This window comes from Streptomyces brevispora (assembly GCF_007829885.1).
Classification (GTDB): domain Bacteria; phylum Actinomycetota; class Actinomycetes; order Streptomycetales; family Streptomycetaceae; genus Streptomyces; species Streptomyces brevispora.
On record NZ_VIWW01000001.1, the window covers coordinates 1,022,558 to 1,135,107 of the forward strand.

105 protein-coding genes, 5 pseudogenes and 1 riboswitch (2 of these 111 running past the window's edge) are annotated in these 112,550 nt (G+C 70.7%); of the genes and pseudogenes, 54 read left to right on the forward strand and 56 right to left on the reverse strand.

Annotated elements, in window-relative coordinates; genetic code table 11:
• Positions 1-242: the 5' portion of a (2Fe-2S)-binding protein gene (locus FHX80_RS04775; protein WP_145763045.1), read on the reverse strand. The gene continues 67 nt to the left of window position 1, outside the view; only the first 242 of its 309 coding nucleotides appear in the window; it begins with the start codon at positions 240-242; its stop codon lies off the left edge, out of view.
• 169 nt (positions 243-411) lie between these two features.
• Entirely contained in the window at positions 412-1,758 is a 1,347-nt protein-coding gene (locus FHX80_RS04780) for a class II 3-deoxy-7-phosphoheptulonate synthase (protein WP_167523360.1), read from the reverse strand.
• A 156-nt stretch (positions 1,759-1,914) separates the two neighbouring features.
• On the opposite strand from FHX80_RS04780, the gene FHX80_RS04785 reads away from it, so the two are divergent.
• The 3 genes from FHX80_RS04785 (at position 1,915) to FHX80_RS04795 (ending at position 6,936) form a co-directional block, all read left to right on the forward strand.
• Entirely contained in the window at positions 1,915-4,746 is a 2,832-nt protein-coding gene (locus tag FHX80_RS04785) for an N-acetylmuramoyl-L-alanine amidase (RefSeq protein WP_145763047.1), read from the forward strand.
• A 138-nt stretch (positions 4,747-4,884) separates the two neighbouring features.
• On the forward strand, positions 4,885-4,941 hold the full coding sequence (locus FHX80_RS36695; protein WP_073735655.1) for a trp operon leader peptide: 57 nt from the start codon (positions 4,885-4,887) through the stop codon (positions 4,939-4,941).
• Positions 4,942-5,043: 102 nt separating this feature from the next.
• Entirely contained in the window at positions 5,044-6,936 is a 1,893-nt protein-coding gene (locus FHX80_RS04795) for an anthranilate synthase family protein (protein ID WP_145763048.1), read from the forward strand.
• Positions 6,937-6,977: 41 nt separating this feature from the next.
• On the opposite strand, the gene FHX80_RS04800 is transcribed toward FHX80_RS04795, so the two are convergent.
• The 5 genes from FHX80_RS04800 to FHX80_RS04820 form a co-directional block, all read right to left on the reverse strand.
• Positions 6,978-7,982 carry a 2-hydroxyacid dehydrogenase gene (locus FHX80_RS04800; RefSeq protein ID WP_145763049.1) on the reverse strand — a complete coding sequence of 335 codons (1,005 nt, stop codon included), beginning with the start codon at positions 7,980-7,982 and terminating at the stop codon, positions 6,978-6,980.
• A 176-nt stretch (positions 7,983-8,158) separates the two neighbouring features.
• Entirely contained in the window at positions 8,159-9,187 is a 1,029-nt protein-coding gene (locus tag FHX80_RS04805) for a 6-phosphofructokinase (RefSeq protein ID WP_145763050.1), read from the reverse strand.
• 111 nt (positions 9,188-9,298) lie between these two features.
• On the reverse strand, positions 9,299-9,997 hold the full coding sequence (locus tag FHX80_RS04810) for a response regulator (RefSeq protein ID WP_145763051.1): 699 nt from the start codon (positions 9,995-9,997) through the stop codon (positions 9,299-9,301).
• The gene (gene macS / locus FHX80_RS04815; RefSeq protein ID WP_145763052.1) at positions 9,994-11,223 is read right to left on the reverse strand and encodes a MacS family sensor histidine kinase; all 1,230 of its coding nucleotides are present in this window, start codon (positions 11,221-11,223) and stop codon (positions 9,994-9,996) included. Before macS ends, FHX80_RS04810 begins: the two co-directional genes overlap by 4 nt.
• 36 nt (positions 11,224-11,259) lie before the next feature.
• Complete coding sequence (locus FHX80_RS04820) at positions 11,260-12,036, reverse strand: lysophospholipid acyltransferase family protein (RefSeq protein ID WP_145767078.1); 777 nt, start codon at positions 12,034-12,036, stop codon at positions 11,260-11,262.
• Positions 12,037-12,339: 303 nt separating this feature from the next.
• On the opposite strand from FHX80_RS04820, the gene FHX80_RS04830 reads away from it, so the two are divergent.
• The gene (locus FHX80_RS04830) at positions 12,340-13,119 is read left to right on the forward strand and encodes an alpha/beta hydrolase (protein WP_145763054.1); all 780 of its coding nucleotides are present in this window, start codon (positions 12,340-12,342) and stop codon (positions 13,117-13,119) included.
• Positions 13,112-13,789 carry a hypothetical protein gene (locus tag FHX80_RS04835; protein WP_145763055.1) on the forward strand — a complete coding sequence of 226 codons (678 nt, stop codon included), beginning with the start codon at positions 13,112-13,114 and terminating at the stop codon, positions 13,787-13,789. Before FHX80_RS04830 ends, FHX80_RS04835 begins: the two co-directional genes overlap by 8 nt.
• 9 nt (positions 13,790-13,798) lie before the next feature.
• Here the strand turns inward: FHX80_RS04835 and FHX80_RS04840 are convergent, their stop codons facing one another.
• The 6 genes from FHX80_RS04840 to FHX80_RS04865 form a co-directional block, all read right to left on the reverse strand.
• Complete coding sequence (locus FHX80_RS04840; RefSeq protein WP_145763056.1) at positions 13,799-14,557, reverse strand: endonuclease/exonuclease/phosphatase family protein; 759 nt, start codon at positions 14,555-14,557, stop codon at positions 13,799-13,801.
• 82 nt (positions 14,558-14,639) lie between these two features.
• Positions 14,640-15,581: an ROK family glucokinase gene (locus tag FHX80_RS04845; RefSeq protein WP_145763057.1), complete on the reverse strand. Its 942-nt coding sequence runs from the start codon at positions 15,579-15,581 to the stop codon at positions 14,640-14,642.
• A 73-nt stretch (positions 15,582-15,654) separates the two neighbouring features.
• Positions 15,655-16,113, reverse strand: coding sequence for a DUF5304 domain-containing protein (locus FHX80_RS04850; RefSeq protein WP_145763058.1), 459 nt, complete (start codon positions 16,111-16,113; stop codon positions 15,655-15,657).
• Positions 16,114-16,276: 163 nt separating this feature from the next.
• A complete protein-coding gene (locus FHX80_RS04855) occupies positions 16,277-17,503 on the reverse strand; it encodes an ArsA family ATPase (protein ID WP_145763059.1) in 1,227 nt (408 codons plus the stop codon).
• Between the two features lie 4 nt (positions 17,504-17,507).
• The gene (locus FHX80_RS04860) at positions 17,508-17,957 is read right to left on the reverse strand and encodes an SRPBCC family protein (protein WP_145763060.1); all 450 of its coding nucleotides are present in this window, start codon (positions 17,955-17,957) and stop codon (positions 17,508-17,510) included.
• Between the two features lie 121 nt (positions 17,958-18,078).
• Complete coding sequence (locus FHX80_RS04865; RefSeq protein ID WP_208764580.1) at positions 18,079-18,885, reverse strand: metallophosphoesterase family protein; 807 nt, start codon at positions 18,883-18,885, stop codon at positions 18,079-18,081.
• Between the two features lie 280 nt (positions 18,886-19,165).
• On the opposite strand from FHX80_RS04865, the gene FHX80_RS04870 reads away from it, so the two are divergent.
• On the forward strand, positions 19,166-20,962 hold the full coding sequence (locus FHX80_RS04870; RefSeq protein ID WP_145763061.1) for an AMP-dependent synthetase/ligase: 1,797 nt from the start codon (positions 19,166-19,168) through the stop codon (positions 20,960-20,962).
• Positions 20,963-21,026: 64 nt separating this feature from the next.
• Here FHX80_RS04870 and FHX80_RS04875 read toward each other — a convergent pair whose 3' ends face one another.
• Positions 21,027-22,169 (reverse strand): glycosyltransferase family 4 protein, encoded by a 1,143-nt coding sequence (locus FHX80_RS04875; RefSeq protein WP_145763062.1) that lies wholly within the window; start codon positions 22,167-22,169, stop codon positions 21,027-21,029.
• Positions 22,170-22,270: 101 nt separating this feature from the next.
• On the opposite strand from FHX80_RS04875, the gene FHX80_RS04880 reads away from it, so the two are divergent.
• Positions 22,271-23,542, forward strand: coding sequence for a glycosyltransferase family 87 protein (locus FHX80_RS04880; RefSeq protein WP_145763063.1), 1,272 nt, complete (start codon positions 22,271-22,273; stop codon positions 23,540-23,542).
• A 19-nt stretch (positions 23,543-23,561) separates the two neighbouring features.
• On the opposite strand, the gene FHX80_RS04885 is transcribed toward FHX80_RS04880, so the two are convergent.
• The 5 genes from FHX80_RS04885 to FHX80_RS04905 all read right to left on the reverse strand — a co-directional run bounded on the left by FHX80_RS04885 (position 23,562) and on the right by FHX80_RS04905 (position 29,054).
• Positions 23,562-24,815, reverse strand: a complete 1,254-nt coding sequence (locus FHX80_RS04885) for a Cif family virulence factor (RefSeq protein WP_145763064.1) — start codon at positions 24,813-24,815, stop codon at positions 23,562-23,564.
• Positions 24,816-24,831: 16 nt separating this feature from the next.
• A complete protein-coding gene (locus FHX80_RS04890; protein WP_145763065.1) occupies positions 24,832-25,866 on the reverse strand; it encodes a C40 family peptidase in 1,035 nt (344 codons plus the stop codon).
• A gap of 238 nt (positions 25,867-26,104) precedes the next feature.
• The gene (locus tag FHX80_RS04895) at positions 26,105-27,130 is read right to left on the reverse strand and encodes a C40 family peptidase (RefSeq protein WP_145763066.1); all 1,026 of its coding nucleotides are present in this window, start codon (positions 27,128-27,130) and stop codon (positions 26,105-26,107) included.
• Positions 27,131-27,412: 282 nt separating this feature from the next.
• Entirely contained in the window at positions 27,413-28,774 is a 1,362-nt protein-coding gene (locus tag FHX80_RS04900) for an NYN domain-containing protein (protein ID WP_375889201.1), read from the reverse strand.
• 37 nt (positions 28,775-28,811) lie between these two features.
• Positions 28,812-29,054: a hypothetical protein gene (locus tag FHX80_RS04905; RefSeq protein ID WP_018555472.1), complete on the reverse strand. Its 243-nt coding sequence runs from the start codon at positions 29,052-29,054 to the stop codon at positions 28,812-28,814.
• A 160-nt stretch (positions 29,055-29,214) separates the two neighbouring features.
• Between FHX80_RS04905 and FHX80_RS04910 the strand changes: the two genes are divergently transcribed.
• Complete coding sequence (locus tag FHX80_RS04910) at positions 29,215-29,952, forward strand: rhomboid family intramembrane serine protease (protein ID WP_208764581.1); 738 nt, start codon at positions 29,215-29,217, stop codon at positions 29,950-29,952.
• On the forward strand, positions 29,949-30,230 hold the full coding sequence (locus tag FHX80_RS04915; RefSeq protein WP_123470113.1) for an Lrp/AsnC family transcriptional regulator: 282 nt from the start codon (positions 29,949-29,951) through the stop codon (positions 30,228-30,230). Before FHX80_RS04910 ends, FHX80_RS04915 begins: the two co-directional genes overlap by 4 nt.
• Before the next feature lie 62 nt (positions 30,231-30,292).
• Here FHX80_RS04915 and FHX80_RS04920 read toward each other — a convergent pair whose 3' ends face one another.
• The 6 genes from FHX80_RS04920 to ctaE all read right to left on the reverse strand — a co-directional run bounded on the left by FHX80_RS04920 (position 30,293) and on the right by ctaE (position 37,397).
• The gene (locus FHX80_RS04920; RefSeq protein WP_145767081.1) at positions 30,293-31,669 is read right to left on the reverse strand and encodes an aminotransferase class V-fold PLP-dependent enzyme; all 1,377 of its coding nucleotides are present in this window, start codon (positions 31,667-31,669) and stop codon (positions 30,293-30,295) included.
• A 171-nt stretch (positions 31,670-31,840) separates the two neighbouring features.
• Positions 31,841-31,958, reverse strand: a riboswitch (SAM riboswitch).
• Positions 31,959-32,041: 83 nt separating this feature from the next.
• Positions 32,042-33,106 carry an anthranilate phosphoribosyltransferase gene (gene trpD, locus FHX80_RS04925; protein ID WP_145763068.1) on the reverse strand — a complete coding sequence of 355 codons (1,065 nt, stop codon included), beginning with the start codon at positions 33,104-33,106 and terminating at the stop codon, positions 32,042-32,044.
• A 126-nt stretch (positions 33,107-33,232) separates the two neighbouring features.
• Positions 33,233-34,858 (reverse strand): cytochrome bc1 complex cytochrome b subunit, encoded by a 1,626-nt coding sequence (gene qcrB, locus FHX80_RS04930; RefSeq protein ID WP_145763069.1) that lies wholly within the window; start codon positions 34,856-34,858, stop codon positions 33,233-33,235.
• Positions 34,855-35,907 carry a cytochrome bc1 complex Rieske iron-sulfur subunit gene (gene qcrA / locus FHX80_RS04935; protein ID WP_145763070.1) on the reverse strand — a complete coding sequence of 351 codons (1,053 nt, stop codon included), beginning with the start codon at positions 35,905-35,907 and terminating at the stop codon, positions 34,855-34,857. The genes qcrB and qcrA overlap by 4 nt, the downstream gene beginning before the upstream one ends.
• Positions 35,904-36,713 (reverse strand): cytochrome bc1 complex diheme cytochrome c subunit, encoded by an 810-nt coding sequence (qcrC, locus tag FHX80_RS04940; protein WP_145763071.1) that lies wholly within the window; start codon positions 36,711-36,713, stop codon positions 35,904-35,906. The genes qcrA and qcrC overlap by 4 nt, the downstream gene beginning before the upstream one ends.
• Before the next feature lie 63 nt (positions 36,714-36,776).
• Complete coding sequence (gene ctaE / locus FHX80_RS04945) at positions 36,777-37,397, reverse strand: aa3-type cytochrome oxidase subunit III (RefSeq protein ID WP_145763072.1); 621 nt, start codon at positions 37,395-37,397, stop codon at positions 36,777-36,779.
• A gap of 187 nt (positions 37,398-37,584) precedes the next feature.
• Here ctaE and FHX80_RS04950 point away from each other — a divergent pair, with 187 nt between their 5' ends.
• Positions 37,585-37,986 carry a hypothetical protein gene (locus FHX80_RS04950; protein ID WP_145763073.1) on the forward strand — a complete coding sequence of 134 codons (402 nt, stop codon included), beginning with the start codon at positions 37,585-37,587 and terminating at the stop codon, positions 37,984-37,986.
• Positions 37,987-38,049: 63 nt separating this feature from the next.
• Here the strand turns inward: FHX80_RS04950 and FHX80_RS04955 are convergent, their stop codons facing one another.
• From FHX80_RS04955 to ctaC, 4 genes are all read right to left on the reverse strand, one after another.
• Complete coding sequence (locus FHX80_RS04955; RefSeq protein ID WP_145763074.1) at positions 38,050-39,303, reverse strand: L,D-transpeptidase; 1,254 nt, start codon at positions 39,301-39,303, stop codon at positions 38,050-38,052.
• 122 nt (positions 39,304-39,425) lie between these two features.
• Positions 39,426-39,824, reverse strand: a complete 399-nt coding sequence (locus tag FHX80_RS04960) for a cytochrome c oxidase subunit 4 (RefSeq protein WP_145763075.1) — start codon at positions 39,822-39,824, stop codon at positions 39,426-39,428.
• A complete protein-coding gene (ctaD, locus tag FHX80_RS04965) occupies positions 39,821-41,557 on the reverse strand; it encodes an aa3-type cytochrome oxidase subunit I (RefSeq protein WP_145763076.1) in 1,737 nt (578 codons plus the stop codon). Before ctaD ends, FHX80_RS04960 begins: the two co-directional genes overlap by 4 nt.
• Positions 41,554-42,516, reverse strand: a complete 963-nt coding sequence (gene ctaC, locus FHX80_RS04970; protein WP_145763077.1) for an aa3-type cytochrome oxidase subunit II — start codon at positions 42,514-42,516, stop codon at positions 41,554-41,556. The genes ctaD and ctaC overlap by 4 nt, the downstream gene beginning before the upstream one ends.
• Before the next feature lie 282 nt (positions 42,517-42,798).
• Between ctaC and FHX80_RS04975 the strand changes: the two genes are divergently transcribed.
• Positions 42,799-44,184: a cysteine desulfurase/sulfurtransferase TusA family protein gene (locus tag FHX80_RS04975; RefSeq protein ID WP_145763078.1), complete on the forward strand. Its 1,386-nt coding sequence runs from the start codon at positions 42,799-42,801 to the stop codon at positions 44,182-44,184.
• A gap of 25 nt (positions 44,185-44,209) precedes the next feature.
• Here the strand turns inward: FHX80_RS04975 and FHX80_RS04980 are convergent, their stop codons facing one another.
• Positions 44,210-45,184: a carbohydrate kinase family protein gene (locus FHX80_RS04980; protein WP_145763079.1), complete on the reverse strand. Its 975-nt coding sequence runs from the start codon at positions 45,182-45,184 to the stop codon at positions 44,210-44,212.
• Positions 45,185-45,340: 156 nt separating this feature from the next.
• On the opposite strand from FHX80_RS04980, the gene FHX80_RS04985 reads away from it, so the two are divergent.
• Positions 45,341-45,538 carry a hypothetical protein gene (locus tag FHX80_RS04985; protein WP_145763080.1) on the forward strand — a complete coding sequence of 66 codons (198 nt, stop codon included), beginning with the start codon at positions 45,341-45,343 and terminating at the stop codon, positions 45,536-45,538.
• Positions 45,539-45,699: 161 nt separating this feature from the next.
• On the forward strand, positions 45,700-47,163 hold the full coding sequence (locus FHX80_RS04990) for a hypothetical protein (RefSeq protein ID WP_145763081.1): 1,464 nt from the start codon (positions 45,700-45,702) through the stop codon (positions 47,161-47,163).
• Positions 47,164-47,274: 111 nt separating this feature from the next.
• On the opposite strand, the gene FHX80_RS04995 is transcribed toward FHX80_RS04990, so the two are convergent.
• Positions 47,275-47,631 (reverse strand): HesB/IscA family protein, encoded by a 357-nt coding sequence (locus tag FHX80_RS04995; RefSeq protein ID WP_030970782.1) that lies wholly within the window; start codon positions 47,629-47,631, stop codon positions 47,275-47,277.
• Positions 47,632-47,877: 246 nt separating this feature from the next.
• Here FHX80_RS04995 and nadA point away from each other — a divergent pair, with 246 nt between their 5' ends.
• Together nadA and FHX80_RS05010 are read left to right on the forward strand one after the other, a co-directional pair.
• Positions 47,878-49,074, forward strand: coding sequence for a quinolinate synthase NadA (gene nadA, locus FHX80_RS05005; RefSeq protein WP_145763083.1), 1,197 nt, complete (start codon positions 47,878-47,880; stop codon positions 49,072-49,074).
• A 187-nt stretch (positions 49,075-49,261) separates the two neighbouring features.
• The gene (locus FHX80_RS05010) at positions 49,262-52,495 is read left to right on the forward strand and encodes a tetratricopeptide repeat protein (RefSeq protein WP_145763084.1); all 3,234 of its coding nucleotides are present in this window, start codon (positions 49,262-49,264) and stop codon (positions 52,493-52,495) included.
• 169 nt (positions 52,496-52,664) lie between these two features.
• Here the strand turns inward: FHX80_RS05010 and FHX80_RS05015 are convergent, their stop codons facing one another.
• The 5 genes from FHX80_RS05015 to FHX80_RS05035 form a co-directional block, all read right to left on the reverse strand.
• The gene (locus FHX80_RS05015) at positions 52,665-55,814 is read right to left on the reverse strand and encodes an efflux RND transporter permease subunit (RefSeq protein WP_145763085.1); all 3,150 of its coding nucleotides are present in this window, start codon (positions 55,812-55,814) and stop codon (positions 52,665-52,667) included.
• Positions 55,815-55,978: 164 nt separating this feature from the next.
• Complete coding sequence (locus tag FHX80_RS05020; RefSeq protein WP_145763086.1) at positions 55,979-56,671, reverse strand: response regulator; 693 nt, start codon at positions 56,669-56,671, stop codon at positions 55,979-55,981.
• A complete protein-coding gene (locus FHX80_RS05025; RefSeq protein ID WP_145763087.1) occupies positions 56,668-57,930 on the reverse strand; it encodes a sensor histidine kinase in 1,263 nt (420 codons plus the stop codon). Before FHX80_RS05025 ends, FHX80_RS05020 begins: the two co-directional genes overlap by 4 nt.
• Positions 57,931-58,094: 164 nt before the next feature.
• A complete protein-coding gene (pspAA, locus tag FHX80_RS05030) occupies positions 58,095-58,373 on the reverse strand; it encodes a PspA-associated protein PspAA (RefSeq protein ID WP_145763088.1) in 279 nt (92 codons plus the stop codon).
• 9 nt (positions 58,374-58,382) lie between these two features.
• Entirely contained in the window at positions 58,383-59,162 is a 780-nt protein-coding gene (locus FHX80_RS05035) for a PspA/IM30 family protein (protein ID WP_145763089.1), read from the reverse strand.
• Positions 59,163-59,458: 296 nt separating this feature from the next.
• Here FHX80_RS05035 and FHX80_RS05040 point away from each other — a divergent pair, with 296 nt between their 5' ends.
• From FHX80_RS05040 to FHX80_RS05050, 3 genes are all read left to right on the forward strand, one after another.
• Positions 59,459-60,058 carry a DUF3043 domain-containing protein gene (locus tag FHX80_RS05040; RefSeq protein WP_145763090.1) on the forward strand — a complete coding sequence of 200 codons (600 nt, stop codon included), beginning with the start codon at positions 59,459-59,461 and terminating at the stop codon, positions 60,056-60,058.
• A 134-nt stretch (positions 60,059-60,192) separates the two neighbouring features.
• Positions 60,193-60,900, forward strand: coding sequence for a class I SAM-dependent methyltransferase (locus tag FHX80_RS05045; protein WP_375887128.1), 708 nt, complete (start codon positions 60,193-60,195; stop codon positions 60,898-60,900).
• A 201-nt stretch (positions 60,901-61,101) separates the two neighbouring features.
• Positions 61,102-62,187 carry a S1C family serine protease gene (locus FHX80_RS05050; RefSeq protein WP_145763092.1) on the forward strand — a complete coding sequence of 362 codons (1,086 nt, stop codon included), beginning with the start codon at positions 61,102-61,104 and terminating at the stop codon, positions 62,185-62,187.
• Between the two features lie 71 nt (positions 62,188-62,258).
• On the opposite strand, the gene FHX80_RS05055 is transcribed toward FHX80_RS05050, so the two are convergent.
• Complete coding sequence (locus FHX80_RS05055) at positions 62,259-62,468, reverse strand: hypothetical protein (protein ID WP_145763093.1); 210 nt, start codon at positions 62,466-62,468, stop codon at positions 62,259-62,261.
• Between the two features lie 128 nt (positions 62,469-62,596).
• Here FHX80_RS05055 and FHX80_RS05060 point away from each other — a divergent pair, with 128 nt between their 5' ends.
• The 5 genes from FHX80_RS05060 (at position 62,597) to FHX80_RS05080 (ending at position 68,550) form a co-directional block, all read left to right on the forward strand.
• Positions 62,597-63,799 carry a bifunctional adenosylcobinamide kinase/adenosylcobinamide-phosphate guanylyltransferase gene (locus FHX80_RS05060; RefSeq protein WP_145763094.1) on the forward strand — a complete coding sequence of 401 codons (1,203 nt, stop codon included), beginning with the start codon at positions 62,597-62,599 and terminating at the stop codon, positions 63,797-63,799.
• A 34-nt stretch (positions 63,800-63,833) separates the two neighbouring features.
• Positions 63,834-64,661: a class I SAM-dependent methyltransferase gene (locus FHX80_RS05065; RefSeq protein WP_145763095.1), complete on the forward strand. Its 828-nt coding sequence runs from the start codon at positions 63,834-63,836 to the stop codon at positions 64,659-64,661.
• 129 nt (positions 64,662-64,790) lie between these two features.
• The gene (gene cobT / locus FHX80_RS05070) at positions 64,791-65,924 is read left to right on the forward strand and encodes a nicotinate-nucleotide--dimethylbenzimidazole phosphoribosyltransferase (protein WP_145763096.1); all 1,134 of its coding nucleotides are present in this window, start codon (positions 64,791-64,793) and stop codon (positions 65,922-65,924) included.
• 92 nt (positions 65,925-66,016) lie between these two features.
• A complete protein-coding gene (locus tag FHX80_RS05075; RefSeq protein WP_145763097.1) occupies positions 66,017-67,822 on the forward strand; it encodes a phosphatidylglycerol lysyltransferase domain-containing protein in 1,806 nt (601 codons plus the stop codon).
• Entirely contained in the window at positions 67,819-68,550 is a 732-nt protein-coding gene (locus FHX80_RS05080; protein WP_145763098.1) for a hypothetical protein, read from the forward strand. Before FHX80_RS05075 ends, FHX80_RS05080 begins: the two co-directional genes overlap by 4 nt.
• On the opposite strand, the gene FHX80_RS05085 is transcribed toward FHX80_RS05080, so the two are convergent.
• Positions 68,493-69,254 carry a hypothetical protein gene (locus FHX80_RS05085; RefSeq protein WP_145763099.1) on the reverse strand — a complete coding sequence of 254 codons (762 nt, stop codon included), beginning with the start codon at positions 69,252-69,254 and terminating at the stop codon, positions 68,493-68,495. The genes FHX80_RS05080 and FHX80_RS05085 overlap by 58 nt on opposite strands.
• Before the next feature lie 88 nt (positions 69,255-69,342).
• Here FHX80_RS05085 and FHX80_RS05090 point away from each other — a divergent pair, with 88 nt between their 5' ends.
• Entirely contained in the window at positions 69,343-70,122 is a 780-nt protein-coding gene (locus FHX80_RS05090; protein ID WP_145763100.1) for an adenosylcobinamide-GDP ribazoletransferase, read from the forward strand.
• A gap of 19 nt (positions 70,123-70,141) precedes the next feature.
• On the opposite strand, the gene FHX80_RS05095 is transcribed toward FHX80_RS05090, so the two are convergent.
• Positions 70,142-70,987 (reverse strand): endo alpha-1,4 polygalactosaminidase, encoded by an 846-nt coding sequence (locus tag FHX80_RS05095; protein ID WP_145763101.1) that lies wholly within the window; start codon positions 70,985-70,987, stop codon positions 70,142-70,144.
• Between the two features lie 247 nt (positions 70,988-71,234).
• Between FHX80_RS05095 and FHX80_RS05100 the strand changes: the two genes are divergently transcribed.
• The 7 genes from FHX80_RS05100 (at position 71,235) to FHX80_RS05130 (ending at position 81,912) form a co-directional block, all read left to right on the forward strand.
• Positions 71,235-72,788 (forward strand): leucyl aminopeptidase, encoded by a 1,554-nt coding sequence (locus tag FHX80_RS05100; RefSeq protein WP_145763102.1) that lies wholly within the window; start codon positions 71,235-71,237, stop codon positions 72,786-72,788.
• A 333-nt stretch (positions 72,789-73,121) separates the two neighbouring features.
• On the forward strand, positions 73,122-74,510 hold the full coding sequence (gene lpdA, locus FHX80_RS05105) for a dihydrolipoyl dehydrogenase (RefSeq protein ID WP_145763103.1): 1,389 nt from the start codon (positions 73,122-73,124) through the stop codon (positions 74,508-74,510).
• A gap of 61 nt (positions 74,511-74,571) precedes the next feature.
• The gene (gene sucB / locus FHX80_RS05110) at positions 74,572-76,377 is read left to right on the forward strand and encodes a 2-oxoglutarate dehydrogenase, E2 component, dihydrolipoamide succinyltransferase (protein ID WP_145763104.1); all 1,806 of its coding nucleotides are present in this window, start codon (positions 74,572-74,574) and stop codon (positions 76,375-76,377) included.
• Positions 76,378-76,526: 149 nt separating this feature from the next.
• Positions 76,527-77,150 carry a GntR family transcriptional regulator gene (locus tag FHX80_RS05115; protein WP_145763105.1) on the forward strand — a complete coding sequence of 208 codons (624 nt, stop codon included), beginning with the start codon at positions 76,527-76,529 and terminating at the stop codon, positions 77,148-77,150.
• A 331-nt stretch (positions 77,151-77,481) separates the two neighbouring features.
• Complete coding sequence (gene aceE, locus FHX80_RS05120; RefSeq protein WP_145763106.1) at positions 77,482-80,151, forward strand: pyruvate dehydrogenase (acetyl-transferring), homodimeric type; 2,670 nt, start codon at positions 77,482-77,484, stop codon at positions 80,149-80,151.
• Positions 80,152-80,349: 198 nt separating this feature from the next.
• A complete protein-coding gene (locus FHX80_RS05125) occupies positions 80,350-81,330 on the forward strand; it encodes a helix-turn-helix transcriptional regulator (protein WP_145763107.1) in 981 nt (326 codons plus the stop codon).
• Positions 81,331-81,390: 60 nt separating this feature from the next.
• Positions 81,391-81,912 carry a DUF4240 domain-containing protein gene (locus FHX80_RS05130; protein WP_145767082.1) on the forward strand — a complete coding sequence of 174 codons (522 nt, stop codon included), beginning with the start codon at positions 81,391-81,393 and terminating at the stop codon, positions 81,910-81,912.
• Between the two features lie 27 nt (positions 81,913-81,939).
• Here FHX80_RS05130 and FHX80_RS35465 read toward each other — a convergent pair.
• Positions 81,940-82,058, reverse strand: a pseudogene (locus tag FHX80_RS35465) (short-chain dehydrogenase); the annotation flags it as partial.
• Positions 82,059-82,160: 102 nt separating this feature from the next.
• Between FHX80_RS35465 and FHX80_RS05140 the strand changes: the two are divergent.
• Positions 82,161-82,790, forward strand: coding sequence for a TetR/AcrR family transcriptional regulator (locus FHX80_RS05140; protein WP_145763108.1), 630 nt, complete (start codon positions 82,161-82,163; stop codon positions 82,788-82,790).
• A 25-nt stretch (positions 82,791-82,815) separates the two neighbouring features.
• Here FHX80_RS05140 and FHX80_RS05145 read toward each other — a convergent pair whose 3' ends face one another.
• Positions 82,816-83,343, reverse strand: coding sequence for a GNAT family N-acetyltransferase (locus FHX80_RS05145; protein WP_145763109.1), 528 nt, complete (start codon positions 83,341-83,343; stop codon positions 82,816-82,818).
• Positions 83,344-83,397: 54 nt separating this feature from the next.
• On the opposite strand from FHX80_RS05145, the gene FHX80_RS05150 reads away from it, so the two are divergent.
• Positions 83,398-84,297 carry a TIGR01777 family oxidoreductase gene (locus FHX80_RS05150; protein ID WP_145763110.1) on the forward strand — a complete coding sequence of 300 codons (900 nt, stop codon included), beginning with the start codon at positions 83,398-83,400 and terminating at the stop codon, positions 84,295-84,297.
• A 258-nt stretch (positions 84,298-84,555) separates the two neighbouring features.
• Positions 84,556-85,917, forward strand: a complete 1,362-nt coding sequence (locus tag FHX80_RS05155; RefSeq protein WP_145763111.1) for an NAD(P)/FAD-dependent oxidoreductase — start codon at positions 84,556-84,558, stop codon at positions 85,915-85,917.
• Positions 85,918-86,057: 140 nt separating this feature from the next.
• Here the strand turns inward: FHX80_RS05155 and FHX80_RS05160 are convergent, their stop codons facing one another.
• Positions 86,058-86,285: a transposase gene (locus FHX80_RS05160; protein ID WP_167523362.1), complete on the reverse strand. Its 228-nt coding sequence runs from the start codon at positions 86,283-86,285 to the stop codon at positions 86,058-86,060.
• Between the two features lie 38 nt (positions 86,286-86,323).
• Complete coding sequence (locus FHX80_RS05165; RefSeq protein ID WP_375887149.1) at positions 86,324-86,764, reverse strand: Asp23/Gls24 family envelope stress response protein; 441 nt, start codon at positions 86,762-86,764, stop codon at positions 86,324-86,326.
• A 224-nt stretch (positions 86,765-86,988) separates the two neighbouring features.
• On the opposite strand from FHX80_RS05165, the gene FHX80_RS05175 reads away from it, so the two are divergent.
• Both FHX80_RS05175 and FHX80_RS36520 read left to right on the forward strand, forming a co-directional pair.
• Positions 86,989-87,261, forward strand: a complete 273-nt coding sequence (locus FHX80_RS05175; RefSeq protein WP_375887152.1) for a hypothetical protein — start codon at positions 86,989-86,991, stop codon at positions 87,259-87,261.
• Positions 87,262-87,302: 41 nt separating this feature from the next.
• Positions 87,303-87,515: pseudogene (locus FHX80_RS36520) on the forward strand (helix-turn-helix domain-containing protein); the annotation flags it as partial.
• On the opposite strand, the gene FHX80_RS05180 reads toward FHX80_RS36520, so the two are convergent.
• Both FHX80_RS05180 and FHX80_RS35475 read right to left on the reverse strand, forming a co-directional pair.
• Positions 87,464-87,646: a hypothetical protein gene (locus tag FHX80_RS05180; protein WP_208764582.1), complete on the reverse strand. Its 183-nt coding sequence runs from the start codon at positions 87,644-87,646 to the stop codon at positions 87,464-87,466. The pseudogene FHX80_RS36520 and the gene FHX80_RS05180 overlap by 52 nt on opposite strands.
• Positions 87,647-87,695: 49 nt before the next feature.
• A pseudogene (locus FHX80_RS35475) lies at positions 87,696-87,919 on the reverse strand (SPDY domain-containing protein); the annotation flags it as partial.
• A gap of 148 nt (positions 87,920-88,067) precedes the next feature.
• Here FHX80_RS35475 and FHX80_RS05185 point away from each other — a divergent pair.
• Entirely contained in the window at positions 88,068-88,610 is a 543-nt protein-coding gene (locus tag FHX80_RS05185; RefSeq protein WP_145763113.1) for a hypothetical protein, read from the forward strand.
• A 33-nt stretch (positions 88,611-88,643) separates the two neighbouring features.
• Here FHX80_RS05185 and FHX80_RS05190 read toward each other — a convergent pair whose 3' ends face one another.
• From FHX80_RS05190 to FHX80_RS05205, 4 genes are all read right to left on the reverse strand, one after another.
• The gene (locus FHX80_RS05190; protein WP_145763114.1) at positions 88,644-88,817 is read right to left on the reverse strand and encodes a CsbD family protein; all 174 of its coding nucleotides are present in this window, start codon (positions 88,815-88,817) and stop codon (positions 88,644-88,646) included.
• Between the two features lie 86 nt (positions 88,818-88,903).
• The gene (locus tag FHX80_RS35085) at positions 88,904-89,389 is read right to left on the reverse strand and encodes a hypothetical protein (RefSeq protein WP_208764583.1); all 486 of its coding nucleotides are present in this window, start codon (positions 89,387-89,389) and stop codon (positions 88,904-88,906) included.
• Positions 89,390-89,481: 92 nt separating this feature from the next.
• Complete coding sequence (locus FHX80_RS05200) at positions 89,482-89,907, reverse strand: hypothetical protein (protein ID WP_425281673.1); 426 nt, start codon at positions 89,905-89,907, stop codon at positions 89,482-89,484.
• Between the two features lie 314 nt (positions 89,908-90,221).
• The gene (locus FHX80_RS05205) at positions 90,222-90,377 is read right to left on the reverse strand and encodes a DUF6131 family protein (RefSeq protein WP_145763116.1); all 156 of its coding nucleotides are present in this window, start codon (positions 90,375-90,377) and stop codon (positions 90,222-90,224) included.
• A 417-nt stretch (positions 90,378-90,794) separates the two neighbouring features.
• On the opposite strand from FHX80_RS05205, the gene FHX80_RS36345 reads away from it, so the two are divergent.
• Complete coding sequence (locus FHX80_RS36345; protein ID WP_280118742.1) at positions 90,795-90,920, forward strand: hypothetical protein; 126 nt, start codon at positions 90,795-90,797, stop codon at positions 90,918-90,920.
• Between the two features lie 363 nt (positions 90,921-91,283).
• Positions 91,284-91,496 (forward strand): hypothetical protein, encoded by a 213-nt coding sequence (locus FHX80_RS35480; RefSeq protein WP_145763117.1) that lies wholly within the window; start codon positions 91,284-91,286, stop codon positions 91,494-91,496.
• 390 nt (positions 91,497-91,886) lie between these two features.
• Here the strand turns inward: FHX80_RS35480 and FHX80_RS35485 are convergent.
• Positions 91,887-92,162: pseudogene (locus FHX80_RS35485) on the reverse strand (IS1380 family transposase); the annotation flags it as partial.
• A 293-nt stretch (positions 92,163-92,455) separates the two neighbouring features.
• Between FHX80_RS35485 and FHX80_RS05225 the strand changes: the two are divergent.
• Together FHX80_RS05225 and FHX80_RS05230 are read left to right on the forward strand one after the other, a co-directional pair.
• Positions 92,456-92,653, forward strand: a complete 198-nt coding sequence (locus FHX80_RS05225; RefSeq protein WP_145763119.1) for an IPT/TIG domain-containing protein — start codon at positions 92,456-92,458, stop codon at positions 92,651-92,653.
• 285 nt (positions 92,654-92,938) lie between these two features.
• Positions 92,939-94,027, forward strand: coding sequence for an IS1380 family transposase (locus FHX80_RS05230; protein WP_244318531.1), 1,089 nt, complete (start codon positions 92,939-92,941; stop codon positions 94,025-94,027).
• Between the two features lie 209 nt (positions 94,028-94,236).
• Here the strand turns inward: FHX80_RS05230 and FHX80_RS05235 are convergent, their stop codons facing one another.
• Complete coding sequence (locus tag FHX80_RS05235; RefSeq protein WP_145763121.1) at positions 94,237-95,958, reverse strand: NsdA family TPR-like regulatory protein; 1,722 nt, start codon at positions 95,956-95,958, stop codon at positions 94,237-94,239.
• A gap of 266 nt (positions 95,959-96,224) precedes the next feature.
• On the opposite strand from FHX80_RS05235, the gene lipB reads away from it, so the two are divergent.
• The 4 genes from lipB to FHX80_RS05255 all read left to right on the forward strand — a co-directional run bounded on the left by lipB (position 96,225) and on the right by FHX80_RS05255 (position 99,375).
• Positions 96,225-97,037: a lipoyl(octanoyl) transferase LipB gene (gene lipB / locus FHX80_RS05240; RefSeq protein WP_145763122.1), complete on the forward strand. Its 813-nt coding sequence runs from the start codon at positions 96,225-96,227 to the stop codon at positions 97,035-97,037.
• Positions 97,038-97,169: 132 nt separating this feature from the next.
• The gene (lipA, locus tag FHX80_RS05245) at positions 97,170-98,150 is read left to right on the forward strand and encodes a lipoyl synthase (protein WP_145763123.1); all 981 of its coding nucleotides are present in this window, start codon (positions 97,170-97,172) and stop codon (positions 98,148-98,150) included.
• Positions 98,151-98,444: 294 nt separating this feature from the next.
• Positions 98,445-98,645: an SCO2195 family GlnR-regulated protein gene (locus tag FHX80_RS05250; protein WP_145763124.1), complete on the forward strand. Its 201-nt coding sequence runs from the start codon at positions 98,445-98,447 to the stop codon at positions 98,643-98,645.
• Positions 98,646-98,664: 19 nt separating this feature from the next.
• Positions 98,665-99,375, forward strand: a complete 711-nt coding sequence (locus FHX80_RS05255; protein ID WP_145763125.1) for a DUF4191 domain-containing protein — start codon at positions 98,665-98,667, stop codon at positions 99,373-99,375.
• A gap of 113 nt (positions 99,376-99,488) precedes the next feature.
• Here FHX80_RS05255 and FHX80_RS05260 read toward each other — a convergent pair whose 3' ends face one another.
• Positions 99,489-99,956 carry an RDD family protein gene (locus tag FHX80_RS05260; protein WP_145763126.1) on the reverse strand — a complete coding sequence of 156 codons (468 nt, stop codon included), beginning with the start codon at positions 99,954-99,956 and terminating at the stop codon, positions 99,489-99,491.
• Positions 99,957-100,233: 277 nt separating this feature from the next.
• Here FHX80_RS05260 and glnA point away from each other — a divergent pair, with 277 nt between their 5' ends.
• Complete coding sequence (glnA, locus tag FHX80_RS05265) at positions 100,234-101,643, forward strand: type I glutamate--ammonia ligase (protein ID WP_145763127.1); 1,410 nt, start codon at positions 100,234-100,236, stop codon at positions 101,641-101,643.
• Between the two features lie 104 nt (positions 101,644-101,747).
• Here the strand turns inward: glnA and FHX80_RS05270 are convergent, their stop codons facing one another.
• On the reverse strand, positions 101,748-102,233 hold the full coding sequence (locus FHX80_RS05270; protein WP_167523363.1) for a hypothetical protein: 486 nt from the start codon (positions 102,231-102,233) through the stop codon (positions 101,748-101,750).
• Positions 102,234-102,363: 130 nt separating this feature from the next.
• Here FHX80_RS05270 and FHX80_RS05275 point away from each other — a divergent pair, with 130 nt between their 5' ends.
• On the forward strand, positions 102,364-102,801 hold the full coding sequence (locus FHX80_RS05275; protein ID WP_145763128.1) for a hypothetical protein: 438 nt from the start codon (positions 102,364-102,366) through the stop codon (positions 102,799-102,801).
• Positions 102,802-102,859: 58 nt separating this feature from the next.
• Here FHX80_RS05275 and FHX80_RS05280 read toward each other — a convergent pair whose 3' ends face one another.
• On the reverse strand, positions 102,860-103,129 hold the full coding sequence (locus FHX80_RS05280; RefSeq protein WP_145763129.1) for a hypothetical protein: 270 nt from the start codon (positions 103,127-103,129) through the stop codon (positions 102,860-102,862).
• A gap of 119 nt (positions 103,130-103,248) precedes the next feature.
• Between FHX80_RS05280 and FHX80_RS05285 the strand changes: the two genes are divergently transcribed.
• Positions 103,249-103,608: an arsenate reductase family protein gene (locus tag FHX80_RS05285; protein ID WP_145763130.1), complete on the forward strand. Its 360-nt coding sequence runs from the start codon at positions 103,249-103,251 to the stop codon at positions 103,606-103,608.
• 36 nt (positions 103,609-103,644) lie between these two features.
• Here the strand turns inward: FHX80_RS05285 and FHX80_RS05290 are convergent, their stop codons facing one another.
• Positions 103,645-104,553: a Gfo/Idh/MocA family protein gene (locus FHX80_RS05290; protein WP_145763131.1), complete on the reverse strand. Its 909-nt coding sequence runs from the start codon at positions 104,551-104,553 to the stop codon at positions 103,645-103,647.
• Positions 104,554-104,763: 210 nt separating this feature from the next.
• Between FHX80_RS05290 and FHX80_RS05295 the strand changes: the two genes are divergently transcribed.
• The 5 genes and pseudogenes from FHX80_RS05295 to FHX80_RS05315 all read left to right on the forward strand — a co-directional run bounded on the left by FHX80_RS05295 (position 104,764) and on the right by FHX80_RS05315 (position 109,922).
• Positions 104,764-106,248 (forward strand): hypothetical protein, encoded by a 1,485-nt coding sequence (locus FHX80_RS05295; RefSeq protein ID WP_145763132.1) that lies wholly within the window; start codon positions 104,764-104,766, stop codon positions 106,246-106,248.
• Positions 106,245-107,378, forward strand: a complete 1,134-nt coding sequence (locus FHX80_RS05300) for an ARPP-2 domain-containing protein (RefSeq protein ID WP_145763133.1) — start codon at positions 106,245-106,247, stop codon at positions 107,376-107,378. Before FHX80_RS05295 ends, FHX80_RS05300 begins: the two co-directional genes overlap by 4 nt.
• 142 nt (positions 107,379-107,520) lie before the next feature.
• Complete coding sequence (gene glnII, locus FHX80_RS05305) at positions 107,521-108,555, forward strand: glutamine synthetase (RefSeq protein ID WP_145763134.1); 1,035 nt, start codon at positions 107,521-107,523, stop codon at positions 108,553-108,555.
• A 37-nt stretch (positions 108,556-108,592) separates the two neighbouring features.
• Positions 108,593-108,949 (forward strand): annotated as a pseudogene (locus tag FHX80_RS05310) (DUF6891 domain-containing protein); the annotation flags it as partial.
• A gap of 355 nt (positions 108,950-109,304) precedes the next feature.
• Complete coding sequence (locus FHX80_RS05315; RefSeq protein WP_145763135.1) at positions 109,305-109,922, forward strand: winged helix-turn-helix domain-containing protein; 618 nt, start codon at positions 109,305-109,307, stop codon at positions 109,920-109,922.
• A 67-nt stretch (positions 109,923-109,989) separates the two neighbouring features.
• Here the strand turns inward: FHX80_RS05315 and FHX80_RS05320 are convergent, their stop codons facing one another.
• Complete coding sequence (locus FHX80_RS05320; protein ID WP_208764585.1) at positions 109,990-112,176, reverse strand: MMPL family transporter; 2,187 nt, start codon at positions 112,174-112,176, stop codon at positions 109,990-109,992.
• A gap of 240 nt (positions 112,177-112,416) precedes the next feature.
• Between FHX80_RS05320 and FHX80_RS05325 the strand changes: the two genes are divergently transcribed.
• Positions 112,417-112,550, forward strand: the start of a protein-coding gene (locus FHX80_RS05325) for a sensor histidine kinase (RefSeq protein ID WP_145763136.1). Its footprint extends 1,135 nt past the window's final position; only the first 134 of its 1,269 coding nucleotides appear in the window; its start codon is at positions 112,417-112,419; its stop codon lies beyond the right edge, outside the window.

Below are 112,550 nucleotides of genomic sequence, written 5' to 3' on the forward strand. Positions count from 1 at the left end.
TCGGCATCGGGAGCGGTACCGGCGTCAAGGCGTTCGACGGTGCCGGGTGTCCGCTTCCGGTCGAGCAGTTCGCGGCGCGCGCAGGCGCCGCGGCCGAGCATCGCCTGAATGGTGCGGACGCAGCCGCCGCAGTCGGTCCCCGCCTTGCAGGCGGAGGCTATCTGGCGGGGCGTGCAGGCCCCGGCTTCCGCATGCTTCTTGACCTGCTGCTCCGTAACGCCGAAGCACGAGCAGACGTACATGCGGTTTCACCTCCCGGCGGGATGGATCGTGGACGCCGCCCCGATAATCGGTGAGGCTAACCTAACCTTACCCGCCGCTCCAGGGCGGTGAAAGCCCCCGACGCCCTGTGGGGCACGGATCACATCGATCCGTGCCCCACAGTCGTACGTGCGCTACCAGCGGTGATGCCTACTGGTCCCGGTACATCTCGGCGACCAGGAACGCGAGGTCCAGCGACTGGCTGCGGTTGAGCCGCGGGTCGCAGGCCGTCTCGTAACGCTGGTGCAGATCGTCCACGAAGATCTCGTGGCCGCCGCCGACGCACTCGGTGACGTCGTCACCGGTGAGCTCGACGTGGATGCCGCCCGGGTGGGTGCCGAGGCCCTTGTGCACCTCGAAGAAGCCCTTGACCTCGTCCAGGACGTCGTCGAAGCGGCGGGTCTTGTGGCCGGACGCGGCCTCGAAGGTGTTGCCGTGCATCGGGTCGGTCACCCAGGCCACGGTGGCGCCGGAGGCGGTGACCTTCTCGACCAGCGCGGGGAGCTTGTCGCGGACCTTGTCGGCGCCCATCCGGACGATGAAGGTCAGCCGGCCGGGCTCACGCTCGGGGTCGAGGCGGTCGATGTAGCCGAGCGCCTCGTCGACGGTGGTCGTCGGTCCGAGCTTGATCCCGATGGGGTTGCGGATCTTCGAGGCGAACTCGATGTGCGCGCCGTCCATCTGGCGGGTGCGCTCACCGATCCACACCATGTGGCCCGAGGTGTCGTACAGCTCGCCGGTGCGCGAGTCGGTGCGGGTCAGCGCCGACTCGTAGTCCAGCAGCAGGCCCTCGTGCGAGGAGTAGAACTCGACGGCCTTGAACTCCGCCGGGTCCGTGCCGCACGCCTTCATGAAGTTCAGCGCGTTGTCGATCTCGCGGGCCAGGGCGTCGTAGCGCTGGCCGGACGGGGACGACTTCACGAAGTCCTGGTTCCAGGCGTGCACCTGGCGCAGGTCGGCGTAACCGCCGGTGGTGAAGGCGCGGACGAGGTTCAGCGTGGAGGCGGATGCGTGGTACATCTGCTTCAGCCGGTCCGGGTCCGGGACGCGCTCGGCCTCGGTGAAGGCGAAGCCGTTGACGGAGTCGCCGCGGTAGGTCGGCAGGGTCACGCCGTCGCGGGTCTCGGTCGACTTGGAGCGCGGCTTGGAGTACTGGCCGGCGATCCGGCCCACCTTGACGACGGGCACCGAGGCCGCGTAGGTGAGAACGGCGCTCATCTGGAGCAGCGTCTTCAGCTTGGCACGGATGTGCTCGGCCGACACGGCGTCGAAGGCCTCGGCGCAGTCACCGCCCTGAAGCAGGAACGCCTCGCCCTTGGCGACGGCTCCCATGCGGGCGCGCAGCTGGTCGCACTCGCCCGCGAAGACGAGCGGCGGATACGACGCGAGGTCCGCGAGTACATCGCGCAGCGCCTCGGAGTCGGGGTACTCGGGCTGCTGCGCCGCGGGAAGGTCTCGCCAGGTGTTGCCACCGGCGACGGAGGTATTGGCGTTCACGGTCACAGACTCCACATTACGGGGTCGTGTCGGCTGCTTTTCCTGTTGCTCAGTGGCTGAGACGGCGACGCGCCACAGTCAGTGACGTCGGCCACAGCCGGGGCTGCTAGCGTCTCATCTTTCAGATCTGGACAAGAGGACCACAGGGGTGGGGTTTTGAAGCGGAATCATCGCAAGGAACTCAAGAAGAGACGTGTGCTCTACGGGGTGGGCGCGGCGGTCGTGGCGACCGCCACGATCGGCACCGTCGCCATGGCGTCGCAGGACACCGTGACCACCGACAGCAAGCCGGCCTCGGCGGCCGCCGCACTGCAGACGCAGTTCAGGGACGCGGCGCGCGAGTTCGACGTACCGCAGAGTGTGCTGATGGCGGTCTCGTACCGCCAGACCCTGTGGGAGAGCCACGACGGCGAGCCGAGCACCAGTGGCGCGTACAACGTCATGGGGCTCACCCGGGTCACCGCGGACGACATCGAGCAGCCGACGGACGCGGAGCGGCTCGCGCACCTCAACATGAGCGGCGACCCGGCCGTGACGAAGCACTTCGACGCCGAACGCGCGCTGCGCACGCTGCCGAAGCGGGTGGACACCGGCGCGGCGGAGCTGCACACGCTGGACGAGGCCGCGAAGCTCATCGACAAGCCGGCCGGGGCGGTGCAGGACGACACCGCGCAGAGCATCCGCGCGGGCGCCGCGCTGCTCGCGAAGTACCAGCGCGAGGCCACCGACTCGCTGCCCGACGAGGCAGGCAAGTGGTACCCGGCCGTCGCGCGCTACAGCCAGGCACCGGACACCAAGGGCGCCACGCTCTTCGCCAACCGCGTCTTCGAGTCGGTCAGGAACGGCGAGAGCCGTCTGACGGCGGACGGCCAGCAGCTGTCGCTGCCCGCCGACCCGTCGGTGACCCCCGTCAAGCCCGCGAACATGCCGCTGGCGGCGACGAACGCGAGCACCACCGCCGCCCCGGCGCCGGAGTGCCCGTCCGGGCTGAACTGCGACTTCAAGCCCGCCGGGTTCAAGCAGAACGACCCGAAGACCCCGGACGACTTCGGCAACTACAACGTCGCCGACCGTCCGGGCAGTGGCGAGGACATCCGCTACATCGTCATCCACGACACCGAGGGCGGTTACGAGGGTTCGCTGGCCACCTTCCAGAACCCGGCGTCCTACGCGAGTGCGCACTATCTGATCCGGGCCAAGGACGGCCTGGTCACCCAGATGGTCGAGACCAAGAACGAGGCGTGGCACGCGGCGAACAAGACCGTGAACATGCACTCGGTGGGTATCGAGCACGAGGGCTACGCGATCAAGTCGGGCAGCTGGTACACCGAGCCGCAGTACGAGTCGTCCGCGGCGCTCGTGAAGTACCTCGCCGCCCGGTTCGCCATTCCGCTCGACCGTGAGCACATCATCGGCCACGACGAGGTGCCGGGCGTCCTGGACGACACCGTCAAGAACCAGCACTGGGATCCGGGCCCCTTCTGGGACTGGAACCACTACATGTCCCTGCTCGGCGCCCCGACCGGCGCCAGTGGCGCGGGCGGCCCGGTCAAGGTCGGCCAGGTCGTCACCGTGGTGCCCCCGTTCACCACGGCCAACCAGCCGACGCTGACGTACAACGGCAGCACGGTGGTCAAGCAGCCGACGAACTTCGGTTACCTGTACACCTCGGCCTCCACGACGTCGGCCATGATCACCGACCCGTACATCCCGAACGTGAAGAGCACCGACGGCCCGAACTGGGGCAACAAGGTCGTCGCCGGCGGCAAGTACGTCGTCGCCGAGGCGAAGGGCGACTGGACCGCCATCTGGTACGGCGGCAGGAAGGCCTGGTTCCAGAACCCGGGCGGCCAGTTCACCAAGGCGGTCGACAAGATCGCCCAGCCGGTACTGAAGCCCAGGGCGGGTGCGACGTCCATCCCGGTGTACGGGCGCGCCTACCCGGAGGACGCCGCGTACACGGGCACCGGTGTGCCGGTGCAGACGAGGAACAACGAGTCGCTGTCGAAGTACACCGTCACCGTGGGCCAGGCCTACCCCCAGGTGGGTCCGGCGCAGGCCGGTGACTACTGGTTCGCGGGAACGTTCGCCGGCACGGCGGACAACGACCGGACCCTGGTGAAGGGGAGCACGAACCTCTTCTACCCGATCCGCTACAACCACCGCATCGCCTGGGTGAAGGCGAGCGACGTCCAGCAGGCGAGCAGCACGGTTCCGGATGCCGGGACCGACCGCTACAACATGATCGGCCGGGACAAGGCCGGCGACGTCTGGCAGTACCAGGGCACCGGCAGCGCCGCGTCCCCGTACTTCAAGCGCTACCTCATGGGCTACGGCTGGCAGAACTACACCGCCCTGACCGCCATGACCGCGATGCGGGCGGACGGTACGGGCGACATCGTGGGGCGCGATTCGAACGGCGTGCTCTGGTACTACCGGGGCAGCGGCAACCCGGACAAGCCGTATCTGGCCCGGCTCAGGGTGGGCAGCGGCTGGAACCAGTACGACGGCATCTGGGGCATGCGCGACCTCGACGGGGACGGCAAGGCGGACATGATCGCCCGCAACGGCTCCGGCGTGATCTTCTTCTACAAGGGGACGGGTGACCCGGCGAAGCCCTTCGCGCCCAAGGCGCAGATCGGCACCGGCTGGCAGATCTACGACGCCTTCGCCTCCACCGGCGACCTGAACCGGGACGGCAAGCCGGACTTCGTGGGCCGGGACAAGTCCGGTGTGCTCTGGCTCTACACGGGCACGGGCAACGCCGCCGCGCCGTACGCCAAGCGGGTCCAGATCGGTTCCGGCTGGGGCTCCTACAAGATGCTGCTGGGTCCGAGCGACCTGAACCGGGACGGCATCGGGGACCTGGTCGGCGTGGACGGCTCGGGAGCCCTCTGGTACTACAAGGGCAGCGGCAGCGCGACCAACCCCTTCTTGGACAAGACGCAGATCGGCACCGGCTGGCAGATCTACAACTCGCTGTTCTGAGTCGGGTCGGCCCGGGTCGAGTCGGTTGAGTCGAGTCGAGCCGGACCACGCTGATCCGAGCTGATCGGACCGGGGGCCCGTTCCATCCATGGGGTGGGACGGGCCCCCTTGCGCCCGGTCGTGGGTTAAGGTTCGGGCATGTTCGCGCACTCGACCCGTAATTGGTGGTGGACCGCTCATCCGGCGGCCCACTGACTGCGCGTACACAGAAAGACGCAGAGGCCGCCCGAGGGGCGGCCTTTTCCGTGTTCACGGGCCGTTCCTCCCAGCTGATTCCAGTGGAAGGAACACCCCGCCATGACACCGAGCCCGGCACCCCGCACGATCGTCCGGAGACTTCTCGGCGACGACTGCCCGCCCTTCGCCCTGCTGCGCAGGCGTACCCCCGGCCATGACCACGACACCGTCGAGGTGCTGATCGGTGAGGTGCGGGAGGTGGACCGGCTGGCGGACATCCCGGTCGGTGAGCGGCCCTCGCTCGCCCTGGTGCCGTTCCGGCAGATCGCCGAGCGCGGCTTCGACGTACGGGACGACGGGACGCCGCTGGCCGTGCTGGTCGCGGACGAGACGTACGCGCTGCCGCTCGACGAGGTGCTGGAGCTGCTCCCCGCCCATGACGTACGGGTCGAGGACGGCGCGTTCGATGTGGCCGACGAGGAGTACTCGGGGACCGTCCGGCGGGTCATCGAGGACGAGATCGGCCGGGGCGAGGGCGCGAACTTCGTCATCCGGCGGACCTTCCGGGGCGAGATCCCGGGGTTCGGGAGGGCGGACGCGCTGGCACTGTTCCGGCGGCTGCTGGCCGGTGAGCGGGGCGCGTACTGGACGTTCGTCGTGCACACGGGGAACAGGACGCTGGTCGGTGCCAGCCCGGAGGTGCATGTGCGGATGTCCGGCGGGACGGTCGTGATGAATCCGATCAGCGGCACCTACCGCTATCCCGCCGAAGGGCCGTCCGTCGAGAGCCTGCTGGCCTTCCTCGGCGACCGCAAGGAGACCGAGGAGCTCTCCATGGTGGTCGACGAGGAGCTCAAGATGATGTGCACCGTCGGCGACATGGGCGGGGTGGTGATCGGTCCCCGGCTCAAGGAGATGGCCCATCTCGCGCACACGGAGTACGAGTTGCGCGGGCGCTCCTCGCTGGATGTGCGCGAGGTGCTGAAGGAGACCATGTTCGCGGCGACGGTCACCGGCTCCCCCGTGCAGAACGCCTGCCGGGTCATCGAGCGGTACGAGCCCGGCGGGCGCGGCTACTACGCCGGCGCGCTGGCCCTGCTGCGGCAGGACGCCGACGGGGCGCAGACGCTGGACTCGCCGATCCTGATCCGGACCGCCGACATCTCCGCGCACGGACAGCTGCGGGTGCCGGTCGGCGCGACGCTGGTGCGCCACTCCGACCCGGAGAGCGAGGTCGCCGAGACCCACGCGAAGGCCGCCGGTGTGCTGACCGCGCTGGGCGTGCTGCCGGGGCGGACCAGGACCGAGGGGGCACGGCCGCGGCTGGCCGAGGACCCGCGGGTGCGGGCGGCGCTGGACGCCCGGCGGGACGGGCTCGCACCGTTCTGGCTGCGGATGCAGGAGCGCACCGAAGAACTGTCCGGCCATGCGCTGGTGATCGACGGCGAGGACACCTTCACCGCGATGCTGGGGCACCTGCTGCGCGCCTCGGGTCTCGATGTGTCGGTGCGCCGCTACGACGAGCCGGGGCTGCGCGAGGCCGTACGGGCGCACGAGGGGCCCGTCGTGCTGGGACCCGGACCCGGGAATCCGGGTGATCCGGACGACCCGAAGATGCGGCTGCTGCGCGCGCTGGCCGCGGAGCTGGTCCGGGATCACCGCCACGGGCTGCTGGGGGTGTGCCTGGGCCATGAGCTGATCGCGGCGGAGCTGGGGCTGGAGATCGTCCGCAAGCGCGTCCCGTACCAGGGTGCGCAGACCCGGATCGATCTGTTCGGGCGCCCGGAGACCGTCGGCTTCTACAACAGTTTCACCGCGCGCTGCGACGACGCCGTGGTCACCGAACTGGCGGCGCACGGCATCGAGGCGAGCGTGGACGGGGCGACCGGTGAACTGCACGCGCTGCGCGGGAACGGCTTCGCCTCGGTGCAGTTCCACCCGGAGTCCGTGCTGACGCTGCGCGGCTCGGCGATCGTGCGCGAACTGCTCGCGGGGCTGCCCGTGCGCGGCTGAGAGGCTGCCGCCGAGGCGGCCGCCCGGATGTTGTCGGGGTGTCAGGGTCCGGGCGGTGCCGGCACCAGGACGTTGTCGCTGCCGCGGCGGGCCAGGTAGTCGTCGACGTTCTGGACGGTGGCCTCGATGATCTGGCCCACCGCGTCCTCGGTGTAGTACGCCTGGTGCGAGGTGACGATGACGTTCGGGAAGGTCACCAGCCGGGCCAGGGTGTCGTCGTCGATGCCCTCCAGGGACTTGTCGAGGAAGAAGAGCCCGGCCTCGGCCTCGTACACGTCGAGCCCGACGCCGAGGAACCGGCCGGCCCGCAACTCCCCTACCAGGGCGGTGGTGTCGACGAGTCCACCGCGGCTGGAGTTGATCAGGATCGCGTCGTCCTTCATCCGCACCAGGGCGTCCTTGCCGATGACGTGGTGGGTCGAGGGCAGCAGCGGAACGTGCAGGCTGATCAGGTCGGACTCGGCGAACAGCTGCTCCTTGTCGACGTACCGCATGCCGAGCTCGACGCAGGCCGGGTTCTCGACGACGTCCCAGCCCAGCAGATTCATGCCGAAGCCATGGGCGATCCGGGTGAAGGCCTCGCCGATCTTGCCGGTGCCGACGACACCCACCGTGCGGCCGTGCATGTCCCGGCCGAGGAGCCCGTCGAGGCGGAAGTCGAAGTCGCGGGTGCGGCTCGCGGCCCGGATGACGCGGCGGTTGACCGCCATGGCGAGGGTCCAGGCGAATTCGGCGACCGAGTAGGGCGAGTAGTAGGAGACCCGGGCGACGCGCATGGCGAGGCGCTCGGCGACGTCCAGGTCGATGTTGTTGAAGCCGGTGGAGCGCTGGGCGATCATCTGCGTGCCACCGGCCGCGAGGGTCTGCAGGACGCTGCTGCCCAGGTCGGCGTTGACGCTGGTGGAGATGATCTCGTAGCCGGCCGCGATGGGGGCGGTGTCCCGGTTCAGGAAGACGTCCAGGCAACGGACCTCGTGCTTCCCGGCGAAGGCTTTCTCGATCAGCGGCTTCTCGTCGGACTGCACACCGAAGGCCAGGATTTCCACGACGTCTCCCGTGACTGATGGGGGCGAGGCGCCGGGTCCGTACGCACCGGGGTGCGTACGGACCCGGCCGGTCCGGTCATCGCGAATATAAGGCAGGCCCGCCCGGTATGCGTGACCGGCGGCCCTCAGCCCCTTCGGCCCTCACCTCTCAGCCCTCGGCCCTCAGCTCTCAGCTCTCAGCCGAAGAAGACCCCCACCTCCGCGTAGAGCGCCGGGTCGACCGTCTTGAGCCGGGCGGTCGCCTCCGCGATCGGCACCCGCACGATGTCCGTGCCGTTCAGGGCGACCATCTTCCCGAAGTCGCCGTCGTGCACGGCGTCAATGGCGTGCAGGCCGAACCGGGTGGCGAGCCAGCGGTCGAAGGCGCTGGGGGTGCCGCCGCGCTGGACGTGGCCGAGGACGGTGGTCCTGGCCTCCTTTCCGGTACGGCGCTCGATCTCCTTGGCCAGCCATTCGCCGACCCCGGAGAGGCGGACATGGCCGTAGGAGTCCTGCGACCCGTCCTTGAGGACCATCTCGCCGTGCGCGGGCATGGCCCCTTCCGCGACCACCACGATCGGGGCGTGGCTCGCCCGGAACCGGGAGGTCACCCAGGCGCAGACCTGGTCGACGTCGAAGCGCTGCTCCGGGATGAGGATGACGTTGGCGCCGCCGGCCAGTCCCGAGTGGAGCGCGATCCACCCGGCATGGCGGCCCATCACCTCGACGACGAGGACGCGCATATGGGACTCGGCCGTGGTGTGCAGCCGGTCGATGGCCTCGGTGGCGATGCCGACGGCCGTGTCGAAACCGAAGGTGTAGTCGGTGGCGGACAGGTCGTTGTCGATGGTCTTCGGCACGCCGACGCAGTGGATGCCGTACTCGTCGGACAGGGTCGCCGCCACCCCGAGGGTGTCCTCGCCGCCGATCGTGACGAGTGCGCCGACCTCGTATCTGTCGAGGTTGTCCCGGATCCGGCGGACGCCGTGCTCCGCCTTGAGCGGGTTGGTGCGCGACGAGCCGATGATGGTGCCGCCGCGCGGCAGGATGCCGCGCACCGCCGGGATGGAGAGCGGGACCGTCACACCCTCCAGCGGCCCGCGCCAGCCGTCCCGGAATCCGATGAAGTCGTAGTCGTACTCCTGCACGCCCTTGCGGACGATGGCGCGGATGACCGCGTTGAGCCCGGGGCAGTCGCCGCCCCCGGTCAGTACTCCGACCCGCATGGAAGCATCCCTTCGCCGAAGTGAGCCCACTCGTCACCACGCTAAGCGTGATCCAGGTCACTCCGGGATGGGTCGGACGGTCAATTCCCGTACAATGCGCCGGAATTGATCTCAGATGTCGTCGAGGCCCCGCTCGATGGCGTAGCGCACGAGCTCCACCCGGTTGTGCAACTGGAGCTTGCCCAGGGTGTTCTGGACGTGGTTCTGGACGGTGCGGTGCGAGATGACCAGCCGTTCGGCGATCTGCTTGTACGAGAGCCCCTTGGCGACCAGCCGCAGCACTTCGGTCTCCCGGTCGGTGAGTTCGGGGGCCTTCGGCTTGTCGGAAGCGAGGGGGGCCGGCTCGGAGGCCAGCCTGCGGTACTCGCCGAGCACCAGCCCGGCGAGGCCGGGGGTGAAGACCGGGTCGCCCGCCGCGGTGCTCCGGACCGCCTCGGTCAGCTCCTGGGTGCTCGCCGACTTGAGCAGATAGCCGGTGGCGCCGGACTTGACCGCCTCCAGCACATCCGCGTGCTCGCCGCTCGCGGAGAGCACCAGGACCCGCAGCCCGGGGTGCGAGCCGACGAGCTCCTTGCAGACCTGGACGCCCGGCATCCCGGGCAGATTGAGATCGAGGACGAGGACGTCGGGGCTGACGGCCCCGGCCCGGCGGACCGCCTGCGGGCCGTCGCCCGCGGTCGCCACCACGTCGAAACCGGACTCGGTGAGGTCGCGGGCGACGGCATCGCGCCACATCGGGTGGTCGTCGACCACCATCACCCTGATGGCCTGCCGCTGCTCCGCCGCGCCCCGGTCGTGCTCTGCACTCATCGGACTGAACCCGCCTTCCCCCGTGAAATCTTCGGAACCTTCAATTCGACCTCGGTGCCCTGGCCGGGCACCGAGATCAACTCTGCCGTACCGCCCAGTTCGCTCAGCCGTCCGCGTATCGACAGGGCGACGCCGAGACGCCCCTCGCCCTCGGCCTGGGCGAGCCGTCCAGCCGGGATGCCCGGCCCGTCGTCCCGGACCGTCACGATCACCTCGTGCGGCCAGTCCTCGACCAGGATCCAGGCCTGGGCGTTCTCCCCCGCGTGCACCCGGACATTGTCCAGGGCGGCGCTGACCGCGGCCGCCAGCTCCACCGCCGCGGCGGGCGCGAGCAGCACCGGGGCGCCGGGCTCCGCGAAACTGACCCGGGAGCCCGCGTGCGGGGCGAGCAGCGCGCGCAGATCCGTCTCGCCCGGCGCGTCGGGCTCGTCGTCGTCCACCTCCACCGTGCGGACCACGGCGCCCTCGGCGGCGTCCTCGGAGAGCCGGGTGGGCGGCACCAGGCCGCTGGAGACCAGGGTGCGCAGGGCGACCTCCTGTTCCCCGGCCATCCGGCCCAGCTCGGCGGCCTCGCCGCCGATCGCCGTACCGCGGCGCTGCACCATCGCGAGGACCTGGAGCACGCTGTCGTGGATGTCGCGGGCCAGCCGTTCCCGTTCCCGGGTGGCGGCCTCGATCTCCAGGGCGCGGGCGAGGGTGCGCTCACTGGCGCGGGCCACCTCGACGACGTAACCGATCGCGATGGAGGCGACCCAGACCAGCAGGACGTTGTGCAGGGTGTCGCGGCTGGGTTCGGCGCGTTCGACGATGTTGGCCACGGCGACGAAGGTGGAGGCGAAGGCCGCCCAGCGCCAGCCGCCCTTGATCGCGAAGGCCAGCACGGAACCCGCGGTCCAGATCGACGGCAGGGTCGTGCCGTCGACCTGCTGGGCCTGGAAGTCGGCGAGCGGGGTGACGAGGATGCCGACGAGGGCGAGGGTGAGATCGGCGCCGAGGAAGCGCTTGGTGCAGGCCGCGGCACCGGCGGCGACCTTCGGCAGGGTGGCGAGCGTCCAGACCGCCATGACCGCCAGGAAGGCGACGGCCACCCATGGCCGGTCGTACTCGTCGCGTCCGAAGACGGCGAGCAGGATCGCGTAAAGCATCGTCAGTACGCGGTACGCGGCCAGGGCACGCCACAGCGGCTGCTCGACCGACATCCGCACGACCCGCACGCGCTTGGCCATCTTCTTCTCCCCCACCCCGGACGGACCGCCGCGCGCTCAGGCGTCGCCGCGATCCTTGTCCGTGCCCTGTTGCTTCTCCGTGCCCTGTTGCCCGTCCCGGCCGCCGGACGCGGCCCGTTTGGCGGCCTCCGACTGTCGCTTCGCCTCGTCCGCGAGCTGCCGCTTGGCGGCCGTCGCGTAGATGTCGACGTATTCCTGGCCGGAGAGCTTCATGATCTCGTACATCACCTCGTCGGTGACCGAGCGCAGGATGAAGCGGTCGCCCTCCATGCCGTGGTACCGGCTGAAGTCGAGCGGTTTGCCGATCCTGATCCCCGGGCGCATCAGCTTCGGCACCACCTGGCCGGGCGGCTGGATCTTCTCCGTGTCGATCATCGCGACGGGGATGACCGGCGCCCCGGTCGCGAGCGCCACCCGGGCGAGCCCGCCGGGCTTTCCCCGGTAGAGGCGGCCGTCGGGCGAGCGGGTGCCCTCCGGGTAGATGCCGAACAGGCCGCCGCTCTCGATCACCTCGATGCCGGCCTTGATCGCCGCCTCTCCGGCGCCCCGGGCGCCGGAGCGGTCCACCGGGAGCTGGCCGACGCCCTTGAAGAAGGCGGCGGTCAGCTTGCCCTTGATGCCGGGGGCGGTGAAGTACTCGGCCTTGGCGATGAAGGTGACCTTGCGGTCCAGGACGGCGGGCAGGAAGAAGGAGTCGGAGAATGACAGGTGGTTGCTCGCGAGGATCGCGGGTCCCTGCGCGGGGATGTTCTCCAGGCCCTCCACCGAGGGCCTGAACGCGAGCTTCAGAGACCCGCCGATGGAGAACTTCATAGCGCCGTAGATCAACTCAGGTGCCTCCTGTGTGCTGTCCGACAGACCTCGGAGTCCGCTGTGTGCTGTCCGGCATGTCTCGGAGTCCGCCCGGCGGCTCGGAGCCGGGGCCGTGGCGACTCCGCTCCCCCGGGCAGACCCTAACCCGTACGGCCGCCCGTGCTCCTGCCCGGCGCGGCCCCGGTGCTCCAGGCCCGCGCCCGTGACGGCCCTGGTCGGTGTCGGCCCGGTCGCGTACGGTGAAGTAATCCTTCTGCACTCCCCCTTTCGCTCCCCTTCGAGCCTCACGAACAGGAGACCCCGGTGCCGGTCCTTCCTGGAGCCGAGCCGTTCCGCCACGAGGGCGGAGAGGTCGGCGTCCTCCTCTGTCACGGATTCACCGGTTCCCCGCAGTCGTTGCGCCCCTGGGCCGACTACCTGGCGGAGCGCGGGCTCACGGTCTCGCTGCCGCTGCTGCCCGGTCACGGCACCCGCTGGCAGGACATGCAGGTGACCGGCTGGCAGGACTGGTACGCGGAGGTGGACCGGGAACTGCGGTCGCTGCTGGAGCGGTGCTCCCACGTCTTCGTCTTCGGTCTCTCCATGGGCGGCGCCCTCTCGCTGCGGCTCGCGGCGAAGCACGGCCACGCGGTCCGGGGTCTGGTGCTCGTCAATCCGGCCAACAAGGTGCACGGTCTCGCGGCGCACGCGCTGCCGGTCGCCCGCCATCTGGTGCCGACGACGAAGGGCCTGGCCAGCGACATCGCGCTGGAGGGCTCCGACGAGGTCGGCTACGACCGGGTGCCGCTGCACGCGGCGTACTCGGTACGGAAGTTCTTCCGGCTGGTGGACGCCGAACTGCCCCAGGTGACCCAGCCGATCCTGCTGCTGCACAGTCCGCAGGACCATGTCGTGCCGCCCGCCGACTCGGCCCGGATCCTGAGCCGGGTGTCGTCCACGGACGTCGAGGAGATCCTGCTGGAACAGAGCTACCACGTGGCGACGTTGGACCACGATGCGGAGCGGATCTTCGACGAGAGCTATTCGTTCATCGGCCGCCTCGCTCCGAGCGTCGGGAAGAAGGGGAGCACGTCCGGTGGCTGAGCAGAACGCGGATCGCGCGGGCAGCGAGGAGGAGCGCGAGCCGCTCCCCGCAGAGGGAGCGTCCGTCCCCGATGACGGCAGCACGCCCCCGCAGGAAGGCCCGGGCCTGGCCCCGGGCGGCGACGGGGAGCCGCCGGTCGACGAGGCCGCCGTCTGGGACGCGATCGTCGCGGGGTACGGCGACGAGCCGCCGGACCCGCCGGGCGCCAAGCCGTTCCGGTCCATCGAGGATCTCGCGCTGCTGGAGGACGGTCCGCTGACCGCCCTGGACCCGGACAAGGGCATCGGCAAGCGCCCGCCCAAGCCGCCGGAGAAACCGCTCGGCAGCTCGGTGGTGTTCGCCCCCGGCGTCGGCGGCCCGCGCGACTACGAGCCGGCGGAGCCCACCGCGGGCGACACGGACGACGGGGACGACGACGGCGAGGGCCACTTCGTTCCGCCGGAGCCGCCGCCGCTGCCGGAGGCCGATGTCACGGCGAAGTTCGCCTGGCTCGCGGTGGTCGGCGGACCGGTCCTGCTGCTGCTCGCGGTGCTGCTCCAGTGGGAGATGACCTGGTGGCTGACGACGGTGTGCGTCGGCGGCTTCCTGGGCGGCTTCGTGACACTGGTGGCGCGGATGGAGCACGACGACGAGGACGGCGACGACCCCGGCCGCGGCGCGGTGGTCTGAGCACCGGCCCTACACCGGGCCGGCCGGCACCCGCAGCGCGGCCAGCACCGGCAGATGGTCGGTCGCGGCCCGCAGGTCGCGCTCGGCCACGCCGGGCAGCCCGGACGGGACACCGCAGCCGAGCACCTCGATGCCCCGGGTCACGAAGACCGCGTCGATCCGCTTGCGCGGGTCGTGCGACGGGAAGGTGTGCTCATCGCCCCGGGGCCGCAGCGTCCAGCAGTCCTGGAGCCGCCCGGCCAGCCGCCGGAACGCCTGCCCGCCCGGTACCTCGTTGAGGTCGCCGCCCACGACGGCGTGCTCCACGCCCATCGCGTCCAGCCGGTCGAGCAGCGCCTCCGCCTGGGCGAGGCGCTCCTCCCGCTGGAGGCTCAGATGGCAGCTCAGCACACCGATCCGGGTGCCCGCGATCCGGACGACCGCGGTGGCGAAGCCCCTGCGGTGCAGTCCGGGGGTGAGCGGCAGCAGGACGTCCTCGGTGCGCTCCACCAGGGCGCGCAGCGAGCAGAGCAGCAGCGGTCCGGCCGCGGTGGCTCCGCCGCCGAGGACCACCAGATCGGTGGCGGCGGCGAGCCGGGCCGCGCGCTTGCGCCAGCGGAAGAAGCGCGGCGCCTCCTGGACGAGGACCAGATCGGGTGCGCAGGCGCGGATCACCCGGGCCAGCGCCGCCTGGTCGTCGCGCATCGACCGGATGTTGTAGCTGAGCACTCTGATGACGACCGAGCCGTCCTGCTCGGTACGGGATTCTGGCAGCGACATCATGGCCATGCCGCTCACGATACGGCGGACGCCCGCCGCTCCCCGAGAAGGGCGCGACGGGCGTCCGGCATGTCCGTGGCGGCTGGCCGGATCAGCCCTGCCGGGCCAGGTCCGCCGCGCCCACCAGCCCGGCCTTGCCACCCAGTTGGGCCGCGAGCACCTGGGCGTGCGGACGCCACTCGCCGCCGATCAGCCAGCGCCGGAACGACTTGCGGATCGGGTCGAGGACCAGCTCGCCCTCGTCCGAGACGCCGCCGCCGACGATGAAGGCCGACGGGTCGAAGAGCGAGGCGAGGTCGGCCAGTCCGGCACCGGCCCAACGGGCCAGCTCACGGAACGAGTCGACGGCCACCGGGCAGCCCCGCCGGGCGGCCTCGCTGATGTGCTTGCCGTCGATGCCCTCGACCGTGCCGTCGCCGAGCGACAGGAGGATCGTGGCGTTCTCGGGAGTGGCGTTGGCCCGCTGCTTCGCGTACCGGACGAGCGCCCGCCCGGAGGCGTACTGCTCCCAGCAGCCCTGGCTGCCGCAGCCGCAGAGCAGACCGTCCGGGACGACCCGGATGTGGCCGAACTCGGCGGCCACGCCGAAGCGTCCGCGGCGCAGCTTGTTGCCGATGATGATGCCGCCGCCAAGCCCGGTACCGAGCGTGATGCAGATGACGTCGTCGTGGCCCTGGCCGGCGCCGAAGCGGTACTCGCCCCAGGCAGCCGCGTTGGCGTCGTTCTCGACGACCACCGGGAGGCCGACGCGCTGCTCGACCTTGTCCTTGAGCGGCTCGTGCCGCCAGTTGACGTTCGGTGCGAACAGCACCGTGGCACGCTTGTCGTCGACGTACCCTGCCGCGCCGATGCCGACCGCCTCGACCGGGTGCCCCTCGCTCGCGCCGGACACCGCCGCCGCGATCGCGTCCACGATGCCTTCGGCCGTCGGCGGGGTCGACACCTTGAAGGTCGAGAGGATGTGGCCCTCTTCGTCGACCACTCCAGCTGCGATCTTCGTGCCGCCGATATCGACGCCGATGGTGAGTCCCATGAATCCCTCAGTTTCGGTCGAGCCCCGCTGGGGCAACCGTACCCGAGGCCGGGCCCCGCACTGTCGGCGCCGCTCAGTCCAGGTCGATGTGTTCGCCGGTGCCGGACCCCTCATCGCGGGGGTCAGTGGCGTCGTCCGCCTTCTTTTCGGTGCCTGCGGGGTCCCCCGCACCCTGGGTCCAACGGCGTTCCTGCCCCTCGACGGCGGAGCGGTAAGCGGCGAGCAGTTCACCACCGGCCGCCGCGATGTGATCGAAAACGTCCGGATTACGTTCGATGACGGGCTCGACCGCGGACTTCGCCTGCTTGATGACCTGCTGCACCGCGCCCTGGGCCGCCACGCCGAACAGCGGCGACTGGAGGGACGCGACCTTGTCGGCCACGGCGTCCATCAGCTTGCGCAGCTCCTCGGCTGCGGAGCCGGGCGTCGGGCCGTACTCGGCACGGCGGCGGGCCTTCTCGGCGGCGAGGTCCTCGGCGCAGGCCTGCGCCCACGCGTCGTCGTCGACGGGACGATCGGTGGCTTCGCTCATGGCGGACTCCTGCGACGTGGGTGGCCGGCGGCCCGGCACACGGGACCCGTACCTACGACGGTACCCGAACGGTGGTAGCGACCTCACTCACGATCGGCAGCGGTGTCGCGGCGCCCGGGGCCTCCGTCCGCGGCTGTCGATCGTGGGTGAGGTGGCGAGCCGTTCAGCTCGTCCTGGGCCACAGATCCGGGTCGGGGGTGAACCGGACACGCAGCACCCCGTCCGTGAGCGCGGCGCCGGAGACGGTGCAGCGGCGCAGTGCGGACTCCAGGGGCACGATGCGGTGGAACGGGCCGACGGTGAGCAGGAGTTCATTGCCGCGGCGGACCAACTGGAGGTCCTTCTTGACCGCTCCCGGCAGTTTCAGGCACCAGATCAGTATTCCGTCGGCGCGGTCCGAACCGTCCGGCGCACCGGATTCCTCGATCCACCAGGGGTCCTCGGCACGGCCGCCGTCCCGGCCGCGCATCGGCACGTCGAGCGCGTCATCGGCGCCGGGGGGAGTGAGGCCGACGAGGTCGTCGGGGCCCTGCGGGTCGCGGCCCAGGTGCGCCACCTCCACCGGCGGGGCTTCGGCGGCCCACTCCTCGCGCCAGTGGTCGAGGCACTTCTCCTGCTGTGCGGCGAGCGCCGCGAACCAGGGGTCGGACGAGTGCCGGGGCAGTACCCGGTTGGCGACCAGGGCGTCGACCCGCAGCCCGTGCAGGGCGAGTCCGGTCCGGGCGGCGCGCAGGGCGTCCTCGGCGGCCGGGCCCGGTTCGGCGACGATCCGGAGCGTGGTGGCGCGGTCCTCGATGAGGGCCTGGACGGCGGCCAGTTCGGCGTCGCGCCGGGCGGCGGCCTCGTACAGCCACTGGGCGGGCATGGGAACGCCGGCCAGCTGGGCGAGCATCGGGCGCAGGGCGCGTGCGGCCTGGCGCTCCTGGGGCAGCAGCCGGCGCAGGTAGCGGCGCAGCTGTTCGGGCAGCGCGAGTACGGCGAGGGCTTCGCGCAGCGGCGGCAGGTCGACGACGAGGAGGTCGTAGCCGTCGTGGGACCAGTCGCCCTGCGCGGCGCGGCGCAGGCTGTGCAGGAGGGCGAGCTGGTCGCTGCCGGGGAGTTCGGTGAGTTCCTCACCGTCGAGCTGGTTGCCGCCGAGCAGGCCGAGCACACCGGACAGCTGGCCCTGGAGGGCGAGGAGTTCGCTGCGGAAGTGTTCCGCGGAGTCGGTCCGGACGGACCACAGGGTGTCGGTGACCTGGGCGGGTTCGGTGGCCGAGGGGAAGCCCGGTATGGCGTCCGCCGAGATCAGCAGGGTGCGGGCGCCATGCCGGGATCCGGCCAGCGCGGTCGCCGCCGCGACGGTGGTACGGCCGGCGCCGCCGGGGCCGGTGACCAGGACCGTACGCACCGGGTCAGGCCTTCGGAACGGACTCGACGCGCTTCTTCAGGCCGGCCAGGGCGCGGTCGATGATGACCTTCTCCGCCTTGCGCTTGATCATGCCGAGCATCGGGATCTTGACGTCGACGGTCAGCCTGTAGGTGACCTCGGTGCGGTCGCCGTCGCCGAGCGGGGCCAGCGCGTAGGAGCCGTCGATGGCGCGCAGCATCTGGGACTTGACCAGGGTCCAGCTGACCTCGTAGTCGCCGATCCAGGTGTACGCGAGGGTGTGGTCGTCCTTGATCGCTCCGGCGTCGAGGACCAGGCGGACCTTCTCGGCGCGGCCGCGGTCGTCGGCGGCGAGCACCTCGGCCTCCTTGACCTCGCCGGTCCATTCCGGATAGCGGTCGAAGTCGGCGATCACGCCCATGACGTCGGAGGGTGCCGCCTCGATGGTGATGCTCGAGCTGGTGTGTTCAGCCATCGCTGTGGCCCTCCAGTGCGGTGTACCGGTCGATCGGCAGAGACCTGCCGTCAGAAGGCTATCGCGTGTGAGGTGCGCCTCGGCCCGGGGCCTGCCGGGATGCCGGTGCGGGCGGCCCCGGTCACCACTCCAGCACCCACGGCCTGCCGGTCGAGGCGAAGTGGCCGACGTTCACGCACTCGGTGGCGCCGATCCGCATCCGGCGGACCAGGGGCTGGTGGACATGGCCGAAGATCGAGTAGCGGGGGCGGGTCCGGCGGATGGCGTCGAGCAGGGCCCGGCTGCCGCGTTCGAAACGGCGCGCCACGGTGTCGTACGTCAACTCCGGTACGTCGGGCGGGATATGTGTGCAGAGCACGTCGACAGGGCCGACCGCCTCGATCTTGGCGGCGTACTCCTCGTCGCTGATCTCGTACGGGGTGCGCATCGCGGTCCGCAGGCCGCCGCCGACGAAGCCGAAGACGCGGCCGCCGATCTCGATGCGTTCGCCGTCCAGGACGGTGGTTCCGGAACGGGCGTACTCGGGCCACAGGCCGGGGATGTCGACGTTGCCGTACGTGGCGTACGTCGGGGTGGGCAGCGCGGCGAACAACTCGGCGTACTGCTTGCGCACCGCCGAGACGATCGCGGCGTTGCGGTCCAGGCCCGCCCACAGGCCCCGGCCGAAGTCCCGGGCCTCCTCGAAACGGCGCTCGGTGCGCAGGGCGACGATCCGGTCGGCGTTCTCCACTCCGAACAGTTCCGGGAAGATGCCGCGCGAGTGATCGGCGTAGTCGAGGAAGAGCACCAGGTCGCCCAGGCAGACGAGGGCGTCGGCGCCGTCCCCGGCCCGGGCCAGCGCCTCGGTGTTCCCGTGCACGTCGCTGACCACGTGGATTCGGGTGCGCCGCTCGTCGGCGGCCCCCCGGCTGTTCGGTCCGGCTCGCATGACGATCACCCTAGAACCCCCGCGCCCACCTGGGTAGAGACCACCGGACCTGCGGTTACTGCCAAGGCCCGGCAGGGGTGCACTACTGTGCGCGAAAGGCCCGCCGATATGTGTGACGCGTAAGACATCTGGCCGGAACCCCCTATCCGGAACCGAGTACTGGTGGGTAACGTCCGGGGCGGTCCAGTCGTGCTCACCCCACTGAGCAGCCGCCGTCCTGGACCGCAGCCGGTGCGTCACACAGAGCCGTGGCACCGGAGCCCGATGAGGAGCAGCAGTCTTGCGCGAGTTCAGCCTTCCGGCCCTGTACGAGGTCCCCTCGGACGGCAACCTGACGGATCTCATCCGCCGCAATGCCGCTCAGCATCCCGATGTCGCGGTGATGGGCCGCAAAGTGGCGGGCGTCTGGACCGACGTCACCGCCGCACAGTTCCTGGCCGAGGTCAGAGCCGCCGCCAAGGGGCTGATCGCCGCCGGTGTCGAGCCCGGCGACCGGGTCGCCCTGATGTCCCGTACCCGCTACGAGTGGGTGCTGCTGGACTTCGCGATCTGGAGCGCGGGGGCCGTCACCGTGCCGGTGTACGAGACCAGCTCCGCCGAGCAGGTCCAGTGGATCCTCGGCGACTCGGGCGCCGTCGCGGTCCTGGTGGAGAGCGACGCCCACGCGGGTGCCGTGGCCTCCGTGCGCGACCGGCTGCCGGAGCTGCGCCATGTGTGGCAGATCGACAAGGGCGCGGTCGGCACGCTCACCGCGTCGGGTGCGGAGGTCTCCGAGGAGACCGTGGATCTGCGCGGCACGAGCGCCAAGGCCGACGACCCGGCCACCATCGTCTACACCTCGGGCACCACCGGACGCCCCAAGGGCTGTGTGCTCACGCACCGCAGTTTCTTCGCGGAGTGCGGCAACGTGGTGGAGCGGCTCAAGCCGCTCTTCCGTACCGGCGAGTGCTCCGTTCTGCTCTTCCTGCCGGCCGCGCACGTCTTCGGACGGCTGGTCGAGGTCGCCTCCGTGATGGCCCCGATCAAGCTCGGCTGCGTACCGGACATCAAGCACCTCACCGATGAACTGGCCTCGTTCCGGCCAACCCTGATCCTCGGCGTGCCGCGGGTCTTCGAGAAGGTCTACAACGCGGCGCGCGCCAAGGCGCAGGCCGACGGCAAGGGCAAGATCTTCGACAGGGCCGCGAGCACGGCGATCGCCTACAGCCGCGCGCTGGGGACGCCGCAGGGTCCGTCCATGGGCCTGCGGTTCCGGCACAAGCTGTTCGACCGGCTCGTGTACGGCAAGCTGCGGGCCGTGCTCGGCGGACGCGGCGAGTACGCGATCTCCGGCGGTGCGCCGCTCGGCGAGCGGCTCGGCCACTTCTACCGCGGGATCGGCTTCACCGTCCTGGAGGGCTACGGCCTGACCGAGACGTGCGCGGCCACCACCTTCAACCCGTGGGACCGCCAGAAGATCGGCACGGTCGGCCAGCCGCTGCCCGGCTCGGTCGTGCGGATCGCCGACGACGGCGAGGTGCTGCTGCACGGCGAGCACCTGTTCTCCGGCTACTGGAACAACGAGGCTGCGACGGCCGAGGCGCTGGCCGACGGCTGGTTCCACACCGGCGACATCGGCACCCTCGACGAGGACGGCTATCTCGCGATCACCGGCCGCAAGAAGGAGATCATCGTCACGGCGGGCGGCAAGAACGTCGCTCCCGCCGTCATCGAGGACCGCGTCCGCGGGCACGCCCTGGTGGCGGAGTGCATGGTGGTCGGCGACGGGCGCCCGTTCGTGGGCGCGCTGGTGACGCTGGACGAGGAGTTCCTGTCCCACTGGGCCGAGGAGCACGGCAAACCGGCCGGCTCCACCGCCCTGTCGCTGCGCGAGGACCCGGAGCTGCTGGCCGAGGTGCAGCGGGCGGTCGACGACGGCAACGCCGCGGTGTCCAAGGCCGAGTCCGTGCGCAAGTTCCGCGTCCTGGCCACCCAGTTGACCGAGGAGGCGGGCCACATCACGCCGTCCCTGAAGCTGAAGCGGAGTGTGGTGGCGAAGGACTTCGCGGACGAGGTGGAGTCGATCTACCGCACCTGATCCGGACCACCGTAAGGGGCCGCCCGCACACCTCGTGCGAGCGGCCCCTTCCGTGTGCCGGGGCTCAGAGCAGCGCCCTGAGCCGCTCCGCCAGCAGGTCCCAGCGCCACTTCTCCTCGACCCAGGCCCGTCCCCGCCCCCCCATCCGCCGGCGCAGCTCCGCGTCGCCGAGCAACGCGACGATCCGCTCCGCCGACTCCTCGGCCGAACCGCCGCGCACCACCCAGCCGGTCTCGCCGTCGAGCACCGCGTCCGGGGCGCCGCCCGAGTCGCCCGCCACCACCGGCAGCCCGGTCGCGGACGCCTCCAGGTAGACGATGCCGAGGCCCTCCACGTCGAGGCCGCCGCGCCGGGTGCGGCACGGCATCGCGAAGACGTCGCCGGCGCCGTAGTGCGCGGGCAGTTCCGCCCAGGGCACCGGTCCGGTGAACCGCACCGAGTCCAGCACCCCGGTCTCGGCGGCCAGCTTCCGCAGCTCCCCGGCGTACGGTCCGCCGCCGACGATCAGCAACACCGCGTCGGGCACCTCGGCCAGGATCGCGGGCATCGCGAGGATCAGCGTGTCCTGGCCCTTGCGCGGCACCAGCCGGGACACGCAGACGACGACCGGCCGGTCGGTGAGCCCGAGCCGGGCCCGGACCAGATCGCCGCCGGAGCCCGGGTGGAAGGCCTTCTCGTCCACGCCGGGCGGTAGCTGGACCATGCGGTCCGCGGCCGCCGGGGTGAGCGCGGCGGCGATCCGGGACCGGGTGTACTCACCGAGATAGGTGACGGTGTCCGTGCCCTCGCCGATCCGCCGCAGCAGCTGCCGGGAGGCGGGCAGCTGGGCCCAGCCGGCCTCGTGCCCATGGGTGGTGGCGACCAGCCGGCGGGCACCGGCCCGGCGCAGTGCCGGTGCCATCAGCGCGAGCGGGGCGGCGGCGCCGAACCAGACGGACGAGCAGCCGTGGGTGCGCAGCAGCCGCGCGGCGCGCCGGGTCACCCGCGGGGTCGGCAGCAGCATCGTCGTACGGTCGCGGACCACGGTGAAGGGCTGCTGGGCGTCGAAGGCCGCGGTGGCCGCCGCGCCTTCGGGGCCGCGCTTCCAGGTGGAGGCGTAGACGACGATCCGGTCCGGGTCCAGCCGGAGCGCCATGTTGTGCAAAAACGCCTGGATGCCACCGGGGCGGGGCGGGAAATCGTTGGTCACGATCAAGGTCTTGTCCATCGCCGCCGACAGTACCGGGCGGCCCCGCCTCGTGGCTCGCGCACGGATCCGGCGGGCATCATGTCCTGTCGTACCACCGACGGAACGGACGAGGGCGGAACATGACGGGCTCGGGCAGCGCACATCGGGCCTTCGTGGTGTGGTCCCTCACCAGGGCGGTCCTGCTGCTCTGCCTCGTCAAGGTCTTCACGCTGCCGGGCCCCGACGTGACGAGCGACGTGTCGGTGATCTACCACGGCTGGTACGAGGTGCTGGGCTCGGGCAGCTACCCGCGGTCCGACGTCACCTGGCAGTACCCGCCGGTCGCGGCGCTCGCGATCCTCTCCCCCGCCCTGCTGCCGTTCCTGGACTACGCCTCGGCCTTCTTCGTCCTGGCGTTCCTCTGCGACACGCTGGTGCTGGGTCTGCTGCTGTACGCGGGCCGCGGTGCTGCCCGGCGGACGGCCGGGGCCTGGGTGTGGGTCGCGGGGGTGCCGCTGCTCGGTACGACGGCGTACGCCCGGTACGACGTGATGGTGACGGCCGTCGCGGTGGCGGCGCTGCTGGCCGGGGTGCGGCATCCGCGGGTGATGGGGGCGCTGGCGGCGTTCGGGGCGCTGCTGAAGGTGTGGCCGGCGCTGGTGCTCGCCGGTACGGCTCGCGGGCGCCGGACGCGCCTGGCGTGGACGACCGCGGCCGGGGTGGCGCTCGGGCTGCTGGCTGCGTGCGCGGTGGCGGCGCCCGGCGCACTGGCCTTTCTCGGTTTCCAGCGCGACCGGGGCACCGAGGTCGAGTCGCTGGGTGCGCTGGTCTTCCATGTGGCGCGGCAGTTCGGCTGGCAGGGCAGGGTGGAGCTGCGCTACGGCTCGCTGGAGTTCCTGGGCCCGCACGTGCCGCTGGTGAGCACGCTCGCGCTGGGGCTGAGTGTGGTGGCGTTCGGCTGGCTGCTGGTGTGGCGGCTGAAGGCGCGCACCTTCGGGGTGAGTACGCCGGCGGACGCGGCGTTCACCGCGGTGCTGCTGTTCACCACCACGAGCCGGGTGATCAGCCCCCAGTACATGCTGTGGCTGGTCGGGGTGGCCGCGGTGTGCCTGGTCTTCCGGGAGAGCCGGATGACCCTGCCGGCCTGTCTGGTGCTGGCGGCGACGGGCGTCACCCAGCTGGAGTTCCCGCTCGGGTTCGTCCATGTGGTGACGAGCGATGCGACGGGCGTGACGCTGATGTTCCTGCGCAACGGCCTGCTGGTCGCCGCGACGCTGATCGCGGGCGGGCGGCTGTGGCGGGACACGGTGACACGGCCGGTCCCCGAGGCTCCTGAGGCCCCCAAGGCCACCGAGGTGTCCGCGTCGGCCCGGCGGGCGGCCGGGCCCGGGCCGACGACGGTCGCCGGCTGAGCGGCGGCGGGCCCCGCTGTCAGCGGAGCAGGTCCCGCACGTAGTCCCGCCAGCGCGCCGTGAAGTCCTGCGGAGTCGTGTCGAGGACCTCGTGCGTGGCCTGCTCCACCGCCCCGTCCCGCCCTGAGTGCCCCCCGACGGCCCGGTAGAAGGCGATCAGCTTCTCCTCGCCCCATTGGTCGGCGATGAGCTCGCAGGCCAGCCAGCCGCCCTCGTACGCCCTCGCCAGCCGGTCCGGGTCCCCGGCGAAGCCGAAGTCCTCGCCGGTGGGCAGGGCGGCGGGCAGCTCGCCGCGCCGGACGGCGTCGGTCAGTTCGGGCGCGACCTCGGCGGCGGTGCGGTCCCCGTCCCGGTAGGCCGCCCAGTCCGCGAAGCCCTCGGAGAGCCAGGTCGGGGTGGCGGCGGAGGTGCTGGTGCGGGTGGCCACATGCGCGGTCTCGTGGGTGAGGACAATGCGCTGTCCGAAGGTGCCGAGCATCGCGTACGCCTGTGGGTTGACGATCACCCGGTCGGCGGGCGCCGTGCCCCGGCCGCCGGTCTCGCCGGTGGTGACGGCCGCTATGCCCCGGTAGTTCGCGGCGGGCGACCCGAGCAGCTCCGCCATGTCCTGCACGCTGTCCGGGACCAGCACCACCACCCGCCCCGCCCAGCGCTCCGGCCAGGCGTCGGAGACGGCGGGCACCGCGCGGTCCGCGGTGGCCGCGATCCGGGTCAGCTCGTCGCGGGAGCGGCCGACGCCCAGCACCAGGCTGTGCGTGCCGTGCACCACCTCGACGTCGCCCTGCTGCCACAGCTGCCGGCCACCGCCCTCGGCCGCCCGGTCGGCGGTGATGTACCAGCGCCCGTCGGCCGGGTCCCGTTCCAGGTCGAGCACCCGGTCCACGGAGACCGGCGCGCTGTCGTAGCCCTTGAGCCGGTAGCCGAGCCGGACGTCGGCGGTGGCCCGGTCCGCTCCGTGCGGCGAGACATCCGTCAGCCGGTACGTCCAGGAGCCGATCGGCATGTCCGCGAGATGGCCGAGCTCCTTGCGCTGCGCGGTCCGCAGGGCGGTGGCGTCCGGGTCGACGACGGCGAGGTAGGCGTCCGGGTCGTGGTGCAGCACCGCGGCTGCCCGGCGGTCCAGGGTGGCGCGGATGTCGGCGGCGGCGGTGTCCGGGACGTCGACGGCCGGGGCGGTGCAGGCGGTGGCACACAGCAGCGCGGCGAGCACGACGCCCGCCGCTCTCCGTCCTCCACCGCGCGCCCGCCCTGCGGTACGCCCCTGAGCAGCCACATGAACGAGGGTACGGTCAGACCCGGGTGACCGAGGAGACGGGCATCATGCCGACCGGGTCGTAGCGGACCGGGGCGCCGGGGTACGGGGCGTGGATGACCTGGCCGTTCCCCACGTACATCCCGATATGGCTCGCGTCCGCGCGGTAGGTGACCAGGTCGCCGGGCCGCGCCTCTGCCAGCGGCACCATGCGGCCGGCGTACCGCTGGGCCTGCGAGGTGCGGGGCAGGCTGACCCCGGCCTGGGCGTACGCCCACCGCATCAGCCCGGAGCAGTCGAATCCGGAGGGCCCGCTCGCGCCCCAGACGTACGGGCGGCCCAGCGCCCGCTGGACGGCCATGACGGCGGCCGCCGCCCGCGCCGAGCCCGCCGGAAGTCCGGCCGGTGCCGTCCCGGTCCCGGCGCCCCGGCCGGTCCGCGAGGCCCGCTCGAACGCCGCCCGGTCGGCGCCGGGCAGCGCTTCGAGCAGCCTCCTGGCCTCGGCGAGCTTGCGTACGACGGTCCGCTTGTGGCGGCCGGCGGCCGCGCGGCTGCGCTCCAGACCGGCGAGCGAACCGGCGGCCTCCGCCCGGGTCTGGGCGAGCGCCCGCTGTGCCTTGCGGAGTTCGGCCAGGGCGCCCGCCCGGCTGTCGTTCACCCGGTCCAGCACGGCGGCCCGGTCGAGGTAGTCGTCGGGGTCGGAGGAGAGCAGCAGGGCGAGCGAGGGGTCGATGCCGCCGGCCCGGTACTGCGCACGGGCCGCCGAACCGAGCTCCGTACGCATCCGGTTGACGCGCTCCTGGCCCCGGGCCGCCCGGTCCTGCGCCCGGCTCACCTCACCGCGCAGCCGTCCGGCGTTCTCCCCGGCCTCGTTGTACTGCTCGGTGGCGTGCTCGGCCTCGGCGTAGAGGCGGTCGACCCGGGCCCCGGCGGACTGCGACGTGTCCTGCGGCTCGGCGTTCGCGGTGGCCGCGCCGAGCGTCGCGGCGGCGGCCGCCGCCGCGGCCGACAGAACAGTGGCCCGGGCGCTCCGGCTGACGCCGGGCTGTGTGGAACGGCGATGGGACACCACAGGACGCCGCACTTCCTTCCGCTGTACGCAGATGTGCGCAGCCCCGGCCGCCCGGGGCGGGCGGACCGACACATCGGAGCTGCGCGGAAGCCAGACAGTAGCGGCGCGATCACGGAGCGAACAAAGGCCGCGCCGGACGGCGGGGAGGCACAAACAGCGACGCCCCGCCGGTGACCTGTGGTCTCCGGCGGGGCGGGCAGTCAGTACGGGGCGTGGGAATTCGCCCGTTCGGGCGTGATCAGATGCGCCGGCCCATCTGGAAGCTGCCGATGGTGTCCATCGACTCGTAGCGGACCACGGCGCCCGGCTTCGGGGCGTGCAGCACGGTGTTGTTGCCCGCGTAGAGGGCCACGTGCGAGGTGTTGTTGAAGAAGACCAGGTCGCCCGGCTTCAACGCGCTGCGCCCGATCATGGTGCCCTCGTTGATCTGGGTGTACGTGGTGCGGGTGATCTGGACACCGGCCTGGGCGTAGGCCCACTGGGTCAGACCCGAGCAGTCGAACGAGTTGGGGCCGGTGCCGCCGGAGACGTACGGCTTGCCCACCTGGGTGGAGCCGGCCTGGAGCGCGGCGCCGCCACGGGCGGAGGCGGGAACCTCGTTGCCCAGTTCGACCCGGTCGCCGGCGGCGCGGCTGGCGCGCACGTCGTCCTCGCGGATCTTCGCGCGCTCGGCGGCGGTCAGGGTGTTGAGCACCTTGCGCGCCTCGGCGAGCTTGCCCTGCTGCTGCTTCTTCTTCTCCCCGAGCGTCTTGCGGACGTCGGCGAGGTCGTTCAGCTTGTCCTGGGCCTCCTTGCGCTCCTGCGCGAGGGACCGCTGCTTCTCCTGGATCTTCGTCATCGACTCGGCCTGCTTGGCCGTCAACTGGTCGAGCGCGGAGGCCTTGTCGAGGAAGCTGTCCGGGTCCGAGGCGAGGAAGAGCTGCACCGAGGGGTCGATGCCGCCGGAGCGGTACTGCGCGGCGGCGAGCGAACCGAGGCCGGAGCGGAGCGTGTTGAGCTCCTGCTGGCCGCGCGCCACCTTGTCCTGCAGCGCGCCGACCTGCTTCTCGAGCTTCTCCTGCTTCTCCTTGGCCCCGCTGTACTGCTCGGTGGCCACCTCGGCCTCGTGGTAGAGCTTGTCGACCTTTTCCTTGACCTCGCTCTTGGTCGGCTTGGGGTCGGCGTGAGCGGCCTGGGAGGTCAGGGCCACTGCTGCTGCGGCGGTCGCGGTGAGCACGGTCACACGGGCGCGGCTCGGGTGCTTGGGTCGACGGTGGGACGCCACGAAGGCGAGCTCCTTCTTCCTCGAGCCGCCTACCGGGCTGTGGGGGACATCGATCCCCGGCTCCGCGCAGATCACGGACTCGGCGGTTCCTTCACTGCCACCCCGGATGGGTGATCAACCGTGCGAAGGTTCGAGGCCCGACCCTAGTGACCATCTTGTGATCAGTTCAAATCCTCGCAGGAAAAATCTCGTCCAACAGGTACTTCTTTACCCACACCGCACTGCGCGTAGCGGCGACTTGACGGTCCGTTCCAGGAATTCCGTCAAGTCGCCCTTGTCTCACTAAACGCGCGAAAGCCGCTTCAGGAGCAAGACGGACGCAACGGGCCTGGCCCCCGCTTTCGCCACCCCGTCGGCCACCTCGCGGTCGGTGGAGACCACCACGACGGGCCGCCCGGACGGTTCGGCACGCGCGAGTTGCCGGATGAGCTCGTCCGCGGTGACCCCCGCCCTGCTGAACAGCACCCGCACCCCTCGCGGCGGCGCGAGCAGCACCGGAGCGGCCAGCTCGGCCCCGTCGAAGACACAGGTCATCTCGGCGCCCGTCTGGGCGGCGAGCACCGACAGACCGCCCAGCAGCCGCAACCGCTGCTTCTCCAGCGGCATCTGCGGATAGCCGGTCTTGGTGACGTTGTAGCCGTCCACGATCAGATGCGCCTGCGGCAGCGCGAGCAGTTGGTCCAGCAGCGCCGGATCGGTGTCCGAAAGCGCCCTGGCGGCAACGTCCTTGGGTGACATCCGGCCCGGCTCCACGGCGTCCACGGTGTCCGCGGGACGCATCGAGGAGGGCGGCAGGGCGAGTTCGCGCCGCAGTCCGCCGGCCGCTTCGAGCACCGTGTCCAGCAGCAGCCGCACCCGCATGTCCTCGACCGACCGTCCCTCACGGGCGGCCCGGCGCCCCGCCTCGACGGACGCCTCCGCCTCGCTGAGCCGCGCCCGCAGCCTCCGGGTCTCGCTCTCCGCCGCGGACACCTGGGCGGCCGCCTCGGCCCGCACGGTGTCACTCTCGGCCCTGCCCCGGCGCAGCGCCGCCTCGCCGCGCTTCACCTCGTTGGCCGCGCTGCGCAGTTTGCGCTGGAGCGACTCGGCCTCCTTGCGGGACGCGTCGAGGTCGCCGCGGAGCCGTTCGGTCTCGCTCCTCGTCTGGGCGCGGGCCTGGGCGAGTTCCTCGCGCAGCCGTTCCAGCTCGCGCCGGCTCTCGTCGTCGGCCCGCTCGGCGTCGGCCCGCTCGGCCTCCTCACCGGCGGCGGCGAGGAGCTTCACCCAGCCGGCCGGGCGCAGCACATAGGCCGCGGCGGCCACGTCGACGGGATCGGCGGCGGCGGGCAGCGAGCCGGCCTCCAGGGCAGCGCTCAGCTCCGGCTGGGTCTCCCTCAGCCGTTCACCGATACGCCGGCGGAACGCCGCGTCCCCCTCCAGGGCCGCCGCCATCGCGTTCCCGGCGAACTTGGCCCGCCGGGTCGGCGTGAAGCGGGCATACTGCCTGAGCTGGGCCGGGAGTTCGGTGACGGTCAGGCCGCCGAACGCGTCCGAGACCAGCGCGACGACCCGTCGTCGTACGCCTTCGGGCAGCGGGCGGTCGAGCGCCTCCACGGCATCGTCGGCCGCATCGGCCGACGCGGCGCCGCCAGCGGGCTGCTCCACCATCCGTCACCTCAAACTCTATGTCCGCACGGCCCCGTCAGGAGTCGGCACCCGGCCTGTCGACCAGCTCGATCTGATCCACCGCGTTGCACCAACGGCAACGCACGGACTCGATGGTCTCACTGACCACCTCGCGTTCCTCGACGCTCGACTCCCCTGCCAGGTCGAGATGAACGTATTCGACGACCTTGGAGGAGCGCGTCACGTCGAAACGCGTGAGGTTTCCGCAGAGCGTGCAGCGCCAGCGGGTCGCGTCGGTCGGCTGGGGAACCGTCGTCATCGTTGCGTCCTCTTTCGTCGAGCCTCGTGCTGCCACATAAGGATCACGCGGTGCGCCGTCGAACTGCGGATGTCCTGCCGTAACCCTACGGCCTCCCCGCATACCACCGGCACGGCGAGGCGCTCTGTCCCGTTCCCTCCGCTTGAGTCATGCTCTGTTCATGATCGATCGGCGGGCTGCGGCCGGCAGACTCCTGCGGGCGGCCACCTCGGGCGGGCCGCCGGTGACCTACGCCCTCATCGCCCTGTGCTGCGTGGTCTTCGCGATCAGCCCGCTCTCCGGGCTCAACCCGGTGTACGGCAGCGCGGACGCCCTGCTGTCGGCCCAGGCCGGGTACTTCGAGCGCTGGGGCGTGATCCCGAGCGATCTGTGGAACGGCTCCACGCACGCCCTGCTGACCCCGCTCACCGCGCTCTTCGTACACGGCAGCTGGCTGCATCTGCTCGGCAACATACTGTTCCTGTACGTGTTCGGGGCGATGGCCGAGGAGCGTATGGGCCACACCGAGTTCGCGCTCTTCTACCTCGGCTGCGGCTACCTCGCCCTGCTCGCCTACGCGGCCGCGCACGCCACGTCCGACGAGACGCTCGTCGGTGCGTCGGGGGCGATCTCGGCGGTCCTGGGGGCCTTCCTCTACCTCTTCCCCAGGGCCCGGGTCACCAGCGTGTTCCCGTTCCTGCTCTTCCTGCCGCTGCGCTTTCCCGCCTGGGTCGTGCTGATCTTCTGGTTCGTGCTGCAGTGGCTGGCCGCCAAGGCTGCCGGAAGCGGCCCCGGCGTGGCCTATCTCGCCCATGTGGTCGGCTTCGCCATCGGCTTCCTCTACGCCTGGGGGCGCTACCGGCGTGGGGCTAGAGTGAGATCTCCAGCCACGGCCACCGAGGGAGAAAGCCAGCCGTGATCACCGCGATCGTGCTCATCAAAACCAGCGTGGACCGGATTCCCGAGATCGCCGAGGCCGTCGCGGCGCTGGACAGCGTCAGCGAGGTCTTCTCGGTCACCGGTACGTACGACCTGATCGCCATGGTCCGGGTGGCCAAGCACGACGATCTCGCCGACGTCATCCCCGGCCGGATCAGCAAGATCCCCGGCGTCGAGGGGACCGACACCCACGTGGCGTTCCGTACGTACTCGCAGCATGACCTGGAGGCGGCCTTCGCCATCGGTCTGGACGCCTAGGCAAACGCGTTCGGCCGGGTACGGACAGCTGTCCGTACCCGGCCGAACGCGTTTTGCGCCGCTCAGACCTGAGCCGTGCCCCGGTCCGGGACGCAACGGCCTTCCTCGGTGCGGTACTTCCACTGGGCGCCCTGACTCACCAGTTCCTTGACCGCCCGGACGAAGCGCTCGATGTGCTCGTCCGGCGTACCGGCACCGAAACTGACCCGGATCGCGTTGAGCGACCGCTCGCCCGGCTCGGCCTCCGGCGCACCGCACTCGCCGGCCTCCTGCGGGTCGCTGCCGAGCAGGGTGCGCACCAGCGGGTGGGCGCAGAACAGTCCGTCACGCACTCCGATGCCGTACTCGGCGGAGAGCGCCGCGGCGAAGTGCGAGCTGTTCCAGCCCTCCACGACGAAGGAGATGACGCCGACCCTCGGGGCGTCGTCGCCGAACAGCGAGAGCACCCTGACCTCGGGGACCTCGGCGAGTCCGGCACGGACCGCGGAGACCAGCTGCTGCTCCCGGGCGACCAGGCCCTCGAACCCGGCCTCGGTGAGCGCCCTGCAGGCGGAGGCGATGGAGTAGACCCCGATGACGTTGGGGGAACCGGCCTCGTGGCGGGCGGCGGTGGTGTGCCACTCGACGTCCACCGCGCCGTCGGCGCGACGGGCGACCTTGCGGGAGGCGCCGCCACCGGCCAGGTAGGGCTCGGCGTCGCGCAGCCAGTCGGAGCGGCCGGCCAGGACGCCCGAGCCGAACGGCGCGTACAGCTTGTGTCCGGAGAAGGCGACCCAGTCGACGTCCAGCTCGGCGATGTCGACGGGGTGGTGCGGGGCCAGCTGCGCGGCGTCCAGCACGATCCGCGCACCGTGGGCGTGCGCGGCGGCGGCGAGTTCCTTGACCGGCCACAGCTCACCGGTGACGTTGGAGGCGCCGGTGACGCAGACCAGCGCGGGGCCGTGGGGATCGCGGTCGGCGAGTGCCCGCTCCAGCGTGGCGACGGCCTGGGCGGGGGTGCGCGGGGCGTTCAGGTAGGTCACCCGGGCATCGCGCCAGGGCAGCAGCGACGCGTGGTGCTCGGTCTCGAAGACGAACACCTGGCAGTCGGCGGGGAGCGCGGCGGCCAGCAGGTTGAGTGAGTCGGTGGTCGACCGGGTGAAGATCACCTGATCGCCGGCGCGGCAGCCGAGGAACTCCGCGACGGTGACGCGGCTGCTCTCGAAGAGGTCCGTGGAGAGCTGCGAAAGGTAGCCGGCGCCCCGGTGGACGCTGCCGTAGTACGGCGCGTACGCGGCGACGTCGTCCCACACCCGCTGCAGGGCCGGAGTGCTGGCGGCGTAGTCCAGCGCGGCGTACGTGACCTCACCGCCGGTCACGAGCGGAACCGTCACATCCTTGCCCAGAACCGGCAGAGGGGTACAAACGGACTGGTCGGCGGCAGCGGTGAAGACGGACATGACGAACTCCCGTAACAGGCAGGCGAATTCCGCGTGCCCGCGGATGCGCGGCAGCACGGAAGGAAGATGAGGGTGTGCGGAGGAGGGCCGAAAAGCCCTATCGCATTCGCTTGCTCACAGAGGCTCCCTGAGGACCAGGACCCCACGGGTGGACGTCTCACGACGTCGAGGGGTCCGCGCTTGCCGCAGACCTCGCTGCCCACGGCCTGGTCTTCACCCGGGGCACCCCGCCACGGACGGAGGGTTGCCGGACAGCGGGCCGGGGCCGTAGTCGCTGTCACTCATGACCTGACCAGCATCCTGCCATATGTGCGTGAACGCGCAAGGCGCAGTCCATGACCTGGACTGCGCCCTGCTTGACACTCCGTACGTTCAGGCGTTGCTGGCCTTGACCCATCTCTCCAGCGCCCGCCCCGCGGACCCGGAGTCGATGGACTCGGCGGCCTTCGCGATACCGGCGGCGAGCTGCTCGGTGAGCGTGCCCTCCCCCGGGTTCAGCGCCACGAGCGCCGCCGCCGAGTTGAGCAGGACGGCGTCCCGGACGGGGCCGGTCTCGCCTGCCAGCAGCCGGCGGGCCACATCGGCGTTGTACGAGGCGTCGGCGCCGCGCAGCGCGTCCACCGGCACCAGCTCCAGGCCGACGTCGCGCGGGTCGAAGGCCTGCTCACGCACGACGCCGTCCCGGGCCACCCAGACCCGGGAGGTCGCGGTGGTGGTCAGCTCGTCCAGGCCGTCGTCGCCGCGGAAGACCAGCGCGGAGTTGCCGCGCTCGGCGAGCACGCCCGCGACGATCGGCGCCATCCGCAGATCGGCGACACCGATGGCCTGGGAACGCACCTGGGCCGGATTGGTGAGCGGACCGAGGATGTTGAAGGTGGTCGGGGCACCCAGCTCCGCCCGCGCCTTCGCCGCGTACCGCAGGGCGGGGTGGAACTTCACCGCGAAGCAGAAGGTGATGCCCGCTTCCTCGGCCACCTCGACGACGCGCTGCGGGGGCAGGTCCAGGTTGACGCCGAGCTTGCCCAGGACGTCCGAGGAGCCGCTGGCCGAGGAGGAGGCGCGGTTGCCGTGCTTGACGACCTTGGCGCCCGTCCCCGCCACGACGATCGCGGACATGGTGGAGATGTTGACCGTCTTGGCCATGTCACCGCCGGTGCCGACGATGTCGACCGTGCGGCCGGGCACGTGAATGGTGGTGGCGTGCTCGTACATAGCACGGACCAGGCCGGAGACCTCCGTGACGGTCTCGCCCTTGGCGCGCAGGGCCACCGCGAAGCCGGCGATCTGTACGTCGGTCGCCTCGCCGCTCATGATGCGGTCCATCGCCCACGCGGTGTCGTCGGCGCTCAGGTCCTCACCGCGCAGCAGCGGGGTCAGCACGCCCGGCCAGGAACGAGCCGCCACGCTGTCGCCGCCGACCGGGGTCACAACGTTCATGGTCCGCTCCTGGGGTCCACAGCCGATAAGGGGATGTGACCACCCTATCGAGCGCCGGGGACAGCGAAGAGCCCCGTCCATCGTATGGATGGGCGGGGCTCCTGCTGTGGCGATCAGTTCAGGTGATCAGTGGTGGCCGTGGCCGTCGGTGATCTCCTTGTACTCCTCGGCGGAGGGCTTGGCGATCTGGTTGTTCTCGCCGTAGTAGCCCTGGCTGAGCTTGGCCCGCACCTTCTGCAGCACGGACACCTTGCGCTTGACGCCGTTCTCGTCGACCAACGGGCCGATCTCGACCGGCACGTACTGCTCGTGCGCGGTGAGCGTGTGCAGCTGCGCGGGTGACAGCGGTTCGTGGACCTCGACGAACTCACCGTGCGGCAGGCGCTTGATGAGCCCGGACTCACGCCCGTGCAGCACCTTCTCCTTGTCCCGGCGCTGAAGGCCGAGGCAGATCCGCTTGGTCGCGATGAACGCGAGGACCGGAGCGACGAAGAAGGCGATCCGCACGAACCAGGTGATCGCGTTGATCGACAGATGGAAGTGCGTGGCCCAGAGGTCGTTGCCACCACCCACGAGCAGCACGAAGTACCACGTGATCCAGGCCACGCCGAACGCGGTGCGCGTCGGAGCGTTGCGCGGGCGGTCCAGGATGTGGTGCTCGCGCTTGTCCCCGGTGACCCAGGACTCGATGAACGGGTAGACCGCGATCGCGGCCAGGACCATCGGGAAGATCATCAGCGGGACGAGCACGCCCAGGACCAGCGTGTGACCCCAGAGGTTGATCTCCCAGCCGGGCATGACACGGATCAGACCCTCGGAGAACCCCATGTACCAGTCGGGCTGCGCGCCGGTGGACACCTGGTCCGGGCGGTAGGGCCCGATGGCCCAGATCGGGTTGATCGAGGCGATGCCCGAGATGGCGGCGATGACGCCGAAGACCAGGAAGAAGAACCCTCCGGCCTTCGCCATGTACACCGGCAGCAGCGGCATGCCGACGACGTTCTTGTTGGTCCGGCCGGGACCCGCGAACTGCGTGTGCTTGTGGTAGAAGACCAGGATCAGGTGCGCCACCAGCAGCCCCATCATGATGCCGGGCAGCAGCAGGATGTGGACCGAGTAGAACCGGGCGATGATGTCGCCGCCCGGGAACTCCCCGCCGTACAGGAACATCGACAGGTACGTGCCGACGATCGGCATGGACAGGATCGCGCCCTGCATGAACCGGACACCCGTACCCGAGAGCAGGTCGTCCGGGAGCGAGTAGCCGGTGAAGCCGGTGAACATACCGAGCACGAACAGCAGGAAGCCGAACAGCCAGTTGATCTCACGCGGCTTGCGGAACGCGCCCGTGAAGAAGACGCGCATCATGTGCACGAACATGCCGGCCAGGAAGATCAGCGCGGCCCAGTGGTGGATCTGCCGGACCAGCAGACCACCGCGGACGTCGAAGCTGATGTCCAGCGTCGAGGCGTACGCCTCGGACATCTGGATGCCCTGCATGGGCTCGTACGGGCCGTGGTAGACGACCTCGTTCATGCTCGGGTGGAAGAACAGCGTCAGGTACACACCCGTGAGGATGATGATGATGAAGCTGTAGAGGCAGATCTCACCGAGCATGAAGGACCAGTGGTCCGGGAAGATCTTGCGCATGTTGGCCTTGGCCAGGGAGTAGATCCCGAGCCGGCCGTCCGCCCAGTCGGCCACCTTCTCACCGGCGGGCGCCTTGCGCTTCGTATCGGTCGCAGTACTCATCCGCGCTCCCAGAATGCAGGACCGACGGGCTCATCGAAGTCACCGAGCGCCTCGAGGTTGCCCTCGCTGTTCACGCCGATCCGCAGCTGCGGGAGGGCGTGACCGGCCGGACCGAAGATGACGCGGGCGCCGTCGGAGAGGTCGAAGGTTGACTGGTGGCACGGGCAGAGCACGTGGTGGGTCTGCTGCTCGTACAGGCTGATCGGGCAGCCGACGTGGGTGCAGATCTTCGAGAAGGCCACGATGCCCTCGTGGGCCCACTCGCGCTCGCGCTTGTCCTTGATGTTGGACGGCTCGATGCGAATGATCATCAGCGCGGCCTTGGCGATCTGCGTCTGGAAGTCGTGCGCGTCCTCCTCCAGGCCCTCGGGCATGGCGAAGGTGAGCGAACCGACGGTCACGTCCTCGGGACGAAGCGGCTCATTGGTGTTCATGTTGATGAGCTGCTTGCCCTTGGCCCACATGGTGGAGCGAAGCTTCTTCTCCGGCAGCGGACCGAGGTCGCGCAGCAGCACCACACCGGAGAGCGGCACCAGGGCCAGCGCGCCGAACATGGTGTTGCGGACCAGCTTGCGCCGGCCGAACGCGGACTCCTCGGCACCGGCCGCGAAGTCGGCGAGAACCTTCGCCTTGACCTCGGGCTCGGCCTCGATCGCGTGCCGCTCGTCGGCGACCTCCACGTCGGACATCAGGGTGCGCGCCCAGTGGACGGCTCCCGCGCCGATCGCGAAGAGCGCCACGCCCAGGGTCAGTCCCAGGGAGAAGTTGAGCGCACTCACATGACCGAACGGGAAGATGTAGACGATCTTGTCGACCGGGAAGATGACGAAGGAGGCGATGAAGCCGACCGTCGCCAGCATGGACAGCGCGAACATGAACGCGACCGCGCGCTCGGACCGCTTCGCGGCCCGTTCGTCGATGTCCTGGATGCGCGGCTGGTGGGCCGGCAGCCCCGGGTCGGCGAACGGATCGTCCGCGCCCTCTACCGCGCCGTGCGCGGGGGCCTGCTCTGCGGGCAGGTTCTTTTCTGGAATCTCTTGGCTACTCATGACTTCTTGGCCTTAGCGGTGTGGGCCGCGACCCAGACGGCAACTGCGATAAGTGCGCCGAGCCCGAAGATCCAGCCGAACAGACCCTCGCTGACCGGACCGAGACCGCCCAGACTGAGGCCGCCGGGGCTGGCGGAATCTGCGCTGTTCACGGTCTGGACGTACGCGATGATGTCCTTCTTCTGCTGCTCGGGCATCGTCGAGTCCGGGAAGGACGGCATGCTCTGCGGGCCGGTCTGCATGGCCTCGTACATGTGCTTCGGGTCCACACCCTCAAGGCCGGGTGCGTACTTGCCGTTCGTCAGGGCACCGCCCTTGCCGGTGAAGTTGTGGCACTGAGCACAGTTGGTACGGAAGAGATCGCCACCCTTGGCGATGTCCGCGCCTTCAGGGCTGACCTGACTCTTGGTCGGGGTGATCGGACCGGCGCCGAGCGACGCGACGTACGCCGCGAGCTGGTCGATCTCGCCCTGGGTGTAGATGACCGGCTTCTTCGGTACCTGGGCGCCCGGCTGCTGTGCCGGCATACGGCCCGTACCGACCTGGAAGTCGACGGCGGCGGAGCCCACGCCGACAAGCTGGGGCCCGTCGGTTGTGCCCTGACCGCCGGTTCCGTGGCAGCTGGCGCAACCGACGGAGTACAGCTTCTTGCCCTCGTCGATGGCGAGGGACTGGGAGGTTTCGTCGGCCTGCGCCTTACTCGCGGGCGCAAACGCGGCGTACAGGCCCCCAGTGGCCGCCAGCGCGAGGAGTAGTACGACGACCGCCGCCAACGGATGGCGTCGTCGTGCGGAGAGCTTTTTCACGGATTACCCCGGTGTCAGGATCTTCTGCGTCGATGCTGGATGTGGTTCGGGCTCTGAGCCCGGTTACTTGATCATGTAGATCGTGGCAAAGAGGCCGATCCACACGACATCGACGAAGTGCCAGTAATAGGACACGACGATGGCAGCGGTCGCCTGTTCATGGGTGAACCTCTTGGCTGCGTACGTCCTGCCCAGAACGAGCAGGAAGGCGATGAGGCCGCCTGTCACATGCAGACCGTGGAAGCCGGTGGTCAGGTAGAACACCGAGCCGTACGGATCCGAGGACAGCGAGAGGCCGTCCTTCTTCACCAGCTCGGTGTACTCGAAGACCTGGCCTCCGATGAAGATCGAACCCATCACGAAAGTGATCACGAACCAGGTACGGAGCTTCTTCACATCACCTCGCTCGGCGGCAAAGACGCCGAGCTGGCAAGTGAGTGAGGAGAGCACCAGGATGGTGGTGTTCGTCGCCGAGAACGGGAAGTTCAGGGACGAAGCCATTTCCTTCCAGTGATCTGATCCGGTCACCGATCGCAGGGTGAAGTACATCGCGAAGAGGGCCGCGAAGAACATCAGCTCGGAACTCAACCAGATGATGGTTCCGACGCTGGTGAGGTTCGGCCGATTGACCGACGGGTGCGCGTGCCCGGTTTCTACTGTCGTTGCTGTCGCCACGACCGACATTATGTCGGTCGCTTATCCCGCCCTCACTCCGGGGGGTGCCGTTCGGTGTGTCAGAGGGGTGTGTCCTCCCCGAACGGCCCATGGATCCGCCGTCCCGGGCGGTGCTGACAGGCTGTCGGGCGGAGTACGATCCGCGCATCGGTTCATGCCCCGAAAGCCCCGAAGACACAGATGTCACGGAGGAACAATGCAGCCGACCGCCACGGTCCTGGTCTACAGCGACAACGCACACACCCGTGAGCAGGTGAGGTTGGCAGCAGGGCGCAGGCCCGCGGCGGACGTGCCGCCGGTGGAGTTCCTGGAGTGCGCCACCCTGCCCGCCGTCCTGGACGCACTGGATCACGGAGGCGTCGACGTCTGCGTGTTGGACGGTGAGACGGCCCCTGCCGGAGGCATGGGCGTCTGCCGTCAGATCAAGGACGAGATCTTCCGCTGCCCGCCGGTGCTGCTGCTGATCGGGCGCCCGCAGGACGCCTGGCTGGCCACCTGGAGCCGCGCGGACGCCGCGGTGACCCTTCCGGTCGAACCGGTCGGGTTCGCGGACGCCCTGGCCGCCCTGCTGCGCAGCCGGCTCTCCGTGGGGGCCTGAGGGACTGTCGGCCCCTCAGGCCGTCGCGGGCCCCTCCGCGGGGCAGCGCACTCCCCCGGTCGGTCAGACCTCGGGGCGCAGTCGCGCCGCCTGGACCGTGTCGACGCGGTCCGGCGTGCCGTTCTGCAGTGCGCTGCCCTTCTGCCATGTGGCCCAGGAGAGGTTCCAGTCGCCGTAGCCGTTGTCGAACGGCGTCATGGTCGCGCCCTGGCTGCCGACGACGCTGACGATGTCGCCCTCGCGCACGGTGTTGTAGAACCACTCCGCCGCGCTGTTGCTCATGCCGGTACAGCCGTGGCTGACGTTCGCGTACCCCTGTGATCCGGTGGACCAGGGGGCCGCGTGGACGTACTCGCCGCTCCAGGTGACCCGGGTCGCGTAGTAGACCAGCAGGTCGTACGAGTCGTCCGAGTCCTGCGAGATGCCGATGGTCTCGCCGCGCATACGTACGTCGTGCTCCTTGCTGAGCACGACCTTGACGCCGTTGCGGGTGTCGAAGCCGGGCCTGCCCGTGGTCACCGGAATGGTGTTGATCACTTCTCCGTTGCGCTTGACCGTCATGGAGTGCTGCGCGGCGTCGGTGACGGCCTCGATACGGTCGCCGGTAGTGATCTTCAACGCTTTCGCGGGAGCCCCGTACAGCGTGCTGGTCACCTTCATGCCGGCCAGATTGCTGCTGACCTCGATGGTGGCCCTCGCCGGCCAGTACTCCTGCGGCCGGTAGTGCAGCGTCTTGTCGTCGACCCAGTACCAGGAGCCGGTCACGGCAGGCACGGAGCGCACCTTCAGCGCGCGCTCCACCGTGGCGCGGGCCGCCTTGTCGGCGACCGGAGCACTGAGTTGCGCCGTAAGGGGCTGTCCGACGCCGTAGGTGCCCGCCTGAGGGCCGAAGGTGACCTTCAGGAACTTCTTGGCAGAGGCGGTCTCGAAAGAGAGCGTGCGGCTGCCTGGGGCGCCGTCGCTGTCCTCCATGCTGACCCTGACGGTGTACCGGGCGCCTGCCGCGAGCGGGGCGGTGGAGTGCCAGCGGTGTCCGTCGGCATCGAGTTCGCCCGCCACATGGCGTCCTGTGGTGTCCACAGCCGTCACATCGGTGATCCGGCCGTCGTCGCCGTCGACGCTCACTTCGAGGGGCTTGTCCGGGTCGACCTTCTCGCCGCCGTCGGGCGCGTTGGAGGAGATCTCGTCCGCCGCGTTGTACGGCTTCGCCGCGAGCGGATGGCTGTCGGACTGCCCACAGGCGGTCATCCCTGCTACGAGGGTCACGGCCAGCAGAGTGCAGCTCACTACGGGACGGATGCGCGGCGTGTGGTTCATGAACCCACGCTATGAAGGTTCATTTGATTCAGCGCGCGGGGTGACTGCAAACGGGGGGCCCGCACTTCTCGTGGAAGTGCGGGCCCCCCGTCAGGTGGAGCGGTGTCACGGGTGGAGCGGTGTCACTGGGTGCGGTTCTCACCGCGGTAGTACTCGAACACCCAGCCGAACAGACCGACCAGGAGCATCGGGAGCGAGAAGAAGAGCAGCCACCAGCCGAAGACGACTCCCATGAAGGCGAGTGCACCGCCGACCGCCAGCGAGAGCGGCTGCCAGCTGTGCGGGGAGAAGAACCCCACGTCGCCGGCCTCGTCCGCCACATCGGCTTCCCTGTCGTCCTGCGCGAGCGCGTCGACCCGCCTGGCCGTGAAGGCCAGGTAGAAGCCGATCATGACGCTCAGGCCGAAGGCCAGGACGAGCGCGGTCGTGCCGGCCGGCTCCTTGGACCACACGCCGTACGTGATGGCCATGGCGAGCATGAAGACCGCCAGCCAGAGGAACAGCTTGCCCTGGATCTTCACTTGCCCGCCTCCTTGCCACCGGCGAGGGCCTTGTCACCCTCGGAGTGGTGCTCCAGCTGTTCGAGGGCCGTGATTTCCGGGTGGTGCAGGTCGAACGCCGGGGACTCGGAACGGATCCGCGGCAGCGTGAGGAAGTTGTGCCGCGGCGGCGGGCAGGAAGTCGCCCACTCCAGCGAGCGGCCGTAGCCCCACGGGTCGTCGACCTCGATCTTCTTGCCGTACTTGGCCGTCTTCCAGACGTTGTAGAAGAACGGCAGCATCGACAGGCCGAGCACGAACGAACAGATCGTCGAGAACGTGTTCAGCGCGGTGAAGCCGTCCGCCGCGAGGTAGTCCGCGTAGCGACGCGGCATGCCCTCGGCGCCCAGCCAGTGCTGCACCAGGAACGTGCCGTGGAAGCCCACGAACAGCGTCCAGAACGTGATCTTGCCGAGCCGCTCGTCGAGCATCTTGCCGGTGAACTTCGGCCACCAGAAGTGGAATCCGGAGAACATCGCGAAGACCACGGTGCCGAAGACCACGTAGTGGAAGTGCGCCACGACGAAGTACGAGTCCGAGACGTGGAAGTCCATCGGCGGCGACGCCAGGATCACACCGGTCAGACCACCGAAGGCGAAGGTGATCAGGAAGCCGATGGCCCAGAGCATCGGTGTCTCGAAGGACAGTGAGCCCTTCCACATCGTGCCGATCCAGTTGAAGAACTTCACCCCGGTGGGCACCGCGATGAGGAACGTCATGAACGAGAAGAACGGCAGCAGCACACCGCCGGTGACGTACATGTGGTGGGCCCACACGGTCACGGACAGACCGGCGATGGCGATCGTCGCACCGATCAGACCGATGTATCCGAACATCGGCTTTCGACTGAACACCGGGATCACTTCGGAAATGATCCCGAAGAAGGGCAAAGCGATGATGTACACCTCTGGATGGCCGAAGAACCAGAAGAGGTGTTGCCATAGCAATGCGCCGCCATTGGACGCGTCGAATACATGCGCACCGAATTTTCGGTCCGCCTCCAGCGCGAAGAGCGCGGCGGCGAGCACCGGGAAGGCCAGCAGGACCAGAACACCGGTCAGCAGGACGTTCCAGACGAAGATCGGCATACGGAACATCGTCATGCCGGGTGCGCGCATGCAGATGATCGTGGTGATGAAGTTGACCGAACCGAGGATCGTGCCGAATCCGGAGAACGCCAGACCCATGATCCACATATCGGCACCGACGCCCGGCGAGCGGACCGCGTCCGAAAGCGGGGAGTAGGCGAACCAGCCGAAGTCGGCCGCACCCTGCGGGGTGAGGAAGCCGGCCACCGCGATGATCGAGCCGAAGAGGTACAGCCAGTACGCGAACATGTTCAGCCGGGGGAACGCCACGTCGGGCGCGCCGATCTGCAGCGGCATGATCCAGTTCGCGAACCCGGCGAACAGCGGCGTCGCGAACATCAGCAGCATGATCGTGCCGTGCATCGTGAACGCCTGGTTGAACTGCTCGTTCGACATGATCTGCGTGCCCGGACGGGCCAGCTCGGCGCGCATGAAGAGCGCGAGCAGACCGCCGATGCAGAAGAACGCGAACGAGGTGACCAGGTACATCGTGCCGATCGTCTTGTGGTCAGTGGTGGTCAGCCACTTGATGACGACGTTTCCCGGCTGCTTGCGCCGGACCGGCAGCTCGTCCTCGTACGAGTCGTCTGCTGCCGCGGCACCCTGAGGTTCATTGAGGATGCTCACAGTTTGTTCGTCTCCGCATTCCTGGCCGGGTCAGTCTGCTCGATGCCGGCCGGCACGTAGCCCGTGTTGCCCTGCTTCGCCAGCTCCTTGAGGTGCGCCTCATAGCGCTCCGGGGAGACGACCTTGACGTTGAAGAGCATTCGGGAGTGGTCGACGCCACAGAGCTCGGCGCACTTGCCCATGAAGGTGCCCTCCTGGTTGGGAGTCACCTCGAAGGAGTTGGTGTGGCCCGGAATGACGTCCTGCTTCATGAGGAACGGCACCACCCAGAAGGAGTGGATGACGTCACGCGAAGTCAGGATGAAGCGGACCTTCTGCCCCTTGGCCAGCCACAGGGTCGGGCCGGGGTTGCCGTTCTGCGGGTTCTGGGTTCCCGGGATGCCGACGTCGTGGACGCCTTCCGCACCCTTGGGGAAGTCCTTGTGGAACCGGTCCGGAATGGCGTTGAGCTCCTTGGGGATCTTGTTGCCCGTGGCGGTCGAGCCGTCCACGTTCTCGATGTAGTTGAAGCCCCAGCTCCACTGATAGCCGACCACGTTGATGGTGTGGGCGGGCTTCGGGGAGAGTTCGAGGAGCTTCGATTCGTCGCGCGCGGTGAAGTAGAACAACACCGAGACGATGATCAGAGGGACCACGGTGTACAACGCCTCGATCGGCATGTTGTACCGGGTCTGCGGAGGAACCTCCACCTTGGTGCGGCTGCGCCGGTGGAAGATGACACTCCACAGGATCAGGCCCCAGACCAGCGCGCCCGTGGCGAGCGCTGCCGCCCACGAGCCCTGCCAGAGGGAAAGGATCCGTGGTGCCTCTTCCGTTACCGGCGTAGGCATACCAAGGCGGGGGAAATCCTTGTATGTGCAACCGGTTGCGGTAGCCAGGATCAGGCCCGCAGTCAGCACCTGCGGCAGCTTCCGCCGCATCGGGCGCCGCGACGAGCGGTCGGAGCCGTTGGGACTCACGTAGCGCCTTCCCGAGAGTCTCGCCCGCACGGTCGGCGCGCCCGTCTCGTTTGTCGGTCGCCGCCCCTGACGCGGGCAGGGGTTTGGATGTTTATGCGGACCAAACCCTACTGGACGCTATTTGGGGTCGCGCGGGGAGGGTGCCCAACGCGCCGCCCGACTCCCCGAAGGGGTGGAATCCGGGCCTCCGGCCGACATCTGACGCCCCCTCTCCCGACCGCGCGGACCGCCGGTCCCGAGCCGGAGTGCGGCCCGGCGCGCGGGCCGGGCTAGCGTGGCCGGGTGCCCTACTTCGACGCCGCGTCCGCCGCCCCCCTCCACCCCGTCGCCCGCCAGGTGCTGCTTGCCGCGCTGGACGAGGGCTGGGCCGACCCGGCCAGGCTCTACCGCGAGGGGCGCCGCGCCCGGCTGCTGCTGGACGCGGCCCGGGAGGCCGCGGCGCAGGCCGTCGGCTGCCGTCCCGACGAGCTCACGTTCACCTCGTCCGGGACCCGGGCGGTGCACTCCGGAATTTCCGGGGCCCTCGCCGGACGTCGGCGTGTCGGCCGCCATCTGGTGGTGTCGGCGGTCGAGCACTCGTCCGTACTCCATTCGGCCACCGACCACGAGAGCCGGGGCGGATCGGTCGCGGAGGTGCCGGTCGACCGTTCGGGGGCGGTGAGCCCGGCGGCGTACGGAGCGGCGCTGCGCGAGGACACCGCGCTGGCCTGTCTCCAGTCCGCCAACCACGAGGTCGGCACCGAGCAGCCGGTGGCCGAGGTCGCCGGGCTCTGCCGGGACGCGGGGGTGCCGCTGCTGGTGGACGCCGCGCAGTCACTGGGCCAGGGGCCGGTGCCGGGCGGCTGGTCGCTGCTGGCGGCGAGCGCCCACAAATGGGGCGGTCCGGCCGGGGTCGGGCTGCTGGCGGTGCGCAAGGGTGTCCGGTTCGCGGTCCAAGGACCGGCCGACGAGCGGGAGTCGGGGCGCGCCGCCGGCTTCGAGAACATTCCGGCGATCGTGGCCGCGGCGGCGTCCCTGCGGGCGGTACGGGCGGAGGCGGCCGCCGAGGCGGAAAGGCTGCGGGCGCTGGTGGACCGGATCCGGAGCCGGGTGCCCGCGCTGGTGCCCGATGTGGAGGTCGTCGGCGATCCGGTGCGGCGGCTGCCGCATGTGGTCACCTTCTCCTGTCTCTATGTCGACGGGGAGAGCCTGCTCCATGAACTGGACCGGGCGGGGTTCTCCGTTTCGTCCGGCTCGTCCTGCACGAGCAGCACCCTGACCCCGAGCCATGTGCTCAGGGCGATGGGGGTGCTGTCGGAGGGCAACGTCCGGGTGTCGCTGCCGACGGGCACCACCGCACAGGACGTCGACCGCTTCCTCGACGTGCTCCCCGGGGTGGTGGCGGGGGTCCGGGAGAAGCTGGGTGCGCCCGCCGCGGCCGCCCCCTCCCCCGCCGCCCCGGCGGCCTCCCTGGTCGTCGACGCGCTCGGGAGGCGCTGCCCGATCCCGGTGATCGAGCTCGCAAAGGTGATCGGAGGGGTGCCGGTGGGCGGGACGGTGACCGTCCTGTCCGACGACGAGGCGGCCCGGCTCGACATTCCGGCCTGGTGCGCGATGCGCGAGCAGGAGTACGTGGGTGAGGAGCCGGCGGACCGGGGTTCGGCCTATGTGGTCCGCCGGCTGTCCTGACCGCGCGGGGCGCGTACGGACCTGACTACGCGAGGTGGGTGCGGACCTCGGCCGCCGCCTCGTGGCCGTAGGCCTTGGTGAAGCGGTCCATGAAGTGGGTGCGGCGCAGGGTGTACTCCTGGGTGCCGACCGTCTCGATGACCAGGGTGGCGAGCATGCATCCGACCTGGGCGGCCCGCTCCAGGCCGACGCCCCAGGCGAGGCCGGAGAGGAACCCGGCACGGAAGGCGTCGCCGACACCGGTCGGGTCGGCCTTGGTCTCCTCCTCCGGGCAGCCGACCTCGATCGGCTCCTCGCCGACCCGCTCGATCCGCACGCCCTGGGCGCCCAGGGTGGTGACGCGGTGGCCGACCTTGGCCAGGATCTCCTGGTCGGTCCAGCCGGTCTTGGACTCGATGAGGCCCTTCTCGTACTCGTTGGAGAAGAGGTACGTGGCGCCGTCGAGGAGGATGCGGATCTCGTCGCCGTCCATCCGGGCGATCTGCTGCGAGAAGTCCGCGGCGAACGGGATCCCGCGGGAGCGGCACTCCTCCGTGTGGCGGAGCATGCCCTCCGGGTCGTCGGCGCCGATGGAGACCAGGTCGAGGCCGCCCACCCGGTCGGCGACGGCCTTCAGCTCGATCAGCCGGGCCTCGCTCATGGCGCCGGTGTAGAAGGAGCCGATCTGGTTGTGGTCGGCGTCCGTCGTGCAGACGAAGCGGGCGGTGTGCAGGACCTCGGAGATCCGCACCGATCCGGTGTCGACGCCGTGGCGGTCGAGCCAGGCCCGGTAGTCGTCGAAGTCGGAGCCCGCGGCGCCGACCAGGATCGGAGCGGTGCCGAGCAGACCCATGCCGAAGCAGATGTTGGCGGCGACACCTCCCCGGCGCACGTCCAGGTTGTCGACCAGGAAGGAGAGCGAGACCGTGTGCAGCTGATCGGCGACCAGCTGGTCGGCGAATCGGCCGGGGAAGGTCATGAGGTGGTCGGTGGCGATGGAGCCGGTGACTGCGATACGCACGGGGGACTGCTCCTGCGGAGGTCGAGGGGAACGGATGTTCGCGTTCCCGGGTCGGCGTGACAGTTCACGCTACCGGTTCCCGCGAGGGTCCGAAGGGGAAAAATTACCCGATAGTAGGGCTTTCTTCCTGAGCTCTGTGGTGCCTACGGTCGGTATATGTCGAATCACATCGCCCCGCGCGAGCACGAGACCGATCTGGCGGAGCTGCGCGGAGACTGCGCACGGATGGCTCCGCGCTGGGTGGCGCCCCCGAAGACCGCCTCCACCCCTGTGGCGCCGTCCCTGATCCACGGGGTCACCGTGCCGCCCGCCTCGGCCAGGATGATCGACGCGACGCCGGAGTACGGCGACTGAGATCGCGCGCCGACCGGTCCCGGACCGCGCTCCCGGCCTCGACTGCCGCCCCGCGGGGGAACCGTGCGCCCCTTCGCCCCGTCCCATCGGTGTCCGCACCCGAGCGGCGGGCCATATGCCGGCCAGGCGTATGACGGCGATGCAGGCGAAGGAGCGACCCGGTGAGCACCGAGCGACCCGACAACGACGTGACCGGCCCCTGGCGGCGTTCGCCGCTCGCCGTGGCCTCGGTGGCGGCAGCCGTGCTGCTGGCCGGTGGCGGCGGCGCGTACTGGGCCGCGTCCGCGGCGGACGGCGGCAAGGAGAGCGCGGGCAGTGGTGCCGGCACTCCCCCGCCGCTCTCCCTGGACGAGCGGACGGACGGTCCGGCCACGCAGCCCCCGACCCCATCGGCCCCGCCACGGGGCATCGCGCCGGGCGAACCCGATCCGCACGGCGAACGGCTGGTCTACCGCGCGGCCGGCGCGCTGCCGGACGGCCCGGCGAAGGCCGCCGTGCAGCGTACGAGCGGAACGGTCTCCGCGGCCGCGGTGACCCGGCTGGCGAAGGCGCTCGGGCTGACGGGCACCCCGCGGGCCGAGGGCACGGCCTGGACGGTGGGCTCCGACGGGGACGGCTCCGGCCCGGTGCTGCGGGTGGACAAGCGGGCGCCCGGCACCTGGACCTTCGCCCGTTACGGCTCCGGGGGTACGGACAACTGCGGGAACAAGGCGACCTGTTCGAGCAAGGATGTGGCTCCGGGCGGCTCGGGATCACCCGTGAGCGAGAAGGCCGCGAAGGCCGCCGCCGTGCCCGTGCTGAAGGCGGCCGGCCAGGACGGCGCGGCCCTCGACGCCGGTCAACTGATGGGCTCGGCCCGGGTGGTCAACGCGGATCCGGTGGTGGACGGGCTGCCGACGTACGGCTGGGCGACCGGGATCCAGGTGGGCGCCGATGGTGAGGTGGTCGGCGGTGGCGGGCAGTTGAAGGGCCTGGAGAAGGGCGCCGACTATCCCGTGATCGGTGCGGCCGAGGCACTGAAGCAGCTGAACGCCGCACAGCCCTCGGACGGCCGCAAGAACATCGGCGGGTGCGCGACCGTCGCACCGCTGAGGGACGACACGAAGCCGTCCGGGCCCGCCTGCGGCGCACGTACCGGGGCGGAGCCGGCTACGACGACGGTGACGGTCGACAAGGCCGTCTTCGGCCTGGCGGCGCGCTACGTGGGCGGCGGGCAGGTGCTCGTACCGTCCTGGATCTTCACGGTCCGGCCGGCCGCGGGCGGGACGGGCAACACCGTCACCCAGGTCGCCGTGGACCCGGCGTACCTGGCGAAGGACGCCCCGTCGGAGAAGGCCCCGGACGCGGGCGGTACCGCGCGGGCCGGTGGCGCGATCCAGTCGTACAGCGCCGACGGGCGGACGCTCTCGGTGACGTTCTGGGGCGGCGCGTGCAGTACGTACGACATGAGCGCGAGCGAGGACGGCACCGCCGTGCGGGTGACCGTGACGGAGTCGACGCCGGATCCGAAGAAGGTCTGCGTCATGATCGCCAAGGAGCTGACCCGTACGGTCACCCTGGATCAGCCGCTGGGCGACCGGAAGGTGATCGACGCCACCTCGGGCCGTGCGGTGGCGCGGGGGTGACGTGACGGCCCGCCGACCGGGCGGATACGGCGGCGGCCCCGGAATCGGATTCCGGGGCCGCCGCCGTACCGCTGTCGCGTTCGAGCCCTGGCGGGCCGACGCCGTCGCGCTCTAGCTGAAGGAGTCACCACAGGCGCAGGAACCCGTGGCGTTCGGGTTGTCGATCGTGAAGCCCTGCTTCTCGATGGTGTCGACGAAGTCGACAGAGGCACCGCCCAGGTACGGGGCGCTCATCCGGTCGGTGACGACCTTGACGCCGTCGAAGTCCTTCACGACATCGCCGTCGAGCGAACGCTCGTCGAAGAAGAGCTGGTAACGCAGGCCCGAGCAGCCGCCGGGCTGGACGGCGACGCGCAGCGCCAGGTCGTCACGGCCTTCCTGCTCCAGCAGGCCCTTGACCTTGGCTGCGGCGGCGTCGGACAGGAGGATGCCGTCGCTCACGGTGGTGGTCTCGTCCGATACGGACATCTGCTTCTCTCCCGGGTTGTACGGAGTCTGCTTGCCGACGTTGCAACCGCCGGAACCGCGGATTCATTCCGGGGCCGCACGCTTGCCTGTTCCATTCATGCTCGCACACCGGCCACTCGTGCGGGTGCGTCACATTGACGCTATCGGCGTCGTCAAAGTGACGTGAAGCGGTTATGATAGATAACGTCAATTCGACGAAAAGGCTCCTCGCAGAGAAGCTCCTCGCAGACTCGCAGAGAAGAAAGGGTGCGTGACGTGACCACGGCCCATCCCGTCCAGGAACTCGATGTCCAGCCGTCGCCCCTCGCCCTGCTCCTGCTCGGCCGCGACGCCGACCCCAGGAGCGAGCGCGGCGTCGAATGCCCCGGCGACCTGCCCTCCCCGTCCGACCCGGACCTGGTGGAGCGCGCCCGCGCGGCCAAGGAGAAGCTGGGGGAGAAGGTCTTCGTCCTCGGGCACCACTACCAGCGCGACGAGGTCATCCAGTTCGCGGACGTCACCGGTGACTCGTTCAAGCTGGCGCGGGACGCGGCAGCGCGTCCGGAGGCCGAGTACATCGTGTTCTGCGGTGTGCACTTCATGGCCGAGTCCGCGGACATCCTGACCACCGACGACCAGAAGGTCGTGCTGCCGGACCTGGCGGCGGGCTGCTCGATGGCCGACATGGCCACCGCCGAACAGGTCGCCGAGTGCTGGGACGTGCTGACCGAGGCCGGGGTGGCCGAGCAGGTCGTGCCCGTCTCGTACATGAACTCCTCCGCCGACATCAAGGCCTTCACCGGCCGCCACGGCGGCACGATCTGCACCTCGTCGAACGCGAAGCGGGCGCTGGAGTGGGCCTTCGAGCAGGGCGAGAAGGTCCTCTTCCTGCCGGACCAGCACCTGGGCCGGAACACCGCCGTACGGGACATGGGGATGACCCTGGAGGACTGCGTCCTCTACAACCCGCATCGGCCCAACGGCGGGCTGACCGCCGAGGAGCTGCGCAACGCGAAGATGATCCTGTGGCGCGGGCACTGCTCGGTGCACGGGCGCTTCTCGGTGGAGTCGGTCAACGACGTGCGCGCCCGCATACCCGGCGTCAATGTGCTGGTGCACCCGGAGTGCAAGCACGAGGTCGTGGCGGCGGCGGACTACGTCGGCTCGACGGAGTACATCATCAAGGCCCTGGAGGCGGCCCCGGCAGGCTCGAAGTGGGCGATCGGCACCGAGCTGAACCTGGTGCGGCGCCTGGCGAACCGGTTCGCCGCGGAGGACAAGGAGATCGTCTTCCTCGACAAGACGGTCTGCTTCTGCTCGACGATGAACCGGATCGACCTGCCGCACCTGGTGTGGACGCTGGAGTCGCTGGCCGAGGGCAACCTCGTGAACCGGATCGAGGTCGATCCGGACACGGAGAAGTACGCCAAGCTGGCGCTCGAACGGATGCTGGCGCTGCCGTAACCCCGGTCACGAAAGGCCCCGGGACGCCTTCGGGCGTTTCTCCGGGGCCTTTCGTGCGAGTGGTGACGGAAGGCCGGTTTTCCCCCATACGGCCCCCGGGATGTCCGTACCGTAACTACGCTGCTACTCAACGCAGCGGACGTCGTGGCGACCGCGCTGGTACTGGTACTGAAGGACGGGGCGGGCGATGGTGCCTGAGACGGGCGTGGCGGGCGACGACGGGCGCGAGCCGGTGGGGACGGCGCCGCGCGAGGAACATGCCGACGGGCGGGACGTCCCCCCACGGACCGGGGCCCCCGCCGGGCCGGCGGAGCACCTGGTGCTCGCGGCGCGCGGGGTCGGGTACCGCGAGGAGGGCTGGTTCTTCACGGGCCGGAAGGAGGTGCTGGGCCGGATCGTCGCCTGGCTGGAGGCGGACGACCCCGGGCTCTTCCTGGTGACCGGCCCGCCGGGCTGCGGCAAGTCGGCCGTGCTGGGCCGGATCGCGACCCTCACCGATCCTGTGCAGCGGAGAGAGACGGTGGCGCACGCGTGCCTGCGCGAGGACGATCCCGACCCGGGCCTCCGCCCCGGACGTTCCCTCGCCTCCGTACACCTGCGAGGGCTGAGCCCTCTCCGGGCGGCCTCGGAGCTGGCCCGGCAGCTCGGACTGCCCGAGCCCCGCGACACGGACGACTTCCGGGGCGGGCTCCGGGAACTGTCCCCCCGGCCGGTGCTGGTCCTCGACGGGCTGGACGAAGTGCCTGCCGAGCATCTCCGCCCCATGACCGAGGAGCTGGTCCTCCCGCTCGGCCGGACGATCCCGGTCCTGCTGAGCTCCCGCGACGGCGCGTTCCGCGGCCGGCCGGCAGCGGACAGGCACGAGGGCGAGACCCTGCCGGACGCCCTGGCCCGGCTGATCGGCGCGGGTGCCACCGCGGCGGGCCTGGAGCGGGAGCCACGCACTCGGGAGGACATCGGTGAGTACGTGTTCCGCCGGTGCGCGGCGGCCGGTGTCCCGGAGGAGCCGGCGCGGGAGGCGGGCGACGCGGTGGCCACGCGTGCCACTGCGGTGGGCGGCGGGTTCATGTTCGCGCGGCTGGTGACGGGCTCGTTGCGCGCGGGGGCGGGCTCGTTGCAGGCCGGGACGGGCCCGTTGTCGGCGGGGACGGGCTCGTCGCGGGCGGGGACGGGCCCGTTGCCGGCCGGGACGAGCTCGTTGCGGGCCGGGACGGGCTCGTTGCCGACGGGGGCGGGTGATGCGCACGACGGCCAGTGGCCGGCCGGCCCGCCGGACTCCGACGAGGGGGAACGCCGGGCCGCCGTACCACCCGCGCGGGAGGCGGTGGAGATCTGGCGGGAACTCGTTGCGCGTCATCCGGCCGTCTTCCAGCCGCTGCTGGCGGGCGCCCTGCGCGACCTGGCGGCAAGGCTCTCCGCCACCGGGGACCACGAGGGCGCGCTCGCTCCGGCTCGGGAGGCCGCACGCCTGTCCGCCAGGCTCGCCACCCAGCACCCGGAGGCCTTTCAGCCGGATCTCGCCCGGTCCCTGACCTCCTTGGCCGACATGACGGCCGCCGCGGGAGACCCGGCGGCAGCGGTGCTGTTCGCGCGCGAGGCCGTACGCATCCAGCGCGAACTTGCCGGGGCCCGCCCGAAAGCGTCCCTCCCGGGCCTGGCCGCGATGCTCAACAACCTCGCGATGCACCTCGACTCAACAGGTGAGCCAGGCGCAGCCCTGCTCCACTCCGAAGAAGGCACCGGCATCTACCGGCGCCTCGCCGCCGAGGATCCGGGCGTGTTCCTCCCGGAGTTCGCCACGGCTCTCAACAACCTCGGCACCGCCCGCGCGAGTTCGGGTGATATTTCCGGGGCGGTCTCGGCGGGCCGGGAGGCGGTCGCCATCCGCCGCACACTCGCCGCACGGCAGCCCGCCGTCTTCCGGCAGGACCTGGCCACGGCACTCACCAACCTGGCCGCCCACCTGAACACGGCCGGAGAACCGGCGGCGGGACTGCGGGCTTCGAAGGAAGGTGTCGTTCTGCACCGTGAGCTCGCCGAACGGCAGCCGTCCTTGCGCTCCGCTCTCGCGAGCTCGCTCAGCACTCTGGCACAGAACCTCGCCGACACCGGCAGCCGGAAGGAAGCTCCGGCGCCGGCCGCCGAGTCCGTCCGTCTCCTGCGCCGACTCGTCGACGAGCACGGCAGCACCCACCTTCCCGACCTGGCTCATTCCCTTCAGAGTCTCAGCAGGCACCTGGGGGTGAACCAGGACGACGAAGGAGCCGTGAGCGCGGCGCGGGAGGCGGTCGCCGCCTACCGGACGCTGGCGCTGGAGAACCCCGGCGCCTTCGAACGGGCCCTGGTCTCCGCTCTCGCCGATCTGGCGCGGGCACTCGTCCGCACCGACGACCGCGCGTCGGCGATTTGGCAGTTCGACGAGGCCGTGGCGGAGTTCGCCCCCGCCCACCCCGCAACCGCCCGGCGTCTCGGCGTGGAGCGGAGCATTTTCCTGCTGGACTGTCCCGCGCCCCAGGCCTCGATCGGCGTACGCGAGCTCGTGTCCTTTCTCGACGGTGGCTCCGCGCCGGAGGGCGGCGCAGACGTCGTGACCGTACGGGCCCGGCGGGCGCTTCGCGCCTGCGGCGACCCCGAGGCCGTACGCGCGGTGTGGGAAGAGGTGACTCTCGCCCCCGCACCGGCCTGGCTCGCCCTGTCGCCGCAGACTCTGACCCTCGTCAGTTCCTGGATGTTCGCGCCCAACTGGCCCCAGTCACGCGATGTCTGGTCCCGGAACGCCGAAGTGCTCGGCAGCGAGGAGGCCGCGACGGCCCTCGAAGAACTGGCGCTCCTGGACCTGCGCACCGCACTGCGGCATGCCGCGCTCCGCGAGGCCGTCCTCATCCACGGCGTGACCGCCGCCTACGATCCGCCGATCCTCGCGGAGCAGCTGGCGGAGTGGGTGGACTGCGGCACCTGGGCGGAGTCACGGGCCTTCCTCCAGGACCACCCCCGCATCCTCCAGGTCCAGCCGCCCGAGGCCACCCCGCTCGCGCACGTCGCCGTCCTCGATGTCGCCCGTACCGAAGGACTGGACGCCGCGTACCGCCTCGTCGAGGATCGCGACGCCCTCCAGACCTACGTGGACCGGGCGTTGGCTGCCGGGGACGGCAACGCGCTGATGCACGCGGCCGCCGTCGAGGGGCAGGTCTTCGACGACAAGCTGTCCTCCCTCACCCACGCCCAGGCCGGCATGGTGCTCTCCGGGGCGGTCGAGGGCGTCGAGCCGAACGATCTGGCCACGCTCCTGCCCCGGGCACGCGAGGAGATCCGGGCCCGGCTGCTGAGGGAGATCTGCGCGCTCAGCGTCCAGCACGCCCACCCGCACGGCGAGACGTGGATCCGGATCGTCCAGGCCCTCAGCGGAAACGGGGCCGCCTGACGCTCCCCGCCCCGCCGCCCGCCGGCGTTGCCGCTGCTCTCCGGCCGCCCGCCCCGGCTCCCCGTGATTGGCGAGGTGTCCCCCGGCGACTCGGCGAGCCGGAGGCCCGCGAACCGAAGAGGGCCCCGTCCCACGCGAGTGCGTGGAACGGGGCCCTGTCTCCGGTCGGTCAGGCCTTCGCGGACTCGGTCTCCCGGACCTCGTCGGACTCTGGCTGAGCCGGCACGCCCGCCTTCGCGGCGCGCTTCGCGGCCTTCTTCTTCGCGCGGCGCTCCTTGCGGAGCTCCACCATCGCGTACAGCGTCGGCACCAGGAGCAGCGTCAGCAGCGTCGAGGTGACCAGACCGCCGATGACCACGACGGCCAGCGGCTGCGAGATGAAGCCGCCGTCGCCGGTGACGCCGAGCGCCATCGGGAGGAGAGCGAAGATGGTCGCCAGGGCCGTCATCAGGATCGGGCGCAGACGGTGACGTCCACCCTCGACGACCGCCTCGATGACGCCCATGCCCTGGGCGCGGTACTGGTTGATCAGGTCGATCAGCACGATCGCGTTGGTCACCACGATGCCGATCAGCATCAGCATGCCGATCATCGCCGCGACGCCCATCGGGGTCCCGGTGATGAGGAGCAGGCCGATCGCGCCGGTTGCCGCGAACGGGATGGAGACCAGCAGGATCAGCGGCTGGATGAGCGACCGGAAGGTGGCGACCAGCAGCATGAAGACGATCGCGACGGCCGCCAGCATGGCCAGGGCCAGCTTGACGAAGGCGTCCTTCTGGTCCTCGGAGACGCCGCCGATGGTGGCGGTGGCGCCGTCCGGGAGGTCCAGGGCGTCGACCTTCTTCTGGAGCTCTGTGCTGACCGCTCCGGTGTTGTCACCGACGGGCTTGGCGGTGATCGTCGCGGCGCGCTGGCCGTCGATCCGCGTCATGGAGACCGGTCCGGGGACCACCTCCACGTCGGCGATCGTGCCGAGCTTGACCGGGCCGAGCGAGAGGTTCTTCAGCTCGGCCATCGTGGTGGCCGGGTGGGCGGACCTGATGACGACATCACGCTCGGTGTCGTCCATGATCGCCTTGCCGGAGGGGGTGCCCTTCACCGCACCGGCGACGGCCGCGCCCAGGGCTGCCTGGGTGAAGCCGGCGTCGGCGGCCTTGGCGTTGGCCTTGACCGAGATCCGGGGGATGCTCTGGGACAGGTCGCTCTGGACGTCGGAGACGTCCTTGAGGCCGGCCACCGCCTTGCGTACCTCTTCGGAGGACTTCCGCAGGACGTCCGCGTCGGCGGCCTTGACCACGACGCTCAGGTCCTGGCTGCCGAAACCGCCGCCCGCGCCGATGGTCGTGTCACCGATGCCGTCGAGCTTGCCGAGCGCCTCGTCGAGGCGCTTCTCGGTGGCTTCGTAGTCGGCCGGGTCCTTCAGCGTGACCTGGTAGGAGGCCTGGTTGGCCCCCGTGCCGCCGCCGAAGGCCGCCATGAAGCCGGACGAGCCGACCGTGACCTGGTACCCCTTGACGCTCTTGTCGCCCGCGAGGACCTTCTCGACCTTCTTGGACGCCTCGTCGGCGGCCTCCAGGCTGGTGCCAGGGGCCAACTCCTGCTTGATGGAGAGGACTTCCTGCTCGCCCTGATCGAAGAGGGTGGTCTTCAGCAGCGGAGCCATGCCGAAGGTGCCGATCAGCACGACCACGGCGATGACCACACTGACGACGCGGCGCCGGGTGGCGAAGCCCAGGACCCGGACGTACATCCCCTGCAGCTTGCTGCGGGCTTCCTTCTCCTCGGCCTTGCGCCGGGCCTCGTCCGGGTTCTCGGCGCTGCCCTCGGGGGCGCGCAGGAACCAGAAGGACAGGACCGGGACGACGGTCAGCGAGACCAGCAGGGAGGCCAGCAGGGCTGCGGTGATGGTCAGCGAGAACGAGCCGAAGAGCTCGCCGACCATGCCGCCGACCAGACCGATCGGCAGGAAGACGGCGACGGTGGTGAGGGTCGAGGCGGTGACCGCGCCGGCCACTTCCTTCACCGCGGTGAGGATCGCGGACTGGCGCTCCTCCCCGTAACCGAGGTGGCGCTTGATGTTCTCCAGGACGACGATCGAGTCGTCGACGACCCGGCCGATCGCGATGGTCAGCGCGCCCAGGGTGAGCATGTTGAGTGACAGGTCACGGGTCCAGAGCACGATCAGTGCGAGGACCACGGAGAGCGGGATGGAGACCGCGGTGACCAGGGTCGAGCGGAGCGAGGCCAGGAAGACCAGGATCACGATGACCGCGAAGAGCAGGCCGAGCGCGCCCTCGATGGTCAGGCCCGAGATCGCCTTGGCGACGGGCGGGCCCTGGTCGGTGACGACGGTCAGCTCGGCACCGGCGCCGAGGTCCTTGCGCAGGTCCGGGAGCTTGTCCTTGACCGCGTCCGAGATGGAGACGGCGCTGCCGTCCTTGTCCATCGTCGCCATGACGGCAAGGCTCGGCTTGCCGTTCGTACGGGTGATGGAGACCGCGGTGGAGGGCTCCTGCTTCACCGTCGCGAGGTCGCCGACCCGGACCGGCTTGCCGGGCTTGCCCGTCGCCGGGTCCTGGCCGGCGACCCTCAGGTCCTCGATCTGCTTCAGGGAGGTGAAGGCGCCGCCGACCTGGACGGTGCGGCTCTTGCCCGACTCGGAGAAGGAACCGGCCGGGACGGTCGCGCCGCCCGCCTGGAGTGCCTGGGCGAGCGAGCCGGTGTTCAGCCCGGCCTCCGCGAGCTTCTTGTCGTCGGGGGTGATGGAGACCTGGAGGTCCTGCACGCCGTCGACGGTGACCTGGCCGACGCCGTCGATGCCCTCCAGGGCGGGGACGACGGTACGGTCCAGCTGGGCGGCGAGCGCCTGCTGGTCCTTGTCGGACGTGACGGCGAGGACGACGGTCGGGATGTCGTCCGTCGAACCGGCGATGACCTGCGGGTCCACGGAGTCGGGCAGCTGGACGCGAGCGCGGTTCACCGCCTGCTGGATGTCCGCGACAAGCTGCTTGGTGCCCTCGTCGCCGAAGTCGAAGGACGCCATGATGACGGCGTTGCCCTCACTGGCGGTCGAGGTGATTCCGGTGACGCCGTCGACGGCCTTGATCGAATTCTCGAGCGGTTCGACGACCTGCTTCTCGACCACATCGGGGGACGCTCCCTGATAGGGGGCGAGCACCGACACCATCGGGAGTTCGATGGTGGGCAACAGCTGCTGCTTGAGCTGCGGGATCGCAATCGCTCCGAATACGAGCGCGACGATCGAGATCAGCCCGATCAGGGCCCTTTGCGCGAGGCTGAATCTGGACAGCCAGGACATGGGTGAGGTCTCTCTTCTGTGGCTTACGCGGCAGGTGGGCGGGGCGACTGGGGACAGACCCGGCCCACCTATACGATCCCCTATCGCCGGAGCCGAAAGCGTCAGTCGCAGGTCGCCTTCTTATCCCACGCATACCGCAGCTGGAGTACGCCGCGACTGCACCCTCACTCCACCCTGGGGCGGACAAGGCCCGATTCGTAGGCGATTACCACCAATTGGGCCCGGTCGCGGGCACCCAGTTTCGCCATCGCCCTGTTCACATGGGTCTTGACGGTGAGCGGGCTGACCACGAGGCGCTCGGCGATCTCGTCGTTGGAGAGCCCGCCCGCGACCAGGACCAGTACCTCGCGCTCCCGCGTGGTGAGGGCCGCGAGACGCTCGGAGTACTCCGCCGCCCCCGGCTCCTCTCCCGAACTGCCGCCCTGCGCGAGGAACGTGGCGATCAGCCCCTTGGTCGCGGCCGGTGAGAGCAGCGCCTCGCCACCCGCGGCGATCCGGATGGCGTTGAGCAGTTCGTCCGGTTCCGCCCCCTTGCCCAGGAAGCCCGAGGCGCCGGCCCGCAGCGACTGCACCACGTACTCGTCCACCTCGAAGGTGGTGAGCATCACCACGCGCACGTCCGCGAGATCCGGGTCGGCGCTGATCATCCGGGTCGCGGTGAGCCCGTCCGTACCGGGCATCCTGATGTCCATCAGCACCACGTCGGCGCGGGTCGAGCGGGCCAGCTCCACCGCCTGCGCGCCGTCCGCCGCCTCGCCGACCACCTGCATGTCGGGCTCCGAGTCGACCAGCACCCGGAACGCGCTGCGCAGCAGCGCCTGGTCGTCGGCGAGCAGGACCTTGATGGCCGGTGTCATGCGTTCTCCCCCGTCCGGCCCACCACGTCCGGTTGCTCCGACTGCTGCGGGAGGGCCTTGACGGGCAGGATCGCATGGACGCGGAAGCCGCCGCCGTAACGGGGTCCGGCGGTGAGGGTGCCGCCCAGGGCCGTGACCCGTTCCCGCATACCGAGCAGTCCGTGGCCGCCCCCCTCCCCCTCGCCGCCCGGGTTCCCTTGGCCGTTGTCGAGCACCATGACCTCGGCCGTGGCCCCGACCCGTACGACGCTCACCTCGGCCTTCGCGCCGGGGCCCGCGTGCTTGCGCACATTGGTCAGCGCCTCCTGGATCACCCGGTACGCGGCCAGGTCGACGGCGGCCGTGAGCGGCGGGCTGCCCCCGGCCGCGCAGGCCACCTCGACGGGCAGCCCGGCCCGGCGCACGGTCTCCACGAGCTCGTCGAGGACGGCGAGGCCGGGAGCGGGTTCGGTCGGCGCCTCGGGGTCGCCGGACTGGCGCAGCAGCCCGACGGTGGCCCGCAGTTCGTTGAGCGCGGAGCGGCTCGCCTCGCGGACGTGGGCGAGCGCCTGTTTGGCCTGGTCGGGGCGCTTGTCCATGACGTGGGCGGCGACCCCTGCCTGCACGTTGACCAGGGCGATGTGGTGGGCGACGACGTCGTGCAGATCGCGGGCGATCCGCAGCCGTTCCTCGGCCACCCTGCGCCGGGCCTCCTCCTCACGGGTCCGCTCGGCCCGTTCGGCGCGCTCCCTGATCGCGTCGACGAACGCGCGCCGGGAACGCACCGCGTCCCCCGCGGCGCTCGCCATGCCGGTCCAGGCGAAGACGCCGAAGTTCTCCTGGCTGTACCAGGGCGCCGATCCGTAGAGCATCGCGGCCGCGGTGAGCGCGGCCATCGTGAGCAGCCCGACCCGCCAGGTCGTCGGCCGGTCGGTGCGGGCGGCGATGGTGTACAGCGCTATGACCACGCTCATCACCACCGGGGCCGGCGGGTCCACCATCACCAGCTCGACGAACGTCAGCCCGCCGGTGGCGACGAGCACGGCCATCGGGTTGCGGCGCCGCCACACCAGGGCGAGGGCACTCAGCACCATCAGGAGCACGCTGCCGGCGCCGGGCGTGCGGGTGCCGAAGGCGGGTCCGTTGTGCGAACTCGGATCGGCGAACGAGCCGATGATCATGGATACGAGCACGCCCAGGGCGAGCGCTCCGTCCAGCGCCAGCGGATGGTCGCGCAGCCAGTGCCGGACGCGCAGAACGCCGGTTCCGAGGGTGGTCACGTCAAGCTACGTTACGGCGTGTCGCGTGGAAATCGGTCCGGCCGGCGGCGAGCGTGCGCCACGGCGTCGGGGGGGGAGCGCCCGCGCCGTACGCACAACGGTGCCCCGCGTCCGGCGGACCGGATGCGGGGCACCGTTGGTGCGGGTGCTGGAGCTGCCGGTTGTCAGCCGGGAATCAGACCGTCGTCACGGAGCATGGCGCGCACCTCTTCGAGGGTCGCGTCGGGCGACGGCAGGATCAGCTCGGACGGCTCCAGGGAGTCGTCCGGCAAGGGTGTGCCGACTTCGCGCACCCTGGCGAGGAGCGCGTGGAGAGTGGAGCGGAAGCCGGGGCCGTCGCCACTCTCCATCTCGGCGAGCAGTACGTTGTCGAGCTTGTTGAGCTCGGCGAGATGGCTGTCGGCCAGGAGTACCTGGCCCTCCCCCATGATCCGTACGATCATGACGCTGCCTTAATTCTTGTCGAACTTGTGCCGGGACTGGGACTGCTGCTGGGCGGCGTCCTGCGGGCCGCCCTCGATGGCCTGCTGCGGGGAGGAGCCGCCGGCCAGTTCGGCCTTCATGCGCTGCAGCTCCAGCTCCACATCCGTACCACCGGAGATCCGGTCGAGCTCGGCGGTGAGGTCGTCCTTCGCCGTGCCGGTCGGGTCGTCCAGGGCGCCGGAGGCGAGCAGCTCGTCGATCGCGCCCGCGCGCGCCTGCAGCTGCTGCGTCTTGTCCTCGGCCCGCTGGATCGCCAGGCCGACATCGCCCATCTCCTCGGAGATGCCCGAGAAGGCCTCCCCGATCCGGGTCTGTGCCTGGGCCGCTGTGTAGGTGGCCTTGATCGTCTCCTTCTTGGTACGGAAGGCATCGACCTTGGCCTGCAGCCGCTGGGCCGCGAGAGTGAGTTTCTCCTCCTCACCCTGCAGCGTGGTGTGCTGCGTCTCCAGGTCGGTGACCTGCTGCTGGAGGGCCGCCCGGCGCGACAGCGCCTCGCGGGCCAGGTCCTCGCGACCGAGCGCGAGTGCCTTGCGGCCCTGGTCCTCCAGCTTCGAGGTCTGGCCCTGCAGCTGGTTCAGCTGCAGCTCCAGACGCTTGCGCGAGGTCGCCACATCGGCGACACCGCGGCGCACCTTCTGAAGCAGCTCCAGCTGCTTCTGGTACGAGTAATCGAGGGTCTCGCGCGGATCCTCGGCCCGGTCCAGGGCCTTGTTTGCCTTCGCGCGGAAGATCATCCCCATACGCTTCATGACACCGCTCATGGGCTTCGCGCGCCCCCTTCTGACTTAACTGGGCTCCAGCACTCCAACAGAACCCACAGTACGGGCCCTGTCTCTATTACCGCACTGTTCGAGCAAGGATGTGGTCCTCCCCAAGGACGACTGACACCGGTCATCGCTCCGGCCCAGGGAGTAGCGGAGGTCAGGGAAACCACTGCCGACGCCCGTAATCGTCCCGCTCGCACACTCCTGGGGACGCGGGCCGTTGCCGGATCGTTCCCGACCGGCCTGGGGTCCTCGCGATCGACCCCGTACCCTTGGGTCTTGTGTTCCGTAGCCGCTCCAAGGAAGAGAAGGCCCCCACCGACAAGGTGACGGCGGACCTCTCCAAGACGCCCCGCGACCCGCAGGCCCCCAAAGGTCGCCCCACCCCCAAGCGCAGCGATGCCCAAACGCAGCGCCGTCGTGCCTCCAGTGGAGCGCCGGCCGATCGCAAGGAGGCCATGAAGCGCCAGCGCGAGGCCCGTCGCGTGGACATGGCCAAACAGCGTGAGGCGCTCGCCAGTGGCGACGAGCGCTATCTGCCGGCCCGTGACAAGGGCCCGGTGCGGCGCTTCGTCCGCGACTTCGTGGACTCGCGCTTCTGCATCGCGGAGTACTTCCTGCCGCTCGCCGTGATCATCCTGATTCTCAGCGTGATCCAGGTGCAGAACATCCAGAACATCTCGCTGCTGCTCTGGCTCGGCGTGATCGTGCTGATCGTCATCGACTCGATCGGGCTCACGTTCCGGCTGCGCAAGCAGCTGAACGAGCGGTTCCCCGATACGCCCAAGCGCGGCGCGGTCGCCTACGGCCTGATGCGTACGCTCCAGATGCGACGGCTCCGGCTGCCCAAGCCGCAGGTCAAGCGTGGAGAGCGACCCTGAGTACGGATCTCTTCGGCTCGGCCGGCGATTCGTCCGCCGGTCGGCCGAGTGATGCCGGCGCCGGATTTTCCGGCGCCTCCTCGGCATGGCTGAAGGGGCTCGGTGGACTGCGCAACACCGTTCGCCAGGAGCTGGTGGCCCGGCAGCTGGACGAGCAGATCGCGGCCCGCTTCCCGGTCGGGCAGCGGCTGCGGATCCTGGACGTCGGTGTGGGCCAGGGCACGCAGGCACTGCGCCTCGCCCGGGCCGGCCACACCGTCACCGGGCTGGAGTCCGACGCCGAGATGCTGCGGACCGCCCGCGAGGCGCTCAACAGTGAGCCCGCCGGAATCCGGGAGCGGGTCCGGCTCATCGAGGGCAATGGCCAGGACACCGGGGTGCACTTCCTGCCCGGCAGCTTCGACGTGGTGCTCTGCCACGGCGTACTGATGTATGTCCAGGCACCCGACGCCATGGTGGCCGGACTGGCCCGGATGCTCGCGCCGGGCGGCCTGCTGTCGCTCCTCGTACGAAACGCGGACGCGCTGGCCATGCGGGCCGGGACCGCCGGGGACTGGGACGCGGCGCTGGCCGCGTTCGACACGGACCGGTACACCAACCGCCTCGGGCTGACCGTACGCGCGGACCGGCTGGACGCCCTCACCGCGACGCTCGCCGGGATCGCGGCGCCGCTGCACGCCTGGTACGGGGTGCGGATCTTCACGGACAACGTGAGCAACGACGTGGAGCTGCCCGCCGCGGCGGAGCTGGAACGGGTGCTGGCGGCGGAGGACCGGGCGGGGCGGACGGATCCGTACCGCGGCGTCGCCGCGTTGCTGCATCTGTGCGGAGTGCGCGGCTAGTCCTGCGGGCGCTTTCGGCGGCCGCTTCGTCCTCCATCACCGGACCGGCCGAAACGCCGAGAAGCCGCCCTTGATCGCCGGGCGGGCTAGATCGTGCCGGGCGGGTTCGGTGGTGCCGAGTGGGCTGAACGCTGCTCCGGCCTCAGCTCGGGCGGGTGCGCTCGACAGGCCACCAATAGGGCTAAAAGCAATAATTCGGACATGAATTCCTCTCACACCCGCACCCGTGTGCGCCGGCTGGCGCTGCCTCTGACCGCAGGTGTCTGTGCGATCGCGCTGGTCAGCGCCTGCTCCGACTCGAACTCCGCCGAACTGGACGCGACGAAGCCCACACCGGTCCAGCAGGGCTCGGCCTCGAGGGCCACCAGCGATCTGCAGGACGACTACCAGGCCGTGATCAAGAACGTGCTTCCGTCGGTGGTGCAGATCGACGCGTCGAACAGCCTGGGCTCCGGCGTCGTCTACGACGACAAGGGCCATATCGTCACCAACGCCCACGTGATCGGCAAGGAGCAGACCTTCAAGGTCAGCTCGGCCACCGGCGAGAACGTGCTGAGCGCCTCGCTGGTCGCCGCCTACCCCGAGCAGGACCTGGCGGTGATCAAGCTCGACAGCGTCCCCAAGGGGCTGAAGCCCGCGAAGTTCGGCGACTCGGCGGAGGTCGCGGTGGGGCAGATCGTGCTGGCGATGGGTTCGCCTCTCGGGCTGTCCAGCAGCGTCACCCAGGGCATCGTCTCGGCGCTCGGCCGGACCGTGAGCGAGAGCAGCACGGGCGGCGGCACCGGGGCGACCATCGCGAACATGGTGCAGACCTCGGCGGCGATCAACCCGGGCAACAGCGGAGGTGCGCTGGTGAATCTCGACAGCGAGGTCATCGGCATCCCGACCCTGGCGGCGACGGACCCGGAGATGGGCGGCAGCACAGCGCCGGGGATCGGATTCGCGATCCCGGTCTCGATGGTGAAGACGGTCGCCGACCAGATCATCAAGAACGGCCAGGTCACCGACTCGGGCCGGGCGGCGCTGGACATCACCGGCCGTACGGTCGTCGACAGCAGCTACCAGCCGGCCGGGGTCGCGCTCGTCAGCGTGTCGAAGGGCGGCGCGGCGGAGAAGGCGGGTCTGCGGGTCGGCGACATCATCACCAAGCTCGGGGACACGCCGGTCACCACGATCACGTCCCTGTCGGAGGCGCTGGCCTCGGACAAACCGGGCCAGAGGGTCACCGTGACGTATGTGCGCAGCGCTGCGGAGAGGACCACGGAGGTCACGCTGGGCGAGATCTGAGGACTGAGAGCGCGGGATGCCGCGCGGGTGCCGGGCGGGCCCTTCCCGGGTCCGCCCGGCACCCGTCCGGGTCAGCTCTGCTCGGCCTGGAGGCTCATCGGGCCGTAGATCTTCGTCGTGTCGTCGAAGAGCGTCACCTGGGCCGCCCCGCCGTCGAGGAGTTCCTTCCAGTACTCACCGATCCAGGACTCCGCGTCGCCCTGCGTCGTGAATTCCTCCGGCTGCAGGGCCGGCTCCGTCTCCGTACCGTCGGACTTCTCGAACCGCCACGTCCACGCCATGTCCGCCTCCTGGGTCACTTTGTTCCGTACGGCAGCCTAGTGGTTCGGGCCGGTGCGGGAAGGGGCCCTCGCACGCCCCGGCACCCCCACGTCGCGCACCGGGCGCGGGTACGCGGGAGGATCGGACCGTGGAACTGACTCTGCTCGGCACCGGAGGCCCCGACGGGCTGCCGCGGCCCGAATGCCCGTGCGCCGCCTGCGCCACCGCCCGCGGGGCGCGCAGCCGGGCCGCGACCGCCCTGCTGGTCGACGACGCGCTGCTGCTCGATCTCACCCCCGGGGCCGTGTTCGCCGCCGCCCGCGCGGGGCATTCGCTCACCGGCGTGCGCCAGGTGCTGCTCACCCATCCGCACGACGGCCCGGCCGTCGAACTGCCCGCGGGGCTGCCCCCGGCGGGCCGGGTGCCGGACGGGCGGGTGCTGACGCTGATCAGCGGGCACCGGGTGCGGGCCGTGCCGATGGACGCGCCGGGCACCGGGTACGAGGTGACGGCGCCGGAGGGCGAGCGGCTGCTCTACATGCCGCCGGGCGCAGCCCCGGCCGGTCTCGCCGACCGGACGGCGGAGCCGTACGACATGGTGGTCGGCGATGTCGTGGGGCGGCCCGACGCGGTGGCCCGGCTGCGGGCCGTCGCCGCGATCGGGCCCGCCACCGAGGTGCTCGCCGTCCATCTGGACCATGACGCACCGCCCGGCCCCGAGCTCGACCGCCGGCTCGCGGCGGCCGGGGCGCGCGCCGTGCCGGACGGGACGACACTGGTGCTCGGCGGGTACCACGCGGTACCGGACGTGCCCCGGCGCACGCTGATCACCGGCGGTGCGCGGTCCGGGAAGTCGGTCGAGGCCGAGCGGCGGCTGGAGACGTATCCGGAGGTCGTGTACGTGGCGACCGGCGGGGGCCGGGACGGCGACGCGGAGTGGGCGGCCCGGATCGGGCTGCACCGGGAGCGCAGACCGGCGGCCTGGCGCACCGAGGAGACCTGTGAACTGGTGGAGCCGCTGGCCTCGGACGGGCCCCCGCTGCTGATCGACTGCCTGTCGCTCTGGCTGACGGATGCGATGGACCGGGTGGATGCCTGGGACGACGCGGCGTGGGAGAACGGCGGGGAGAGCGCGCTGCGGAAGCGGACGGGTGAACTCGTGGCCGCTGTCCGCGGAACGCGGCGCACCGTCGTCGTGGTGACCAACGAGACCGGCTCCGGCGTGGTGCCCGCGACGGCCGCGGGGCGGCGCTTCAGGGACGAGTTGGGCCGGCTGAACGCCGCGGTGGCCGACGAGTGCGAGCAGGTGCTGCTGGTGGTGGCCGGGCAGTCGCTGGCGCTGCGCGGCTGAGAGGCTGCCGGCGGACGGAGTGAGGAGCGGACACATGGCGCGTGTGCGGCCGATGCTGGACGGGGTCTCGGAGACCCTGTTGTGGACGTTTTACAACCGGGCGTACGAGGCCGGCCGGCGCTATCCGGTGCTGGACGATCCGATGGCGCTCCAGTTGCTGGCGGACCTGGACTACCCGTTCGAGGAGCGGTTCGGTCTGCCCGGTCCGTTCAGCTCGCAGGCGCAGGGGCTGCGGTCGCGCTGCTTCGACCTGGCCGTGCAGGCGTATCTCGCCGACCGCCCGGAGGCCACCGTGGTGGCGCTCGGCGACGGTCTGGAGACCGGGTTCTGGCGGGTCGACAACGGCCGGCTGAACTGGCTGAGCGTGGAACTGCCCGAGGTGGCCACGCTGCGCCGGACGCTGCTGCCCCCGTCGGACCGGCTGCGGACGCTCTCCGGATCGGCGACCGGTCTCTCCTGGCTGGACGAGATCGAGGACCCGGTGGGCCGGGGCGTGGTCGTCACGGCGCAGGGACTGCTGATGTACCTGCGGCCCGCCGAGGTGCGGAAGGTCATCGCGGCCTGCGCCGAGCGGCTGCCGGGCGGGGTGTTCGTCCTGGACTCGATGTCCCGGTGGCTCGCGAGGGGCACGGTGGCGGGCACCTCGAAGGTCGGCGACATGACGGTCCCGCCGATGCGCTGGGCGATGAACCCGGGCGAGCGGCGGAAGCTGCGCGGCGCGCATCCGGGGATCACGCAGGTGCGCGCGCTGCGTCTGCCGCGCGGGCGCGGTGCGATGGGTGAGCTGATCCGCGTCCAGAGTCTGCTTCCCGGGCTGCGGACCCTGACCCCCGCGGTGACCCAACTGCGGTTCGGCGGCTGAGAGGCCGAGGGGCCGGGGCCGGAATTCGCGGCAGGTACTGTTCCGCAGTGGGAGGTTGCCCGGCAATCTCCGAGCCCGCCGCCGGGCTCCCCGGCCCACCCGACGTATCGACCCGCGAGGCAGACCCCCGTGAATCTGGACGACTTCTCCGACCTGATCGAACGCCCCGACGGGGGTCTCCGGCGAGATGCCGAGGAGCGCCGGGAGCGCTTCGTCGTGCCTCCGGGCGCGCTCGGCCGCCTCGACGAGCTGGGCGAATGGCTGTCGGCCGCCCAGCAGGCGGTGCCGGTCAGGCCGATCGAGCAGCCGCGCGTGCTGCTGTTCGCCGGTGATCACGGGGTGGCGTCGCTGGATGTCTCCGGCCGTGCGGCCGGCAGCGCGCACGAGCTGGTGCGGGCCACGCTGGAGGGTGCGACGCCGCTCGCCGTGCTGGCCCGCCGGTTCTCCGTGCCGGTGCGGATCGTCGATGCCGGCCTGGACTGCGACCCGGAGCTGTTGCCGGAGCAGGTGGTGCGGACCCGGGTGCGGCGCGGCAGCGGCCGGATCGACATCGAGGACGCGCTGACGGCCGAGGAGGCCGAGCGGGCGGTGCGCCTGGGCATGGCGATCGCCGACGAGGAGGCCGACTCGGGCACGGACCTGGTGGTGCTCGGCGATCTGAGCGTCGGCGGTACGACGGCTGCGGCCACCCTGATCGCGGCGCTGTGCGGCACCGATGCCTCGGTGGTCACCGGGCGCGGCGGTGCGGGCATCGACGACCTGGCCTGGATGCGCAAGTGTGCGGCGATCCGGGACGCGCTGCGCCGGGCCCGGCCGGTCCTGGGCGACCAGTTGGAGCTGCTGGCCACGGTGGGCGGTGCGGATCTGGCGGCGATGACCGGCTTCCTGCTGCAGTCCGCGGTGCGACGGCTCCCGGTGATCCTGGACGGTGTGGTCTCCGCGGCCTGTGCGCTGGTCGGCCAGCGGGCGGCGTTCCGGGCGCCGGACTGGTGGCTGGCGGGGCAGCTGAGCGGTGAACCGGCACAGGCGAAGGCACTGGACCGGATGGCGCTCAACCCGCTGCTCGACCACGGCGTCATCGTGGGGGAAGGTAGCGGGGCATTGCTCGCGCTTCCGTTCGTTCAGGCCGCGGCCGCCCTGGCGGCGGAACTGCCCGAGCGCGCACCGGCCTCCGACGAGAGGGACGAGAAGGACGAGGAGAGGGACGGCGAGGAGACGGCCGACAGCGAAGGGGCCGCCGTAGGCGAACCGGCCGGGGACTGACGAGAAGCAGCTGGCCGATCGGGCTGCGGTCGCCGGACACCGACCGCAGGGCGACCCCTTATGAAGCGCGATGCACCATATGATCGCTTTTTATGGGAGAGGTCAGATTGGCCAGCGAGGAATCCGGACGGGGCTCCGTCCAGCCAAGGAGCACCGTCGGCTCACGACGCGGCGCGGCCTTCGCCATCTGGTACCTGCGCATCGTGTCGTTCATCAATTTCCTGAGCGCCGTCTGGGTCACCTTCGGTCAGGATCTGCGACGCCACAACACCGAGAACTACTTCACGCCCTATCTGCTCACCGCGGGCTTCTCCTCCGGGGTGGTCGCGCTCTTCCTCGCGGTCACCATGCGGCGGCGCAAACGGGCCGCGTGGATCGTCAACATGGTGCTGAGCGGGCTCACACTGCTGCTCTTCGCGGTGGTGATCGGCTTCCCGGAGATCCGTCAGTACCCGCAGAACTGGATCTCGCTGGTACTGACCGCCACGTTCGTCCTGGCCCTGGCCGTCGGCCGGCGCGAGTTCTACGCGAAGGGCGACCGGTCCAACCCGAAGCTGGCCGCGCTGGTGGCGGTCGTCGGACTGCTGGTCGCCTCGCTGATCGCCACGTTCCTGGTCACGGTCACCAACACCGCGCACGACGGGTCCCGTTCGACGTTCCTGGACCGCTGGCGCTACGGCGCGCTGCGGCTGGTGTCCGTCGCCGACAACGACGCGCAGTTCCCCGGCATCACCACGCCGGGCTGGGTCAACGTCTGCATCAACGTCATGTCCACACTGCTGCTGATCGCCGTCGTGTACGCGGCCTTCCGCTCCCGCCGGGCGGTCGACCCGATCAGCCAGCGGGACGAGGAGGCGCTGCGCGTTCTGCTCGACAAGCACGGCGAGCGGGACTCGCTCGGGTACTTCGCGCTGCGCCGCGACAAGAGCGTCATCTGGTCGCCGACCGGGAAGGCGGCCGTCGCCTACCGGGTGGTCGGCGGGGTCTCGCTGGCCTCCGGTGATCCGATCGGCGACCTGGAGGCCTGGCCCGGAGCGATCGAACCCTGGCTGGCCGAGGCCCGCGAGCACGGATGGACGCCGGCGGTGATGGGGGTGAGCGAGGAGGGCGGCAACGTCTACGCCCGGCACGGGCTCGACGCCCTGGAGCTCGGGGACGAAGCGATCGTGGAGACCGCCGAGTTCACCCTGGAGGGACGGGCGATGCGGACCGTCCGTCAGGCGTACAACCGGGTGAAGCGGGCCGGATACGACGTGACGGTACGCCGCCACGCGGAGATCCCCGAGGACGAGATGGCCGAACTCGTGCGCAGTGCCGACGACTGGCGCGACGGGGAGACCGAGCGCGGCTTCTCGATGGCGCTGGGCAGGCTCGGCGACCCGGCCGACGGCCAGTGCGTGATGCTCGAATGCCGTGACACGACCCCCGCCGAGGACGGCGGTCCCGGCGAGCTGCGTGCCGTGCTGAGCTTCGTCCCCTGGGGCCCGAACGGCCTGTCGCTGGATCTGATGCGCCGTGACCGGGAGGCCGAGAACGGCCTGATGGAGTTCATGGTCATCGAACTCCTGCAAAGGGCCGAGAAGATCGGCATCAGCCAGGTCTCGCTGAACTTCGCGATGTTCCGCTCGGTCTTCGAGCGGGGGTCGCGGCTCGGCGCCGGGCCGGTGCTCAGGCTGTGGCGGTCGCTGCTCAGCTTCTTCTCGCGCTGGTGGCAGATCGAGTCGCTCTACCGCGCCAACGCCAAGTACCGGCCGATCTGGGAACCGCGCTTCATGCTCTTCGAGAAGAGCTCCGACCTGCTGCGCATCGGTATCGCCGCGGGTCGTGCCGAAGGGTTCCTGGAGGCGCCCGGTCTGCCCAAGTGGCTGCACCGCTCGCACCTCGGACCGCGTGGATGAGACCGGTGTCCGCCGTGGGCCGGGCGGCCCGCCGGGAGTGGGGTCCGCTGTGGATGACCGTACGGACGGCACTCGCCGTCGACCGGCTGCGGGCCGTGCCGATGACGCTGACCGCGGTCGGCCTGACCTCGCTGCTCCAGATCGTGCAGAACCAGTCCTGGGGGTACGGGGCGGTACAGAGACTCGGTGCGGTGCGGGCCGAGGATCCGCTCTGGGTGGCCCTGCTGCGCACCCCGCTGTCGCTGTTCGTCCCCGCTCTGGACCTGCCGGTGTGGGGCGCGCTGGTGCAGTTGCTGCTGGTGTTCGGGATCGCCGAGATCTGCCTGGGCCGGTGGCGGACGCTGCTGATCGCGTACGTCGCGACCCTGGCCGGGACGCTGTACGCGCGGATCGGTGTCGCGGTCGGCCCCGACGGGTTCCTCGGGCTGCCCGCGTCCGACGCCCTGATCGTGGACACCGGGCCCTCGGCCGCCGTCGTCGCCCTGGCGGTCTATGTGTGCCACGTCCACCGGGCCTGGTTCACCGGGGCGCTGGTGATCGGGGCGATGGCGGGCGAGGTGGCCGTCAAGGACAACCTGGCGGGCAAGGAGCATCTGGCGGCCATCGCGGCGGCCCTCGTGCTGTGCGCGGTCTCGGCCCGCCATGACCGGCGCCGGCTGCGCCGCCGGCGTCAGGGTTTGGGCGTGGGCGTCGGGACCCGGTCCGGTGCGCCGCCGATCAAGTCCTGAAACCTGCGGCGCGGGCCGGCCCAGCGGACGTCGTGGTGGTAGGCGCGCAGCACCGCCCGGGAGCGGGCCCGGTGCCGGTTCCGGTAGAACCGCTTCGCCCACATCGAGGTGGGCCGGGCCAGCCGGATCGCCCCGAACAGGGCGACGAACGGGATCAGGGTGCCGACCACCGCCATCCGCGTCTTGCCCTTGAACAGGGAGATCAGCACAAAGAGGAAGTTGACGACGAGGGTGAGGACGACGCCGATCCTGCCCTGCTGCTCGTCGTCGCTCAACTCGTTCACGCCGAGCGGGGAGAACCCGCCGAGCACGAGCAGCACGAGGGCCGCGGTGAGGACCACGACCTCCACGCTCTGGCGGCCCTGCTCGGTCCAGTACACGTCGTCCAGGTGCAGGATCAGCGCGAACTCGTCGAGCACCAGCCCCGCGCCCATGCCGAAGACCACCGCGCAGATCCCGGCCGTGATGCCGTGCCGCCCGCTGGCGACCGCGCCGAAGCCGCCGACCACGCTCAGCACCACGCCGGGCACCACATGGTGGACATGGACCCCGCCGGGGGTGAAGTTGCGGAACGGGCCCTTCCCGGCCCGGATCATCCGGGTGATGACCCGGGTGATCGCGAAGGTCAGCACGAAGGAGGCCAGCGCCAGGAGCAGGGGCAGTTTCCCCGGCTCGACGATGTTCTTATCGAACCAGTGACCCATGCCACCCACTCCCGATAAACCGCTTCCGCCCCGCTATGCGGCGTTTTGGACAATCTAGCGGCCGCGCCCACCGATTAGCCTGCGCGCCGTGACCTCCCTGAACAGCCACGGCATACGTTTCGCCTTCGGCACCCTCACCGTGATCCCCGTCCGCGTCACCCGCTGGGACCGCCAGGCGGCGCGGGCCGGAATGCTGTGCGCCCCGCTGGCCGGCCTCGTCGTGGGGGTGCTCGCGGCAGTGCCCGGCAGCCTGTTGCTGCTGTTCGGCTCGGGGCCGCTGCTCGCCGCGGTCGCCTCCGCCGCCGTCCCGGCGGCCCTCACCAGGGGGCTGCATCTCGACGGTCTCGCGGACACCGCCGACGGACTCGGCAGCGGGAAACCGGCCGCTGACGCGCTGCGGATCATGAAGCAGTCGGACATTGGGCCATTCGGTGTGATCACCCTGCTGTTCGTGCTGCTGGCGCAGGTGGCGGTCCTTCAGCAGCTGTACGCGCAGAGCTGGGTGCGGGGTGCGGTGGCGGCCGTCGCGGCCGGGGCCGTCGCCCGGCTCGCCCTCACCCTGGCCTCCCGCAGCGGGGTGCCGGCGGCCCGCCCGGAAGGGCTGGGCGCGGCGGTGGCCGGTACGGTCCCGGTCCGTGGCGCGGTGGCGGTCGCGCTCGTGACGGTGGCGGCCTGCGCGGGTGCTGGAGCGCTGTTCGGCGGGTACGGGGCGCTGCGGTACGGCCTCGCCGCCCTGGCCGCTCTCGCGGCGGCCCAGCTGCTCCTGAGGCACTGTGTGCGGCGCTTCGGCGGGGTGACCGGCGATGTGTTCGGGGCGCTGGCGGAGACGGCGGCGACCGTGACGCTGGTGGGGCTGGCCCTCGGCTGAGCGGCGGTCAGGCGTCCGGTCAGTTCCCGGCCGCCGGGCACTGCCGGCGCCAGACGCCGAGCTCGTACTTCTTGAGCAGCGAGCTGAGCCCCAGCCGCCGGGACCCGTCGCAGAACCGTGCCAGGGGCAGCTCGTACTCCACGTGGAAGACCGCCTTGCCCGCCTTCACGAACGGGCTGAGCTGCGCGCATTCCTCGTACTGGGCGCACTGTTCGTTGACCGCGAAGTCGAAGTCCCCCACCAGCTGCGGGATCTGCGGGAGGTCGTTCTTCAGGCCGACGGAGAGGCCGTGGCGGTGGGCCGCGCCGGCGATGAGCCGGTTGTAGCGCAGCTGGTCGGCCGCGGTCAGCGGGAAGCCGGTCCGGTTGCGGTAGCCGTCCATGTTGTCGGGCTCCACCGCGTCGAAGCCCTTCTTGGCGCACATGGCGATCCGGGCCTCCATCAGCGGCTGAAGGACGTCGGTGCGGCGGATGTCGAGCCAGCGCTCCCCCGCCCAGCCGTTGCTCTTCCCGAGGACCGCGGCGGGGAAGTCGTCCGCGTCCGGGCGGAACTCCTCCCAGGCGCCGGTGGAGAGGTAGCAGATGACCTTGCGCCCCTTGCGGTGCAGCCCGGCCACCTGAGCCGCGTCGTGCTCGAAGCCGTCGATGTCGTACACCGGGGCGTCCACCGTCGTGTCCAGCCTGCCGGAGAGCTGCCACTGCCAGTCGGTGCCCGGTTCCGGCTGCCAGCGCCCGGCGGCGGGGCGGCCGTCCGGGGCGGATTCCGGCGCCGAGGTGCAGCCCGCCAGCACGACCAGCAGCATCAGTACGGTGACGGGCAGCGCGACCGGCCGTCCGGTCACACGTGTGGCCACCTGATCACGCATCGTTCCCCCTGTTCACCGGCCCGCCGCCAACATCGTTGCGGTCATGGTCCGTTCCCCCGGAAAGATCATCCCGGACTGCCAACGGTACGGCCGCCGGAGCGCGCCGACGGCCCGCCGCCGTGATCCGGCAGCAAGGGCGCGCGTAGGCTCATTCCCGGCACATTGGGGCGGCGTCTACGATGCGCCGGGCACGGTCGGCCCACCCCTCGACCGACAAAGAACTCTACGGAAGCGAGATTTCACCACCGTGACTGCTCTCACTCTCAGCACCTCCGGTGCGGCGACGCTGCGCGCCGACGCACTCGTCGTAGGCGTCGCCAAGGGCGCTGGATCCAAGTCTGGGAGCTTGGTCCTCGCACCGGGCGCCGAGGCCGTGGACAAGGCGTTCGGCGGAAAGCTCGCCGGCATCCTGGAAACCCTGGGCGCCTCCGGTGCCGAGGGCGAGCTGACCAAGCTCCCCTCGCCCGAAGGCCTGAAGGCCCCGGTCGTCATCGTGGCCGGGCTCGGCCCGGTCCCGGAGAAGGACGGCGCGTACGACGCCGAGGCGCTGCGCCGGGCCGCCGGCTGCGCCGCCCGCTCACTCACCGGCTCGAAGAAGGCCGGCTTCGCGCTGCCCGTCGGCTCCGTCGAGGACGCCGAGGCCATCGCCGAGGGCGCGCTGCTGGGCGCGTACGCCTTCACCGCCTACCAGCGCGGCGAGAACAAGCTCGCCCCCAAGGGCGCCGAGGCCGGCGGCCCCAAGCTGCCGCTCGCCGAGGTGGCCCTGCTCGGCGCCAAGCCCCGCGACAAGGCGTTCAAGGCCGCCGCGGAGCGTGCCGTCGCACTGGTCGAGGAGATCAACCGCGCCCGCGACCTGATCAACACCCCGCCGAACGACCTGTACCCCGAGTCCTTCGCCGCCGTGGCCACCGCCGCCGGCAAGGAGCACGGCATCAAGGTGCAGGTGCTCGACGAGAAGGCGCTCGTCAAGGGCGGCTACGGCGGCCTGCTCGGCGTCGGCCAGGGCTCGACCCACGGCCCGCGCCTGGTGAAGCTCGCCTACACGCACCCGAAGGCGGAGAAGACCCTGGCCCTTGTGGGCAAGGGCATCACCTACGACTCGGGCGGCATCTCGCTGAAGCCCGCCGGCCACAACGAGACGATGAAGTGCGACATGGCCGGCGCCGCCGCCGTGTTCGCGGCCGTCGTCGCGGCCGCCCGGCTGGGCCTGCGCGTCAACGTCACCGGCTGGCTGGCCCTCGCGGAGAACATGCCGTCGGGCAACGCCACCCGCCCCGGTGACGTGCTGCACATGTACAGCGGCAAGACCGTCGAGGTCCTCAACACGGACGCCGAGGGCCGGCTCGTCCTCGCCGACGCGCTGACCCGCGCCTCCGAGGAGAAGCCGGACGCGATCGTCGACGTGGCGACCCTGACCGGCGCGATGGTGCTGGCCCTGGGCAACCGCACCTTCGGCATCATGGCGAACGACGACGCCTTCCGTACCTCGATCCACGAGATCGCCGACGAGGTCGGCGAGGCCTCCTGGCCGATGCCGCTCCCGGCCGACCTGCGCAAGGGCATGGACTCCCCGACCGCCGACATCGCCAACATGGGCGAGCGGATGGGCGGCGGCCTGGTGGCCGGTCTGTTCCTCCAGGAGTTCGTGGGCGAGGGCATCGCCTGGGCGCACCTGGACATCGCGGGACCGGCGTTCCACGAGGGCGCACCGTACGGCTACACGCCCAAGGGCGGCACCGGGTCCGCGATCCGCACCCTGGTGAAGCTGGCCGAGCGCACCGCGGCCGGAGACCTCGGCTGAGCCTCTGAGATCGCAGCCGGCGGACGGCCCCGGGCATACGTCCGGGGCCGTCCGTGTTCCACCCACGGCACCGCGGACGGGTCCGGGCAGGTTTCGCTCTTGACGAAATCGGCACGTCCCTACGCAGCGGTAACCCCCTGGGACGGGCGATCATCCGTCTCAGACCCGGGCCCCGCGTCCCGCCCACCGTCAACAAGTGCGAAGATGGGTTCTCGGCAGGACAGGGCCCCCACCACAGGGCCGAATGACAAAAGCGGCCGCACACCAGCCGACCGGCCGGTCACACCCCACGACGGGGCCCGGCGTACGGCGCACATGCATGGAGGACGTGACGTGGCGAACGACGCCAGCACCGTTTTCGACCTAGTGATCCTCGGCGGTGGTAGCGGCGGTTATGCCGCGGCCCTGCGCGGAGCGCAGCTGGGCCTGGACGTCGCTCTGATCGAGAAGGGCAAGGTCGGCGGCACCTGCCTGCACAACGGCTGTATCCCCACGAAGGCCCTGCTGCACGCCGGTGAGATCGCGGACCAGGCGCGCGAGGCCGACCAGTTCGGTGTCAAGGCCACCTTCGAGGGCATCGACATGGAGGCCGTCCACAAGTACAAGGACGACGTGATCTCGGGCCTGTACAAGGGTCTGCAGGGTCTCATCGCCTCCCGCAAGGTGCACTACATCGAGGGTGAGGGACGGCTTTCCTCCCCCACCTCGGTGGATGTGAACGGCCAGCGCATCCAGGGCCGCCACGTGCTCCTGGCGACCGGCTCCGTGCCGAAGTCGCTGCCGGGCCTGGAGATCGACGGCAACCGCGTCATCTCCTCGGACCACGCGCTGAAGCTGGACCGCGTCCCGAAGTCCGCGATCGTGCTGGGCGGCGGCGTCATCGGCGTCGAGTTCGCCTCGGCGTGGAAGTCCTTCGGCACGGACGTCACCATCGTCGAGGGCCTGAAGCACCTGGTCCCGGTCGAGGACGAGAACAGCTCGAAGCTTCTTGAGCGCGCGTTCCGCAAGCGCGGCATAAAGTTCAACCTCGGTACGTTCTTCCAGGGTGTCGAGTACACCCAGGACGGCGTCCGGGTGACCCTCGCCGACGGCAAGACCTTCGAGGCCGAGCTGCTGCTCGTCGCCATCGGCCGCGGCCCCGTCTCGCAGGGCCTCGGTTACGAGGAGGCCGGTGTCGCGATGGACCGCGGCTACGTCCTCGTCGACGAGTACATGCAGACCAACGTTCCGACCATCTCGGCCGTGGGCGACCTGGCCCCGACGCTCCAGCTCGCGCACGTCGGCTTCGCCGAGGGCATCCTCGTGGCGGAGCGGCTGGCCGGCCTGAAGACCGTTCCGATCGACTACGACGGTGTCCCGAAGGTGACGTACTGCCACCCCGAGGTCGCCTCCGTCGGTATCACCGAGGCCAAGGCCAAGGAGCTCTACGGCGCGGACAAGGTCGTGGCCCTCAAGTACAACCTCGCGGGCAACGGCAAGAGCAAGATCCTCAAGACTGCGGGCGAGATCAAGCTCGTCCAGGTCAAGGACGGTGCCGTGGTCGGCGTCCACATGGTCGGTGACCGTATGGGCGAGCAGGTCGGCGAAGCCCAGCTGATCTACAACTGGGAGGCGCTGCCGGCCGAGGTCGCGCAGCTCATCCACGCCCACCCGACGCAGAACGAGGCGATGGGCGAGGCGCACCTGGCCCTGGCCGGCAAGCCTCTGCACTCCCACGACTGATCAGTCGACCGGGCGCGACGACCGACCTACTTCCGCACATTCGTAAGGAGCAACTGAAACCATGTCGGTTTCCGTAACCCTTCCGGCGCTCGGCGAGAGCGTCACCGAGGGCACTGTCACCCGTTGGCTGAAGGCCGAGGGCGAGCGCGTCGAAGCCGACGAGCCGTTGCTCGAGGTATCGACCGACAAGGTCGACACCGAGATCCCGGCCCCCGTCTCCGGCATCCTGGCCGCCATCAAGGTCGCCGAGGACGAGACCGTCGAGGTCGGCGCCGAGCTGGCCATCATCGACGATGGCACCGCCGCGGCTGCCGCTCCGGCACCCGCCGCCGCTGCCGAGGCTCCGGCACCGGCTCCGGCACCGGCCGCCGAGGCCCCCGCCGCCGCCGCTCCCGCCCCTGTGGCCGAGGCTCCGGCCGCCGCCCCGGCCGGTGGCGCCGCCGGGACCGACGTCACCCTCCCGGCGCTCGGCGAGAGCGTCACCGAGGGCACCGTCACCCGCTGGCTGAAGGAGGTCGGCGAGGAGGTCACGGAGGACGAGCCCCTCCTGGAGGTCTCCACGGACAAGGTCGACACCGAGATCCCGGCCCCGGTTTCCGGTGTGCTGCTGGAGATCGTCGTCGCCGAGGACGAGACCGCCGAGGTCGGCGCCAAGCTCGCCGTCATCGGTGCGCCCGGTGCCGCACCGGCCGCCGCCCCGGCTCCGGTCGCTGCTCCGGCTGCCGCTGCCCCGGCCCCGGCTGCTGCTCCGGCGCCCGCCGCCCCCGCTCCGGCCGCACCCGCGCCGGCTCCGGTGGCTCCCGCCGCTCCGGTGGCTCCCGCCGCACCGGTCGCGGCGCCGGTCGCTCCGGCGCCCGTCGCTCCGGCTCCCGTCGCCGCCGCCCCGGCTCCGGTCACCCCGGTGGTCCCGGCCGCTCCGGCCGCGACCTCCGGTGACGACGGCGCGTACGTCACGCCGCTGGTCCGCAAGCTCGCCGCCGAGAACGGCGTCGACCTGAACGCGGTCAAGGGCACCGGCGTCGGTGGCCGTATCCGCAAGCAGGACGTCGTCGCCGCCGCGGAGGCCGCCAAGGCCGCCGCTGCCGCTCCGGCGCCCGCCGCCGCTCCGGCCGTCTCCTCGAAGGCGCCGAAGCTGGAGGTGTCCCCGCTGCGCGGTCAGACGGTCAAGATGACCCGCATGCGCAAGGTCATCGGCGAGAACATGATGAAGGCGCTGCACTCGCAGGCCCAGCTGACCTCGGTCGTAGAGGTCGACGTCACCAAGCTGATGAGGCTGCGCAACAAGGCGAAGGACGCCTTCGCCGCCCGTGAGGGCGTCAAGCTGTCCCCGATGCCGTTCTACGTCAAGGCCGCCGCCCAGGCGCTGAAGGCCCACCCGGTCATCAACGCCCGGATCAACGAGGACGAAGGCACGATCACGTACTTCGACTCGGAGAACATCGGCATCGCCGTGGACGCCGAGAAGGGTCTGATGACCCCGGTCATCAAGGGTGCGGGCGACCTCAACATCGCCGGTATCTCGAAGAAGACCGCCGAGCTGGCGGGCAAGGCCCGCGGTGGCGGCCTGACGCCGGACGACATGTCCGGTGCCACCTTCACCATCAGCAACACCGGTTCGCGCGGTGCGCTGTTCGACACCGTCATCGTGCCGCCGAACCAGGCAGCCATCCTGGGCATCGGCGCCACCGTCAAGCGTCCGGCCGTCATCGAGACCGCCGAGGGCACCGTCATCGGCGTCCGCGACATGACGTACCTCTCGCTCTCCTACGACCACCGTCTGGTGGACGGCGCGGACGCCGCCCGTTACCTGACCACGGTCAAGGCGATCCTGGAGGCCGGTGAGTTCGAGGTCGAGCTCGGCCTCTGAGCACCACGGTTGTAACAAGCCTCACCTGCGGCGCCCCCGTCCGGAACACTCCCGGACGGGGGCGCCGCCGTATTGTCTAGACACCACCGATCGCCGCCTGCAGCGGGGATGGGTGCAGGCAGCACCGGTTTGCCCCGAAGGAGCCTCACATGACCCCGCCCGTCGTCCACTCGCTGCGCGAGCAGATCCGCGAGCACATCGTGGACGGGATCGTCAGCGGGCGCTGGAAGCCGGGCGAGCGGATCGTGGAGCGGCGCATCGCCACCGAGCTGGAGGTCAGCCAGACGCCCGTGCGCGAGGCGCTGCGGGAGCTGGAGACGCTCCGACTGATCGAGTCGGCGCCCAACAAGGGCGTCCGGGTCCGCAATCTCACCGCGGCCGATCTGGAGGAGAGTTATCCGGTCCGGGCCGGCCTGGAGCAGATCGCCGCGGAGCTGGCGGCCCCCGGCCTCGGCGAGGACTGCTCGCTTCTCGCGCCGCACGTGGCGGCGCTGTACGAGGCGGACCGGCGGGCCGACGGCGAGGCCCAGGTGCGCCACACGGTCGGTTTCCACCGCGAGCTGGTCCGGGCGGCCGGCAACGCCGTGCTGCTGCACACCTGGGAGGGGCTGGGCATCGAGGTGTTCACCGCGCTCTCGATCCGCTGGCTCGGCACGGTGCAGAAGTCGTACGCGGAGGAGCACGAGGCGCTCATCGAGGCGTTCCTGCGCAAGGACGCGGACATCGGCGCGCTGGTCAAGGCGCATGTACTGGGCTGCGCGCCGCGCGCCTGAGGTTCATGGCGGGGGCCGCCCGAGGCTCGTACCGGGGCAGCCGGGACCCGTACCGGGGTACCCGAGGACCGAACCGGGTGAGTGCACATCTGTCGCGAAGGGCGCTCATTTGTGCAGATGAGCGCCCCTTTTATCTGATATATCCCGTCACTCCGTGCCCTGTTTCGCGGCACCGCATGCCAATTTCTTGATATCGAGAAGTTTTGCCCTTCACACTTTGATCGATCATCGATCGGCGACTTACAGTTCACCAGCGGGCCCACCGGCCCCATCGCCCTGTCCTGCCAGTCAGGGACTTCTCCACCCCCCTCCTCACCGGAAGGCGGCGAACATGACCGACCCCGTAGGAAAGCTTCCGAGCGAGCTCGACCAGCTCCCGGACCGCGACCCCGAGGAGACCGCCGAATGGGCGGCCTCCCTGGATGCCGTCACCAAGGCCGCTGGCCCGCACCGCGCCGCGTATCTGATGCGCCGCTCGCTCCAGCATGCCGAGGGCGCCGGTCTCGCGCTGCCCAAACTGTTGGAGACCGATTACGTCAACTCCATCCCGACCGCCGCCGAGCCCGCGTTCGACGGCGACCTGGCGATGGAGTCCCGGATCACCGCCTGGAACCGCTGGAACGCGGCTGCCATGGTCACCCGTGGCTCCCGGCTCGGCGTCGGCGGCCACATCGCCACCTTCGCCTCGGCGGCCTGGCTGTACGAGACCGGCTTCAACCACTTCTTCCGCGGCAAGGAGGGGGACGGCTCCGGCGACCAGCTCTACATCCAGGGCCACGCCTCCCCCGGTATATACGCCCGCGCCTTCCTGGACGGCCGGCTCAGCGAGCAGCATCTCGACAACTTCCGCCAGGAGGCGGGCGGCGAAGGCCTGCCGTCCTACCCGCACCCGCGGCGGCTGCCCTGGCTGTGGGAGTTCCCCACCGTGTCGATGGGCCTCGGCCCGCTCTCGGCGATCTACCAGGCGCGCTTCAACCGCTACCTGGCCAACCGCAACATCAAGGACACGTCGAACTCACACGTCTGGGCCTTCCTGGGCGACGGCGAGATGGACGAGCCCGAGTCGACCGCGGCCCTGGCCCTCGCGGCCCGCGAGCAGCTCGACAACCTGACCTTCGTCATCAACTGCAACCTGCAGCGCCTCGACGGCCCGGTCCGCGCGAACTTCCGCGTGGTCCAGGAGCTGGAGGGCGCGTTCCGCGGCGCCGGCTGGAACGTCATCAAGACGCTCTGGGGCAGCGCGTGGGACGAGCTGTTCCAGCTCGACACCTCGGGTGCGCTGGTCCGCAGGCTCCGGGAGGTCCCGGACGCGCAGTTCCAGACGTACGCCACCCGCGACGTCGCGTACATCCGGCAGCACTTCTTCGGCGCCGAGCCCGCGCTCGCCGAGCTGGCGAAGCTGCTCACCGACGCGAAGATCGCCGAGTGCTTCCACACCTCGCGCGGTGGCCACGAGGCCCGCAAGGTGTACGCGGCGTACAAGGCGGCGGTCGAGCACAAGGGTGCGCCGACCGTGATCCTCGCGCAGACGGTGAAGGGCTACACGCTCGGCCCGGGCTTCGAGTCGCGCAACGCCAACCACCAGATGAAGAAGCTCGACGGCAAGCAGTTCCGCGCCATGCGCGACCTGCTGGAGCTGCCGATCCCGGACTCGAAGCTGGACGAGGGCCTGGTGCCCTACGGTCACCCGGGCGCCGACTCCCCCGAGGTCCGCTACCTCCAGGAGCGCCGTGCCGCCCTCGGCGGCCCCGCCCCGGCCCGCCGGGTGCACGCGGTGGCCCTGCCGCAGCCCGAGGAGCGTGCGTTCACCGCGCTGAAGAAGGGCTCCGGCAAGCAGGAACTGGCCACCACCATGGCGTTCGTGCGCCTGGCCAAGGACCTGATGCGGGACAAGGAGACCGGCAAGCGCTGGGTTCCGATCGTCCCCGACGAGGCCCGCACCTTCGGTATGGAGGCGCTGTTCCCGTCGGCCGGCATCTACTCGCCGCTGGGCCAGACGTACGACCCGGTCGACCGTGACCAGCTGATGTACTACAAGGAAGCCAAGGACGGCCAGGTCCTCAACGAGGGCATCACCGAGGCCGGCGCGATGGCCGACTTCATCGCCGCGTCCACGTCGTACGCGACGCACGGCGAGCCGATGATCCCGTTCTACATCTTCTACTCGATGTTCGGCTGGCAGCGTACGGGCGACCAGTTCTGGCAGCTGGGCGACCAGCTCGGCCGCGGCTTCGTGGTCGGTGCCACGGCGGGCCGTACGACCCTGACGGGCGAGGGCCTCCAGCACGCGGACGGCCACTCCCACCTGCTCGCGTCCACGAACCCGGCGTCGCTCAACTACGACCCGGCGTTCGCGTACGAGATCGCGGTGATCGTCCAGGACGGTCTGCGCCGGATGTACGGCCCCGAGGCCGAGAACGTCTTCTACTACCTGACGGTCTACAACGAGCCGAAGCCGCAGCCCGCGATGCCGGAAGGCATCGAGGAGGGCATCATCAAGGGCCTCTACCGGTTCAAGGAGGGCACGCCCGCGAAGGCGGACGCGCCGCGCCTTCAGCTGATGGCCTCCGGTACGGCGATCCACTGGGCCCTGGAGGCCCAGGAACTGCTGGCCGCGGACTGGGGTGTCACGGCCGACGTCTGGTCCGCGACCTCGTGGGGCGAGCTGCGCCGGGAGGCGCTGGAGTGCGACGAGGCGCTGCTCCGCGGTGAGCAGCGGGTGCCGTACGTGACCCAGGCGCTGGAAGGCGCACCGGGTCCGGTCCTCGCGGTCAGCGACTGGATGCGCGCGGTGCCGGACCAGATCAGCCAGTGGGTGGAGCAGGACTGGTCCTCGCTCGGTACGGACGGCTTCGGCCTCTCCGACACCCGCGAGGCGGCCCGCCGCCACTTCGGCGTCGACCCGCAGTCGGTCACGGTCGCGGCCCTGGCCCAGCTGGCCCGCCGCGGCGAGGTGCCGGCGTCCGTGGTCAAGGAGGCGCGCGAGCGGTACGGGCTCTGACGGCCCGCAGGACGGGGAGCGGGCCGGACCCGCTCCCCGTCCTCCGTTTGCGTCCGCCCCGCTCCCCGTCCTCCGCCTGCGTCTGCCCGGCTCCCGGTCCTCCGCCTGCGTCTGTCCCGCGCCGGCGCGGGTTCTGTCCTCGATCGCCGGACGGGCTCGGTTTTCCCGTCGGCCGCGTACCGCGGCCACAATGGCCGCATGCGTGCTGCCCGGCTCATCAGAATGGTGCTGCTCCTGCAGTCCCGCCCCACCATGACCGCCTCCGAGCTCGCCCAGGAGCTGGAGGTGTCGGAGCGAACGGTCACCCGGGACGCCCAGGCGCTCTCCGAGGCCGGGGTCCCGGTCTACGCGGAGCGGGGGCGGGCGGGCGGGTACCGGCTCGTCGGCGGGTACCGCACCCGGCTCACCGGTCTCGCCCGTGACGAGGCCGAGGCGCTCTTCCTCTCCGGCCTGCCCTCCGCGCTGCGCGAGATGGGCCTGGAGGACGCCGCGTCCGCCGCCCGGCTGAAGGTGTCGGCCGCCCTCCTCCCGTCCTTGCGGAACGCCTCCACCGGTGTCGCCCGGCGCTTCCACCTGGACGCACCCGGCTGGTACCGGGAACCGGCCACCCCCGAGCTGCTGCCCGCCGTCGCCGAGGCGGTCTGGGACGACCGGACGGTCCTGGCCCGCTACCGGCGGCCCGGTCAGGACACCGAGGTGGAGCGGGAGCTGGCTCCGTACGGGCTCGTGCTCAAGGCCGGGGTCTGGTACCTCTGTGCCCGCGCGGCGGACGACTTCCGGGTGTACCGGATCGACCGGTTCAGGTCCGTCACCGTGTCGGACACCCGGTTCGTCCGGGACGGGGACTTCGACCTGCCGGGCTTCTGGAACGAGCGCGCGGCGCAGTTCGCCCGGTCGATCCTGCGTGCCGAGGTGACGCTGCGTCTCTCGGAGGCGGCGGCCGGCCGGCTGCCGCACACCGTGGACCGCGTCGCCGCCCGGGACGCCCTGGCCGCGGCCGGCCCGCCCGGGGCAGACGGATGGGTCACGGTCACCCTGCCGGTGGAGTCCCTGGACGTCGCGTACGGCCAGCTGCTCTCGCTGGGCCCGGAGTTGGAGGTCCTGGAGCCGGCCGCGCTGCGGACCCGCTTCGCCGCCGCCGCCGAACGGCTGCACGCGCTCTACCGGCGGCCCCTGTAAGGCGTCGTTCCGGTGTCTCCGCGTGCGTCGCCCGCTGCCAAGGCCGATGCTGGACCCGTGATGGACGAGACGGAATTCTGGGAGCTCATCGACAGCACCCGCGAGGCCGCCGACGGTGACCCCGAGGACCACGCCGACCTGCTCGTCGAACGACTGGTGCAGCGCGATCCCGATTCCGTGCTGGACTTCGCCCGGCACTTCGAGGCCCGCTACAACCGCGCGTACCGCTGGGATCTGTGGGGTGCCGCCGCCGTGCTGCTCGGCGGGGCGAGCGACGACGCCTTCGACTACTTCCGCTGCTGGCTGATCGGCCAGGGCCGGGAGGTCTTCGAGGGCGCCGTGCACGATCCGGACAGCCTCGCCGAGCTCCTCGACGACTTCGACGAGGAGCTCGACGGGGACGCGGAGGAGCTGGGCTACGCCGCCGACGAGGCGTACGAGCAGCTCACCGGCGTCGTCGCGCCGGATCTCGGGCTGCCGCCCCAGCCCGTCGAGCCGGAGGGCACCCCGTTCAGCTTCGAGGACGACACGGCGCTGGCCGAGCGCTTCCCGTTGCTCCAGGAGCGGTTCGGCAGCGTCTGACCCGTACCGCTCCCGTCCGTTGCCCGGTCAGTAGTGGGTGCCGCCGTCGATGCGGATCTCCGTCCGGTGTTGAACGCCCCGTCCTCGGAGCCGAGCATCTCGACGACGCTCGCCACGGTGTCCGGGCCGGCGAATCCCTCACCCAGCAGTATGTGTCCACCGTACGCCTTGGTGGCACGTTTTGCCATGCCGTCATTGCGTGCACTCGATCGATGCGGATCGGGCCCGGCCGGGGTAATCTGCGGGGAATGAGCACCCCTCGGCCGTCACTCACGGAACGCCGCAAGGCCGCGACCCAGCTGGACATCGCGCGCGCGGCCGCCGCGCTCTTCGCCGAGCGCGGGCCGGACGGCACCACGGCGGAGGACATCGCCCACCGGGCGGGCGTCGCCCTGCGTACCTTCTACCGCCATTTCCGCTCGAAGCAGGACGCGGTGGGGCCGCTGCTCACCGGCGGCGCCGAGCACTGGCAGGCGCTGCTCGAAGCGGCCGAGCCGGGCGCCCCGCTCGCCGGGGTGCTGGAACGGGCGGTCAAGGACGCGCTGAGTCCGGGCGACGAGCACGCCACGGAGCAGCTCGGCCAGACCCGCGGGCTGCTGCGGGCGGCGCAGGGCGATCCGGCGCTGCGGGCCGTCTGGTACCGGGTCAACCAGGATTCGGAGGAGCGGCTGCTGCCGGTGCTGACCCGGCTGGCGGGCGACGGGGCGGACCCGCTGGAGATCCGGCTCGCCGCCGCGGCCGCCACGGACGCGGTGCGGGTCGCGCTGGAGACATGGGCGGGCACGGACGCCCCGACGACCGGGGCCGGCTCGCCCGCCGACCTCGCGGTGCGCTGTCTGCACGAACTCACCGGCGGGATGCGGCTGTTCAGGGCCTGAGCGGAGGACCTGGGCGGCGAGCCGCTCAAGGAGCGAGCGAGCGCCCCATCAGTACATCGTCGGCATACCGCCCGCCCAGGAAGAACTCACCGGGCAGCACTCCCTCGACGACGAACCCCTCCGACGTGTACAGCGCACGCGCGGGCGTGTTGTGCCCGAGCACCCGCAGCGTCATCCGGTTCGCGCCCTGGCTCCGCGCCACCGCCATCGCCGCCCGCAGCAGCCCCCTGGCGATCCCCCGGCCGCGGGCCCAGTCGGCCACGGCCAGGCCCTGTATCTGGCGTACGTGCGCATTGCAGGCCAGCGGGGTCGGCGGGACCAGCCTGAGGTACCCGGCCGGCCGTACTACGCCCGCCCCGTCCCGCGCCTCGGCCACCAGGAAGTCCTGCGGCCGGTGGTTGTCGTCGAAGAACGGCGCGTACGGCGGCTGCGGCATCGGCGACACGGCGTGCAGCGTCGACCAGGTGGCGCGGTCGAGTTCACCGAGAGCGGCTTCGTCGGAGAGGACCGAGGGACGGACGGTGTGGGCCGGATGCGCTTGGATCTCGGACATGCGCGCAACTGTGCCACGCCTCCCCCGCCGCGTTCGTACGGCAGGATGGGTCCCATGCCGCACTCCCGTATTGCCGTCACCGGATCGACCGGACTCATCGGAGCGGCGCTGGTGCGCTCGCTGCGGACCGACGGGCACGAGGTGGTCCGGCTGGTCCGGCACCCGGCCCGGTCCGGGGACGAGGTGGAGTGGGACCCGAAGCGGGGTTACGTCGACGTGGCCGGGCTGGTGGGCTGCGACGCCGTCGTCCATCTCGCCGGGGCCGGGGTCGGCGACCACCGCTGGACCGAGGCGTACAAGCGGGAGATCCGGGACAGCCGGGTGCTGGGCACCGCCGCGATCGCGGACGCCGTCGCCTCGCTCGACACACCGCCGAAGGTGCTGCTGTCCGGGTCCGCGATCGGCTACTACGGCGACACCGGGGACCGGGCGGTCGACGAGAGCGCGCCGCCCGGCGACGGGTTCCTGCCGTCGGTGTGCGTGGAGTGGGAAGCGGCCACCGCCGCCGCGGAGGAGGCCGGGGTGCGGACCGTGCACGCCCGCACCGGGCTGGTCGTCGCCCGGGAGGGCGGGGCCTGGGGCCGGCTCTTCCCGCTCTTCCGGGCGGGGCTCGGCGGACGGCTGGGCAACGGGCAGCAGTACTGGAGCTTCATCGCGCTGCACGACCACATCGCGGCCATGCGGCACATCCTCGACACCCCGGAGCTGTCCGGGGCGGTGAACCTGACCGGCCCCGACCCCGTCACCAACGGCGAGGTGACGGCGGCGATGGGCCGGGTGCTGCACCGGCCGACCCTCTTCACCGCGCCCGCTCCGGCGCTGCGGATCGCCCTGGGCGACTTCGCGGAGGATGTGCTGGGCAGTCAGCGGGTGCTGCCGGGGCGGCTGCTGGACGCGGGATTCTCGTTCGCCTTCCCCGGGATCGACGCCGCCATCCACGCGGCGCTGCGCTGATCCGGAGCCCGCTCCGGGGCACCGCACCGGGCCGGCCGCGGGAAACCGGAGATCCCGGACCCCACGAGCCCCGGCGACGCCAGGAACCCCACCCGTCCGTGAATGCGGACGGATGTGCGACCCCATGCACCGGTGCCCCGGTACGCGCGACTGCGCCGATATCCGGCCGCACTCCTACCCTCATGACGAACTCGCGCATTCCGGTGGCCCGTTGAGGGCAAAACCCTCCCACCATTTGCGCCGACTCGGGGAGGGCACGTGCTCAGCACGGCACACCACGCGGACGTCGTCATCATCGGGGCCGGGATCGCCGGACTGTCAGCGGCCCACCAACTGACCAGTGCGGGAGTGAGCGTCAGCGTCCTGGAAGCCGGCCCCCGGGTCGGCGGCCGGATGATGACCGAGGAGGTCGATGGATTCCGGCTCGACCGCATCGGCCCGCTCCTCAACACCTCGTATCCGGAGCTGTACGCGACACCGGGGCTCCGCGGGCTCGTCCTGCGGAACTTCGCCCCCGGCGTGCTCGTCCACAGCGAGGGCCGCCGCCACCGGACCGGCGAGATACGGAGCACACGGGGCGCGCGCAACCCCCGGGGTGCGCTCAAGGCGGCGCGCGCCCTCGCGAGCGCCCCCAGGGCACCGCTGGGAGGGCCCCTCGGCGGGTCCATCACCGGGGTCATGGGCAGCGCGATCGACCAGGCCCGGCTCGGCGCGGCGCTGTACCGCCTCGCCGCCACCCCCCGGGCCCGCGTCCTGGCCCGGCCCGAACGGACCGCGCTCGAAGCCCTGTCCGGCCGCGGCCTGCCCTCCCGTACGCTCAACGGCTTCGTGCGCCCGCTGCTCACCGCGCTGCTCAGCGACCCCGAACTCACCACGTCCAGCCGGTGCGCCGATCTCGCCCTGCGCAGCTATGCGAGCGGCAGGCTCTGCGTACCGTCGGGAGGTTCGGGGACGCTGCCCGAACTGCTGGCGGCGGCGCTGCCGCCAGGCACCGTACGGACGGGTGTGCATGTCGTGTCCGCCGACATCACCTCGGTACGCACCAAGGAGCACGGCGAACTCGGCTGCCGCTCACTGCTGCTGGCCACCGGCGCGGGCGCCGCCGCCGAACTGCTGCCCGGTCTGCGGGTGCCGTCCTTCCGCCCGGTGACGGTGCTTCACCACACCGCGCCCGCTCCCCCGCCGACCGGCGCATCACTGGTGCTGGACGCCGACCGCGCCGGCCCGGTCGCGCACACCGCGGTGATGAGCGAGGTCGATCCCGCGCGCGCCCCGCACGGCCGGACCCTGATCAGCTCGACGGTGCTCGGCACTCCACCGGCCGATCTGGACCGCGCGGTCCGCGCCCATCTCGCCGCGCTCCACGGCACACCCACCGACGACTGGGAGCTGCTGGCCGTCCACCACGACCCGGAGGCGGTGCCCGCGATGGAAGCCCCGCACGACCCGCACCGCCCGGTCCGGCTGCTCGCGGGCCTGTACGTGTGCGGCGACCACCGCGACACGAGCACGGTCCAGGGGGCCCTGTTCTCGGCCCGCCGGGCCGCCGGGGCGATCCTCACCGACCTGGGCGTACGGCCCGGGTACGGAAGCGCCGCAACACTCCCCCGGGCCGCTTAGCCTCAATCCACCGAGTGATGGTTCGTCCAGTGCCTGGACATGAAAGTGGAGATGCACTCTGACCTGGGAAAATAGGAGTTCTCTAGGCTTCTACTCAACCAGTTCGGAGGTGCATCTCCGGGATGCATTCTTCCACGCCGTCAGTTGCGGTGTCCGCTGTGTTCGATGCCCCGAACCTGATCGCGCATGCCGGACTCGTCCCGCTCGCCGGCGTCGGCCTCGGCCTGCCGGATCCAGTTGCGCAGGGCCTCGTGATGCACGCCGAGCTCATCGGCCATACGGCGGATCACGGGCTTCGGCTCGGCCGCGCGGTACATCCGCACCGCACGCTCACGCAATTCCAGCGGGTATTTCCTCGGGGCAGGCATCGTCTGGGTTCCTCTCATGAGACCCATCTGACCTGCTGTCACCTTTCCCCGCATCTCGGGGGAACCTCAGGCTGCCGCATGGGTAGCAGTCTGCGCAGTCCCGGCGTCACCGCCAGCAGGAAAAACCACAGGCCAAGCGCCATCGCCACTGCGGCCCCGACGGTCATCCAGATGTCATGCAGTGGTCGTGTGGCCAGTTCCTCGGCGAGCCGCCGTCGCCAGCTCATCCCGGGCTGGTCTGCCCGCACCGAGACCACGTCGTACAGGAGCAGCCCAATGGCTGCGACGGACAGCAGCGCCACAATGGCTGCCGGGATCCGCCGTGCGGACCAGAAGCGGCGCGCCGGCCGGCCCGCTCTATGGACTGCTGCCGTCGTGCCCTTGCCTGGGGGATTGCCCGCGGACGTAGTTGCCTGTCCCGTACCGGGGGGAATGTCGCCATCGCCGCCGGTCGGCTGCCGCCAGGTGTTCGCGCTCATCTCACTCTCTCCCGGTTCGTATGCCGCGAGTGCACTGAGCGCAGCCTCTCGACCGACACCGTGAGTTCGGACACGTCCATACCGGCCCACGTCCTGAGCCGTTCGATGACCTCGCGGCGCACCGCAGCGCACTGAAAGTCAGGTCGCGGACCGCAGGGAACGCCACGGGGCCCCCGCCGGAGGCTGCAGCCGCGCGAACCTCGCTCCCAACGACCGGAACAGGCATGCGGGGCCCCATCGGGGAGCTGGCCGACGTCGCGGCGGCTGTTCCGGGCGTGACCCGCCTCACCGCCGTGCTGGGAAGCCGCCCGGTCAAAGTGGAGCGACATGACCATCCACCAGGCCGGCACATCGAGGTCCAGCTCGCAGTCGCCCCCGGGTACCACCCACTGGAAGTAGCCCGCGCCGTCCGGGCGGCGGTAGCCGACGCAGCCACCAGTGACACCTCGGGCCGGGTAACCGTCGCCGTCCTCATCGCAGAAACCGCCGCCTACTGAGGTTGAACTCGTGGTGTCTAGGGGCTGACGGTTCTCGATCCGTGCGGTATCACCGTGACACACGATATCCACAAGGGGGCGAGCTGACCGCTGAACGGCAGGAGTTCCGGGGGCGGTTACGGCTGGAGGCGGCCGAACGGTTCGGGCGGGGTGAGACGAACGCGGTGATCGCCAAGGATCTACGGGTCAGTGTCCGGTCTGTTCAGCGATGGCGCTGGGTTTGGGTCGAGGGCGGCCCCCAGGCTCTGCTGAGCATGCGGTCGAAGAACGAGCGGTAGCGCTGGAGCGCAAGGCGCAGATCCTCGGTCGCCACCTCCTCACCGCGATGCCACTGGCCTTCGAGGCCTTGCTTGTGCTCGGAGAAGGTCCTGGTCAGTGCCTGCATCGTCTCGGCGACCAGTTGGTCGGCCGCGTTGACGGCGTTCTTGGGGCCGTCGACGAATTCGCGACACCACGGCGAGAAACGGGTCGCGTGCCGTCCTGCGGATCCGGCGGAGCGAGGTATGCAGAGGGTCCCTGCTCGTATCCTTTGGCGAGCGCGATCGTGAAGGCTGTGACGAACTCAGGCGTTGATGCGCCACAGACCGTCGTCCTCGCCCTCGGGCAGCAAGCCGAGCCGTACCCGGCAGTCGGGGGCGGCCACGTAGACGTTGCCGATCATGTGGAATCAGAAACGTTAACGCTCACGCTGCCGAAGAGGCGGAGGAGTTCTCGACGTGCCCGTCTGGCCTAGGTGTATTGCCCTTTGAGGTGGTATGAGGTCAGGGACGAAAGGCACCGCGAAACGTGACGAGGAGGTTGGTCCGATGCGCGAGAACGCGGAACAGCGCGAAGACGACGAGCGCCATGAGCGGCGCCCAGGGCTGCTGCGACGGTGGCGGGAAACCCTGGACGAGCACACCAACCCAACCCAGCGCTCCCTCCTTGCGACCTGGCTCTCCTTCGGGGCCACCTTCGGGGGCGCCCGCCTGATCACTCACGGCATCCGCAGCGGCCGACTGCCCTGGGGCAACGTCTCCACGTCGGGCGGGACCCACATGCACCATTACAACTTCGGTATCGCCACACTGGCCGGCGTCGGGCTGGTCGCTGTACGGGGTGACGCGCAATACGTCGGACATCCCGGCGTCGGGGCGGCCTATGGCGCCGGAACGGCGCTCATCGCCGACGAATTCGCCCTGCTCTTGGACCTGAAGGACGTCTACTGGGCCAAACAGGGCCGGATCAGCGTCGACATCTCGCTCGGTATCATCTCCGTCCTCGGCCTCTACCTCACTGCCGCCCCCTTCTGGCACGAACTGACCAAAGTCACCCGCCAGCATGCCCTGGAGCGCCACTCCCCCGCGTAGGAGCCCTGCGAGTCCGGTCGAGGGGCGCAGTGGTCAGTGTTTGAAGGCGTCCTTGATCTTCGCCGCAGCTTGTTTGATGTTGCCCTTGATCTGGTCGCCGCGTCCTTCCGCCTGCAGACGTCGGCTACCTGTTCCGCGGCCGGCAGCCTTTTTGGTGCCGCCTTTGACCGCTTCGGCTTTGTGCGCGATCTTCTTGGCGATACTCATGGTCTGCCGTCCTTTGTGAGTGATCTGCCAGTGCATCGGGAGGGTGGCCAGTCAGCGGTCTGCGGGCGTGGCGGCGGCCGGGCTGGTCAGGTGCTGAGCAGGCGGTTGAAGAACGAGCGGTAACGCTGGAGCGCAACGCGCAGATCCTCGGTCGCCACCTCCTCACCGCGATGCCACTGGCCTTCGAGACCTCGCTTGTGCTCGGAGAAAGTCGTGGCCAGTGCCTGCATCGTCTCGGCGACCAGCTGGTCGGCCGCGTTGACGGCGTTCTTGGGGTCGTCGACGAATTCGCCCTGGATCTTCTGCCACCTGGCGCGGAATTCCTCCTGCTCATTCCCGAGCAGGGGTTCGTTCTCCTCGGCCAGTTCCGCTTCCCGGCGTTCACCGGCGGATGCCCGCCCGCCGCCGCTTTCCTCCCGGCCCTCCCGGTCGGTGGTCGTGGCCTCCCCGGGGTACTCCGGTGGGGCGTCAGCCAAGCCCGGCGCCTCATCTCCGGGGTCCTGCCGGGCACCGGTCAGGTCCCCCGTGGACAGAACGTCCTCGTCCCGCTGGGGTGTGTCTTGGTTGCGCATCTCTTCACTTCCGTCCCTCACGTGTTGCGCCCGGGCATCGACTGGGCCATCGACTGGGCCAGCTCGTCATCCTCAAGTCGCCAGCCGCGGGCTCACGCCTGGCCCTCGCGTGGCCGGTCGCCGTTATGGAGCAGTTCTCCGAACAGCGCGCGGTAGTGCACCATCGCGCCCCGCAGCTCCTCCGTGGTCGCCTGATGGCGGCTGCTGCGGTCGTTGACCTCATGGGCCGCGCGATAGTGCTCCAACGTGCGCCCGTGTTCGACCGACAGGTCCTTCAGCTGCTGCTCGTACCCCTTGGTCGGGTACCCGCGCTCGCTCATGAGTGTGGTCACCAGCCGGTCCGCCTGGTGGACCGCGTCGTCGGGCCGGTCGACGAACGTCTCCTGCACCCGGGTCCAGTCCTGGGTGTAGCGGTCGCGGACAGGTGCGGGCAGTGGCTTGATGTCCAGCGCGTCGTGGCGTTCCTCGCGCTCGCGCAGCTCACGCTCGCCCGCCCGGCGGCCGTGCTTGGCTTCCACTGCCCGCTCGTACTCCGGGCCGAATTGCTCCCGCAGCTTCCGGCGGCGCGTGGTAACCATCCAAGCTGCCGCCGTGCACAAGAGAAGCACCAGCACGACGGCAATGATGATCACGACAATAGGGGACATTGGGTCCTCCGCTCGTTAGCCGAGTGCCCCGTGCATGGCGGCCGCCCCTGCGCACAGGCCCGAACTGGGCGTACCAGGCAAGTCGCATCTGGCCGCAGCCTCGCTCGAGGCTTACGCGCCTGCCCTTCGCCTCAAAAAGGGGGCGGTACGCGCCGGCGGTTGTCGCAGCGGCGGGCACGCTGCTTCTACCAGTAGTGCCGTCGTCCGCCGACCGCGTGGCCCAGGCGGCCCAGCAGGAACAGGATCGCTCCGATCACGATCAGAATGATCCCGACCGTCCACAGAATGGTGATCTTGGCCAAGAACGCCACAATCAGCAGAACGACTCCGATGACGATCACGGTTTCCTCCGATCACGCATGATCCCGAGCCCCGACCCCTTCTTAAGCGTCCTCCCTGCCTGCCTCACTGACAAATTGACCAGCAAGGTCAAGCAAGGGCACGCCGTACCGCAGGCCGGACGCGTGCTCACCTGTGCAGCCGCAGTTCCCCTGTCTCCACCTCGACGCCCTGGCGCCACCAGGTCGCACGACGAGCGCGCCCTTCGCGGGGAAGTGGCACGGACGAGGACCGGAAGACTGCCTGACTGTTTGCACGGCGGTGCCCGCCCTACCGTCCGCGAGGGTGACCCCGGCTGCACTGCTCGTGCAGGGTTGGAGCCTGCCAGACCCGACGACTACGCGTCCCGCCCTGGCGCCTGGTTCGTGCTTTCTGAACGGACTTATTCTGGATATACGCCGCTATTCCCGGAGTACGTCATGATCGTCATCCTGGGGCTCATCATCCTGATCGTCGCGGTTGTCGTCGCCGTGGCCGGCATTGTCACCAACGGGGCAGCGCTCACCAGCTCACCGACGGCTTCTCGGTATTCGGATATCACGTGACCGGTTCCACCGGCACGCTGTTCCTCTACGGCATCGTCGTCGGGGCGCTGGCTATGTTCGGGCTGAGCCTGATCGTGGCCGCCGTGCGCCGCCCGTCCCACCATTCCAGAACCTCGCGCCGGGGCCTCAGACAGCCCGGCCGCGAGCCAGCCGCGGATCGCGAAGACGCGACCGGCCAACGCGAGACCCCCCGCGCGGAGACCGCATACGCGCGAGGGAATGACCGACCCCGCGACGAGCGCCCTGTCTCCTCAGCCAGTGGTGGGCGGGGCAGGTGGCATTTCTTCGGGCACCGATCCGCCCATCAATAGCCATAGCGGCGTCGGCGTGCCGGGGCCTGCGAACCGTCGCACGATAGGAAGCATGGCTGCTGCACCGATAGTCGTGCACCGGCCGTCGGCATCCGGCGGCCGCCGGGTGACCGCGTACGGGCACATCCTCGGCCTCGCCCACGACGACCAGGACCTGATTGAGTTCCTCCGCCGTGCGGGTCTCCCGGAAGCCGAGATGCTGATCGACGACCCACAGATGGTGGAGTGGCAAGGAGGCCGCGCCCACGAATGGGACGCGGCCTGACCGCTCAACCCTGGTTGCCCAACGGCGTCGAGCGCGCCCTGTCACGGATGCGCAGGGGCGCCACGGCCTGCGGACTCCTCGGGTGCGGCCGAGAAGCCAGAGTGCGGCGAGCGGGGCGGTGCGTTGGCCGGTGTACCGCCAGCGGCGGGGGTCCTTGGACTGGCGGAGGGCGAGCCGGTTGCGGCGGGTGTCGTCGGCCTGGGCCGTGCGGCGGGCGCGCGGGTCTGTCGGCCAGGAGCGGCGCGGCGGGGCTGGGGTGATCGGCGCGTGCTGGACGGCGGCCGCGGTCTGGTCGGCGAGTTCGATGAGGCCGGCCTCGACGGTGAGCTTTGCGTCGAGGACGTCGAGGACGTCGAGGACGTCGAGGCGGAGCGGGGCGGTGGTAATACCGTCGAACACGGCTGGCATCGCACCGTGCCGCAGCAGGTGAAGGTCGTCGATGCTGTCCGCGCCTGCGGCCATACCGCCCACGATGCTGGTGACCTTGGCGTCCGCCGCCGCACCCGCGCCGTTGCCCGCCCCGGGCAGCTTCACCTTCTCGGCCACCAGGTGCGAAAGACCGCACCGCTCGGCCAGCCGCATCACCGGGACAAGCCCCGCATACGCGATCAGATTCCGGTCATCGAACGCAGCGGAGACCGCCGCCGGGGTGTGGGAAACTTTCATCTACGAGGTGCCTTGCTGATAGTGCGTGATGGTGGTGTGGTGACTCCCATCTTCGCAGGTCAGCGGGCACCTCTCTTCATTTCTCTATCCACAGGACCCGGGACAGCCGGTGGATCCAGGCTAAGGCGTCACAGGTCAGGACCGCGTTGCCCCTTTCGGGTGAAATGGCACCCTGGCCGTTGACGCAGTCTCTTGTCAGTGGGCTACTTCGCGTAACGAACAGTTGTGGTGGTCGACGACAGGCCGGCCCTATGTGCTCCCATCGTCGACCCGATGGATTCAAGGAGTCCCTTATGGCGGTCTCACCGAACCAGGGATCCACCGGCGGCGGCGACGCGGTGACCCTCACCGGCAGCCGCTTCACCGGCACCACCGGCGTGAGCTACGGCTCCAGCCTGGCTCCAAGCTTCACGGTCGTCAGCGACACCACCACCGCCACCATCACCCCGGAAGCGACCTGGACCTTGCTCAGGTCATGCCTGTTCCCGTAGGGGCGGCCCTACCGCCACGCGGGATGAGCGGCGACCGGTGCGTGCCGCATGACGCGGGTTGCTGGTTCTCCGATCGGATCACGCGGCGCAGGCTGGTCCGCATCGCGGCAAGATCGTCTTCCGCCGCAATCAGCCGGCCCTGCAGTTCGTTGCGCGCCCGCTCCTGGGCGAAGGCGTCTTCGAGGCGCTGGTTGGCGACGGTGAGCTCGTCGACGCGGGCGCCGAAGTCGGCGGCGCCGACCTGGTGGATCTGCGATCCGGGCCCCGTCCACGCTGGGCACGTTCCTGCGCGCGTTCACCCACGGTCATGCGCTCCAACTCCACGCCGTGCACCGCAGGTTCCTCGGCGCGCTGGCCGCACACCCGCCGCTGCTTCCGGGCGCCGGTGTGATGGCGTTCATCGACGTCGACTCCACTCATAAACGGGTCTACGGGCGGGCCAAGCAGGGCGCGGAGTACGGCCGGTTCAAGGGCATCCGCACTCTGCACCCGTTGCTCGCCACGATCTACACCCCGCACTCCCGGCCGGTGATCGCCGCGGTCCGGATGCGCCGCGGCAAGGCAGCCGACGCCCGCGGCGCCCCGAAACTCGTGAGCGAGGCCCTGGCCACCGCCGTCGAGGCGGGCTGCACCGGCATGCGGATCCTGCGGGCGGACTCCCAGTTCTACAACGCCGGTGTGATCGCAGCCTGCCGCAGGGCCGGAGCCCGTTTCTCCATCACCACTGGCATGAACCCGTCCATCAAACGGGCCGTCCTCAGCATCCCCAACGATGCCTGGCAGAAGATCAGTTACCCGAACGCAGTGGAAGATCCGGACATCGGTGATCTCATCTCGGACGCCGAGGTCACCGAGATACCCGCATACACCGCGTTCGCCAGCCGCAAGAAGAGTGAGCGCGTCACGGCCCGGCTGATCGTGCGCCGGGTCCGTGACCTGGCCAAACCCGCCGTCGTGGGAGAACAGGGCGAGCTGTTTCCCGTCTGGCGCTACCACCCCTTCTTCACCGACAACCCCGCCGGGACACTCCAGGCCGAACGGGAACACCGGCACCACGCGGTGGTGGAACAGGTCATCGCGGACAGCAAAGCCGGCGCTCTGGCCCACCTGCCCTCCGGGCACTTCCACGCCAACTCGGCCTGGCTCATCTTGTGGGCGATGGCTTACAACCTGCTGCGGGCCGTCGGAGCACACACCTCGGCCTTCCACGCGAAGGCGACCACCGCCACGATCCGTGCCCACCTGGTCCACGTCCCGGCCCGGATCGCTCGCTCCGCACGGCGCATCATCCTGCACCTGCCCCACAACTGGCCCTGGCAGCAAGCCTGGACGCACATGTTCGCCATCACGCACGGCCCACCGGGACTGATCTGACACCCCTGTCCACCCCGCCCTCAAGGCCCGACCGGAACCGAACCCGTGGAAAAGCTGGGCAGACCAGCAGATACCACCCGCCCCAAACCGAGCACCGACCCGGCACGAGCTCAGAAACCGTTAGAAGATCCTTTTCAATCCAAGGCGGTGGATTCAGGCTTAGGGGCTGTTCCGGGATCGGGCGCCGGCCCCGCGGATCGGGGCCGGCCTCACCCCAGTGCAGCAACCCGCTCGCGGTATCCGCGTACGGCTGCGGCGTCCCGGAACGGTTCGAGCCGGCGCTCGAAGTCCCGCACGTACTCCGTGGCGCGCACCGATCGCATCTCGGCAGCCTGCTGAGCGGCCTCCGCACCCAGCCGGCAGGCCTGGTCGAGCTCACCGAGCCCGAGCCGCGCGGAGGCCAGCACCACCCGGCAGAACAGCCGGCTGCGGGCGTACGCGGGGGCACGCAGTTGCAGCGAGCGCTCCGCGTGCTGCGCGGCGGCCCGGTACTGCTGGAGGTCCCGGTGGCAGTGCCCGAACTCGTCGGCGAGCTGGGCCTCGTCGAAGCAGCGCGCCCAGTGCGGCACGTCGTCGCCAGGGCGGGAGACCTCCAGCGCGCGCTCCGCCCGGGCCAGCGAGGCCGCGCAGGCCTTGGCCTCCCCGAGTACCCCGTGCCCGCGCGCCTCGACCGCGTGCAGCAGGGCCAGGACCGCGTTCGGCGCCGCCGAGCCGATGCCCTGCTGGGCCACCCGCGCCAGCTGCACCGCTTCCCTGCCGTGTCCGAGGTAGACCGCCTGCCGGCTCATCGTGATCAGGACGTAGCTGCCGTAGGCCCGGTCCCCGGCGGCCTGGGCGAGGCGTAAGGACTGGACGAAGTACCGCTGGGCGAGCCCGTGTGCCGCGATGTCGTACGAGGTCCAGCCCGCGAGGCGGGTCAGATCGGCCGCGGCGGCGAACAGCCGGCGGCCGGTGGCCTCGCCGTACGTTCCGCGCAGCATCGGTTCCGTCTCGTGCTCCAGGTACCGGACCAGGGCCTGCCGGGCGTGGCCGCCGCCGTAGGCGTTGTCGAGGGTGCGGAAGAGCTCGGCGACCGACCGCAGGGCGGCCACGTCTCCGCCGCTGACCTTCTGGCCGGAGCCCCGGTCGGTCTGCCGCTGCCGCGGGACGCCCGGGGCGCCCGGCAGCGCCCTGGGCGGTACGAGGGGGCCCGGCAGGCCGGTGGCCGCGGGTGAACCGGGGATCCGGGACTGCACCGGCCCCCGGGGGGCGGGCCGGCCCCCGGGCCCGGCGGCCCCCTGCTCGGGCACCGCGCCGAGGCCGGACCCGGTGAGTCCGGCGCCCCTGGTGTACCCGTTCACTCCGGTGCCGTACGCCCCGTTCGGTCCGGACGCGCCACGTGGCCCGCCGGCCGTCTGGACGCCGTTCGTCCGGCCGCCCGCTCCGGCACCGGGAGCACCGGCGCCGGCCGCGGCCGTGACCGCTCCGGGCTCGACGCCGCGCCCCACCCACTCGTCCGCCCGGCCGATCAGCCAGTCCCGGCTGGGGACGACCAGTCCCGCCGGGGTGAAGGCGATCTTCCGCAGCTCCGCATGGCTGCCGGAGTCCTTCCGCCACAGTCCGCTGACGATGTCGACCGCCTCGGCGGGGGTGGCGGCGAACTCCAGGCCGGCGTAGACGGGGGCGCAGGCGTCGAGGCCCAGGTCCTGGGCGGAGAGTCTGCGCCCGAGCCGCCGGGTGAAGACCTCCGCGATCAGCGCCGGGGTGGTCCCCCGTGGCTGCTGTCCACGCAGCCAGCGGGTCACGGAGGTCTTGTCGTACCGCAGGTCGAGGCCGTGTTCGAGGCCGAGCTGGTCCACCCGGCGGGCGAGGCCGGCGTTGGAGAATCCGGCTTCGGTGATGAGCGAGGCGAGTCGGCGGTTGGGGGTGCGCTGCGGAGGTCGTTCCGACATCAGCTGTACGGTCTCCTGCCTTCGGGGCCGGGCGGGCAGCCCTTATGGAACGGCGCGAATTTAGCGGCCTCAGGGGCGACCGCGGCCACCTTCGCTTCACATTCATCCGATCGTGTGAGGAGTGCGGGGAAGCTGACGTGGACGACCTGCCGGACCGGCTGTCCGGGGCCGGTCGTACAGTTGCGGGAGGCGCGATTCAGTGCAGGGTGACGTGACGCCGGGGACACCCCCCCAGCCACGACACCGCAAGGAGAAAGGCTGCTGCCGTGACTGAGCTTCGGTTCGTCCGTCTGGGATTCGGCGAGGAAGCCGTCGACTACCGGGAAGCCTGGGAGAAGCAGCGCGAGGTGCACGCGGCGCGGTTCGAGGACACCGTCCCCGACACCTGCCTGCTGCTGGAGCACCTGTCCGTCTACACGGCTGGCCGGCGCACGACCGACAGCGAGCGCCCCCTGGACGGCACCCCGGTCATCGACGTGGACCGCGGCGGCAAGATCACCTGGCACGGGCCGGGCCAGCTGATCGGCTACCCGATCCAGAAGCTGCCGCGCCCGGTGGACGTCGTCGCGCATGTCCGGCGCCTGGAGGACGCGCTGATCCGCACGGCGGCCGAGTTCGGGGTGGAGACCAGCCGGGTCGAGGGCCGCAGCGGCGTCTGGGTGCTCGGCGACCCGGTCGATGAGCGTCCGGCGCTCGGCGGTCTCTCCCTCGATTTCGACCCGAGGCTTCGGGACGAGGAGTTCGACGCCCGGCTGAACGGCCCCGAGTACGCCCCGTCCAACGCGGGTCAGCGCCGCGAGGACCGCAAGCTGGCCGCGATCGGCATCCGGGTCGCCAAGGGCGTGACGATGCACGGCTTCGCGCTCAACGTGAACCCGGACAACACCTCGTTCGACCGGATCGTGCCGTGCGGCATCCGGGACGCGGGCGTCACCTCACTGGCGTACGAGCTGGGCCGCGACCTCACGATCGCGGACGTGCTCCCGGTCGTCGAGAGGCACCTGAAGGACGTCCTGGAGAACGCCGAGCCCGCTCCGCGCATCATCGAGCGCCCGGCCGATGCCGTGGCCACGGCGTGACGCTCGGAGCGCCGCTTCGGGAATAGGCCCTGCCGGCCACAGGTTAGGCAGACGTAAAGCCGTATGAACTACGGGCGTACCCTGGTGTTCGCCGAAGAATCCAATGCAGTGAAAGCAAAGGGGAGTGCCGGAGTGTCCGCTGTCGCACCCGACGGGCGCAAAATGCTGCGCCTTGAGGTCCGGAACAGCCAGACCCCCATCGAGCGGAAGCCCGAGTGGATCAAAACACGGGCGAAGATGGGCCCCGAGTACAACCGACTGCAGAAGCTCGTGAAGAGCGAGGGTCTGCACACGGTGTGCCAGGAGGCGGGCTGCCCCAACATCTTCGAGTGCTGGGAGGACCGCGAGGCCACGTTCCTCATCGGCGGTGACCAGTGCACCCGGCGCTGTGACTTCTGCCAGATCGACACCGGCAAGCCCCAGGAGCTGGACCGGGACGAGCCCCGTCGTGTCGGGGAGTCCGTCGTCACGATGGACCTGAACTACGCCACCATCACCGGCGTAGCCCGCGACGACCTGGAGGACGGCGGCGCCTGGCTGTACGCGGAGACCGTGCGCCAGATCCACACGCAGACGGCGGAGCGGGAGGGCGGCCACACCAAGGTCGAGCTGCTGATCCCCGACTTCAACGCCGAGCCCGCGCAGCTCGCCGAGGTCTTCTCCTCGCGCCCCGAGGTGCTGGGGCACAACGTGGAGACGGTGCCGCGGATCTTCAAGCGGATCCGCCCCGGCTTCCGGTACGAGCGCTCCCTGGAGGTCATCACGCGGGCCCGCGAGGCCGGTCTGGTGACCAAGTCCAACCTGATCCTCGGCATGGGCGAGACCCGCGAGGAAGTCAGCCAGGCGCTGCGGGACCTGCACGACGCGGGTTGCGAGCTCATCACGATCACGCAGTACCTGCGGCCGACCCCGCGCCACCACCCGGTCGAGCGCTGGGTGAAGCCGCACGAGTTCGTGGAGCTCAAGGACGAGGCCGACGCGATCGGCTACTCCGGTGTGATGTCCGGGCCGCTGGTCCGTTCCTCGTACCGCGCGGGCCGGCTCTTCCAGCAGGCGATGGAGCGGCGCGATGCCCTCACTGCCGCACCGCCCGCGCAGCAGACGTCCGTGTGAAACCGAGCACAAGAAGCTACTGAACGGTAATAGCTGATTCGGCGCGGCCCATGCGCTCCTCGCAGGTCGGAGGCGCGGATGGGCCGCGCCGACGTGCGCGGCGCCCATATCAAGGTTTCATTGGTGTTTGACCGACCGGTCATGCGCTGGTAACACCAAGCTGTAACCCTGGATACATGCGGCGCAGTGGCTTTCCGGCCGCTGCCCACGCCGCTTCCGTATCCAGCCCGCGCAACACAGTCCGCCCGCTGAGCGCCGCTCAGTCCGCGCATCCGTTCCGAGGGGACCTCCACGATGCAGGCCGCGCCGGTACGCGCCACCGCCATTCCGTCCGTCACCGATGCCCTCCGCGCCGTCGAGTCGCTGCTGCTGAGCAGCGGCCAGCGCACCGCCCGCCGCAACGCCTGGACCGCGGTCCTGGAGGACCGCCGCCGGGCCAAGGACCGGGTCGAGTCCGAGTACGTACTGGAGGCCGTGGCCGAGCACCGTTCTTAGGCCACGTAAACTTCATTGCATGGCGAGGAAGGCAAAAAACACTGAAGGCGCGGACAGCGCCGAGAACGCGGGGCGGCTCAAGCAGATCGCCCTGACCTACAAGATGACCAGGCGGACCGACTCCAAGATCGGTCTTGTCGTCGCGGGTGTGGGAATCGTCACCTTCGGTGTCCTCCTCGCGATCGGTTTCTTGATCAACCACCCGATCTACGTGGGCATCCTGGGCTTCGTGCTCGCCCTCCTCGCGATGGCGATCGTCTTCGGACGGCGTGCCGAGCGGGCCGCCTTCGGGCAGATGGAGGGGCAGCCGGGCGCTGCGGCGGCGGTGCTGGACCGCGTGGGCCGCGGCTGGTCCACGACCCCCGCGGTCGCGATGAACCGCAACCAGGACGTCGTCCACCGTGCCGTGGGCAAGGCGGGCATCGTGCTGGTGGCGGAGGGCAACCCGAACCGGGTGAAGAGCCTGCTCGCGGCCGAGAAGAAGAAGATGGCCCGCATCGTGGTCGACGTACCCGTGCACGACATCATCGTCGGCAACGACGAGGGCCAGGTGCCGCTCAAGAAGGTGCGCACCAAGATGCTGAAGCTGCCGCGCGTCCTGACCGGCGCCCAGGTGACCGCCGCCAACGACCGGCTGCGCGCGATGGGTGACCTGATGAGCAACATGCCGCTGCCGAAGGGCCCGATGCCGAAGGGCATGCGGATGCCGCGCGGCGGAAAGACGCGCTGACGCAGGGACCGACGGCGTACGAAGAGGGCGGGTCACGAACTCCTGGTTCGCGACCCGCCCTCTTCGTGTGCGTCGTGTGCCGCCCGCCTCAGGCACGGATGCCGTATGCCGCCTCAGCCGCGGATCTGGACGGCGCGGGCCAGCCGGTCGTGCAGGCCCCGGCCGTCGCGGTCCCAGACCAGGGCCGGGATCACCAGGCACAGCAGCACGCTGCGCACCAGTACCCGCCCGAGGCCCAGCCGTCCGCCGCCCTCGGCGACGACCCTGATGCCCAGGACGCGCTTTCCGGGGGTGCAGCCGACGGTGCCGACGGTGAGCAGGCTCAGCAGGAGGAAGATCCCCACCGCCCAGTTGCCGGCCGCCTGCTGGTCACCGCGGGCGAACAGTCCGTATGCGATCAGCATGCACAGGGCCCAGTCGATGAAGATCGCTCCGAAGCGGCGGCCGAGCGGCGCCATGGCCCCGGGCCCCTGCTCGGGAAGACCGAGCCGCTTGCCCCGGTACCCGAAGTCCGCGCCCATGTCCTCGGCTGCCGCACGCGGCCCGGAGAGCCACGATCCGATTGCTTGCCTGTTGTCCACCCGACCACGGTACTGCGCCCGTCCGCAGCCCCTGCCGGGCGGGTGCCGCGGGCGCCTCCGGGGCACCGTGCGGGCACCGGCCCGGAACCCGTCCGGAACCGCTCGCCGTACGGTCACGAGGCGCTGCTCACACCCGGCCCGGTTAACTTCTGCGAAACAAATGGGTCATGCTTGAGAAATCCGGTCTGCCTATGGTCGGGTCCAGCGTGTGCCACCGCACTGGCCGCACAACGAGCTGCAACCCCGTCCCGCCCGGGCCGGGAGTAGGAGGAGTTGGATGTTCCAGAACGCCGACGACGTGAAGAAGTACATCGCCGACGAAGACGTCAAGTTCATCGACGTCCGGTTCTGCGACCTGCCCGGTGTGATGCAGCACTTCACCATCCCGGCGGCGGTCTTCGACCCGACCGAGGAGCTCGCCTTCGACGGCTCGTCGATCCGCGGCTTCCAGGCCATCCACGAGTCCGACATGGCGCTCCGTGCGGACCTCTCGACCGCCCGTGTCGACCCCTTCCGCCGTGACAAGACCGTCAACATCAACTTCTTCATCCACGACCCGATCACCGGCGAGCAGTACAGCCGTGACCCGCGGAACGTGGCCAGGAAGGCGGAGGCGTACCTGACCTCCACGGGTATCGCCGACACCGCGTACTTCGGTCCCGAGGCCGAGTTCTACGTCTTCGACAACGTCCGCTTCCAGACGTCGGCGAACGAGAGCTTCTACCACATCGACTCCGAGGCGGGCGCCTGGAACACCGGGTCGGAGGACAACAACCGCGGCTACAAGGTCCGCTACAAGGGCGGTTACTTCCCGACCCCGCCGGTCGACCACTTCGCCGATCTGCGTGCCGAGATCTCCCTGGAGCTGGACAGGAACGGCCTCCAGGTCGAGCGCCAGCACCACGAGGTCGGCACGGCCGGCCAGGCCGAGATCAACTACAAGTTCAACACGCTGCTCGCCGCGGCCGACGACCTGATGCTCTTCAAGTACATCGTGAAGAACGTCGCCTGGCGCAACGGCAAGACCGCGACCTTCATGCCGAAGCCGATCTTCGGCGACAACGGCTCGGGCATGCACGTCCACCAGTCCCTGTGGGCCGGCGGCGACCCGCTGTTCTACGACGAGCAGGGCTACGCGGGCCTCTCGGACATGGCGCGCTACTACATCGGCGGCATCCTGAAGCACGCCCCGTCGCTGCTGGCGTTCACCAACCCGACGGTGAACTCCTACCACCGTCTGGTGCCCGGCTTCGAGGCCCCGGTCAACATGGTGTACTCGCAGCGCAACCGCTCCGCCGCGATGCGCATCCCGATCACGGGCTCCAACCCGAAGGCCAAGCGCGTCGAGTTCCGCGCCCCGGACCCGTCGTCCAACCCGTACCTCGCCTTCTCGGCCCTCCTGATGGCCGGCCTGGACGGCGTGAAGAACAAGATCGAGCCGCCGGAGCCGATCGACAAGGACCTCTACGAGCTGGCTCCCGAGGAGCACGCCAACGTCCAGCAGGTCCCGACCTCCCTCCCGGCCGTCCTCGACGCCCTTGAGGCGGACCACGAGTACCTCCTGGCCGGCGGCGTCTTCACGCCCGACCTCATCGAGACGTGGATCGACTTCAAGCGCACGCAGGAGATCGCCCCGATCCAGCTGCGGCCGCACCCGCACGAGTTCGAGCTGTACTTCGACCTCTAGGGATCACGAAGACAGCTGCACGGCCGAGGGCCGTCACCCCGCGGGACGCGGAGGGTGACGGCCCTCGGCCGTACCTTTCATGACCTGGGAAGGGGCCACCGCGGTCAGTGCCGCAGCGCCTCGCCCACCTCGGCCTTGACCGCGCCCCCCAGCTTGCGGTTGCTGCGGGCGGTGGCTTCCTTGGTGGCCTTGGCCGCGACGTCGTCGACCGTCACCACGACCGTGTCGAGCAGATTGCCGCTCGGATCGCGGAAGTTGATCTGCACGGCGTAGGACTGCTTCGAGTCGGTGCTGTTCCTCACCGTGACCTTCGACGTGGCGCGGCCGTCCTTGTCGGTGACCGTCGCGGCGGCCTTGACGTCGCCGCTCGCGTTCACGCCGTCCTTGAAGCTCTTCAGCTTGTCCTCGGCGGCGGCCGTCGCCGAGGCGACCGCGTCGGCGCCCTTGGAGGCAACCGACGCGGCCGCCGACGCCGCGTTGGACGCCGTACCCGACACGCTGTTCACCTCGTCCGAGCACGCCGTCGCCGACGCCGCCACGATCATCGCCACCAGCACGGCACCCGCACTCCGTGGGCCTCGCCTCGTCATCGCGCCTCCCAGCACTCGTCCGTCGCCCGCCAGTCAAAGCGGCGGCACATGGGGGCGCATGTGGTGGGGGCCGAACGGGTGAGGGGGCGGCGCGGTCGCGGGGCGGGGCCGGAGCGTGGAGGGTGGTGGCATGAGCGAGCAGGGAACGGACGACGGACCGGACCGGCCGCAGCCCCCTCGGCGGCTCTGGCTGTGGGTGCTGCTGATGGTCGTCGTACTCCTGGCCCTGGCCTCGGGCGCGGTCTCCGCGGTACTGGCCCACGAGGTGTCCAAGGAGGGCTCGAAGAAGCTGCGGATCAGGTACGAGGTCACCGGCACCGCCAGCGACGTGACGCTCACCTACAGCACCTGGCAGGACGAGGCCCTGTCGACCGGGCGGCTGACCCTGCGGACCCTGCCGTGGGCCGGTGAGCTGGAGACCAGCGGATTCATGAACGGCGGCTCGTTCGTCGTCGGCCTCGGGAGGTCCGGCGGCGATGTCGCCTGCTCCGTGACGGTGGACGACGGCACCCGGCGGACCGCCCGGGCGTCCGGGGCCTTCGCCACCGCCCGGTGCGACGGGTACTGAGACGCGGCTGCGCCCCCGGAACTCCCGGGGGCGCAGGGTGCGGACGGGTGGCCCGTGGTCAGCGGCCGTAGCGGATGAGTGCGCGGACCATGCGGCAGGTGGTGTCGGACGGCGGGTGGATGCCGAGGAGCCCGGCGGTCGTGCGTATCCGGGCGTTGCTCGCGCTCGACGGCTGATGAACTCCCGTGTCGAGCAGGGCGATCGCCAGGCGCATCGCCTTCAGCCGGCGGTTGTGGGTGACGTACCACTCACGGGGACGGCCGGCGGGGAGACGCTTCTTCTGCAGGGGCTTGTGGAGTGGCTCGGTCGTGACTGCGGCAACGGCCATTGGCAACCTCCTGGCACGGTGGTGGAACCCTCACGAACTACCTCTATTTTACTGCCCGGCACTGACAATCGCCCCTGGCCAGAGGGGTTTTCGCGGGTCCATCCCGTACCGTTGGCCCCATGGAGATCTGGATCAATCCCGCCTGTTCGAAGTGCCGCGGCGCGGTGCGGCTGCTCGATGCGGAGGGCGCCGACTACACGGTCCGCCGCTACCTGGAGGACGTGCCGTCACCGGACGAGATCCGGGCCGTGCTCGACCGGCTCGGGCTGGAGCCGTGGGACATCACACGGACCCAGGAGGCGGAGGCGAAGGAGCTGGGGCTCAAGGAGTGGCCGCGTGAGGCGGATGCGCGGGAGCGGTGGATCACGGCGCTCGCCGCGCACCCGAAACTGATCCAGCGGCCGATCATCACGGCCGAGGACGGCACGGCCGTGGTCGCGCGCACGGACGAGGCGGTACGGGACGCCATGGGGCGCTGAGCCCCACCCTGGCGCCGCCCTTTACCCTGGCGCCCGTTACTCGCCCGCCTGTGCCTCGGCCTCCGCGAGCAGTTCGGTCAGCCGGAGCCCGAACCGTACGTCGCAGGGGTGCGCCACCCCCGTACGCACCGATTCGATCAGCGCGTCCACCGCCGCCCGGAAGGCGCCGACTGCGCCGTCCCACCGGGGCAGCCCGACGGTCCCGTGCTCGCCCCTGAGCTCGACCTCCACCCCGGCCGCGGCCGCCGGGGCGGCCAGCGTGAGCGTCACCGTGCTGGAGGCTCCGGAGGCGTGGCGCAGGATCAGGTGGTGGGTGTCGGCGGGGCCACGGGCCGCGGTCAGCCGCGTCACCTCACCCAGCACCGGGATGAGGACGGAGAGCGCGTGCGGGCCGACGTCCCAGAGGCCGCCCTTCTCGTGGCGCCAGGGGGACGCGGCGAACTCGCTGTCCACGCCAGGTGCCCACAGGGCGCCGATCCAGTGGGCGTGCGCGGTGAACCAGCCGCCCACCGCGTGCTGTTCGGCGATCCAGGCGGAGGTCTCCGGGGCGAACCGCAGGGTGCAGAAGACGACGGAGGCGACCCGGGCCTGCTCGGCGGCCTCGGCCACCTCTCGGGCGGCCGCGACGCTCGTGGCGACCGGCTTGTCCATCAGCAGATGGCAGCCGGCCGCCGCGGCACGGGCGGCCAGCGGGGCCTGGACGTCCGGCGGCAGGGCGAACGCGACCGCGTCGCTCGCGGCGAAGAGCTCGTCGAGTCCCGCGTCACCGGTGTACGCCGTGGCGCCATGGGCGGCGGCCAGTTCCTGTGCGGCCTCGGCCCGGCGGCCCCACACCCCGCTCAGCACGGCGCCGGGGTGCGTGGCGAGGGCGGGGGCCTGGGTGTTGCGGGCCCAGGGGCCGGTGCCGACCAGGCCGATACGCAGGGGGATCACAGGTGTCGTCATGGGACAAGTGTGCCCGGTGCGGCAAAAGCCCCGAAGGAATCCGGTGGCGGGCCCCGCGGACGGGCGGTTACGCTGGCGGGGCCGGCCGCGGGACTCCGGTGCGACTTCCGGGACTTGCCTGTAAAGCAAACATTTCGCTGCTCGCGCCCCCATTCCCCGGCCGGCTTCCGCTTGCGCGTACCGCCTCGCGGAACACCACGGGGATTCATCATGCCGACCGAGACCTTCGCCGACCTCGTCGCCGCCGAGGACGTGCTCCTCTTCGTCAATGCGGCGATCACCGCGACCGGGCAGCGCGAGTTCCGCTCCCAGGCAGATCGGCAGCAGCTCTCGCTGGACTTCCTGCACGAGTACGTACGGGTCAACTACCGCCGGGTGTACGCCGCTTCGCTGGCCCTCGACATCAACGACCACAACGCGGTGCGCATCGTGCACGGGCTGTTGGAGCACGCCGCCGAGGCGACGGCCGAGGAGAAGCGCACCGAGGGCCGGCTGATCGCCGCGCGGCTGGCGAAGCTGCCACCACAGCGGGTGTACCGGCTGTTCCGTGGGCTGCGCGCGGCCAAGGTCAACAACCGGCGCACCCGCGCGATCATGCGTGACTGGCTGGCCGCGCGGCCCGATCCGGCGCACGACGCGGTGAAGTACCGCTCGGGGCTGAAGAACGCGGCCCGTCACGCGCACCTCCGGCTCGGCGAAAGCGGTGGCGGTGGACATGGCGGTGACGGTGAGCTGGGTGACTTCCTCTTCCGGCCCGGGAAGCTGCCCCGCTACCGGCACCGGCTGCTCGACGCCTGGCGCCGCGCCCCTTACGAGCAGGGCGCCGTCGACGAACTCCCCTTCACCGTCGCCGAGGGCTTCGCGGCCCGGCACGGCATGAAGCGCGAGGCGTTCCTGGAGCGCATGGCGCCCCGGATGACCCGGCTGGAGCGGCTGCGCACCCAGAGGCAGCGCGGTGCGGCGTCCCCGTCGGAGCTGCCCTCGGGGGTCGATCTGACCGTGATGCCGCTGACCAGGCTCGCCCTGTACGTCCTGTCGTTCCCCGCGGAGCCGCGCAGGCGCCACCGCGAGGAACTGACCTCGGCCCTGCGCACCGCGGCCGGTCGCGCGGCGGGCCCGCACGCCGGGAGCTGGGGGCGGGTCGCGGCGGTACTGGACGACAGCTACTCCTCCTCCGGTTCGGGCGAGAAGCGGCGCCGCCCGCTGGCCGTGGCGCTGGCCTGCGACTTCCTGCTGGCGGCGCTGGCCGCGCCGGGCGCGTACACCTCACTGTGGACCTCCGGCACCGACGATCCGCTGCTGGTCAGGCCCTGGGGGCCGACGCCGCTCGGCAGCCGGGTGCTGGACGCCCTGGAGTGCGGACCCGACCGGCTGGTCATCGTCTCGGACGGCTGGGACAACGCTCCGGCCGGGCTCGCGGGCGAGGTGCTGCGGGTGTGGCGGAGCAGGCTCGATCCCGACCGGCGCACGGCGGTGGTCCATGTGAACCCCGTATACGACGCGGACGGATTCGACGTCCGGCGGCTGTCCCCGAGCGTGCCGACGGCCGGTATCCGGGACGCGGAGGATCTGCCGGCCCTGGTGGAGATCGCGCGGTTCTCCGAGGGCCGGACCGGGCTCGCCGCACTGCACACGTATCTGGACCGGCAGGTCGCCCGGTTCGTGACCCCCGGCCAGGCAGGAGACCCGCGGTGAACAGGCTCGAACTGACGGGTCTCACCGCCCGTCCCTCGCAGGTGTGGGGCGGCATCCGGCTGGTGCCGCTGGTGCGCGAGAAGCCCGTCGAGGGGCTCCGGCTGCATCAGGAGGTGTACGTGGATGGCGGGAGCGGCATCGTGGAGCTGGGGCCGCGGACCCACTACACCTCGTACATCCCGCACGGCTTCGTCGCGGACTGGTCGGGCGAGGGCGCCGGGAGCGCCGCGTACGGTACGCAGTTGGCGGCCCACGGCGAGGCGGGGGGCGCCCCGCCCAGGACCGTGCGGCTGCCGCGCCACCGCCATCACCGGATGGCCAAGCGCCGGCCCGGCGACCGGCTGCGCTTCCTGCCGCTGCATCTCGCGCTGGAGGGCTACCTCTCGCTGCACTTCGGCGGACCGTCGACGGCCTGGGAGGAGTGGTCGCGTCAGGCGCTGCGCGACGGCCTGTCGCCACGCGCCGAGGACGCGTACCTGGGGTGGTCGGTGCGCGGGCTCGACGACGCGCTGCGGGTGTTCGAGATCCATCCCGGCCAGTGCGGGGTGATGGTGTACGCGTCCGACGCGCTCGCCGCGGCCTTCGTGGTGCCGCACCCCGACGACTACCGCCTGTTGCACGCGTCGCTCCTCCAGGACCTGTACGGGGAGCTGGTCCACCAGTACGCGATGTACGGCGCGCCGGTCGCCGATTTCGGGGCGCGGATCGTGGACGGGCCGGGGCTGAACACGCTCGCCGGTCTCCGGGCGGCCGCGCGGGAGCAGGAGCGGGAGTGGAGCGAGGCGCACGACACGCTGTTCGCTCGGGAGCTCCTGGACACCTCCTACGGCTTCGACCGGGTGTACCGGATGGGGTCCTTCACGCTGTGGCGGTTCCTGCCGCCCTTCCTGCTGAATCGGGGCGGGCAGCACATCGGTGAAACCATCACCGACCCCATGGGGCGGGTCGCCTATCTGAAGACGTTCCGGCTGTCCGAGGCGCAGATCCGGCGCGGCCACCTGTTGCAACGGCTCGCGGACGCGGACTGGCAGCTCCCGCGTGCCGCGGCGGCGCTGGGCGCGACCGAGGAGGAGCTGGTGCGGCGAATCCGGGCGGCGGGCTTCGAGTCGCTGCTCAGGGCCCGTGGGTGAGGGCCCGTGGAACTGGCCGGTCCTGCACGGTCCTGCACGGGAAACGTCGGTAACACGAGGTTCACACGAGGGCAACGGACGGGAAATCGCGTCTTGCGAAGCTGCGCTGCATAGACCGCAGCACCCCCGAAGGATGGCTTCCGTGACGTTCAAGGCTGAGTACATCTGGATCGACGGCACCGAGCCGACCGCCAAGCTCCGCTCCAAGACGAAGATCATGCCCGGTTCCCCGTCGTCCGACGTGGCGGAGCTGCCCCTCTGGGGTTTCGACGGGTCGAGCACCAACCAGGCCGAGGGCCACGCCTCCGACCGGGTGCTGAAGCCGGTCTTCATCTGCCCGGACCCGATCCGCGGGGGTGACGACGTCCTGGTCCTGTGCGAGGTCTTCAACATCGACATGACCCCGCACGAGTCCAACACGCGTGCCGCACTGCGCCCGCTCGCCGAGCAGTTCGGCGGCCAGGAGCCGATCTTCGGCATCGAGCAGGAGTACACCTTCTTCGACGGCCACCGGCCGCTCGGCTTCCCCGAGGGCGGCTTCCCGGCCGCGCAGGGCGGCTACTACTGCGGTGTCGGCGCCGACGAGATCTTCGGCCGCGACATCGTCGAGAAGCACCTCGACAACTGTCTGAAGGCGGGGCTGGGCATCTCCGGCATCAACGCCGAGGTCATGCCCGGCCAGTGGGAGTTCCAGGTGGGCCCGCTGGCCCCGCTGGAGGTCTCCGACCAGCTGTGGACGGCCCGCTGGCTGCTCTACCGCACCGCCGAGGACTTCAACGTCTCCGCGACCCTCGACCCGAAGCCGGTCAAGGGCGACTGGAACGGCGCGGGCGCACACACCAACTTCTCCACCAAGGCGATGCGCGAGGGCTACGACGCGATCATCACCGCGTGCGAGTCGCTGGGCGAGGGCTCGAAGCCGATGGACCACGTCAAGCACTACGGCGCGGGCATCGACGACCGGCTGACCGGTCTGCACGAGACCGCCCCGTGGAACGAGTACAGCTACGGCGTCTCCAACCGCGGCGCCTCGGTGCGTATCCCGTGGCAGGTCGAGCAGGACCAGAAGGGTTACATCGAGGACCGCCGCCCGAACGCCAACGTCGACCCGTATGTCGTCACGCGGCTGATCGTCGAGACCTGCTGCACCGCACTGGAGAAGGCCGGCCAGGTCTGATCCCGCGGCAACACCCGTACGAGGGGGGCGTCCACCGTCCGACGCGGACCGGCTGGAGCGGGCCTTCGCCGTGCTGGACGCGCGCGGCATCACCGCCCGGGAGCATTTCACCTGCTGCCGGTCGTGCGGGCTCGGTGAGATCCACGACGCCGGGCGGGACGATGCGCGGGGGTTCGTCTTCTTCCCTCTGCAGGGCACGGAGAGCGCGGCGGCCGGGCACGGCCTGACGCTGTACTACGGGGGGTTCGACGAGCCCGCGGCGACCACCGCGGCGGTGGGGCGGGAGGTCGCGGAGGTGCTGGGCGAGGCCGGGCTGACTGTGGAGTGGGACGGTTCCCCGGACCGGGCGATCGAACTGACGGGGCTGGACTGGCGCAAGCGGCTGGTGGGTTGAGGGCGAGGGCCCTTCCCGGCCCGGCCCGCACGAGGAGCCCGAGCAGTCGGAGGAGTCCGAACAGTCCGAGGTGAGGAAGGGAACGCAAAGGGTCAGTATCGACGGGTGGGAGAGGTCTGCTGCGGGGTCGTGTTCTCTGGTTCAATGGGGGCATGGCCAGCCTCCAGCACACCTCGACAGGTCGCAGCGACCTCGAGCCGTTCTGGCCTTCCCGTCAGCATCACGACTTCGACCGAGTGTGTTGCCGCGCGTTGAACGCGCCGGCCCTCTAAAGCCGCTCACCCCGGTCTTCGGTCCGCGCGCACGCAGCAAGTCCGTCCACAGACGACTCCTTCGCGCGAAAGAGCTGATCCTCATGGCGAACACTCGTACCTACTCCACCGCAGCCGCTGCCAGCGCAGCGCAGGCGGCGACCGCTGCGGCCACCCCGCCCCGTCCGTCCTCCCCCAACCGGCACCGGCTGCGGGCCGTCGCGCCGGACGAGGTCTTCCGGCCGGCCGATGTGGCGGCGTTCCTGGCGCCGGGCACGACCTGGCTGCCCGCACCCCAGCACACCCTGCCGGCGCTGCCGGGCCGGCCGCCGATGGTCGGCTATCTGGTGCTCGTCCCCGCCGACCAGCAGCCGGCCCTCACCGCCGCGGCGGCCGGGGCCGCCCAGTACGTGGAGCCGGAACTGCTGGAGGACCCGGGGAAGCGGCCGGTGCGCATCGACTCCGTGCAGCGCACCGCCTCGGTGAACGGGAACCCGCTCGACCTCACGTACCTGGAGTTCGAGCTCCTCGCCCATCTGGTGGCGCACCCGAACCGGGTGCACACCCGCGACCAGCTGGTGACGACGGTCTGGGGCTACGGGCACGTGGGCGACGGGCGCACCGTCGATGTCCATGTCGCCCGGCTGCGCCGCAAGCTGGGCGTCGAGCACCGCCGGTCGATCCAGACGGTGCGGCGCGTCGGGTACAAGTACGCGCCGTGAGACAGCACGCGGTGGGTCACGGTTCCGGTACACACCGGAACCGTGACCCACCACGTGTGTCCGGGGCTCAGCCGCGCGGTGCCGTGCCCGCGACTCCCACCGTGCCCGCCGTTTCCGCCGGGGCCGCCGCGAGGCCGGGCTCGGGCTCGCCGTGGTCCATGACGGGCAGCCGGGAAAGTGCGCGCGGGGTGCGCCAGTTCCGCTCGCCGAGCAGCGCCATCACGGAGGGCAGCAGCACCATTCGTACGATCGTCGCGTCCAGCAGCACCGCGACGGCCAGGCCGACGCCCATCTGCTGCATGTCCTGCATGGACAGCGTCCCGAAGACCGCGAACACCGCCACCATGATCACGGCGGCGCCGGTCACCGCACCCGCCGTCCGCCGGATGCCCTCGTCGATCGCGGCCGGGGTGGAGAGCCCGCGGCCGTGGGCCTCGCGGATCCGGGAGACCACGAAGACGTGGTAGTCCATCGAGAGCCCGAACAGGACGACGAGGACGAACAGCGGCATCCAGGACTCGATCGCGCCGACGCCCTCCGAGCCGATCAGTGAGGCGCCCCAGCCGTGCTGGAAGACGGCGACCATCACTCCGTACGCGGCGGCCACCGAGAGCAGGTTGAGCAGGATCGCGGTCACGGCGATGACGTAACTGCGGAAGCAGAACAGCATCAGCAGGAAGGTCACCGCGGTGATGAAGAGGAACACGGGCAGGATGCCGCGCTTCAGCTGGTCGTTGAAGTCCGTGGACCCTGCCGTCTCACCGGTCACATACGCACGGGCGCCGGTCCCGTCGAACGCGGCCGGCAGCCGCTTCTCGCGCAGTTCGGTCAGATCGCTCTTGCCGTGGGGCAGTGGGACCTCGATCTCCGCCACGTTCTGTGCCCGGTGGACGGTCACCTTGTCGAAGCCGTCGAGTGCCTTGCGTACGCCGGGCGCCTCGATGTCCTCCGCCTCGACGACCACCTGGGCCGGGGCGGGGCCGCCGGGGAAGGCCTCGCTGATGTGGCGGTAGGCGACCGCCAGCTGGGAGTCCGAGCCGAACTGCTTCTCCAGGCCCAGCTCCTCGGTCTTCATACCGAGGGCCGGCGCGGCGAGCACGAGCAGGACGACGACCGAGGCGGCGGCGAAGAACCTCGGCCTGGCCAGGACGGGCCGCAGCAGCTTCCCGGCGATCCCGCCGCTCTGCTGCGTACCGCGAGTACCCGCAACATCCCGGGTAGCGCGCTTGCCGCGCCGGTTCAGCAGCGGCACCCGGCCCGCGTCGATCCGGTCGCCCAGCCAGGAGAGCAGGGCGGGCAGTACCGTCACGGAGCCCATCATGGCGATGAAGACGACGATGATCGTGGCGACGGCGAAGCCCTTGAACAGCAGCAGCCCGGACAGGAACATGCCGGCCATCGCGACCATGACGGTCAGCCCGGACACCAGGACGGAGCGGCCGCTGGTGGCCGCCGCGATCCGCAGCGCCGTCTCGGCATCGCGTCCCGCCGCCCGCTCGTCGCGCTCGCGCCGCAGGTAGAAGAGGCAGTAGTCGACGCCGACGGCGAAGCCCATCAGGAACATCACGGAGTACGTGGTCTGGAAGAGGTGCAGCTGGTGGCTGGCGAGCGAGAGCAGACCGAAGGCGGCCAGGCAGGCGGTGAGCGCGAGCCCGACGGGCAGCAGGGCCGCGACGACGGCGCCGAAGGCGACCAGCAGAATGCCCAGGGCCAGGGGTACTGCGGTGAACTCGGCCTTCTTGAAGTCGTCGGTGAGCAGGTCGCCGAGCCACTTCCCGGCGCTGGCGTCGCCGAACTGGTGGACCGTGATGTCCGTCCGTTTCTCCTGGACCCCGGCGACGGCGTCCAGGACGGGCTGCACCCGGTCGGACGCGGTGGCGGCGTCCCCCTTCATCTCGAAGGCGATCAGTGCGTCCTTGCCGTCCTTGGAGGCGACCGGGGCCGCGAGGCCCGTCACCTCTCCGGTCTCCCCGAGGGCCGCGGTCAGCTCCCGGGCCGCGGCCCGCCAGCCGTCCGGTGCGGCCGACGACACCATGACCAGCTCGCCCGCCCGGTGGCTGAGGCCGGCGTCGGAGAGGATCTGCTCGGCCCGCGCCGAGTCCCCCGCACCGTTCTCGGCGTTGGTCATCTCGACCATGCCCGACGCCCCGCCGATGCCCGCGGCGAGCACGACGAAGAGCAGCCAGCCGAGAATGGCCGTCTTGCGATGGTGTGCGCTCCACACACCGATACGTGCCGCGAGATTGAGCCTCATGGCGTGTTCGCCCCCTGAAAAGCAGTCGTCGGAAAGGACACCTCGAATCTAGGAACCGGGGGCCCGCCGCCCCAGCCGCTGAAACCCCCACTCCCCCGGTGACGTAGGGCGCGGTCACGGGGTGGTGCTGGGTACACCCCGACCGGGTGTCGAACCGGCTGACGCCGTGGCCGCCCGAGACGTCAGACTGTGTGCGGACCGGGGCTGCCACGAGTGCCGGCAAGGGGAAGAGGGGCCGATATGGACACGCCGCACGGACGGACGAGGGCCGCGCTGCTGGCCGCTGGGCGCGGGCTGGTGCTGTCGTTCTCCTCGATCGTGGGGTCGGTCACGCTGTTCGTGCTGGCGGTGACCTCCATCGCCTTCATCCCGCT

Bases quoted from the DNA above. Each gene is read 5' to 3' on its own strand.
- FHX80_RS04795 (WP_145763048.1), top strand. From the start codon at position 5,044: ATGACACCGAGCCCGGCACCCCGCACGATCGTCCGGAGACTTCTCGGC.
- FHX80_RS04805 (WP_145763050.1), bottom strand. From the start codon at position 9,187: ATGCGGGTCGGAGTACTGACCGGGGGCGGCGACTGCCCCGGGCTCAAC.
- FHX80_RS04810 (WP_145763051.1), bottom strand. From the start codon at position 9,997: ATGAGTGCAGAGCACGACCGGGGCGCGGCGGAGCAGCGGCAGGCCATC.
- macS (WP_145763052.1), bottom strand. From the start codon at position 11,223: ATGGCCAAGCGCGTGCGGGTCGTGCGGATGTCGGTCGAGCAGCCGCTG.
- FHX80_RS04820 (WP_145767078.1), bottom strand. From the start codon at position 12,036: ATGAAGTTCTCCATCGGCGGGTCTCTGAAGCTCGCGTTCAGGCCCTCG.
- FHX80_RS04840 (WP_145763056.1), bottom strand. From the start codon at position 14,557: ATGGCCATGATGTCGCTGCCAGAATCCCGTACCGAGCAGGACGGCTCG.
- FHX80_RS04845 (WP_145763057.1), bottom strand. From the start codon at position 15,581: ATGGGACTCACCATCGGCGTCGATATCGGCGGCACGAAGATCGCAGCT.
- FHX80_RS04850 (WP_145763058.1), bottom strand. From the start codon at position 16,113: ATGAGCGAAGCCACCGATCGTCCCGTCGACGACGACGCGTGGGCGCAG.
- FHX80_RS04860 (WP_145763060.1), bottom strand. From the start codon at position 17,957: ATGGCTGAACACACCAGCTCGAGCATCACCATCGAGGCGGCACCCTCC.
- FHX80_RS04865 (WP_208764580.1), bottom strand. From the start codon at position 18,885: ATGCGAGCCGGACCGAACAGCCGGGGGGCCGCCGACGAGCGGCGCACC.
- FHX80_RS04875 (WP_145763062.1), bottom strand. From the start codon at position 22,169: ATGGACAAGACCTTGATCGTGACCAACGATTTCCCGCCCCGCCCCGGT.
- FHX80_RS04880 (WP_145763063.1), top strand. From the start codon at position 22,271: ATGACGGGCTCGGGCAGCGCACATCGGGCCTTCGTGGTGTGGTCCCTC.
- FHX80_RS04905 (WP_018555472.1), bottom strand. From the start codon at position 29,054: ATGACGACGGTTCCCCAGCCGACCGACGCGACCCGCTGGCGCTGCACG.
- FHX80_RS04910 (WP_208764581.1), top strand. From the start codon at position 29,215: ATGATCGATCGGCGGGCTGCGGCCGGCAGACTCCTGCGGGCGGCCACC.
- FHX80_RS04920 (WP_145767081.1), bottom strand. From the start codon at position 31,669: ATGTCCGTCTTCACCGCTGCCGCCGACCAGTCCGTTTGTACCCCTCTG.
- trpD (WP_145763068.1), bottom strand. From the start codon at position 33,106: ATGAACGTTGTGACCCCGGTCGGCGGCGACAGCGTGGCGGCTCGTTCC.
- qcrB (WP_145763069.1), bottom strand. From the start codon at position 34,858: ATGAGTACTGCGACCGATACGAAGCGCAAGGCGCCCGCCGGTGAGAAG.
- qcrA (WP_145763070.1), bottom strand. From the start codon at position 35,907: ATGAGTAGCCAAGAGATTCCAGAAAAGAACCTGCCCGCAGAGCAGGCC.
- ctaE (WP_145763072.1), bottom strand. From the start codon at position 37,397: ATGTCGGTCGTGGCGACAGCAACGACAGTAGAAACCGGGCACGCGCAC.
- FHX80_RS04950 (WP_145763073.1), top strand. From the start codon at position 37,585: ATGCAGCCGACCGCCACGGTCCTGGTCTACAGCGACAACGCACACACC.
- FHX80_RS04955 (WP_145763074.1), bottom strand. From the start codon at position 39,303: ATGAACCACACGCCGCGCATCCGTCCCGTAGTGAGCTGCACTCTGCTG.
- FHX80_RS04985 (WP_145763080.1), top strand. From the start codon at position 45,341: ATGTCGAATCACATCGCCCCGCGCGAGCACGAGACCGATCTGGCGGAG.
- FHX80_RS04995 (WP_030970782.1), bottom strand. From the start codon at position 47,631: ATGTCCGTATCGGACGAGACCACCACCGTGAGCGACGGCATCCTCCTG.
- FHX80_RS05010 (WP_145763084.1), top strand. From the start codon at position 49,262: ATGGTGCCTGAGACGGGCGTGGCGGGCGACGACGGGCGCGAGCCGGTG.
- FHX80_RS05015 (WP_145763085.1), bottom strand. From the start codon at position 55,814: ATGTCCTGGCTGTCCAGATTCAGCCTCGCGCAAAGGGCCCTGATCGGG.
- FHX80_RS05020 (WP_145763086.1), bottom strand. From the start codon at position 56,671: ATGACACCGGCCATCAAGGTCCTGCTCGCCGACGACCAGGCGCTGCTG.
- pspAA (WP_145763088.1), bottom strand. From the start codon at position 58,373: ATGATCGTACGGATCATGGGGGAGGGCCAGGTACTCCTGGCCGACAGC.
- FHX80_RS05035 (WP_145763089.1), bottom strand. From the start codon at position 59,162: ATGAAGCGTATGGGGATGATCTTCCGCGCGAAGGCAAACAAGGCCCTG.
- FHX80_RS05050 (WP_145763092.1), top strand. From the start codon at position 61,102: ATGAATTCCTCTCACACCCGCACCCGTGTGCGCCGGCTGGCGCTGCCT.
- FHX80_RS05055 (WP_145763093.1), bottom strand. From the start codon at position 62,468: ATGGCGTGGACGTGGCGGTTCGAGAAGTCCGACGGTACGGAGACGGAG.
- FHX80_RS05065 (WP_145763095.1), top strand. From the start codon at position 63,834: ATGGCGCGTGTGCGGCCGATGCTGGACGGGGTCTCGGAGACCCTGTTG.
- FHX80_RS05075 (WP_145763097.1), top strand. From the start codon at position 66,017: ATGGGAGAGGTCAGATTGGCCAGCGAGGAATCCGGACGGGGCTCCGTC.
- FHX80_RS05080 (WP_145763098.1), top strand. From the start codon at position 67,819: ATGAGACCGGTGTCCGCCGTGGGCCGGGCGGCCCGCCGGGAGTGGGGT.
- FHX80_RS05085 (WP_145763099.1), bottom strand. From the start codon at position 69,254: ATGGGTCACTGGTTCGATAAGAACATCGTCGAGCCGGGGAAACTGCCC.
- FHX80_RS05095 (WP_145763101.1), bottom strand. From the start codon at position 70,987: ATGCGTGATCAGGTGGCCACACGTGTGACCGGACGGCCGGTCGCGCTG.
- sucB (WP_145763104.1), top strand. From the start codon at position 74,572: ATGTCGGTTTCCGTAACCCTTCCGGCGCTCGGCGAGAGCGTCACCGAG.
- FHX80_RS05115 (WP_145763105.1), top strand. From the start codon at position 76,527: ATGACCCCGCCCGTCGTCCACTCGCTGCGCGAGCAGATCCGCGAGCAC.
- aceE (WP_145763106.1), top strand. From the start codon at position 77,482: ATGACCGACCCCGTAGGAAAGCTTCCGAGCGAGCTCGACCAGCTCCCG.
- FHX80_RS05125 (WP_145763107.1), top strand. From the start codon at position 80,350: ATGCGTGCTGCCCGGCTCATCAGAATGGTGCTGCTCCTGCAGTCCCGC.
- FHX80_RS05130 (WP_145767082.1), top strand. From the start codon at position 81,391: ATGGACGAGACGGAATTCTGGGAGCTCATCGACAGCACCCGCGAGGCC.
- FHX80_RS05140 (WP_145763108.1), top strand. From the start codon at position 82,161: ATGAGCACCCCTCGGCCGTCACTCACGGAACGCCGCAAGGCCGCGACC.
- FHX80_RS05145 (WP_145763109.1), bottom strand. From the start codon at position 83,343: ATGTCCGAGATCCAAGCGCATCCGGCCCACACCGTCCGTCCCTCGGTC.
- FHX80_RS05150 (WP_145763110.1), top strand. From the start codon at position 83,398: ATGCCGCACTCCCGTATTGCCGTCACCGGATCGACCGGACTCATCGGA.
- FHX80_RS05160 (WP_167523362.1), bottom strand. From the start codon at position 86,285: ATGCCTGCCCCGAGGAAATACCCGCTGGAATTGCGTGAGCGTGCGGTG.
- FHX80_RS05165 (WP_375887149.1), bottom strand. From the start codon at position 86,764: ATGAGCGCGAACACCTGGCGGCAGCCGACCGGCGGCGATGGCGACATT.
- FHX80_RS05175 (WP_375887152.1), top strand. From the start codon at position 86,989: ATGCGGGGCCCCATCGGGGAGCTGGCCGACGTCGCGGCGGCTGTTCCG.
- FHX80_RS05180 (WP_208764582.1), bottom strand. From the start codon at position 87,646: ATGCAGGCACTGACCAGGACCTTCTCCGAGCACAAGCAAGGCCTCGAA.
- FHX80_RS05185 (WP_145763113.1), top strand. From the start codon at position 88,068: ATGCGCGAGAACGCGGAACAGCGCGAAGACGACGAGCGCCATGAGCGG.
- FHX80_RS05190 (WP_145763114.1), bottom strand. From the start codon at position 88,817: ATGAGTATCGCCAAGAAGATCGCGCACAAAGCCGAAGCGGTCAAAGGC.
- FHX80_RS35085 (WP_208764583.1), bottom strand. From the start codon at position 89,389: ATGCGCAACCAAGACACACCCCAGCGGGACGAGGACGTTCTGTCCACG.
- FHX80_RS36345 (WP_280118742.1), top strand. From the start codon at position 90,795: ATGATCGTCATCCTGGGGCTCATCATCCTGATCGTCGCGGTTGTCGTC.
- FHX80_RS35480 (WP_145763117.1), top strand. From the start codon at position 91,284: ATGGCTGCTGCACCGATAGTCGTGCACCGGCCGTCGGCATCCGGCGGC.
- FHX80_RS05225 (WP_145763119.1), top strand. From the start codon at position 92,456: ATGGCGGTCTCACCGAACCAGGGATCCACCGGCGGCGGCGACGCGGTG.
- FHX80_RS05235 (WP_145763121.1), bottom strand. From the start codon at position 95,958: ATGTCGGAACGACCTCCGCAGCGCACCCCCAACCGCCGACTCGCCTCG.
- FHX80_RS05250 (WP_145763124.1), top strand. From the start codon at position 98,445: ATGCAGGCCGCGCCGGTACGCGCCACCGCCATTCCGTCCGTCACCGAT.
- FHX80_RS05255 (WP_145763125.1), top strand. From the start codon at position 98,665: ATGGCGAGGAAGGCAAAAAACACTGAAGGCGCGGACAGCGCCGAGAAC.
- glnA (WP_145763127.1), top strand. From the start codon at position 100,234: ATGTTCCAGAACGCCGACGACGTGAAGAAGTACATCGCCGACGAAGAC.
- FHX80_RS05270 (WP_167523363.1), bottom strand. From the start codon at position 102,233: ATGACGAGGCGAGGCCCACGGAGTGCGGGTGCCGTGCTGGTGGCGATG.
- FHX80_RS05275 (WP_145763128.1), top strand. From the start codon at position 102,364: ATGAGCGAGCAGGGAACGGACGACGGACCGGACCGGCCGCAGCCCCCT.
- FHX80_RS05280 (WP_145763129.1), bottom strand. From the start codon at position 103,129: ATGGCCGTTGCCGCAGTCACGACCGAGCCACTCCACAAGCCCCTGCAG.
- FHX80_RS05285 (WP_145763130.1), top strand. From the start codon at position 103,249: ATGGAGATCTGGATCAATCCCGCCTGTTCGAAGTGCCGCGGCGCGGTG.
- FHX80_RS05290 (WP_145763131.1), bottom strand. From the start codon at position 104,553: ATGACGACACCTGTGATCCCCCTGCGTATCGGCCTGGTCGGCACCGGC.
- FHX80_RS05295 (WP_145763132.1), top strand. From the start codon at position 104,764: ATGCCGACCGAGACCTTCGCCGACCTCGTCGCCGCCGAGGACGTGCTC.
- FHX80_RS05315 (WP_145763135.1), top strand. From the start codon at position 109,305: ATGGCGAACACTCGTACCTACTCCACCGCAGCCGCTGCCAGCGCAGCG.
- FHX80_RS05320 (WP_208764585.1), bottom strand. From the start codon at position 112,176: ATGAGGCTCAATCTCGCGGCACGTATCGGTGTGTGGAGCGCACACCAT.